The organism is Paracholeplasma brassicae (genome assembly GCF_000967915.1).
Taxonomy (GTDB): domain Bacteria; phylum Bacillota_I; class Bacilli_A; order Acholeplasmatales; family UBA5453; genus Paracholeplasma; species Paracholeplasma brassicae.
Genome location: NC_022549.1, coordinates 173014 through 288356, shown reverse-complemented (window position 1 = coordinate 288356; position 115343 = coordinate 173014). Strand labels below are relative to the sequence as shown.

The 115343-nt window shown below is 38.4% G+C and carries 126 protein-coding genes, 16 tRNA genes, 7 rRNA genes, 1 other RNA gene and 2 riboswitches (1 of these 152 running past the window's edge); of the genes, 5 read left to right on the top strand and 145 right to left on the bottom strand.

All coding sequences use genetic code 11. From position 1 onward, the window contains the following. Positions 1-9: 9 nt before the first annotated feature. The 108 genes from BN853_RS01370 to pflB all read right to left on the bottom strand — a co-directional run bounded on the left by BN853_RS01370 (position 10) and on the right by pflB (position 78540). Positions 10-438, bottom strand: coding sequence for a MarR family winged helix-turn-helix transcriptional regulator (locus BN853_RS01370; protein WP_030004147.1), 429 nt, complete (start codon positions 436-438; stop codon positions 10-12). Position 439: 1 nt separating this feature from the next. Next, on the bottom strand, positions 440-1426 hold the full coding sequence (locus BN853_RS01365; protein WP_030004146.1) for a VOC family protein: 987 nt from the start codon (positions 1424-1426) through the stop codon (positions 440-442). A 274-nt stretch (positions 1427-1700) separates the two neighbouring features. After that, complete coding sequence (locus BN853_RS01360) at positions 1701-3395, bottom strand: M3 family oligoendopeptidase (RefSeq protein ID WP_030004145.1); 1695 nt, start codon at positions 3393-3395, stop codon at positions 1701-1703. 117 nt (positions 3396-3512) lie between these two features. Next, the gene (gene rplQ / locus BN853_RS01355; protein WP_030004144.1) at positions 3513-3875 is read right to left on the bottom strand and encodes a 50S ribosomal protein L17; all 363 of its coding nucleotides are present in this window, start codon (positions 3873-3875) and stop codon (positions 3513-3515) included. Between the two features lie 11 nt (positions 3876-3886). Then, a complete protein-coding gene (locus tag BN853_RS01350) occupies positions 3887-4891 on the bottom strand; it encodes a DNA-directed RNA polymerase subunit alpha (protein WP_030004143.1) in 1005 nt (334 codons plus the stop codon). A gap of 33 nt (positions 4892-4924) precedes the next feature. Beyond that, the gene (gene rpsK / locus BN853_RS01345; protein ID WP_030004142.1) at positions 4925-5311 is read right to left on the bottom strand and encodes a 30S ribosomal protein S11; all 387 of its coding nucleotides are present in this window, start codon (positions 5309-5311) and stop codon (positions 4925-4927) included. A gap of 11 nt (positions 5312-5322) precedes the next feature. Beyond that, positions 5323-5688 (bottom strand): 30S ribosomal protein S13, encoded by a 366-nt coding sequence (rpsM, locus tag BN853_RS01340; protein WP_030004141.1) that lies wholly within the window; start codon positions 5686-5688, stop codon positions 5323-5325. Positions 5689-5703: 15 nt separating this feature from the next. Continuing rightward, the gene (gene rpmJ, locus BN853_RS01335; RefSeq protein ID WP_052591112.1) at positions 5704-5817 is read right to left on the bottom strand and encodes a 50S ribosomal protein L36; all 114 of its coding nucleotides are present in this window, start codon (positions 5815-5817) and stop codon (positions 5704-5706) included. Positions 5818-5829: 12 nt separating this feature from the next. Further along, a complete protein-coding gene (gene infA / locus BN853_RS01330) occupies positions 5830-6048 on the bottom strand; it encodes a translation initiation factor IF-1 (RefSeq protein ID WP_030004140.1) in 219 nt (72 codons plus the stop codon). Positions 6049-6060: 12 nt separating this feature from the next. Then, the gene (gene map / locus BN853_RS01325) at positions 6061-6810 is read right to left on the bottom strand and encodes a type I methionyl aminopeptidase (RefSeq protein WP_030004139.1); all 750 of its coding nucleotides are present in this window, start codon (positions 6808-6810) and stop codon (positions 6061-6063) included. Further along, the gene (locus BN853_RS01320; RefSeq protein ID WP_030004138.1) at positions 6807-7454 is read right to left on the bottom strand and encodes an adenylate kinase; all 648 of its coding nucleotides are present in this window, start codon (positions 7452-7454) and stop codon (positions 6807-6809) included. Before BN853_RS01320 ends, map begins: the two co-directional genes overlap by 4 nt. A 36-nt stretch (positions 7455-7490) precedes the next feature. Further along, positions 7491-8792, bottom strand: a complete 1302-nt coding sequence (gene secY / locus BN853_RS01315) for a preprotein translocase subunit SecY (protein WP_030004137.1) — start codon at positions 8790-8792, stop codon at positions 7491-7493. 1 nt (position 8793) lies between these two features. Continuing rightward, entirely contained in the window at positions 8794-9231 is a 438-nt protein-coding gene (gene rplO, locus BN853_RS01310; protein ID WP_030004136.1) for a 50S ribosomal protein L15, read from the bottom strand. Positions 9232-9245: 14 nt separating this feature from the next. Beyond that, on the bottom strand, positions 9246-9425 hold the full coding sequence (gene rpmD, locus BN853_RS01305) for a 50S ribosomal protein L30 (protein WP_030004135.1): 180 nt from the start codon (positions 9423-9425) through the stop codon (positions 9246-9248). 3 nt (positions 9426-9428) lie between these two features. Then, positions 9429-9929 carry a 30S ribosomal protein S5 gene (rpsE, locus tag BN853_RS01300; protein ID WP_030004134.1) on the bottom strand — a complete coding sequence of 167 codons (501 nt, stop codon included), beginning with the start codon at positions 9927-9929 and terminating at the stop codon, positions 9429-9431. 12 nt (positions 9930-9941) lie between these two features. Then, positions 9942-10298 (bottom strand): 50S ribosomal protein L18, encoded by a 357-nt coding sequence (gene rplR, locus BN853_RS01295; RefSeq protein WP_030004133.1) that lies wholly within the window; start codon positions 10296-10298, stop codon positions 9942-9944. A gap of 12 nt (positions 10299-10310) precedes the next feature. Continuing rightward, complete coding sequence (gene rplF, locus BN853_RS01290) at positions 10311-10853, bottom strand: 50S ribosomal protein L6 (RefSeq protein WP_030004132.1); 543 nt, start codon at positions 10851-10853, stop codon at positions 10311-10313. A 15-nt stretch (positions 10854-10868) separates the two neighbouring features. Beyond that, the gene (gene rpsH / locus BN853_RS01285; protein ID WP_030004131.1) at positions 10869-11267 is read right to left on the bottom strand and encodes a 30S ribosomal protein S8; all 399 of its coding nucleotides are present in this window, start codon (positions 11265-11267) and stop codon (positions 10869-10871) included. A gap of 17 nt (positions 11268-11284) precedes the next feature. Next, positions 11285-11470 carry a type Z 30S ribosomal protein S14 gene (locus BN853_RS01280; protein WP_052591110.1) on the bottom strand — a complete coding sequence of 62 codons (186 nt, stop codon included), beginning with the start codon at positions 11468-11470 and terminating at the stop codon, positions 11285-11287. A 12-nt stretch (positions 11471-11482) separates the two neighbouring features. Then, positions 11483-12025, bottom strand: a complete 543-nt coding sequence (gene rplE, locus BN853_RS01275; protein ID WP_030004130.1) for a 50S ribosomal protein L5 — start codon at positions 12023-12025, stop codon at positions 11483-11485. A 14-nt stretch (positions 12026-12039) separates the two neighbouring features. Beyond that, positions 12040-12381: a 50S ribosomal protein L24 gene (gene rplX / locus BN853_RS01270; protein WP_030004129.1), complete on the bottom strand. Its 342-nt coding sequence runs from the start codon at positions 12379-12381 to the stop codon at positions 12040-12042. A gap of 11 nt (positions 12382-12392) precedes the next feature. Beyond that, complete coding sequence (gene rplN, locus BN853_RS01265) at positions 12393-12761, bottom strand: 50S ribosomal protein L14 (RefSeq protein ID WP_030004128.1); 369 nt, start codon at positions 12759-12761, stop codon at positions 12393-12395. Between the two features lie 12 nt (positions 12762-12773). Continuing rightward, positions 12774-13034, bottom strand: a complete 261-nt coding sequence (rpsQ, locus tag BN853_RS01260; RefSeq protein ID WP_052591107.1) for a 30S ribosomal protein S17 — start codon at positions 13032-13034, stop codon at positions 12774-12776. 10 nt (positions 13035-13044) lie between these two features. Next, positions 13045-13233 (bottom strand): 50S ribosomal protein L29, encoded by a 189-nt coding sequence (gene rpmC / locus BN853_RS01255; protein WP_030004126.1) that lies wholly within the window; start codon positions 13231-13233, stop codon positions 13045-13047. Beyond that, positions 13233-13649, bottom strand: a complete 417-nt coding sequence (gene rplP / locus BN853_RS01250) for a 50S ribosomal protein L16 (protein ID WP_030004125.1) — start codon at positions 13647-13649, stop codon at positions 13233-13235. Before rplP ends, rpmC begins: the two co-directional genes overlap by 1 nt. Positions 13650-13651: 2 nt before the next feature. Beyond that, positions 13652-14353: a 30S ribosomal protein S3 gene (gene rpsC / locus BN853_RS01245; protein WP_030004124.1), complete on the bottom strand. Its 702-nt coding sequence runs from the start codon at positions 14351-14353 to the stop codon at positions 13652-13654. Between the two features lie 12 nt (positions 14354-14365). Then, complete coding sequence (gene rplV, locus BN853_RS01240) at positions 14366-14701, bottom strand: 50S ribosomal protein L22 (protein ID WP_030004123.1); 336 nt, start codon at positions 14699-14701, stop codon at positions 14366-14368. A 14-nt stretch (positions 14702-14715) separates the two neighbouring features. After that, positions 14716-14994, bottom strand: coding sequence for a 30S ribosomal protein S19 (rpsS, locus tag BN853_RS01235; RefSeq protein ID WP_030004122.1), 279 nt, complete (start codon positions 14992-14994; stop codon positions 14716-14718). Positions 14995-15004: 10 nt separating this feature from the next. Then, positions 15005-15835, bottom strand: a complete 831-nt coding sequence (gene rplB, locus BN853_RS01230) for a 50S ribosomal protein L2 (RefSeq protein WP_030004121.1) — start codon at positions 15833-15835, stop codon at positions 15005-15007. A 32-nt stretch (positions 15836-15867) separates the two neighbouring features. Beyond that, positions 15868-16155 (bottom strand): 50S ribosomal protein L23, encoded by a 288-nt coding sequence (gene rplW / locus BN853_RS01225; RefSeq protein ID WP_030004120.1) that lies wholly within the window; start codon positions 16153-16155, stop codon positions 15868-15870. After that, positions 16155-16778, bottom strand: coding sequence for a 50S ribosomal protein L4 (rplD, locus tag BN853_RS01220; protein WP_030004119.1), 624 nt, complete (start codon positions 16776-16778; stop codon positions 16155-16157). Before rplD ends, rplW begins: the two co-directional genes overlap by 1 nt. Positions 16779-16790: 12 nt before the next feature. After that, complete coding sequence (gene rplC, locus BN853_RS01215; RefSeq protein ID WP_030004118.1) at positions 16791-17429, bottom strand: 50S ribosomal protein L3; 639 nt, start codon at positions 17427-17429, stop codon at positions 16791-16793. Positions 17430-17464: 35 nt separating this feature from the next. Continuing rightward, positions 17465-17773 (bottom strand): 30S ribosomal protein S10, encoded by a 309-nt coding sequence (gene rpsJ / locus BN853_RS01210; protein WP_030004117.1) that lies wholly within the window; start codon positions 17771-17773, stop codon positions 17465-17467. A 195-nt stretch (positions 17774-17968) separates the two neighbouring features. Next, a complete protein-coding gene (locus BN853_RS01205) occupies positions 17969-19480 on the bottom strand; it encodes a putative PEP-binding protein (RefSeq protein WP_030004116.1) in 1512 nt (503 codons plus the stop codon). Continuing rightward, entirely contained in the window at positions 19477-20418 is a 942-nt protein-coding gene (locus BN853_RS01200; RefSeq protein ID WP_030004115.1) for an ROK family glucokinase, read from the bottom strand. The genes BN853_RS01205 and BN853_RS01200 overlap by 4 nt, the downstream gene beginning before the upstream one ends. 87 nt (positions 20419-20505) lie before the next feature. After that, a complete protein-coding gene (locus tag BN853_RS01195) occupies positions 20506-20943 on the bottom strand; it encodes a MarR family winged helix-turn-helix transcriptional regulator (protein WP_030004114.1) in 438 nt (145 codons plus the stop codon). Between the two features lie 4 nt (positions 20944-20947). Further along, the gene (locus BN853_RS01190; RefSeq protein ID WP_030004113.1) at positions 20948-21799 is read right to left on the bottom strand and encodes a DegV family protein; all 852 of its coding nucleotides are present in this window, start codon (positions 21797-21799) and stop codon (positions 20948-20950) included. Between the two features lie 140 nt (positions 21800-21939). Next, positions 21940-22015, bottom strand: a tRNA-Phe gene (locus BN853_RS01185). An 11-nt stretch (positions 22016-22026) separates the two neighbouring features. Continuing rightward, positions 22027-22102, bottom strand: a tRNA-Asp gene (locus BN853_RS01180). 4 nt (positions 22103-22106) lie between these two features. Next, positions 22107-22183: transfer RNA gene (locus tag BN853_RS01175), tRNA-Met, on the bottom strand. 8 nt (positions 22184-22191) lie between these two features. Beyond that, positions 22192-22282: transfer RNA gene (locus BN853_RS01170), tRNA-Ser, on the bottom strand. Positions 22283-22326: 44 nt separating this feature from the next. Further along, positions 22327-22403 (bottom strand) — tRNA-Ile (locus tag BN853_RS01165). 7 nt (positions 22404-22410) lie between these two features. Beyond that, a tRNA-Met gene (locus tag BN853_RS01160) sits at positions 22411-22487 on the bottom strand. 72 nt (positions 22488-22559) lie between these two features. Further along, positions 22560-22635: transfer RNA gene (locus BN853_RS01155), tRNA-Ala, on the bottom strand. Positions 22636-22643: 8 nt separating this feature from the next. Next, a tRNA-Leu gene (locus BN853_RS01150) sits at positions 22644-22730 on the bottom strand. A gap of 7 nt (positions 22731-22737) precedes the next feature. Continuing rightward, positions 22738-22813, bottom strand: a tRNA-Lys gene (locus BN853_RS01145). An 11-nt stretch (positions 22814-22824) separates the two neighbouring features. Continuing rightward, a tRNA-Thr gene (locus BN853_RS01140) sits at positions 22825-22900 on the bottom strand. A 44-nt stretch (positions 22901-22944) separates the two neighbouring features. Next, positions 22945-23020: transfer RNA gene (locus tag BN853_RS01135), tRNA-Val, on the bottom strand. Positions 23021-23034: 14 nt separating this feature from the next. Then, positions 23035-23145: ribosomal RNA gene (rrf, locus tag BN853_RS01130) — 5S ribosomal RNA — on the bottom strand. 35 nt (positions 23146-23180) lie between these two features. Beyond that, positions 23181-26032 (bottom strand): 23S ribosomal RNA (locus BN853_RS01125). Positions 26033-26121: 89 nt separating this feature from the next. After that, a tRNA-Ile gene (locus tag BN853_RS01120) sits at positions 26122-26198 on the bottom strand. A gap of 145 nt (positions 26199-26343) precedes the next feature. Then, positions 26344-27870: ribosomal RNA gene (locus tag BN853_RS01115) — 16S ribosomal RNA — on the bottom strand. 433 nt (positions 27871-28303) lie between these two features. Beyond that, positions 28304-28492, bottom strand: coding sequence for a hypothetical protein (locus BN853_RS09115; protein WP_282430947.1), 189 nt, complete (start codon positions 28490-28492; stop codon positions 28304-28306). A gap of 776 nt (positions 28493-29268) precedes the next feature. Next, positions 29269-29345: transfer RNA gene (locus BN853_RS01110), tRNA-Asn, on the bottom strand. An 11-nt stretch (positions 29346-29356) separates the two neighbouring features. After that, positions 29357-29467 (bottom strand): 5S ribosomal RNA (rrf, locus tag BN853_RS01105). 149 nt (positions 29468-29616) lie between these two features. Continuing rightward, a tRNA-Asn gene (locus tag BN853_RS01100) sits at positions 29617-29693 on the bottom strand. Positions 29694-29704: 11 nt separating this feature from the next. Then, a 5S ribosomal RNA gene (rrf, locus tag BN853_RS01095) occupies positions 29705-29815 on the bottom strand. 35 nt (positions 29816-29850) lie between these two features. Next, a 23S ribosomal RNA gene (locus tag BN853_RS01090) occupies positions 29851-32702 on the bottom strand. Between the two features lie 89 nt (positions 32703-32791). Further along, positions 32792-32868 (bottom strand) — tRNA-Ile (locus tag BN853_RS01085). A gap of 145 nt (positions 32869-33013) precedes the next feature. Then, a 16S ribosomal RNA gene (locus BN853_RS01080) occupies positions 33014-34540 on the bottom strand. Together the 16S, 23S and 5S rRNA genes with 16 tRNA genes alongside form the textbook arrangement of a ribosomal RNA operon. Before the next feature lie 215 nt (positions 34541-34755). Next, a tRNA-Tyr gene (locus BN853_RS01075) sits at positions 34756-34840 on the bottom strand. A gap of 86 nt (positions 34841-34926) precedes the next feature. Continuing rightward, positions 34927-35100 carry a DUF951 domain-containing protein gene (locus BN853_RS08725; protein ID WP_071386940.1) on the bottom strand — a complete coding sequence of 58 codons (174 nt, stop codon included), beginning with the start codon at positions 35098-35100 and terminating at the stop codon, positions 34927-34929. Beyond that, complete coding sequence (locus BN853_RS01070) at positions 35097-35930, bottom strand: ParB/RepB/Spo0J family partition protein (protein WP_030004112.1); 834 nt, start codon at positions 35928-35930, stop codon at positions 35097-35099. The genes BN853_RS08725 and BN853_RS01070 overlap by 4 nt, the downstream gene beginning before the upstream one ends. Next, positions 35905-36708 (bottom strand): ParA family protein, encoded by an 804-nt coding sequence (locus tag BN853_RS01065; RefSeq protein ID WP_030004111.1) that lies wholly within the window; start codon positions 36706-36708, stop codon positions 35905-35907. The genes BN853_RS01070 and BN853_RS01065 overlap by 26 nt, the downstream gene beginning before the upstream one ends. Positions 36709-36720: 12 nt before the next feature. Beyond that, complete coding sequence (gene rsmG, locus BN853_RS01060) at positions 36721-37413, bottom strand: 16S rRNA (guanine(527)-N(7))-methyltransferase RsmG (RefSeq protein WP_030004110.1); 693 nt, start codon at positions 37411-37413, stop codon at positions 36721-36723. Then, positions 37410-39260 (bottom strand): tRNA uridine-5-carboxymethylaminomethyl(34) synthesis enzyme MnmG, encoded by a 1851-nt coding sequence (gene mnmG / locus BN853_RS01055; protein WP_052591420.1) that lies wholly within the window; start codon positions 39258-39260, stop codon positions 37410-37412. The genes rsmG and mnmG overlap by 4 nt, the downstream gene beginning before the upstream one ends. Before the next feature lie 84 nt (positions 39261-39344). Beyond that, the gene (gene tkt / locus BN853_RS01050) at positions 39345-41306 is read right to left on the bottom strand and encodes a transketolase (protein ID WP_030004108.1); all 1962 of its coding nucleotides are present in this window, start codon (positions 41304-41306) and stop codon (positions 39345-39347) included. Between the two features lie 19 nt (positions 41307-41325). Further along, positions 41326-41940, bottom strand: coding sequence for a hypothetical protein (locus BN853_RS01045; protein WP_030004107.1), 615 nt, complete (start codon positions 41938-41940; stop codon positions 41326-41328). A gap of 120 nt (positions 41941-42060) precedes the next feature. Beyond that, positions 42061-43137 carry an NADH:ubiquinone reductase (Na(+)-transporting) subunit F gene (locus BN853_RS01040; RefSeq protein WP_030004106.1) on the bottom strand — a complete coding sequence of 359 codons (1077 nt, stop codon included), beginning with the start codon at positions 43135-43137 and terminating at the stop codon, positions 42061-42063. 12 nt (positions 43138-43149) lie between these two features. Continuing rightward, positions 43150-43731, bottom strand: a complete 582-nt coding sequence (locus BN853_RS01035) for an Rnf-Nqr domain containing protein (protein ID WP_030004105.1) — start codon at positions 43729-43731, stop codon at positions 43150-43152. Between the two features lie 3 nt (positions 43732-43734). Next, on the bottom strand, positions 43735-44361 hold the full coding sequence (locus BN853_RS01030) for an Rnf-Nqr domain containing protein (RefSeq protein WP_030004104.1): 627 nt from the start codon (positions 44359-44361) through the stop codon (positions 43735-43737). A 1-nt stretch (position 44362) separates the two neighbouring features. Further along, positions 44363-44956: an RnfABCDGE type electron transport complex subunit G gene (locus BN853_RS01025; protein ID WP_030004103.1), complete on the bottom strand. Its 594-nt coding sequence runs from the start codon at positions 44954-44956 to the stop codon at positions 44363-44365. Then, positions 44953-45867: an RnfABCDGE type electron transport complex subunit D gene (locus BN853_RS01020; RefSeq protein WP_030004102.1), complete on the bottom strand. Its 915-nt coding sequence runs from the start codon at positions 45865-45867 to the stop codon at positions 44953-44955. The genes BN853_RS01025 and BN853_RS01020 overlap by 4 nt, the downstream gene beginning before the upstream one ends. A gap of 222 nt (positions 45868-46089) precedes the next feature. Then, an RNA gene (gene ffs / locus BN853_RS08720) (signal recognition particle sRNA small type) lies at positions 46090-46184 on the bottom strand. Between the two features lie 14 nt (positions 46185-46198). Beyond that, positions 46199-46657 (bottom strand): tRNA adenosine(34) deaminase TadA, encoded by a 459-nt coding sequence (tadA, locus tag BN853_RS01015; RefSeq protein ID WP_030004101.1) that lies wholly within the window; start codon positions 46655-46657, stop codon positions 46199-46201. Beyond that, complete coding sequence (locus BN853_RS01010; protein WP_030004100.1) at positions 46647-47249, bottom strand: thymidine kinase; 603 nt, start codon at positions 47247-47249, stop codon at positions 46647-46649. The genes tadA and BN853_RS01010 overlap by 11 nt, the downstream gene beginning before the upstream one ends. Positions 47250-47479: 230 nt before the next feature. Then, positions 47480-47692 carry a 50S ribosomal protein L31 gene (gene rpmE, locus BN853_RS01005; RefSeq protein ID WP_030004099.1) on the bottom strand — a complete coding sequence of 71 codons (213 nt, stop codon included), beginning with the start codon at positions 47690-47692 and terminating at the stop codon, positions 47480-47482. 103 nt (positions 47693-47795) lie between these two features. Then, a complete protein-coding gene (locus BN853_RS01000; RefSeq protein ID WP_030004098.1) occupies positions 47796-48302 on the bottom strand; it encodes a Gx transporter family protein in 507 nt (168 codons plus the stop codon). Further along, positions 48299-48781 (bottom strand): NusG domain II-containing protein, encoded by a 483-nt coding sequence (locus tag BN853_RS00995; protein ID WP_052591105.1) that lies wholly within the window; start codon positions 48779-48781, stop codon positions 48299-48301. The genes BN853_RS01000 and BN853_RS00995 overlap by 4 nt, the downstream gene beginning before the upstream one ends. Then, positions 48759-49985 carry an FAD:protein FMN transferase gene (locus tag BN853_RS00990; RefSeq protein ID WP_052591103.1) on the bottom strand — a complete coding sequence of 409 codons (1227 nt, stop codon included), beginning with the start codon at positions 49983-49985 and terminating at the stop codon, positions 48759-48761. Before BN853_RS00990 ends, BN853_RS00995 begins: the two co-directional genes overlap by 23 nt. Before the next feature lie 187 nt (positions 49986-50172). Further along, positions 50173-50484 carry a (Fe-S)-binding protein gene (locus tag BN853_RS00985; RefSeq protein WP_030004095.1) on the bottom strand — a complete coding sequence of 104 codons (312 nt, stop codon included), beginning with the start codon at positions 50482-50484 and terminating at the stop codon, positions 50173-50175. Next, positions 50484-50693, bottom strand: a complete 210-nt coding sequence (locus BN853_RS00980) for a hypothetical protein (protein ID WP_030004094.1) — start codon at positions 50691-50693, stop codon at positions 50484-50486. Before BN853_RS00980 ends, BN853_RS00985 begins: the two co-directional genes overlap by 1 nt. Beyond that, positions 50693-51274 (bottom strand): electron transport complex protein RnfA, encoded by a 582-nt coding sequence (locus tag BN853_RS00975; protein ID WP_030004093.1) that lies wholly within the window; start codon positions 51272-51274, stop codon positions 50693-50695. The genes BN853_RS00980 and BN853_RS00975 overlap by 1 nt, the downstream gene beginning before the upstream one ends. Then, positions 51274-51954 carry an electron transport complex subunit RsxE gene (gene rsxE, locus BN853_RS00970; protein WP_030004092.1) on the bottom strand — a complete coding sequence of 227 codons (681 nt, stop codon included), beginning with the start codon at positions 51952-51954 and terminating at the stop codon, positions 51274-51276. The genes BN853_RS00975 and rsxE overlap by 1 nt, the downstream gene beginning before the upstream one ends. Position 51955: 1 nt before the next feature. Next, complete coding sequence (locus BN853_RS00965) at positions 51956-53335, bottom strand: hypothetical protein (RefSeq protein ID WP_030004091.1); 1380 nt, start codon at positions 53333-53335, stop codon at positions 51956-51958. Continuing rightward, positions 53335-53859: an RnfABCDGE type electron transport complex subunit G gene (locus BN853_RS00960; RefSeq protein WP_030004090.1), complete on the bottom strand. Its 525-nt coding sequence runs from the start codon at positions 53857-53859 to the stop codon at positions 53335-53337. Before BN853_RS00960 ends, BN853_RS00965 begins: the two co-directional genes overlap by 1 nt. Then, positions 53859-54935: an RnfABCDGE type electron transport complex subunit D gene (locus BN853_RS00955; RefSeq protein WP_030004089.1), complete on the bottom strand. Its 1077-nt coding sequence runs from the start codon at positions 54933-54935 to the stop codon at positions 53859-53861. Before BN853_RS00955 ends, BN853_RS00960 begins: the two co-directional genes overlap by 1 nt. Positions 54936-54948: 13 nt before the next feature. Beyond that, positions 54949-56250 (bottom strand): RnfABCDGE type electron transport complex subunit C, encoded by a 1302-nt coding sequence (locus tag BN853_RS00950; RefSeq protein ID WP_030004088.1) that lies wholly within the window; start codon positions 56248-56250, stop codon positions 54949-54951. 21 nt (positions 56251-56271) lie between these two features. Continuing rightward, positions 56272-57504, bottom strand: coding sequence for a serine hydroxymethyltransferase (glyA, locus tag BN853_RS00945; protein ID WP_030004087.1), 1233 nt, complete (start codon positions 57502-57504; stop codon positions 56272-56274). A 21-nt stretch (positions 57505-57525) separates the two neighbouring features. Beyond that, the gene (gene pyrR / locus BN853_RS00940) at positions 57526-58029 is read right to left on the bottom strand and encodes a bifunctional pyr operon transcriptional regulator/uracil phosphoribosyltransferase PyrR (protein ID WP_157869960.1); all 504 of its coding nucleotides are present in this window, start codon (positions 58027-58029) and stop codon (positions 57526-57528) included. A gap of 402 nt (positions 58030-58431) precedes the next feature. After that, complete coding sequence (locus tag BN853_RS00935) at positions 58432-59142, bottom strand: YebC/PmpR family DNA-binding transcriptional regulator (RefSeq protein ID WP_030004085.1); 711 nt, start codon at positions 59140-59142, stop codon at positions 58432-58434. Positions 59143-59151: 9 nt separating this feature from the next. Beyond that, positions 59152-59682 (bottom strand): inorganic diphosphatase, encoded by a 531-nt coding sequence (locus BN853_RS00930; protein ID WP_030004084.1) that lies wholly within the window; start codon positions 59680-59682, stop codon positions 59152-59154. A gap of 119 nt (positions 59683-59801) precedes the next feature. Continuing rightward, positions 59802-61166 (bottom strand): solute carrier family 23 protein, encoded by a 1365-nt coding sequence (locus BN853_RS00925; protein ID WP_052591419.1) that lies wholly within the window; start codon positions 61164-61166, stop codon positions 59802-59804. A gap of 128 nt (positions 61167-61294) precedes the next feature. Then, a riboswitch (purine riboswitch) is annotated at positions 61295-61395 on the bottom strand. A 115-nt stretch (positions 61396-61510) separates the two neighbouring features. Continuing rightward, the gene (locus BN853_RS00920) at positions 61511-61924 is read right to left on the bottom strand and encodes a flavodoxin domain-containing protein (RefSeq protein ID WP_030004082.1); all 414 of its coding nucleotides are present in this window, start codon (positions 61922-61924) and stop codon (positions 61511-61513) included. 68 nt (positions 61925-61992) lie between these two features. Continuing rightward, positions 61993-63285, bottom strand: coding sequence for an adenylosuccinate lyase (gene purB / locus BN853_RS00915; RefSeq protein ID WP_030004081.1), 1293 nt, complete (start codon positions 63283-63285; stop codon positions 61993-61995). Further along, positions 63275-64117 carry a bifunctional 5,10-methylenetetrahydrofolate dehydrogenase/5,10-methenyltetrahydrofolate cyclohydrolase gene (locus tag BN853_RS00910; RefSeq protein WP_030004080.1) on the bottom strand — a complete coding sequence of 281 codons (843 nt, stop codon included), beginning with the start codon at positions 64115-64117 and terminating at the stop codon, positions 63275-63277. Before BN853_RS00910 ends, purB begins: the two co-directional genes overlap by 11 nt. A gap of 11 nt (positions 64118-64128) precedes the next feature. Next, positions 64129-65757 carry a formate--tetrahydrofolate ligase gene (locus BN853_RS00905; RefSeq protein ID WP_030004079.1) on the bottom strand — a complete coding sequence of 543 codons (1629 nt, stop codon included), beginning with the start codon at positions 65755-65757 and terminating at the stop codon, positions 64129-64131. An 86-nt stretch (positions 65758-65843) separates the two neighbouring features. Beyond that, positions 65844-67361 (bottom strand): glycosyltransferase family 2 protein, encoded by a 1518-nt coding sequence (locus BN853_RS00900; RefSeq protein ID WP_030004078.1) that lies wholly within the window; start codon positions 67359-67361, stop codon positions 65844-65846. A gap of 108 nt (positions 67362-67469) precedes the next feature. After that, positions 67470-67937: a DUF805 domain-containing protein gene (locus BN853_RS00895; RefSeq protein ID WP_030004077.1), complete on the bottom strand. Its 468-nt coding sequence runs from the start codon at positions 67935-67937 to the stop codon at positions 67470-67472. Between the two features lie 70 nt (positions 67938-68007). Continuing rightward, the gene (gene galE, locus BN853_RS00890; RefSeq protein WP_030004076.1) at positions 68008-69000 is read right to left on the bottom strand and encodes a UDP-glucose 4-epimerase GalE; all 993 of its coding nucleotides are present in this window, start codon (positions 68998-69000) and stop codon (positions 68008-68010) included. Between the two features lie 192 nt (positions 69001-69192). After that, positions 69193-70578: a C4-dicarboxylate transporter DcuC gene (gene dcuC / locus BN853_RS00885; RefSeq protein WP_030004075.1), complete on the bottom strand. Its 1386-nt coding sequence runs from the start codon at positions 70576-70578 to the stop codon at positions 69193-69195. Positions 70579-70593: 15 nt separating this feature from the next. Continuing rightward, positions 70594-71514 (bottom strand): ribonucleoside hydrolase RihC, encoded by a 921-nt coding sequence (gene rihC, locus BN853_RS00880; RefSeq protein ID WP_030004074.1) that lies wholly within the window; start codon positions 71512-71514, stop codon positions 70594-70596. Further along, a complete protein-coding gene (locus tag BN853_RS00875) occupies positions 71511-72431 on the bottom strand; it encodes a ribokinase (protein ID WP_030004073.1) in 921 nt (306 codons plus the stop codon). The genes rihC and BN853_RS00875 overlap by 4 nt, the downstream gene beginning before the upstream one ends. Further along, positions 72415-72837 (bottom strand): GNAT family N-acetyltransferase, encoded by a 423-nt coding sequence (locus BN853_RS00870; RefSeq protein WP_030004072.1) that lies wholly within the window; start codon positions 72835-72837, stop codon positions 72415-72417. The genes BN853_RS00875 and BN853_RS00870 overlap by 17 nt, the downstream gene beginning before the upstream one ends. 115 nt (positions 72838-72952) lie before the next feature. Continuing rightward, a complete protein-coding gene (locus BN853_RS00865; RefSeq protein ID WP_231857094.1) occupies positions 72953-73930 on the bottom strand; it encodes a LacI family DNA-binding transcriptional regulator in 978 nt (325 codons plus the stop codon). Between the two features lie 104 nt (positions 73931-74034). Beyond that, positions 74035-75420, bottom strand: coding sequence for an MATE family efflux transporter (locus BN853_RS00860; RefSeq protein WP_030004070.1), 1386 nt, complete (start codon positions 75418-75420; stop codon positions 74035-74037). Between the two features lie 134 nt (positions 75421-75554). Then, positions 75555-76295 (bottom strand): pyruvate formate-lyase-activating protein, encoded by a 741-nt coding sequence (pflA, locus tag BN853_RS00855; RefSeq protein ID WP_030004069.1) that lies wholly within the window; start codon positions 76293-76295, stop codon positions 75555-75557. Next, positions 76282-78540 (bottom strand): formate C-acetyltransferase, encoded by a 2259-nt coding sequence (gene pflB / locus BN853_RS00850; RefSeq protein WP_030004068.1) that lies wholly within the window; start codon positions 78538-78540, stop codon positions 76282-76284. The genes pflA and pflB overlap by 14 nt, the downstream gene beginning before the upstream one ends. Before the next feature lie 263 nt (positions 78541-78803). Between pflB and BN853_RS00845 the strand changes: the two genes are divergently transcribed. The 3 genes from BN853_RS00845 to BN853_RS00835 all read left to right on the top strand — a co-directional run bounded on the left by BN853_RS00845 (position 78804) and on the right by BN853_RS00835 (position 82140). Continuing rightward, on the top strand, positions 78804-79751 hold the full coding sequence (locus BN853_RS00845) for an NAD(P)/FAD-dependent oxidoreductase (RefSeq protein WP_030004067.1): 948 nt from the start codon (positions 78804-78806) through the stop codon (positions 79749-79751). Between the two features lie 363 nt (positions 79752-80114). After that, complete coding sequence (locus BN853_RS00840) at positions 80115-80840, top strand: LytR/AlgR family response regulator transcription factor (protein WP_030004066.1); 726 nt, start codon at positions 80115-80117, stop codon at positions 80838-80840. A 4-nt stretch (positions 80841-80844) separates the two neighbouring features. Next, a complete protein-coding gene (locus tag BN853_RS00835) occupies positions 80845-82140 on the top strand; it encodes a sensor histidine kinase (protein WP_030004065.1) in 1296 nt (431 codons plus the stop codon). Between the two features lie 68 nt (positions 82141-82208). Here the strand turns inward: BN853_RS00835 and BN853_RS00830 are convergent, their stop codons facing one another. The 14 genes from BN853_RS00830 to BN853_RS00770 form a co-directional block, all read right to left on the bottom strand. Next, complete coding sequence (locus BN853_RS00830) at positions 82209-82475, bottom strand: hypothetical protein (RefSeq protein WP_030004064.1); 267 nt, start codon at positions 82473-82475, stop codon at positions 82209-82211. 6 nt (positions 82476-82481) lie between these two features. Further along, positions 82482-82634 (bottom strand): hypothetical protein, encoded by a 153-nt coding sequence (locus BN853_RS08945; RefSeq protein WP_030004063.1) that lies wholly within the window; start codon positions 82632-82634, stop codon positions 82482-82484. Continuing rightward, entirely contained in the window at positions 82634-83722 is a 1089-nt protein-coding gene (locus BN853_RS00825; RefSeq protein WP_030004062.1) for an ABC transporter permease subunit, read from the bottom strand. Before BN853_RS00825 ends, BN853_RS08945 begins: the two co-directional genes overlap by 1 nt. An 8-nt stretch (positions 83723-83730) precedes the next feature. Beyond that, positions 83731-85221, bottom strand: coding sequence for a galactose/methyl galactoside ABC transporter ATP-binding protein MglA (gene mglA / locus BN853_RS00820; protein ID WP_052591098.1), 1491 nt, complete (start codon positions 85219-85221; stop codon positions 83731-83733). Between the two features lie 119 nt (positions 85222-85340). Next, the gene (locus BN853_RS00815) at positions 85341-86375 is read right to left on the bottom strand and encodes a galactose ABC transporter substrate-binding protein (protein WP_030004060.1); all 1035 of its coding nucleotides are present in this window, start codon (positions 86373-86375) and stop codon (positions 85341-85343) included. A gap of 107 nt (positions 86376-86482) precedes the next feature. Then, positions 86483-87481, bottom strand: coding sequence for a galactose ABC transporter substrate-binding protein (locus BN853_RS00810; protein ID WP_030004059.1), 999 nt, complete (start codon positions 87479-87481; stop codon positions 86483-86485). Beyond that, positions 87468-89180 (bottom strand): sensor histidine kinase, encoded by a 1713-nt coding sequence (locus BN853_RS00805; protein ID WP_030004058.1) that lies wholly within the window; start codon positions 89178-89180, stop codon positions 87468-87470. The genes BN853_RS00810 and BN853_RS00805 overlap by 14 nt, the downstream gene beginning before the upstream one ends. Beyond that, on the bottom strand, positions 89177-90754 hold the full coding sequence (locus tag BN853_RS00800) for a response regulator transcription factor (RefSeq protein ID WP_030004057.1): 1578 nt from the start codon (positions 90752-90754) through the stop codon (positions 89177-89179). The genes BN853_RS00805 and BN853_RS00800 overlap by 4 nt, the downstream gene beginning before the upstream one ends. A gap of 102 nt (positions 90755-90856) precedes the next feature. Then, entirely contained in the window at positions 90857-92194 is a 1338-nt protein-coding gene (glnA, locus tag BN853_RS00795) for a type I glutamate--ammonia ligase (RefSeq protein WP_030004056.1), read from the bottom strand. A 148-nt stretch (positions 92195-92342) separates the two neighbouring features. Further along, complete coding sequence (locus BN853_RS00790; RefSeq protein ID WP_030004055.1) at positions 92343-93479, bottom strand: cysteine desulfurase family protein; 1137 nt, start codon at positions 93477-93479, stop codon at positions 92343-92345. After that, entirely contained in the window at positions 93476-93766 is a 291-nt protein-coding gene (locus tag BN853_RS00785) for a hypothetical protein (RefSeq protein WP_030004054.1), read from the bottom strand. Before BN853_RS00785 ends, BN853_RS00790 begins: the two co-directional genes overlap by 4 nt. Positions 93767-93778: 12 nt before the next feature. Continuing rightward, entirely contained in the window at positions 93779-94903 is a 1125-nt protein-coding gene (locus tag BN853_RS00780; protein WP_030004053.1) for a cytochrome C biogenesis protein region, read from the bottom strand. Positions 94904-94986: 83 nt separating this feature from the next. Continuing rightward, on the bottom strand, positions 94987-95196 hold the full coding sequence (locus BN853_RS00775) for a hypothetical protein (protein ID WP_052591096.1): 210 nt from the start codon (positions 95194-95196) through the stop codon (positions 94987-94989). Between the two features lie 14 nt (positions 95197-95210). Next, positions 95211-95918, bottom strand: coding sequence for a helix-turn-helix domain-containing protein (locus tag BN853_RS00770; protein WP_030004051.1), 708 nt, complete (start codon positions 95916-95918; stop codon positions 95211-95213). Between the two features lie 84 nt (positions 95919-96002). Here BN853_RS00770 and BN853_RS00765 point away from each other — a divergent pair, with 84 nt between their 5' ends. Beyond that, positions 96003-96185 carry a hypothetical protein gene (locus BN853_RS00765; protein WP_030004050.1) on the top strand — a complete coding sequence of 61 codons (183 nt, stop codon included), beginning with the start codon at positions 96003-96005 and terminating at the stop codon, positions 96183-96185. Positions 96186-96299: 114 nt separating this feature from the next. On the opposite strand, the gene BN853_RS00760 is transcribed toward BN853_RS00765, so the two are convergent. The 13 genes from BN853_RS00760 to BN853_RS08910 form a co-directional block, all read right to left on the bottom strand. Beyond that, positions 96300-97919 (bottom strand): hypothetical protein, encoded by a 1620-nt coding sequence (locus BN853_RS00760; RefSeq protein WP_030004049.1) that lies wholly within the window; start codon positions 97917-97919, stop codon positions 96300-96302. Positions 97920-98030: 111 nt separating this feature from the next. Further along, positions 98031-98312, bottom strand: a complete 282-nt coding sequence (locus tag BN853_RS00755) for a hypothetical protein (protein WP_030004048.1) — start codon at positions 98310-98312, stop codon at positions 98031-98033. Positions 98313-98698: 386 nt separating this feature from the next. Continuing rightward, the gene (locus tag BN853_RS00750) at positions 98699-99163 is read right to left on the bottom strand and encodes a VanZ family protein (RefSeq protein WP_030004047.1); all 465 of its coding nucleotides are present in this window, start codon (positions 99161-99163) and stop codon (positions 98699-98701) included. Next, positions 99163-100497 (bottom strand): NADP-specific glutamate dehydrogenase, encoded by a 1335-nt coding sequence (gdhA, locus tag BN853_RS00745; protein ID WP_030004046.1) that lies wholly within the window; start codon positions 100495-100497, stop codon positions 99163-99165. The genes BN853_RS00750 and gdhA overlap by 1 nt, the downstream gene beginning before the upstream one ends. 95 nt (positions 100498-100592) lie before the next feature. Beyond that, positions 100593-101363 (bottom strand): inositol monophosphatase family protein, encoded by a 771-nt coding sequence (locus BN853_RS00740; RefSeq protein WP_030004045.1) that lies wholly within the window; start codon positions 101361-101363, stop codon positions 100593-100595. Between the two features lie 68 nt (positions 101364-101431). Then, positions 101432-102238, bottom strand: a complete 807-nt coding sequence (locus BN853_RS00735) for a hypothetical protein (protein WP_030004044.1) — start codon at positions 102236-102238, stop codon at positions 101432-101434. A 54-nt stretch (positions 102239-102292) separates the two neighbouring features. Next, on the bottom strand, positions 102293-102445 hold the full coding sequence (locus tag BN853_RS08940; protein ID WP_157869923.1) for a hypothetical protein: 153 nt from the start codon (positions 102443-102445) through the stop codon (positions 102293-102295). A 25-nt stretch (positions 102446-102470) separates the two neighbouring features. Next, positions 102471-102629 (bottom strand): hypothetical protein, encoded by a 159-nt coding sequence (locus tag BN853_RS08935; RefSeq protein WP_030004043.1) that lies wholly within the window; start codon positions 102627-102629, stop codon positions 102471-102473. A gap of 23 nt (positions 102630-102652) precedes the next feature. Beyond that, positions 102653-102811, bottom strand: coding sequence for a hypothetical protein (locus BN853_RS08930; RefSeq protein WP_157869922.1), 159 nt, complete (start codon positions 102809-102811; stop codon positions 102653-102655). 25 nt (positions 102812-102836) lie between these two features. Next, entirely contained in the window at positions 102837-102995 is a 159-nt protein-coding gene (locus BN853_RS08925; protein WP_030004043.1) for a hypothetical protein, read from the bottom strand. A 23-nt stretch (positions 102996-103018) separates the two neighbouring features. Beyond that, complete coding sequence (locus BN853_RS08920; RefSeq protein WP_157869922.1) at positions 103019-103177, bottom strand: hypothetical protein; 159 nt, start codon at positions 103175-103177, stop codon at positions 103019-103021. 25 nt (positions 103178-103202) lie between these two features. Beyond that, positions 103203-103361 (bottom strand): hypothetical protein, encoded by a 159-nt coding sequence (locus BN853_RS08915; RefSeq protein ID WP_030004043.1) that lies wholly within the window; start codon positions 103359-103361, stop codon positions 103203-103205. A gap of 23 nt (positions 103362-103384) precedes the next feature. Then, a complete protein-coding gene (locus BN853_RS08910) occupies positions 103385-103543 on the bottom strand; it encodes a hypothetical protein (RefSeq protein ID WP_157869922.1) in 159 nt (52 codons plus the stop codon). Between the two features lie 292 nt (positions 103544-103835). Here BN853_RS08910 and BN853_RS00730 point away from each other — a divergent pair, with 292 nt between their 5' ends. Next, positions 103836-104753 (top strand): hypothetical protein, encoded by a 918-nt coding sequence (locus tag BN853_RS00730; RefSeq protein WP_030004042.1) that lies wholly within the window; start codon positions 103836-103838, stop codon positions 104751-104753. Between the two features lie 36 nt (positions 104754-104789). Here the strand turns inward: BN853_RS00730 and BN853_RS00725 are convergent, their stop codons facing one another. The 10 genes from BN853_RS00725 to BN853_RS00685 all read right to left on the bottom strand — a co-directional run. After that, complete coding sequence (locus BN853_RS00725) at positions 104790-105707, bottom strand: hypothetical protein (RefSeq protein WP_030004041.1); 918 nt, start codon at positions 105705-105707, stop codon at positions 104790-104792. Positions 105708-105892: 185 nt separating this feature from the next. Then, positions 105893-106033, bottom strand: a complete 141-nt coding sequence (locus tag BN853_RS08905; RefSeq protein WP_157869921.1) for a hypothetical protein — start codon at positions 106031-106033, stop codon at positions 105893-105895. A 7-nt stretch (positions 106034-106040) separates the two neighbouring features. Next, positions 106041-106610, bottom strand: coding sequence for an NYN domain-containing protein (locus tag BN853_RS00720; protein ID WP_030004040.1), 570 nt, complete (start codon positions 106608-106610; stop codon positions 106041-106043). A gap of 89 nt (positions 106611-106699) precedes the next feature. Continuing rightward, a complete protein-coding gene (locus BN853_RS00715) occupies positions 106700-107095 on the bottom strand; it encodes a hypothetical protein (protein WP_030004039.1) in 396 nt (131 codons plus the stop codon). Between the two features lie 83 nt (positions 107096-107178). Next, complete coding sequence (locus BN853_RS00710; protein ID WP_231857093.1) at positions 107179-108252, bottom strand: PrsW family glutamic-type intramembrane protease; 1074 nt, start codon at positions 108250-108252, stop codon at positions 107179-107181. Positions 108253-108702: 450 nt separating this feature from the next. After that, complete coding sequence (guaA, locus tag BN853_RS00705) at positions 108703-110232, bottom strand: glutamine-hydrolyzing GMP synthase (RefSeq protein WP_052591094.1); 1530 nt, start codon at positions 110230-110232, stop codon at positions 108703-108705. Further along, entirely contained in the window at positions 110219-111679 is a 1461-nt protein-coding gene (gene guaB / locus BN853_RS00700; protein ID WP_030004036.1) for an IMP dehydrogenase, read from the bottom strand. The genes guaA and guaB overlap by 14 nt, the downstream gene beginning before the upstream one ends. Positions 111680-111746: 67 nt before the next feature. Beyond that, positions 111747-111844, bottom strand: a riboswitch (purine riboswitch). Positions 111845-111908: 64 nt separating this feature from the next. Further along, positions 111909-112514 carry a hypothetical protein gene (locus tag BN853_RS00695; RefSeq protein WP_030004035.1) on the bottom strand — a complete coding sequence of 202 codons (606 nt, stop codon included), beginning with the start codon at positions 112512-112514 and terminating at the stop codon, positions 111909-111911. A gap of 110 nt (positions 112515-112624) precedes the next feature. After that, the gene (locus tag BN853_RS00690; protein WP_030004034.1) at positions 112625-114280 is read right to left on the bottom strand and encodes an ABC transporter permease; all 1656 of its coding nucleotides are present in this window, start codon (positions 114278-114280) and stop codon (positions 112625-112627) included. 35 nt (positions 114281-114315) lie between these two features. Further along, a protein-coding gene (locus tag BN853_RS00685) for an ABC transporter ATP-binding protein (RefSeq protein WP_030004033.1) crosses the window boundary here: on the bottom strand, positions 114316-115343 show its 3' portion. Its footprint extends 226 nt past the window's final position; only the last 1028 of its 1254 coding nucleotides appear in the window; its start codon lies beyond the right edge, outside the window — the gene reads right to left on this strand; its stop codon occupies positions 114316-114318.

Below are 115343 nucleotides of genomic sequence, written 5' to 3'. Positions count from 1 at the left end.
CTGTTTTTTTTATTTAGTTAGCTCTTCAGCCTTTTTACCTACAAGCTTTAACATACGCTTTAACTCTTCTTGTTCTTCTTTACTTAGCACGTCAAAAACAGGTTGAATGTTTTTCAAATGTTCTTTCATCACTTTCTTCATAAACACTTGTCCTTCTTCAGTTAGTGAGACGGTGAAATATCGTTTGTCTGACTCATTTTTAACTCTTGAAATCAATTGTCTTTTTTCAAGCTTATCAAGGACATAAGACATTGAACTGTTTGCGATCAAAACCAGATCACAAATGTCTTGAACGGATAAAGCACCTTTGGCATAGAGAACTTCTAACGTCGAAAACTCACTAATATTTAAATCATGTTTTGCCACATCTTTTTTAACTAATTGTTGTAGACTGCCAGTTGCACGAAATAATATGGTGACATTCTTGTTTTTTTCCATCTTAGAAATACTCCTTTTCTTTTGTTAGAATTACATCTGACGTGTCAAGCGGGCGAACCTTCTTTTCAATCTCTTGTCTTCGATTGACAAACTTTGGCGGTAACGCTAGCGTTGTCCCTAGTAACTCTAAAGATTCTTGTTCATCAACAAATCCCGGCCCGTCAGTGGCGAACTCAAATAAGACATTTGGATATAACCTTGTATAAAGCGATTGAAAGTAAAATCGATCAACAAATCCAGAATTACCTGCACCGATTTGGTTCATGTAGTCAATCCACTCGTTTAATTCCGTTTGGTCTTTTACTCGAAATGCAATGTGATGAATTGCCCCATAGCCTTGCATACCTCTTATTTTACTCGAATCTTCGATAATAATCAATGAAGCACCGTTGCCACCTTCACCCATTTCAAATAAGTGCATATTAGATTCACTACCAACGTGAGTCAAAAATAAACCCTCAGTTAATACTTGCTTAAAATAGTCAAAGCGAGACACGGTAATAAAAACAGGTCCTAACCCAACAATTTGATACTCATTTGGAACTGAACTTTTATCGAAAGGAACGCCATTAAATGATTCAGTTGTTGTTTGATCTGAAAACAACGCGTAACGTTGTCCATCAAAATCCTCAAAAAACATCATTTTACGTCCAAAAAGAGTTTCGATTGGGCCGTGTTTAACGTCATAATAATCAAACCGTTTCTGATAATACTCAAGAGACTGATCGTCTTTGACTCTAAAACCAGAAATCGAAAGCTCATCAGTTCCTCTCGTCGCTTTCTGTATGCCGTTGAAATCAAAAAATGTCATATCTGTTCCGGCTTGACCAATCGCATCCGAAAAGAACAAATGGTAGGTGTTAACGTCATCTTGGTTAACGGTCTTTTTTACCAACCTTAGACCTAAGATGTCGTTGAAAAATCGGTAAATTTTGTATGCATCGCTTGTGATTGCTGTAATATGGTGAATACCACTTAATTTTTTCATAATATCAATCTCCTTTTAATTATTCATATGTTTTTTATGTAATATAATCATATCAATCCATATAAAATTACGCATTAATCGACTAATCATAGATACTTTAAACCTTTATAAAGGCATCTTATGAAACTCTATGATTTTCAATAAAAATTTTGAATCAATAATTCGCTATAATCCTTGATTAATATGTCTTATACTGTTATTATAGTTCAAATTCGAAATATTATCAATTCATATGCTTAGAAAAAAAGAAACCGAGTATCTCGGTTTCTAAGTATTATAATTTAGTATCATCGATCGTATCTAAGAATGCCTTAAGTGGTTCGATGGTTTGTTTTATTGTGCCATCAACAAACGGACTATTCAAGTTTGAACGTCTCATTAACTCAACAAACCCGTATGCACCGCCTAATTTACACAAATCGACATACGACTTCCAAGCCTCTTCATGGTTTCGATGGTCCCTAATCCAGTATTGAAAGGCACATACTTGAGCTAAGGTGTAGTCGATGTAATAAAATGGACTTCCAAAAATATGGCCTTGTCTGTACCAGTAAGTACCTTTTTTCATAAACGCATCTTCGCCGTAGTCTTTTGATGGTAAATAGACTTTTTCAAGACGCGCCCAGGTCGCTTTTCTTTCTTCTTTTGTCATTTGTGGATTTTCATAAACTTCATGTTGAAATTCATCAACTAATGCCCCATAAGGTAGGAATGAAATTGCACCACTCAAGTGTGAGAAATAGTATTTTTCTTTATCTTCTTTAAAAAATAATTCCATCCATGGCCAAGCAAAAAACTCCATACTCATTGAGTGTATTTCACAAGCTTCATAACCAGGGAAGCGTTGCATCGGATTAATGAAATCTCTCGCTTGATAAACTTGAAATGCGTGACCAGCTTCGTGTGTAAGAACATCGACATCGTGTGACGTGCCATTGAAATTTGCGAAGATAAACGGTGCTTTATAGCTTGGAATGAACGTACAATAGCCACCGCCTGCTTTGCCTTTTTTAGAATCAAGCTCTAAAAGCTCTGAATCGACCATAAAATTAAAGAATTCGTCGGTTTCTTTTGATAGTTCTTTATACATTGTTTTAGCATGATTGACTAAAAAATCTTTGTCGCCTTTTGGTGTTGGATTACCTGATAAGAAACTAATTGTATCGTAGCTCTTTAAATCATTAATCCCTAAACGTTTTGCTTTTCTTTTAACGAGTTCTTCGACGACAGGCACAACGTCACGTTTTATTTGTTTACGATATGCTTTGACATCTGAGGCGTTATAATCTGTTCTACCTAATCGTTGATATCCGAGTTCCACATAGTTCTTATAACCCAGTTTTTGCGCCATTTCATGACGCACTTTCACCATGTTATCATAGATGTCATCAATGTCGGATTCAATCGATTCAAAGAAATTTGAAATTACTAGTTGTGCTTGTTTTCTTGTTTCACGACTCAAACTTTGTGTAAATGGTGCCATTTGACTTAGGTTATAAACGCCACCTTCAAACTCTATTTGTGCCGATGCCACCAATTTTTGTTGTTTTGAAGCGAGTTTATTTTCTTCGATCATTAATGGGATAATTTCATCACTAAACGATTCAATTGAAACTTTTAATTGGTCAAAATAATGCGCCCCAAAAGTTTCAATTAATTGTGGTTTAAACTCACTTTGGTAGATCACTTTGTTGATATCAGTGAATAAACCTTGTAAAACCGGTGATACCTCATCAAAAAAACTTTGTTCTTGATCGTAAAACTCATCGGTTGTATCTAGGCTAGTTCGAATTGATACGAGTTGACCTTGCGTATCGAGTTCATCTTGAATCAAGAAGTATTTTTTGACTAGTTCAATTACGTTAACAACCTCTTTTTCTTTTGTCAGTTGTTCTTTTATCGAAACTAATTCATGTTTAATTTTATCGACGTCTGGTCGTTGATACTGATAATCTTTAAATTTTTGCATTTCTTACCCTCCAATTAAAAACATTATACGCTATTTTCACTAATTTTTCTAGATATTATTAGCTGTTTATCTAATTTTTTTGTACAAAAAAAGGCATGCTTACGCATGCCTCTTAGATTATTCAACGAATTGAATGATTGCCATCGGCGCTGAATCGCCTCTTCTTGGCATTGTCTTGAAAATACGCGTATATCCACCGTTACGGTCTTGATACTTTGTAGCGTATTCGCTAAATAACTTTTGTAAAGCGGTTTGTCCTTCAGCTGCTTCTTCGTTACGAACGAATGCTGCTGCTTGACGTCTTGCTGCTAATGTACCCTTTTTACCAAGAGTAACCATTTTGTCAGCAACTTTACGAAGTTCTTTGGCTTTTGCTTCAGTTGTTTCAATTTGTCCATTGATAATTAAATCTGTAACAAGGTCTCTTAGTAATGCTTTTCTTTGATCACTTGTACGTCTTAATCTGCTATATCCTGCCATAGTTTTGCTCCTTACTCGTTGTCATCGTCTAAGATAGATTCGGAACGTCTGCCACTAGAAAATCCTTGGGCAAAACCTAATCCTAAATCTTCTAACTTCTCTTTAACTTCTTTTAATGACTTGCGACCTAAATTACGTACACGCATCATTTCTTCTTCTGTTTTCTTTGTTAATTCAGCAAGCGTGTTGATTCCTGCACGTTTTAAACAGTTAAATGAACGAACTGATAAATCAAGTTCTTCGATTGGTTTTTCTAAACGAGTGGTGTTTGTTTCACTTGGACGTTCTGCCATGAAACTAATTTCATGAGAAGCTTCGTTTAAGTCAACCACTACCGTTAAGTAGTCCATCATCATTTTTGCTGCTAAAGACAATGCTTCGTGTGCTTTTACTGCACCATTGGTTTCAACATCCATGATTAGTTTATCATAGTTTGCGTCGTTATTTACACGGGTTTTTTCAACGTCGTAAGATACGCGGTTGATTGGTGTGTAAATGGAGTCAATTGCAATGACACCAACATTTTTAGAATGCTTTTTATTTTCGACAGATCCAACATAGCCAATGCCACGTCTTACTGTCATATACATCGATAATTTGCCGCCTTCAACTACAGTGGCAATCACTTGATCTGGGTTAACAACTTTAATCTCATTATCATGAATGATATCTGAGGCAGTGACAACACCAGCGCCATTTTGATGAATTTCAATTTCTTTTTCAAAATTAGGATCTGTTGAATCTACGGATAAAACAACCTTCTTTAAGTTAAGAACGATGCTCATGACGTCTTCCATCACACCTTCAAGTGTCGAAAATTCATGTTCAGCACCATCAATTTTTACGTTAACGATTGCTGCACCAGGAAGACTTGACAGTAACACACGTCTAAGTGAATTACCGATTGTAATACCATAGCCACGTTCTAATGGGCTAATGACGAATCTTGCAACTCGATTATCAGCTGAAACCGACTCGATTTTAACCTCTGGTTTTGAAAATTTAAGATCTTGCAAAATGATTACCTCCTGTTTTAATATTTATTCCAATTAGCCACGTGGACGTTTTGGAGGACGGCATCCGTTATGAGGAACTGGTGTCACATCTTTAATTGATGAGATTTCTAAACCAGCTGCTTGTAGAGAACGAATTGCTGCTTCTCTACCTGGGCCTGGACCTTTTACAGACACTTCTACTTTGATTACACCATGTTCCATTGCTGCTTTAGCTGCTGCTTCAGCAGACATTTGAGCTGCAAATGGTGTTGATTTACGTGAACCTTTGAATCCAAGGGCACCCGCACTGCTCCAAGCGATGGCGTTACCACCTTGGTCAGTAATTGTTACGATTGTATTATTAAACGTTGTGTGAATGTGAGCAGCCCCTACAGGGATGTTCTTTTTAACGCGACGTTTAGTATTTCTTTTACCTGCCATGATAGCCCTCCTTATTTCTTCTTATTCGCGATAGTTTTAGCTTTACCTTTTCTAGTACGCGCATTATTTCTAGTGTTTTGTCCGCGAACTGGTAAGCCTTTTCTATGACGAATACCACGATAAGAACCGATTTCCATTAAGCGTTTGATGTTTAGGGTTACTTCTCTACGTAAGTCACCTTCAACTTGGAAATTTGCTACTTCTTGACGAATACGGTTTAACTCATCTTCGGTTAAATCTTTAACGCGAGTGTTAACATTAACATTCGCTTTTTCTAATACGATTTGTGACGTTGTCTTGCCGATGCCATAAACATATGTTAAGGCGATAACTACACGTTTGTCACGTGGAATATCAATACCTGCTATACGTGCCATAATTTTACTCTCCTATTATCCTTGACGTTGTTTGTGTTTTGGATTTTCACAAATAACCATTACTCTACCTTTGCGTTTAACTACTTTACATTTGTCGCAAATAGGTTTTACTGATGCTCTAACTTTCATGTGATTTTCCTCCTATCGACGGCGGTATGTAATTCTGCCGCGCGTTAAATCATATGGTGATAACTCAACTGTTACGCTATCACCAGGTAAAATGCGTATATTATTCATACGGATTTTACCAGATACGTGTGCGAGTACAACATGCCCATTTTCAAGTTCAACTTTAAATTTGGTATTAGGTAGTACTTCGACGACTTTTGCTTGAACTTCGATTAAATCTTCTCTTGCCATAAATAGCCTCCTTTAAAGTTCAGTTAATATTTCACAACCATCTTCGGTTACCACAATCATGTGTTCGAAGTGTGCGCTGTTTTTACGATCGGCCGTAACCGTCGTCCAGTTATCTTTTAAGACAACCACACGTTTGGTTCCAATATTAACCATGGGTTCGACACATAAGGTCATGCCTTTTTTTAAGACAGGTCCTGTGCCTGGTTTCCCGAAATTTGGAACATACGGATCTTCATGTAATTTAGAACCGATGCCATGGCCTGTAAATTCCTCTACAATACCATAACCAAATGGTTTAACATAAGTTTCAATTGCATGTGAAATATCCGATACTCGGTTGCCCGGTTTTATTTGCTTCAACCCTTCGTAAAGAGATTGAAGTGTCACATCTAAAAGTTGTTGGTTTTCTTCACTAATTGATCCAACAGGAAACGTCCATGCCGAATCGCCATGATAGCCTTTATATAGAACACCAATGTCGAGTGAAACCAGATCGCCTTCTTTTAGAATTACCTTTTTAGAAGGAATTCCATGAACAACGACTTCGTTTACTGATAGACAGACGCTACCAGGAAAACCATTGTAATCTTTAAATGATGGGATACCACCTAAGGATAAGATGTAGTCTTCTGCAATCCTATCGAGTGTTTTTGTATCCATACCAGGTTTAATGTGTTTTTTTACTTCTTCGCGTGTTAAGGCAACCATACGGCCAGCCTCGCGCATCAAACTGATTTCTCTATCTGATTTAATTGTGATCATTTAGAATCAATCCTTTTTATTAATCGTTCGAATACTTCGTCGATTGTTCCAGAGCCATCAATATTGATTAATAAGCCTTGTTGAGCGTAATAATCGATGACTGGTTCTGTTTGTTCATAATATACTTCAAGACGATGTTTTACCGTTTCTGGCTTGTCGTCTTCTCTTTGCATCAATGGGGTTTGATCTTTATCGCAAATACCATCAACCATTGGTTTATTCGTGTCGATATGATAAGTTGCCCCACAAGTTGGACATACACGTCTACCTGTTGTTCTTCCCATCAATAAATCGGTGTCCACTTCAATGTTAATCACACCATCAATCTTCCAATTCTTCTCTTTTAAGAGTTCATCGAAAGCTTCCGCTTGAAAAATATTGCGTGGGTAACCATCCATTAGAAAAGAGGTTTGAACATCTTCGCCTAATAAACGGTCTTTAACGATTTCATTGGTCAATGAATCTCTAACGAGCTTACCTTCATTAATGTAACTTTGAACGATTTTTCCAAGGGGAGATTGGCTTTTGAGCTGCGCTCTAAACATATCTCCCGTTGAAATATGAGGTATATTATAATAGTTTATTAATTTCGCCGCCTGGGAGCCTTTACCAGCACCAGGAGGACCCATAATAATTAATCTCATCCCTAAATACCTCCGCCTTAAGTCTTGCTAATTATCTTAGAAAATACCTTTATATTCTTGATTCGTTGCTTCGGTTTCAAGTTGCTTAGTTGTTTCCATAGCAACCCCAACGACGATTAGTAACGATGTACCACCAAGAATAACAGATTGTGATTCAGCTCCTGAGAAGTTAAATACAACGGTTGTGATAATTGGTAGTGCGGCAAGAATTAATAAGTACACAGACCCAAGTAGTGTAATCTTAAATAATAATTTCGCGATATAATTTTGAGTTTCTAGCCCTGGTCTTACCCCTGGGATATAGGCGTTTGATTTTGATAAATTGTCTGATACTTTTTCTGGATTTAACATCAAGAATGAGTAGAAGAAAGTAAATACTAAAATCAATGCCATATATAATACAAACCCAATTGGATTTTGATAGTTAAATATTTGGTCAATCCAGTAACCAGCACCACTTGCGGCATTACTTGTAAAGAAGCCGATGATGCTCATTGGAATACTTAGGATTGTTGAAGCGAAGATTACTGGAATCACGCCTGCTGTATTTAACTTAATTGGTAAATTAGAATCTGTTTTTCCTTGGCCAGCTTTACGATTCGCATATTGAATCGGTACTTTACGTCTGGTTAATTCTAGGTAAGTTACCCCTAGTAAAATACCGAAGTATAATACAAGAATTAAGATGAAGAAGAATATATCTAAGCCACCTGCGCCATTTGTAATGTATTTAGTCCAAAGAACAGTGATCATTGAAGGTAATGATGTAATAATACCAGCAACAATTAATAGCGATGTACCGTTACCTACACCTTTACGCGTGATTAAATCAGCAATCCACATTGCAAAAGCTGTACCTGCGGTAACAATTAATGCCATGTAGACGTAAAGGAATGGTGAAGGATCTAGAATTGAGGTAATGAACTCATTTCCGCCAACCGATAACCCAAGTAGTAATACCATCGCTTGAACGAATGATAAAACTAACCCCATGATGCGTGTTAAACGAGTTAATTTACGTTTACCAGCTTCACCTTGATCAGCCCATTCTTTTAAGACTGGGATAATGTCCATTTGTAACATTTGAACAATGATCGATGCGGTGATGTATGGGCTAATACCCATTGCCATGATCGAGAAACGTCCAAGGGCGTTTCCTGAAAAGTTATTAAGGATTGCTAAGAAGTCATTACTTGCAATTAGACCAGTTATAGCGGATGTATCAATCAGTGGAATTGGAATCCACGTGGTCACACGGAAAATAAATAAAATTAATAGGGTAAATCCTAATCTTTTTAGTACTTGTGTGTTTGAAAATATCGCTTTAATACGGTACATGTTAAATTACCTCAGCCGTTCCGCCCGCTTGTTGGATTAACTCAAGAGCTTGTTTTGAAAAATGGTTTGCTTTAACTGTTAATTTCTTTTCTAAAGTACCATTCGCTAACACTTTAACGCCTGATTGTAATTTTCCGATGATTTTTTTCTCTAATAATACTTCTGGTGTGACAACATCGCCATCGTTAAACACATTTAATTGTGTTAAGTTAACGATTGCAAATTCTTTTCTATTTACGTTAGTAAATCCGCGTTTAGGCAGACGTTGGAAGAAAGGAATTTGTCCACCTTCAAAACCGAGACGAACACCGCCGCCAGATCTAGCATTTTGTCCTTTAGAACCTTTACCAGCTGTCTTACCAGTGCCACTACCGATACCGCGTCCTAGTCTTTTACGACTTTTACGAGCACCCTCATTTGGTCTTAATTCATTTAACATCGTTTTGCCCTCCTTTACGCGATTTCTTTGACAGTAACTAAATGAGCGATTGTGTTAACCATACCATCGATGGCTTCATTTCTCTCTTTAACTACTGATGAGTTTAATTTTCTTAGTCCTAAAGCGTGAGCAGTTTTAACTTGATTTTGTTTTCTACCGATTAAAGATTTCTTTAATGTGATTTCAATTTTCATAGATTACACCAAACTTTCTACAGAAACACCGCGTAATGCAGCAACTTCTTCAATTGTTTTGACACTTTCTAAACCTGCAAATGTTGCTCTCACCATGTTAATTGGTGATTTAGAACCTAATGACTTACTTAAAATGTTGTTGATACCAGCTAATTCACAAATTGTACGAACCGCACCACCTGCAATTACCCCAGTACCTTCAGAAGCTGGTTTTAAGAATACTTTACCTGCGCCATAGTTACCTGTTACGGTATGAGCGATGGTGTTGTTTACGATTGAAATCTTAATTGTATTCTTTTTAGCTGCTTCAACTGCTTTTTTGATCGCATCTGGAACTTCTTGTGCTTTGCCCATGCCAAATCCAATTGTGCCGTTTTTGTCACCAATAACAACTAAGGCTGCAAATCTAAAACGACGTCCACCCTTAACTACTTTAGTAACACGGTTGATGGAGACAACGCGATCTTCAAATAATTCTACTTCTTTTTCTCTTTGTTTACGCATGTTTTCTCCTCCTTAGAATTGTAAGCCGGCATTACGAGCTGCATCGGCTAAAGCTTTGATACGACCATGGTATAAGTAACCACTTCTGTCAAATACAACAGCAGTGATACCACCAGCAATCGCTTTTTCAGCGATTAATTTACCTGTTGCTTCTGCAGCAGCTACGTTAGCGCCTTTAACGCCTTCGATTTCTGTGCTTCTTGCAGCAAATAATGTAACTTGATTCACATCGTCGATTAATTGTACATAGAAAGCTGTATTAGAGCGATATACACTTAAACGTGGTCTTGCTGCTGTACCGTTAAGAGTACGACGAATGCGAAGATGTCTTTTTTGACGTGTTGCATTGCTTGATTGTTTATTTATCATATATATGCCCTCCTACTTCTTAGCAGTCTTGCCTTCTTTGCGACGTACATTTTCGCCTTTGTAACGAATCCCTTTACCTTTGTAAGGTTCTGGTTTTCTTACAGCTCTAATGTTTGCAGCGAATTCACCAACGACTTGCTTGTCATATCCTTCGATAATAACTTCAGTATTCTTTGGTAAAGTCACAGTCACACCATTTGGAACGTCAAGTTCTACTAAGTGTGAATAACCCGCATTTAAGACTAACTTATTTCCTTGAAGTTGTGCTCTATACCCAACCCCAATAATTTCTAATTCTCTTTTGAAACCAACAGATACACCAGTAACCATATTAGCTAATACAGCTCTTGTTGTACCATGTAATTTTCTAACGTCATTAACGTCAGAAGATCTTTTGATGGTGATTTCATTGTTTTCCATTTCAATTGTAATCACAGTTGAAAATTGGAATTGTAGAGTTCCTTTTGGCCCTGTAACAGTAACGAAATTAGTTGGCGTTACTTCTACGTTGACACCAGCAGGAACTTTGATCACTTTATTACCAATACGTGACATATTATTTTCCTCCTATTACCAAACGTAGGCGATAACTTCGCCACCGATTTGTTGTTTTCTCGCTTCACGATCTGTCATTAAGCCTTTTGATGTCGAAATGATTGCAATCCCAAGTCCGTTAAGTACAGTTGGTAATTGTTCAACCTGTGCGTATACACGAAGGCCTGGTTTCGATATCCTTTTTAAACCTTTAATTACGCGCTCATTGTTTGCGGCATATTTTAAAGTGACTACTAAAGTACCTTGAGTAGTACCTTCTTTTTTAGTGAAATCTACGATAAAGCCTTCTTGTTTAAGAACGCTTAATACGTCTGCTTTAATTCTTGAAGCAGGGATTTCAACCGTTTGATGACGCATTTGATTTGCGTTACGGATTCTTGTTAGTAAATCCGCGATTGGATCAGTCATAACCATAATTTGCTTCCTCCTTCTTACCAGCTAGCTTTTTTAACGCCAGGAAGTTCTCCCTTGTACGCTAATTCACGAAAACAAATACGGCATACTCCGAACTTTTGATAAACTGAGTGTGGTCTTCCACAAACAGAACATCTGGTATATTCACGAGTTGAAAACTTTGCTTTGCGTTGTTGCTTAGCAATCATTGATTTTTTAGCCATGTTTATTCTCCTTTATTTCTTGAACGGTAAACCAAGTGAAGTTAGTAATGCTCTACCTTCTTCATCTGATTGTGCCGTCGTAACGATGACAATGTCCATGCCACGTACTTTCTTCACTTTATCGAAATTAATTTCTGGGAAAATTAATTGTTCTTTGACACCAAGCGTATAGTTACCGCGACCATCAAATGCATCTTTTGAGATACCTCTGAAGTCACGTACACGTGGTAATGCAATTGAAACTAATTTATCTAAGAAATAATACATTCTATCTCCACGTAATGTCACCTTAGCACCAATTGGCATACCTTCACGTAATTTGAAGTTTGCAATTGATTTTTTTGCTTTTGTAACAACAGGTTTTTGACCAGTGATTACTGCTAATTCTTCAACAGCATCATCTAGTGCTTTTGGATTAGCAACGGCGTCGCCAATACCCATATTGATTACAATTTTGTCAATCTTAGGCACTTGCATCACAGTAGTATAGTTGAATGCTTTAATTAATTCGGGTTTGGTGAGGGTTTCATATTTTTCTTTTAATCTGCTACTCATAGTCAAACTCCTTCTTATTTATCAAGGCTGTCGCCTGATTTTTTAGCATAACGAACTTTTTTGCCGTCTACCATCTTGTATCCAACGCGAGTTGGAACACCTTTTTTAGGATCAAGAATCATAACATTTGATACATGAATTGGTGCTTCTTGTTCCACAATTGAACCTTTTTCATTTTGTTGAGTAGGTCTTTGGTGTTTTTTCACCTTGTTTACGCCTTCAACTAAAACTTTTTGTTCATTTGGAAAAGCTTTAATAACTTTACCAGTTGTTTGTACTTTTTTGCCTTTTTTATCGACAGTAAATTTGTCTTTACCAGCAATTACGACAACGGTATCTCCACTTTTAATGTTCATGAGCTTTCCTCCTATAATACTTCTGGGGCAAGAGAAACGATCTTCATAAAGTTCTTATCTCTTAATTCCCTAGCCACTGGTCCGAAAATACGGGTTCCACGTGGGTTCAAATCTTCTTTAATGATAACTGCTGCGTTGTCATCGAATTTAATATAAGATCCGTCTAAACGTCTTAAACCAGATACCGTACGTACGACTACTGCTTTAACAACGTCGCCTTTTTTCACAATACCGCCTGGTGTTGCTTTCTTTACAGTAACAACAACCACATCTCCGATATTTGCGTAACGACGGCGGGTCCCACCTAATACTTTGATGACTAAGACTTCACGTGCGCCAGAATTGTCTGCCACATTTAATCTAGTTTCTTGTTGAATCATGTGTGCCCCTCCTTATATTGCTTCAGACTTCGTAATAATGTCTACTAAACGGTAACGCTTTGTCGCAGATAATGGACGAGTTTCCATAATTGTTACGACATCCCCGATGTTGCAGATGTTATTTTCGTCATGTGCATGATATTTTTTGGAAACTTTAACACGTTTCCCATATAATCTGTGTTTTTTGTATGTGTCAACTACCACTGTGATCGTCTTGTCTGCTTTGTTAGATACCACAGTGCCTGTGAATACTTTTCTATTATTTCTTTCCATAGTATCCTCCTTACTCATTACGTTCACTAATGATTGTTTTCATTTGTGCGATTAATTTTCTTACTTGACTAATGCGTGCGGTATTTTCTAGTTGACCAACTGCAAGTTGAAAACGTAAGTTGAATAATTCGATTTTTAATTCTTCGATACGTTTGTTTAAATCAGGCGTGCTGATTTTACGGATTTCTGTTGCTTTCATTATTGGTCACCCACCTTACGAATAATCTTTGTCGTTACAGGTAGTTTGTGTGATGCTAATCTTAGGGCTTCTTTTGCAATTTCATCAGAAACGCCTCCGATTTCAAACATTACTTTTCCTGTTTTTACTACGGCAACCCATGAATCTGGGGCACCTTTACCTGAACCCATGCGGACTTCAAGTGGTTTTTTTGTTTTTGCAATGTGTGGGAAAATATTGATCCATACTTTACCAACACGTTTCATATGTCTTGTCATCGCGATACGAGCAGCTTCAATTTGTCTGTTCGTAACCCATGCACCTTCAGTTGCTTGAAGACCCCAGGTACCATTTAATACTTCTAAGTTACCTTTGGCTTTTCCTTCATAGCTAACGCGGTGAGGGCGGCGATATTTAGTTCTTTTTGGCATTAACATAATTATTTGCCTCCTTTACTGCGCTTTGGTCTTCTTGGTGCAGCTTCGCTTCTTACTTTTTGACCAGGTAGTATTTCACCTTTGTAGATCCATACTTTAACACCTAGTTTACCGTAAGTGGTTGTTGCTTCAGCTGTTGCATAATCGATGTCAGCTCTTAATGTGTGTAGTGGAACTCTGCCTTCAGAGTAGCCTTCGCTACGTGCGATTTCTGCGCCGCCTAAACGACCTGAAACAAGTGTTTTAACACCTTTTGCACCAGCTTTTAAAGCTCTTTGAATTGCAATTTTTTGTACACGACGGAATGACGCACGGTTTTCTAATTGTTCAGCAATGCTTTGTGCAACTAGTTCTGCGTTCAATTCAGCGCGTTTTACTTCTACGACATTTAGAATCACTTCTTTTTTAGTCATGTATTCTAATGTTTTTACTGCTTTATTCTTTGTTTCAGCATCTCTACCAATAACAACACCTGGTTTTGCACTGTAAAGAGTAATTTTTACTCTGTCTTTTGCTTTACCTTTTAGACGTTCGATTTCGATTTGAGAAACTGCTGCTTTGCTGTAAGTTGTTTTTAAGAACTTACGGATTTCGAAGTCTTCTTTTAAAAGTGCAGGCACATTTTTCTTATCAGCATACCATTTGGCATCCCATCCACGGATAACACCAATTCGTAAACCGGTTGGACTAACTTTTTGACCCATCGTTTCCCTCCTCTAGTTTCTTTCTGCCACAACAACTGTGATGTGGCTAGTTCTTTTTTGAATGATATCGCCTTGACCCTTAGCTCTTGGCAACATTCTCTTCATGCGTACGCCTTCATTGACGTAAGCGTCTTTTACATATAATTTATTTGTATCCATACTGTAGTTATGATCCGCATTCGCGATTGCGCTGTTTAAAACCTTTAGAATAATAGGCGAGGCAGCGCGTGGTGTGTATTGTAAAATTGCTTGCGCTTCTTTTACATCGACGCCACGGATGAGATCAATAACAAGTCTAGCTTTTCTAGGCGTAATACGCACTGTTCTTGCAATAGCTTTAGATTCCATGTTAACCTCCTATATTATTTCTTGTTCGCTTTTTTGTCAGCGCCATGACCACGGTAAGTACGCGTTGGAGCGAATTCACCGAATTTGTGTCCAACCATGTCTTCTGTTACATAAACAGGAACATGTTCTCTACCATTATATACGGCAACAGTAAACCCAATAAAGTCAGGGAAAATTGTTGAACGTCTTGACCAAGTTTGAATAACTTTGTTTTCTTTAGCTTTCTTTTGTAATTGAACTTTTTTTAGTAAATGATCATCACAGAAAGGACCTTTTTTAACTGAACGAGCCATAATTTTCCTCCTACTTCGTACGACGTCTTACGATTAGATCGTTAGATGCCTTTTTACTGTCTCTAGTCTTAATACCACGTGCAGGTTTACCCCAAGGTGACATTGGTGATTTACGACCAATTGGTTGTTTACCTTCACCACCACCGTGTGGGTGGTCATTAGGGTTCATTACTGAACCACGCACGGTTGGGCGTACACCCATGTGTCTTGTTCTACCAGCTTTACCGATGTTAACAAGTTCGTATGATTCATTTCCGACTTCACCAACGGTTGCACGGCAAGTACCTAAAATCTTACGTACTTCCCCTGAACTTAAACGCACAAGAACATAACGTTCTTCACGTCCTAGGATTTGTGCAGATGTACCAGCACTTCTTGCTAATTGTCCACCTTTGCCTGGGTGTAATTCAATGTTATGAACCACAGTACCAACTGGGATATTCATAATTGGCATTGCATTACCAACTTTAATGTCGACTCTTTCACCAGACACGACTTGCATACCCACTGTTAAACCTTTAGGAGCGATGATGTATCTCTTTTCACCGTCTAAATAGTGAATCAATGAAATGTTTGCACTTCTGTTTGGATCGTATTCGATTGTTGCTACGTTACCAACAACGACATCTTTATTTCTCTTAAAATCAATTACACGATATTTGCGCTTAGCGCCGCCGCCTTGATGACGGACCGTAATTTTACCTTGGTTATTACGTCCACCATTCTTTTTGATTGGCTCGAGTAGTGATTTTTCAGGAGTAGATGTTGTGATTTCTTCGAACGTTAAGACGCTCATATTGCGGCGACCATTGGTCGTCGGCTTATATTGTTTAACCGCCATAAGTTAATTCTCCTTTAATGTTTTCACTAATCTTAGATGTTGAACGCGTCAATTTTTTGACCGTCAGCAACTTTAACTACTGCTTTCTTGTAAGCAGATTTGTAACCTTCGTATTTTCCCATTCTCTTGAATTTAGGTAATACGTTGATTGTGTTTACTCTTAATACTTTTACGTTGAAAATAGTTTCGACCGCATTCTTGATTTCAATCTTGTTTGCTTTCTTGTCTACTTTGAATGTGTAGGTGTTTTGAGTTTCAACCAATTTCATTGATTGTTCTGTAATAATTGGAGCTTTAATAAGTTCGTAGTATTTGATCATTATGAAAGCACCTCCTCGAAGTATTTAACTGCATCTTCAGTTAGAACTAATTGCTTACAGTTTAACAATTCATAAACGCTAACGTGTGAAGCTAATGCTAATGTAACGCCTGGTAAGTTTCTTGCAGCAAGTGCTACGTTATCTGAGAAACTTGTTGAGACGATTAACGCTTTGCTGTTAATGCCCATGGTTGCTAATACTACACTGAAATCTTTTGTTTTTGGTGCGCTTAATTCAAATTTGTCGACTACCATTACTTGATTTCTAGCAATGTGAGCTGATAAAGCTGATTTAATAGCAAGTTTTCCGACTTTTTTGTTTACTTTAACGGCATAGCTTCTTGGTGTTGGACCAAATACGATACCACCATGTCTCCATTGTGGTGAACGTGTTGACCCTTGACGCGCACGGCCAGTACCTTTTTGTCTCCATGGTTTACGTCCGCCACCTGACACTTCAGCTCTTGACTTAACGTCATGAGTACCTTGACGCATTGCAGCTCTTTGAGCGTTTACTACATCATATAGTGCTTGTTGGTGTGGGGTAATACCGAACACATTGTCGTTTAATGTAAGGTCGTTGACTTTTGCACCTTGTTGATTAATTAATTGTAATTTTGGCATAATCTTCTCTCCTTACTTCTTTGTTTTAACAGCAGACTTAACTACAACAAAACCTTTTGAAGGTCCTGGTACGCTACCGCTAACTAATAATAATTGACGTTCACTATCCACAGCAACAACTTGTAAGTTTTGGATTGTAACTGTTTCATGACCCATATGACCTGGTAAGTTTTTACCCTTCATGTTCCCTTTGATTGGTCCCATTGAACCTGGTCCTCTATGGTATCTAGAACCGTGAGCCATAGGCCCTCTTGATTGGTTGTGGCGTTTGATTGAACCTGCAAACCCCTTACCTTTTGATGTACCAGTGATATCGATTGATTCACCAGCTTGGAAAATATCTCCAGAAACAACAGTTCCTACCGCTAAATCCGCTAACTCATTTTGCGTTTCATCGAAGCGAATTTCTTTAATGAAGCGCTTAGGTGCTGTGTTAGCTTTTGCGACGTGCCCTTGTTCTGGCTTGTTGCTTAATTTTTCCCTTTTGTCTTCGAAACCGATTTGTGTCGCAACGTATCCGTCTGTTTCAACTGTTTTTTGTTGTAAGACGACGTTTTGAGCGATATCGATAACCGTCACAGGGATTAGGTGACCATTTTCATTGAAAATTTGAGTCATACCTAGTTTTCTACCTAAGATTCCTTTGGCCATGTTTCTTTCTCCTTTAATAGTTGTTTATTTGATTCTTACTTCTTTAATACGATATCGACACCACTTGGTAAGTCAATATGCATTAGAGCTTCAATTGTTTGAGCGTTTGGATCTAAGATTTCGATTAATCTCTTGTGAGTTCTTCTTTCGAATTGTTCACGAGAATCTTTGTTCACGTGTGGTGAACGTAAGATTGTAAAGATTTCTTTCTCAGTTGGAAGTGGAATTGGACCATGTACTTTTGCACCTGTCTTTAAAACACTTTCAATGATTTTCTTAGCTGATTGATCAATTAATCTGTGATCGTAAGCCTTCAAACGAATTTTGATGATTTCTTTTGCCATTTTATTAGTCTCCTTTCGCCTATAATCTTTTATAGACTTGCTCCTTGGAAATACCCCTTCACATAGACAACGGCTATCAGTGTGCCGGCAACCTTCCAGTTCTCAGCCTTTTGCTAATACGCAAGCTTTTATTATTATATAGTAAAAAAAAAGAAATTGCAAGGATTTTTGCACATTTCTCTTCTCTTTTTTATTTTATTTTTTTTCTATGGACTTTTCATGCCTTTGTATCGCGAGATTGGCCTCATTGATGAATGCCGTTGGGACGCCAAAGGATGTCACACCAAGTTCAAGTAATCGTTTAATCCCATAACTGTTAGCTGCAATTCCACCACAAACCGTACAAGCTATTTGATGTTTTTTTGAAAAATCATTGATTTTCTTGATTGGTTTGGCCATTAATTCAACGTATTCATTAAAATCTTTAATGTAGTCGCGCTTCATATGAAACAAGGCTTCGCCTAGATCATTTGAGCCAATCGAAATAAAGTCAACACCTTTAAATGATTCTAGCGCTTCATAGGCTTCTTTTGTCTCAAGCATGATACCAATCGGCGGTATCTTACGATTGTCTTTTAAATCATTAACAATCTCATCGACTAACCTAAGTTCACTTGTGTCCTTAACCATCGGTAGTAAGATACGTAGGTTGTCGTAGGTTTGATAAAGATCAATTAGAACATCTAGTTGTAATTCAAACACTTCTTTATATTGATTAAAATAGAGGTTTAATCCCTTAGTTGAAATCTGATCGGTTTGAAGTTGTTTGTCATCCCCAATATCGTAGGTACGTATCACGACTTCTTTTGGGTAGGCGTGTTTAAGTAGGTGTTCATAAATGGTGTGTTGTTCACTTCTGCTTGGAAATGTTTGATGTCTTAAATAGAGAAACTCACTTCGAAATAGACTTACCCCATCATTATTTGAAGATTTTAACGTTTGTTCGTCTACTTTAGTCGAAATATTTAGTCCTAAATGATAGTTTTCTCTCTTGTACTCGACGTGCTCAATTTGATTTGTCTGATAGATTTTATCCATGTATTGTTTGATGATTTCTTCGGAAGGGTTAATATGTATGATGCCTTTAAACGCGTCCACGATCAAATAATCACCCGTTTTTGCATCAATGCTATCAACGATCATATAAGGTAAGTTTTTTTCTCTCACTAAAATCGCACTGTGCGTTAAACTACTACCTTCAAAGCTAATTACCCCTTTAACCAGGGCATTCATGTTTAAAATCATGCTCGGGTATAAGTGTTTTGACACTAAAATCGTATGACAGTCAATGTTATCTTCTGCGACATCGTCATACATTTGATTTATTAACCGCATTTTGATATCGACAAAATCAAGTGTTCGCTCTTTTAGGTAGTCATCTTGTGACTGTTTTAGAAACTGAACGTATTTTTCATATATTTCATCAACCGAATCAAGCGCACAAATGTCTTGTCGTTTGATTCTTTCAACCACTTCTTTTTCAATCACCGGATCTTTAATTAAGGCAAGTTGAACCTCTTTTATTTCAGTTTCATGAGGATTTGCTGTTTGATTTTGAACCAACGATGTGATGATTTCTTCTTTGGCTTGATAATAGCGATTTAGTTCATGCGCTAAATCTTTTTTGGGTGGTTTAATTTGCGTTTGTCTGTCAATCACCAAACAAGTCCCCATCGCGATGCCAGGGTTGATGTTTTTAATGGTCATTGGTTATCACTTATGATCAGATACGCTGCCCCGTACATACCGGCGTCGTTACCTAATTTAGCTAGTTCAAAACGCGCATCTTTGACCCCAAAATGGGCGTATTTTAAATAATGTTTTTGAATGGCGGTGGTTAGGATTGAACCGGCATTTGAAATGCCACCACCAATTAAAAAGATCTTTGGATCGACCGTCACAGCGATTGTGGCACACGCAAGTCCCATGTAGTCCGCTACTTCTTCAACCACTTCTAAAGCCAGTGGGTCATTGTTTTTAGCTGCATCAAAAATCACTTTAGGGTTTAGTTTATCACTGTCATAGAGCGTCGTTTCTAGTTTGTTTTCTTTAATTAAACGTCTTGTAATACCCACAACGCCTCTAATACTTGCCACTGTTTCTAAACAACCATCAAGGCCGCACGTACAAGCAATCGGGTGTTTATGCTCGACTCGAATATGTCCAAGTTCAGCCCCAGCGCCGTGAACCCCATCAACGCCCTTATGATTAATCACAATACCGCCACCAACGCCTGTACCAAGGGTAAAGAAGACCATATCGTCATTCATTTCTTGTTGCCAGTACTCGCCAACTGCAGCCGCAGTCGCGTCATTGGTTGCTTTAACGTGAACCGATTTGCCATAAGCAGCTGAAAAAGCCTCTGGCATAAAGACGCTATCCCAACCTAAATTAGGGCATCTAACCACAAAGTCATTATGGACTGGTCCAGGTAGCCCGAATCCAAAACCTAAAATATCTGTTTCATTGATGTTTTTTTCTTTAATGAACGCTTTAATCGCGTTTGCAATATCAAATAAAATATTGTCACCATGATTTGAGGTGTCTGTCAACACTGAAAAACGATCGAGCAGTTCCCCTTGTTCATTTAAAAAACCGATTTTTACCGATGTCCCGCCGACATCAATACCAAATACATATTTCATATGATCACCTTTTCTTACCCTCTATTATACAATTTTTAAGGCCTATTTTAAACAAAAAAAGCACATGTTTTCACATGTGTCTTTAAATTAGTATTTTTGTTTAAAAAACTCACTAATATTTTCAAGAGATTTAATCAATGCTTCGTTTTTATCCACTTCTAAGTCAACGATTAATGATTCAACCATTTCGTTATGGAACTTCTCATGAATGCGTAAAACCTCAAGGGCTTGATCAGTCAGTTGTAAAATGACTTTTCTTTTGTCATCTTTTGCTCTAGAACGAACAACGTATTTTTTACGAACAAGGACATCAATAGATGTTGTTAATGTACCAAGAGTAATCCGTAGTTTTTTTGCTACATTTCCCATCGTTTTAATCTCACTTGTTGAAATTGCCTCTAAAACGTGAACTTCACTCATGGATAATTTAACCCCACGCTCTCTTAGGGTTTGACCTTCAATACTCAATATATGATTAAATACCTCAACCAATAATTCATTAATAACATCTTTTGAACGACTCATTTTACTATGACCTCTTTAAATAGCCTACTCCAATTGTCCCAGGTCCCGCATGTGCACCAACAACAGGTGTTAATGGCACAAGATCAACCACGATTGAAGGGTGATTAGCTAATATTTTATTTTTCAATTCTTTTGCATCTTCCAAGTTATTAGTATATGCAATAAATACCTCAACATCAAGTGATTTGATTTGTTCTTGCAGTAATTCTAATAATCTTTCTCTTGCTTTTGACGTGGTACGTATCTTTTCAAGTGGAACGAGTGCCCCTTCTTCGGTGATATGAAGTAATGGTTTAATTTTCAGTAATGAACCTAAAAATCCACTTGCTACCGATAATCTACCGTTCTTTACCAAATATTTTAAGGTATCTACTAAGACAAAAATCTTTATGTTTTCTCTAAGTGCCAATAAGTCTTTTTCGATTTCATCAACTGAATGACCCAGTTTGATCATTTCAATGGCTCTTCTGACCAAATAATACTCACCGTGTGCCACGCTCTTTGAATCAATGACACAAACGTTGATACCATCGACCATGTCCCCTGCGAGTTTTGCACCTTGATACGTGCCACTCAGTTTCGATGAGATAACAATTGAGATAATATCCGTATAGCCTTCGTCTTTTAATGACTCATACGTTTGTGCAATGACACCCGTTGGTGTTTGTGAGGTTGAAATCGAAACATCTGGTTCGTTTACAACCTTTTTGTAAAATTCTTCTGCCGTGATATCAACAAAATCTTCATACTCTTTTCCATCTAAGTTTAATATTGAATGGATTACTTTAACCGGGTAATCAAGCTTCAAATAGTCAACACCTGAGTTACCACATACAACGATTCCAATCTTGTTCATCATAAAATCTCCTCTAATTATTTTGTTATTCAAACTTTCTATTAAATTTTACCATAAACAATTATAAAGTCAACCATTAACCTTTAAAAGACAAAAAAAAGAGACTATTTTTTAGTCAATTTAATCGTGAAAATGATAAGTGGTGGCTCCGGGCGGAATTGAACCGCCGACACACGGATTTTCAGTCCGTTGCTCTACCGACTGAGCTACAGAGCCAAAACCTAAAGTGGCGGTCCGGACGGGAATTGAACCCGCGATCTCCAGTGTGACAGACTGGCATGTTAACCACTACACCACCGGACCTTTTTGGTTGCGGGAGAAGGATTTGAACCTACGACCTCCGGGTTATGAGCCCGACGAGCTACCAGACTGCTCTATCCCGCGATATGATATGGCGGAGAAAGAGGGATTCGAACCCCCGCGCCTTTTACAGCCTGTCGGTTTTCAAGACCGATCCCTTCAGCCGGACTTGGGTATTTCTCCGTGTCATATATTGTTTGATTAAATTGATTTGAAACTTAGGCAAATGGTGGACCCGGTAGGACTCGAACCTACGGCCGACCGGTTATGAGCCGGTAGCTCTAACCAACTGAGCTACGGGTCCGCAAGATTGGTAGCGGCGGGGGGGATCGAACCCTCGACCTCACGGGTATGAACCGTGCGCTCTGACCAGCTGAGCTACACCGCCATCTCGTTCGCTTCGGTCTAAAATTTGCTTTGTGATGCTATATTATGCGGCAAGCCGCTTATAATTAACAAATGGTGGAGCTTAACGGGATCGAACCGTCGACCTCCTGCGTGCAAGGCAGGCGCTCTCCCAGCTGAGCTAAAGCCCCACTTGTTATGGTACCTAGAGTCGGACTTGAACCGACACGGATTTTACTCCATGGGATTTTAAGTCCCACGTGTCTACCTATTCCACCATCCAGGCATAAGAATGGTGTCCCGTAGAAGGCTCGAACTTCTGACCCCTTGATTAAAAGTCAAGTGCTCTACCGACTGAGCTAACGGGACGATTTAGCAAATGGTGCCGAAAACAGGACTTGAACCCGCAACCCCCTGATTACAAGTCAGGTGCTCTACCAGTTGAGCTATTTCGGCGTATTTCATTTACTAATTTTACTATTTTTAAGTAAGTTTCTTAATGGTGGAGGATGACGGGCTCGAACCGCCGACCCTCTGCTTGTAAGGCAGATGCTCTCCCAACTGAGCTAATCCTCCATTTGGTTGAGTTCGCCCGGCAACGTCCTATCTTTGCACGTACAGGTACTATTTTCGGCGCTGAAGTGCTTAACTACTGTGTTCGGTATGGGAACAGGTGTGTCCACTTCGCTATCGTCACCAGACGTCTCTCAAAACTAGATAAATTCTGTATTATTGTAAGGTTAAGTCCTCGATCTATTAGTACTAGTCAGCTTCATGCGTCACCGCACTTCCACACCTAGCCTATCAACCTCATCGTATCTAAGGGATCTTACTTATTGCTAATGGGAAATCTCATCTTAAGGGGGGCTTCACGCTTAGATGCTTTCAGCGTTTATCCCGTCCGTACGTAGCTACCCAGCTGTGGCCTTGGCAGGCCAACTGGTGCACCAGCGGTACGTCCATCCCGGTCCTCTCGTACTAAGGACAGCTCCCTTCAAATTTCCAACGCCCACGACGGATAGAGACCGAACTGTCTTACGACGTTCTGAACCCAGCTCGCGTGCCGCTTTAATGGGCGAACAGCCCAACCCTTGGAACCTTCTTCAGCTCCAGGATGCGACGAGCCGACATCGAGGTGCCAAACCGCTTCGTCGCTGTGAACGCTTGGAAGCGATAAGCCTGTTATCCCCAGGGTAGCTTTTATCCGTTGAGTCACGGCCCTTCCATGCGGTACCGTAAGATCACTAAACCCGACTTTCGTCCCTGCTCGACTTGTTGGTCTCGCAGTCAAGCACCCTTCTGCTTTTGCGCTCTACGAATGATTTCCAACCATTCTGAGGGTACCTTAGGGCGCCTCCGTTACTCTTTGGGAGGCGACCGCCCCAGTCAAACTGCCCACCAGACACTGTCCTTTGGATTACACATCCACAAGTTAGACACTCAATGCACCAAGGGTGGTATCCCAACGTTGACTCCACCAAGACTAACGTCCTAGCTTCTTAGTCTCCCACCTATCCTGTACATAGTACACCGAATATCAATATCAAGCTACAGTAAAGCTCCATGGGGTCTTTTCGTCCTGTCGCGGGTAGCCGGCGTTTTCACCGGCAGCTTGATTTCACCGAGTCCCTTGTTGAGACAGTGCCCAAATCGTTACACCTTTCGTGCGGGTCAGAACTTACCTGACAAGGAATTTCGCTACCTTAGGACCGTTATAGTTACGGCCGCCGTTTACTGGGACTTCAATTCAATGCTTCATTGCTTGACATCTCCTCTTAATCTTCCAGCACCGGGCAGGTGTCAGCCCCTATACTTCACCTTACGGTTTTGCAGAGACCTGTGTTTTTGATAAACAGTCGCTTGGGCCTATTCTCTGCGACTTTCTTTTTTCATTAAAAGTCCTCCTTATCCCGAAGTTACGGAGTCATTTTGCCGAGTTCCTTAACAAGGGTTTTCTCGCGCGTCTTAGTATTCTCTACCTACCCACCTGTGTCGGTTTACGGTACGGGTAGTCTATAGATTAACCCTAGAAGCTTTTCTTGAAAGTTTGACGTCATCATCCTTTACCTACCGAACCTCAGTCTTAATTAAAGTGTGCGGATTTGCCTACACACCAACCTTAGTTCCTTGTCCCCAATCCATTCAGGGGCGGACGTTAGCCTCCTTTGTCACTCCATCAGTCTATAAACTAGTGCAGGAATCTCTACCTGCTATCCATCGGCTACGCTTCTCAGCCTCACCTTAGGCCCCGACTTACCCAGGGCGGACGAACCTTCCCCTGGAAACCTTGGGTTTTCGACGGACAGGATTCTCACCTGTCTTTTCGTTACTTACACCGGCATTCTCACTTCTAACCAGTCCAGTAGTCCTTACGATCTACCTTCATCCCTGTTAGAACGCTCCCCTACCACTTGGATATCAATCCAAATTCGCAGCTTCGGTATCATGCTTAGCCCCGGTACATTTTCGGCGCAGAGTCACTCGACTAGTGAGCTATTACGCACTCTTTAAAGGATGGCTGCTTCTAAGCCAACCTCCTAGTTGTTTGTGCATCTCCACTTCCTTTGCCACTTAGCATGAATTTTGGGACCTTATCTGGCGATCTGGGCTCTTTCCCTCTTGACCATGAACCTTATCACCCACAGTCTGACTGCTAGCCACATTTTATGACATTCGGAGTTTGATTGGGCTCAGTACCCCGAGGTGGGGCCATCACACATTCAGTGCTCTACCTTCATAAAACTATTTGCTAACGCTAGCCCTAAAGCTATTTCGGGGAGAACCAGCTATCTCCGAGTTCGATTGGAATTTCACCCCTAGCCACAAGTCATCGAAACACTTTTTAACGTGTCCTCGTTCGGTCCTCCATTTACTCTTACATAAACTTCAACCTGCTCATGGCTAGCTCACCCGGTTTCGGGTCTACGACATACAACTTATTCGCCCTATTCAGACTCGCTTTCGCTTCGGCTCCACCCCTCTAGGCTTAACCTTGCTCTATATCGTAACTCGCCGGTTCATTCTACAAAAGGCATGCTATCACACATTAACGTGCTCTAACTAATTGTAAGCACACAGTTTCAGGATCTTTTTCACTCCCCTTCCGGGGTTCTTTTCACCTTTCCCTCACGGTACTGGTTCACTATCGGTCACTAAGTCGTATTTAGCCTTCGGAGATGGTCCTCCGTTCTTCAAACGGGATTTCTCGTGTCCCGCCCTACTTTTCGTTATTCCCAGATCCATTAATTTCGACTACAGGACTTTCACCTTCTATGGTCAAGCTTCCCAACTTGCTCGTCTATTAATTGATTTTGTAACTGTTAGAATAATCAGGCTCCTCCTCGTTCGCTCGTCGCTACTAGAAGAATCGTTGTTACTTTCTTTTCCTGCAGGTACTTAGATATTTCAGTTCCCTGCGTATCCCCCTCTATTGCTAGAGTGACATGTCTTCTACATGCCGGGTTCCCCCATTCGGATTCCTACGGATCGTCGCGTACTTACCGCTCCCCGTAGCATTTCGCTGTTAGTTGCGTCCTTCATCGGCGCTTAGTGCCAAGGCATCCACTGTGTGCCCTTACTTCCTTAACCTTACGACAGAATTTATCTACTTTTCAAAGATCTCAACCTATATTATAGGTTATTAAAGTACGCTCATTTGACTGAGTGCACAAGTTAAATGGTGGGCCTAAATGGACTCGAACCATCGACCTCACGGTTATCAGCCGTGCGCTCTAACCAGCTGAGCTATAGGCCCTTTTTTAAGGGTTTTTATACCTTAACTTATTTCAAGAAAAACTCTTAAGTCTTTCAAAACTGAATATGATGATTTCATTACGAATTGGTTTGTATCATCTCTTTACGAGATGCGATCTCGGCTTCTTAAGCCTTGTTTTCCTTAGAAAGGAGGTGATCCATCCCCACGTTCCCGTAGGGATACCTTGTTACGACTTAACCCCAATCATCGATCCTGCCTTAGACGGCTCCCTCTCTTGCGAGTTAGGCCACCGGCGTTGGGCATTACCAACTTTCGTGGTTTGACGGGCGGTGTGTACAAACCCCGAGAACGTATTCACCGCAACATGCTGATTTGCGATTACTAGCGATTCCGACTTCATGGAGTCGAGTTGCAGACTCCAATCCGAACTGAGACTATTTTTCTGAGTTTGGCTCCACATCACTGCTTCGCTTCTCTTTGTTTTAGCCATTGTATCACGTTTGTAGCCCAGGTCATAAGGGGCATGATGATTTGACGTCATCCCCACCTTCCTCCAGTTTATCACTGGCAGTCTCGCTAGAGTCCCCAACTTAATGATGGTAACTAGCAATAAGGGTTGCGCTCGTTGCGGGACTTAACCCAACATCTCACGACACGAGCTGACGACAACCATGCACCACCTGTATCTCTGTTAACCTCCACTATATCTCTATAGCTTTGCAGAGTATGTCAAGACCTGGTAAGGTTTTTCGGGTATCTTCGAATTAAACAACATGATCCACCGCTTGTGCGGGGTCCCGTCAATTCCTTTGAGTTTCATACTTGCGTACGTACTACTCAGGCGGAGTACTTAATATGTTAACTTCAGCACTGCGTTATCGCAACACTTAGTACTCATCGTTTACAGCGTGGACTACCAGGGTATCTAATCCTGTTTGCTCCCCACGCTTTCGTGCCTCAGCGTCAGTATAGACCCAGCAAGCCGCCTTCGCCACTGGTGTTCCTCCATATATTTACGCATTTTACCGCTACACATGGAATTCCACTTGCCTCTATCTCACTCAAGTCTACCAGTTTCTAAAGCATCACAGGGTTGAGCCCTGCACTTACACCTCAGACTTAATAGACCGCCTACGCACCCTTTACGCCCAATAATTCCGGATAACGCTTGCCCCCTATGTATTACCGCGGCTGCTGGCACATAGTTAGCCGGGGCTTATTCATTAAGTACCGTCACTCGTTAGTCATTTCCTACCAACGACATTCTTCCTTAATAAAAGAACTTTACATACCGAAATACGTCTTCATTCACGCGGCGTTGCTCGGTCAGGGTTTCCCCCATTGCCGAAAATTCCCTACTGCTGCCTCCCGTAGGAGTTTGGGCCGTGTCTCAGTCCCAATGTGGCCGTTCGACCTCTCAGTCCGGCTACGCATCATCGCCTTGGTGAGCCTCTACCTCACCAACTAGCTAATGCGCCGCAGGTCTTTCTCTAAGTGTGGCCCGAAAGCCCCTTTAAACAATCAGAGATGCCTCCAATTGTCCTATCCAGTTTTAGCGACCGTTTCCAGCCGTTATCCTCGTCTTAGAGGTAAGTTACCTACGTGTTACTCACCCGTTCGCCACTCAACACCCGAAGGCATTGCGTTCGACTTGCATGTATTAGGCACGCCGCCAGCGTTCATCCTGAGCCAGGATCAAACTCTCCATAAAATATGTTTATGTTTTGTTTTTCTCTTTAGCTCTAATTTCTTTTTTTATCCATTAGAATTGTTTTTTTTTAATTCGTAATTTCCTCATCATCATTCAGTTTTCAAAGACCTATCTTGCGACCTCTTTAAGGCGCTCATTTATTCTAACATTTCCAACTTCGCTTGTCAACCTTTTTGTTTTCAAGTTTTGTTTTTTGTTTTTCTTTCGTGAGCTTCTCGTTGTCGCCGTGTTCTATTCTATATCAATCCATTTTCTTTGTCAACACTTTTTATCATCTTTTTTTACCCTTTTTTTGGCTTATCGACAACCTTAACGGGCGTTTCATCATGCTATTTTTTTATCCTACTCTCCCCTTTATATATAATACGCGCGCGTACATCCCCTCTTTTATCAAAAAAACACCTTCCGGTTGCCCTTTTTGGTGTTTTTTACGCTATTTGATTGTTTCTAACTTCTTCTCTTTGTTTCCCGCTTCCTTATTTATTTGTCTCATCAACACAAACAAATAATCGCTCAGTCGGTTCACATACTGAATCATTTCTTTGTTTGCTTCTAAAAAAGATTTAGGAATCGCTAGATAAAAAAACTCATGAAATGCAATTGTTTTGTAATTGCATAACAAAGATTTGTAGAGAAAGTGATTGTGTGGTTACATGTGCCTACCAGATTACGCTGGATTAGGTGGCGTTGTTAGACAAACTTTATGCTATGAAAATGTTTTCAATATTCATGGCGTATCAAGAAGAACGGTCTGCAGACTATTTTGATAACCATTTACCTAGTTTTCAGGTTGAAAAATGATGCAACCCTATATAGATACTCTTTTACTTTATTGATACTAATCACCTGATTGGACAACACAACACAGTTTAATTCATCTACTTGATGAAAGTATCTTTTCATACTAAATTAATTCACATGAAAGTTACAAACCTGGAATGACTGTTAAAAACGGTTAATTGCTTTAATTACTTTTTGGAAAACGGAATCAAGAATAGCTTCTTATTACTTAAACGGTAAACTTCTTGCCGAAAACGTAAGATACAACTACTTACTACCTAAGTGAAGTCGAAATGCCATGAGTCTATTAAATAGATAAGAATAAAACTTACTCTTTTTCGTATTTGAGGGGATATCTATGAAAACGTCAATTTCATATACGTAGTCAACCAATAAAAGTTGATCATGCAAATAGACAAGTTGATAAGAAATGGTTCGAATAGAGTAATTAAGTATCACAAGAGACATCCATGATGTTGATTGCTTGTTCTACTGTTTTAAAATGGATCGGGCTACTTATTACAGAGACATATTATTTTTCAATTTGTCAAACTTTCCATTAAACAGTATGTACCCATAAATAAAAAAAATCCACAATTGTGGACTTGATTTAAATAGTGGCGCCCAAACTAGGACTCGAACCTAGGACCCCCTGATTAACAGTCAGGTGCTCTAACCTACTGAGCTATTTAGGCGTTTAAGATTTGCCCGGCAACGTCCTATCTTTGCACCTACAGGTACTATTTTCGGCGCTGAAGTGCTTAACTACTGTGTTCGGTATGGGAACAGGTGTGTCCACTTCGCTATCGTCACCAGACGTGTCGTAATAATATTATATCATACTTTGATAAACTGTAAAGGAGATTTTTAAAAAAACAGTGAAATGTCTTTAACTGGGTTTATAACTATCTACTAAGTCTATTTTTTTATAAAAAAAACGGCCTAAAAGCCGATTGAAGTAATCAGTGGCGCCCAAACTAGGACTCGAACCTAGGACCCCCTGATTAACAGTCAGGTGCTCTAACCAACTGAGCTATTTAGGCGTTTAAGATTAGCCCGGCAACGTCCTATCTTTGCACCTACAGGTACTATTTTCGGCGCTGAAGTGCTTAACTACTGTGTTCGGTATGGGAACAGGTGTGTCCACTTCGCTATCGTCACCAGACGTCTCTCAAAACTAGATAAATTCTGTATTATTGTAAGGTTAAGTCCTCGATCTATTAGTACTAGTCAGCTTCATGCGTCACCGCACTTCCACACCTAGCCTATCAACCTCATCGTATCTAAGGGATCTTACTTATTGCTAATGGGAAATCTCATCTTAAGGGGGGCTTCACGCTTAGATGCTTTCAGCGTTTATCCCGTCCGTACGTAGCTACCCAGCTGTGGCCTTGGCAGGCCAACTGGTGCACCAGCGGTACGTCCATCCCGGTCCTCTCGTACTAAGGACAGCTCCCTTCAAATTTCCAACGCCCACGACGGATAGAGACCGAACTGTCTTACGACGTTCTGAACCCAGCTCGCGTGCCGCTTTAATGGGCGAACAGCCCAACCCTTGGAACCTTCTTCAGCTCCAGGATGCGACGAGCCGACATCGAGGTGCCAAACCGCTTCGTCGCTGTGAACGCTTGGAAGCGATAAGCCTGTTATCCCCAGGGTAGCTTTTATCCGTTGAGTCACGGCCCTTCCATGCGGTACCGTAAGATCACTAAACCCGACTTTCGTCCCTGCTCGACTTGTTGGTCTCGCAGTCAAGCACCCTTCTGCTTTTGCGCTCTACGAATGATTTCCAACCATTCTGAGGGTACCTTAGGGCGCCTCCGTTACTCTTTGGGAGGCGACCGCCCCAGTCAAACTGCCCACCAGACACTGTCCTTTGGATTACACATCCACAAGTTAGACACTCAATGCACCAAGGGTGGTATCCCAACGTTGACTCCACCAAGACTAACGTCCTAGCTTCTTAGTCTCCCACCTATCCTGTACATAGTACACCGAATGTCAATATCAAGCTACAGTAAAGCTCCATGGGGTCTTTTCGTCCTGTCGCGGGTAGCCGGCGTTTTCACCGGCAGCTTGATTTCACCGAGTCCCTTGTTGAGACAGTGCCCAAATCGTTACACCTTTCGTGCGGGTCAGAACTTACCTGACAAGGAATTTCGCTACCTTAGGACCGTTATAGTTACGGCCGCCGTTTACTGGGACTTCAATTCAATGCTTCATTGCTTGACATCTCCTCTTAATCTTCCAGCACCGGGCAGGTGTCAGCCCCTATACTTCACCTTACGGTTTTGCAGAGACCTGTGTTTTTGATAAACAGTCGCTTGGGCCTATTCTCTGCGACTTTCTTTTTTCATTAAAAGTCCTCCTTATCCCGAAGTTACGGAGTCATTTTGCCGAGTTCCTTAACAAGGGTTTTCTCGCGCGTCTTAGTATTCTCTACCTACCCACCTGTGTCGGTTTACGGTACGGGTAGTCTATAGATTAACCCTAGAAGCTTTTCTTGAAAGTTTGACGTCATCATCCTTTACCTACCGAACCTCAGTCTTAATTAAAGTGTGCGGATTTGCCTACACACCAACCTTAGTTCCTTGTCCCCAATCCATTCAGGGGCGGACGTTAGCCTCCTTTGTCACTCCATCAGTCTATAAACTAGTGCAGGAATCTCTACCTGCTATCCATCGGCTACGCTTCTCAGCCTCACCTTAGGCCCCGACTTACCCAGGGCGGACGAACCTTCCCCTGGAAACCTTGGGTTTTCGACGGACAGGATTCTCACCTGTCTTTTCGTTACTTACACCGGCATTCTCACTTCTAACCAGTCCAGTAGTCCTTACGATCTACCTTCATCCCTGTTAGAACGCTCCCCTACCACTTGGATATCAATCCAAATTCGCAGCTTCGGTATCATGCTTAGCCCCGGTACATTTTCGGCGCAGAGTCACTCGACTAGTGAGCTATTACGCACTCTTTAAAGGATGGCTGCTTCTAAGCCAACCTCCTAGTTGTTTGTGCATCTCCACTTCCTTTGCCACTTAGCATGAATTTTGGGACCTTATCTGGCGATCTGGGCTCTTTCCCTCTTGACCATGAACCTTATCACCCACAGTCTGACTGCTAGCCACATTTTATGACATTCGGAGTTTGATTGGGCTCAGTACCCCGAGGTGGGGCCATCACACATTCAGTGCTCTACCTTCATAAAACTATTTGCTAACGCTAGCCCTAAAGCTATTTCGGGGAGAACCAGCTATCTCCGAGTTCGATTGGAATTTCACCCCTAGCCACAAGTCATCGAAACACTTTTTAACGTGTCCTCGTTCGGTCCTCCATTTACTCTTACATAAACTTCAACCTGCTCATGGCTAGCTCACCCGGTTTCGGGTCTACGACATACAACTTATTCGCCCTATTCAGACTCGCTTTCGCTTCGGCTCCACCCCTCTAGGCTTAACCTTGCTCTATATCGTAACTCGCCGGTTCATTCTACAAAAGGCATGCTATCACACATTAACGTGCTCTAACTAATTGTAAGCACACAGTTTCAGGATCTTTTTCACTCCCCTTCCGGGGTTCTTTTCACCTTTCCCTCACGGTACTGGTTCACTATCGGTCACTAAGTCGTATTTAGCCTTCGGAGATGGTCCTCCGTTCTTCAAACGGGATTTCTCGTGTCCCGCCCTACTTTTCGTTATTCCCAGATCCATTAATTTCGACTACAGGACTTTCACCTTCTATGGTCAAGCTTCCCAACTTGCTCGTCTATTAATTGATTTTGTAACTGTTAGAATAATCAGGCTCCTCCTCGTTCGCTCGTCGCTACTAGAAGAATCGTTGTTACTTTCTTTTCCTGCAGGTACTTAGATATTTCAGTTCCCTGCGTATCCCCCTCTATTGCTAGAGTGACATGTCTTCTACATGCCGGGTTCCCCCATTCGGATTCCTACGGATCGTCGCGTACTTACCGCTCCCCGTAGCATTTCGCTGTTAGTTGCGTCCTTCATCGGCGCTTAGTGCCAAGGCATCCACTGTGTGCCCTTACTTCCTTAACCTTACGACAGAATTTATCTACTTTTCAAAGATCTCAACCTATATTATAGGTTATTAAAGTACGCTCATTTGACTGAGTGCACAAGTTAAATGGTGGGCCTAAATGGACTCGAACCATCGACCTCACGGTTATCAGCCGTGCGCTCTAACCAGCTGAGCTATAGGCCCTTTTTTAAGGGTTTTTATACCTTAACTTATTTCAAGAAAAACTCTTAAGTCTTTCAAAACTGAATATGATGATTTCATTACGAATTGGTTTGTATCATCTCTTTACGAGATGCGATCTCGGCTTCTTAAGCCTTGTTTTCCTTAGAAAGGAGGTGATCCATCCCCACGTTCCCGTAGGGATACCTTGTTACGACTTAACCCCAATCATCGATCCTGCCTTAGACGGCTCCCTCTCTTGCGAGTTAGGCCACCGGCGTTGGGCATTACCAACTTTCGTGGTTTGACGGGCGGTGTGTACAAACCCCGAGAACGTATTCACCGCAACATGCTGATTTGCGATTACTAGCGATTCCGACTTCATGGAGTCGAGTTGCAGACTCCAATCCGAACTGAGACTATTTTTCTGAGTTTGGCTCCACATCACTGCTTCGCTTCTCTTTGTTTTAGCCATTGTATCACGTTTGTAGCCCAGGTCATAAGGGGCATGATGATTTGACGTCATCCCCACCTTCCTCCAGTTTATCACTGGCAGTCTCGCTAGAGTCCCCAACTTAATGATGGTAACTAGCAATAAGGGTTGCGCTCGTTGCGGGACTTAACCCAACATCTCACGACACGAGCTGACGACAACCATGCACCACCTGTATCTCTGTTAACCTCCACTATATCTCTATAGCTTTGCAGAGTATGTCAAGACCTGGTAAGGTTTTTCGGGTATCTTCGAATTAAACAACATGATCCACCGCTTGTGCGGGGTCCCGTCAATTCCTTTGAGTTTCATACTTGCGTACGTACTACTCAGGCGGAGTACTTAATATGTTAACTTCAGCACTGCGTTATCGCAACACTTAGTACTCATCGTTTACAGCGTGGACTACCAGGGTATCTAATCCTGTTTGCTCCCCACGCTTTCGTGCCTCAGCGTCAGTATAGACCCAGCAAGCCGCCTTCGCCACTGGTGTTCCTCCATATATTTACGCATTTTACCGCTACACATGGAATTCCACTTGCCTCTATCTCACTCAAGTCTACCAGTTTCTAAAGCATCACAGGGTTGAGCCCTGCACTTACACCTCAGACTTAATAGACCGCCTACGCACCCTTTACGCCCAATAATTCCGGATAACGCTTGCCCCCTATGTATTACCGCGGCTGCTGGCACATAGTTAGCCGGGGCTTATTCATTAAGTACCGTCACTCGTTAGTCATTTCCTACCAACGACATTCTTCCTTAATAAAAGAACTTTACATACCGAAATACGTCTTCATTCACGCGGCGTTGCTCGGTCAGGGTTTCCCCCATTGCCGAAAATTCCCTACTGCTGCCTCCCGTAGGAGTTTGGGCCGTGTCTCAGTCCCAATGTGGCCGTTCGACCTCTCAGTCCGGCTACGCATCATCGCCTTGGTGAGCCTCTACCTCACCAACTAGCTAATGCGCCGCAGGTCTTTCTCTAAGTGTGGCCCGAAAGCCCCTTTAAACAATCAGAGATGCCTCCAATTGTCCTATCCAGTTTTAGCGACCGTTTCCAGCCGTTATCCTCGTCTTAGAGGTAAGTTACCTACGTGTTACTCACCCGTTCGCCACTCAACACCCGAAGGTATTGCGTTCGACTTGCATGTATTAGGCACGCCGCCAGCGTTCATCCTGAGCCAGGATCAAACTCTCCATAAAATATGTTTATGTTTTGTTTTTCTCTTTAGCTCTAATTTCTTTTTTTATCCATTAGAATTGTTTTTTTTAATTCGTAATTTCCTCATCATCATTCAGTTTTCAAAGACCTAATTTACTTCGATGCGTTTAACACGCTTATTCATTCTAACATCTTAAAAACAGGTTGTCAAGTATTTTCGTCAACTTTTATAACCTTTATTTTTAAAGTGTTAAGATGGTGGAGGGGGACGGTTTCGAACCGCCGAACCCTTAGGGAGCAGATTTACAGTCTGCCGCGTTTAGCCTCTTCGCTACCCCTCCAATTAACTGTTGCTTTTTTATTCTAACAAGTATTAGACAAAAATGCAACACCTAATTTGAATTTTTTGAAATTTTCTTTTTAAACCCTAAGTTTCCGGTTTGACTTTCTTGTCGAGTTCATACTTTGGAATCATTACTTCGCGCGCACATCCTGCGCATTTTATCTTAATATCCGCGCCCGTACGTATGATAACCCACGTATTAGACCCACAAACGTGTTTCTTTTTGGTCGTGATCTTATCGCCAACTTGATAAATCATCCTAAGAGTTTCTCCACTAATTTTTTTAGTTCGTTTTCATCTTTAACGTTGATTGTCAGTTTATTTTTTGTAACACTTGCCTTTAAGCCTGCGTTTTGTTTAAGTGCTTGTTCATACATCATGAAGGTTAACGGCTTCGCTTCTCGTTTTTGTTTATTGGCTTTTGCCTCGGTTTGTGCCAGCTGTTCAATTTGTCTTACACTTAAACCTTCATTGACAATTCGATTAGCCAACAGCTTAATTCGAGCGATGTTATCTAGTTTTGATAGAACGCGCGCGTGAGCCATTGAAATCTTTTTATCCAACAGCATGCCTTGTACGTCTTCTGGTAAGTTTAATAGACCTAAGACGTTAGTCACATAACTTCTTGATTTTCCGATTTTATCTGCCAATTCTTTTTGCGTCATTTCCATTGATCGCATGATGCTTGAGTACGCTTCTGCTTCTTCAATTGGTGATAAATCTTCTCTTTGAAGATTTTCGACCAATGAAATTTCTGCGACTTTTTGTGGATCGTAAGCTCTAACGATGGCTGGAATGGTGGTTAAACCAACTTGTTTTGCCGCACGAAACCTGCGTTCGCCTGAAACAATCATGTACCCGTCTTTAACTTTTTTGATAATGATTGGTTGGAATACACCGTGCTCGTTAATCGATTGCGCAAGATCATTAATCTTTTCAGGATCGAAAATACGTCTTGGTTGAAATGGGTTTGGTGTGATTTCTTTTAATGGGATTTCTAAGATTCGTTCCCCGTCTTGAATTTCATCAATGACGTTTTCAAATAACAAATCTTTTAATCCTCTACCTAATGCTTTGTCGTTTTTCATTGTTATCAATCAACTCCTTAGCTAATGATTTGTATAAAACAGCGGCTGGCGATTTCGGTGCGTAGGTTAAAATTGGTATGCCATAAGTCGGTGCGACTTGCGCAGCAACGTTACTTGTGATGAAGGTTTTAAATACCCCTTCTTGGAAATACTCTTTAATTTCATTTACGATCGCCCAACCGGCTTTTGTTCGTTTATCTAACATCGTCAATAACACACCTTCGATGGTCAGTTCACGCTTATTCACTTTAAGGTTTTTTTGTACAACACGAACTGTGTTGAGTAATTGTGTTAAGCCATCAATCGCTAAAAACTGGCATTGAATCGGAATTAAAACCGAATCGCTTGCGTATAATGCGTTTAATGTGGTTAGCCCTAGCGCAGGTGCACAATCAATAATAACGTAATCGTAATTGTCTTTGACTTTCTTTACGAGTTGATCAAAAACGTATTCGTGATTCTCTTTTTCTAATAACTTGTAGTCAATACCGGCTAAATCAATGGTTGCTGGTATGACATGCAATACTTCTTTTCTACCTTGGATAGGCACTTCTAATATCACGTCTGTGATATCCATTTCCCCCATCAATGCGTCATAAAGATTGCCATTTAGTGTACTTCTGTTTATGCCTAGTGACGTGGTTGCGCTGCCTTGTGCATCAAAATCCACTAACAAAACTTTCTTGCCATAGTAGACCAGTGATGCGCTCAAATTCACGCTCGTTGTGGTTTTGCCTACGCCACCTTTTTGGTTGGCTACAGAAATGACTTTGCCCATACATGCCCTCCTTTATAACGGTTTGTTTTTTATCTGTGCGTAACTTCTTGGGTATTTATCGTTTATTTTTACTTTTTTTATAACAAGCAAATGACGTACGCCATAATCAAATGGTAGTTCAAACGATTCAACACGTTCAACTCTGCCACCCAAGATGGTAATGCCTTTACTCGCTTCTTTTAATTCTTCATGAAAATTAGACGCTTTCATTGCTAATAGTGTCCCTCCGAGTTTAACCATCGGTAGGGCAAGTTCATCTAATATTTTGATTGGCGCGACGGCTCTTGCGGTCACTAAATCAAAACGGTTGCGATTATTTTCTGCAAATACTTCGGCACGGTTCGCAATCAACTCGATCCCGTCAATTTCCAATTTAAGTGACAATCTTGATAAGAACCCAATTCGTTTTTGAAGGGATTCAACAATCGTTACTTGTAAGTGTGGAAAAATGATTTTTAAGGGAATACTTGGAAAGCCTGCGCCTGCCCCTATGTCACATATTGATTGTATGGCGTTGAAGTCAATGGCTTTAATTAAAGACACCGAATCGTAGAAATGTTTGTAGTACACATCTTTTTCCTCAGTGATTGCTGTTAAGTTCATCACCTGGTTTTGTTCGATTAAATAATTAAAGTAGGTTTCAAATTGGTTTAATTGAACCTCGGTTAATGTGATCCCTAAGTCACTTAAAAATTGCGTTCTCATTTAATTGACTCCAAGTAGACGAGTAAGATAGAAATGTCCGATGGATTAACCCCTGAAATCCGACTAGCGGCACCTAGGGTTGTCGGTCTTATCTTTTTAAACTTTTCTCTTGCTTCGATTGCTAGATTTCGAATTAAATCGTAATTGATGTCTTTAGGGATTGGTTTTTCATCAACACGGACCATTTTTTCGGCTTCTTTATACGCTTTATCGATATAGCCTCGATACTTCACTTGAATTTCAACTTGTTCTAATACCGTATCAGAAGCACTCGTAGGAATGAAATGCTTAATTACATTATAATGGATTTCTGGTCGTTTTAATAGTTCATTTAACTTTATTCTGTCACTTATTTTACTTGAACCTTGTTGTCTTAACAATCGGTTATTTTCGTCATTCGGCAGAACAACGACTTCTTCGATTTGTGCTTTAATTTCGTCAATTTGTGCTTTTTTTTCTAAAAACTGATCGTATCGAGTCTGATCAAGCAATCCTAAACGATACCCATACTCTCTTAATCTTAAGTCCGCGTTATCGTGTCTAAGTAATAAGCGGTGTTCAGCTCTTGAGGTAAGTAAACGGTAAGGTTCTTTGGTGCCTTTGGTAATTAAGTCATCAATTAAGACGCCAATGTAGGCTTCGTTTCGTTTTAAGACAAACGGTTCCTTTTGATCAATTTTTAAGACAGCATTAATCCCTGCCATTAACCCTTGACCAGCCGCTTCTTCGTAACCTGAGGTGCCATTGATTTGTCCGGCACAAAATAAGTTTTCGATTTTTCTTGTTTCAAGTGATTGATAAAGTTGGGTTGGATTAATCGCGTCGTATTCAATTGCGTAAGCGTATCTTACAATGACCGCATTTTCTAACCCCTTAATCGAATGCACCATTTTCTCTTGAATTTCTTTTGGCATTGACGTCGATAGTCCTTGGACATAAATTTCATCTAAGGCCATACTTTCTGGTTCTAGGAAGATTTGGTGTCTTTCTTTATCAGAGAAACGAACGACTTTGTCTTCGATCGATGGGCAGTACCTTGGTCCTACCCCTTCAACAATGCCGCCATACATTGATGACAAATTAAGATTAATGTTGATGATGCCATGTGTGTCTAGGTTGGTGTGAGTCAAATAACAAGGTTCTTGATGACCCATTTCTGTGATTAGTGGGTCAAAGCTGAACGTTTGAAATTTGTCGTCCGCGTTTTGAATGGTAGTCTTCGTATAATCGATACTACTTTTTAGTACCCTTGGCGGGGTACCTGTTTTTAGTCTGACCATTTCAAATCCGAGGTCTGCTAATTGTTTTGAGATCCCTTTAGTGGTCGGTTGACCATCTGGGCCTGACACGGTTTTTTCATGTCCTCTTAGAATACGGCTATCTAAATAAGTACCTGTGGTAATCACCACGGTCTTTGACTTGATTTCTTCGTTTGATTCTAAAACAACGCCACACGCTTGGTTGTCATTAATAATTAAATGATCCACTAACGCTTCAATTAACGTTAGATTTTCTTGGTTTTCTAGTATCTCTAACATGATCTTAGGATACGCCAACTTATCAATTTGTGCTCTTAATGCCCAAACTGCTGGTCCTTTTGAAAGATTCAACATTTTCATTTGGATTTGTCCAAGGTCTGCACTTCTGGCCATTTGGCCACCAAGCGCATCAATTTCTCGAACAACAATCCCTTTGGCTGGTCCACCAATCGATGGGTTACAACTCATTGCCCCAACGCGATCAAGCTTTCCTGTTACTAACGCTGTTTTTTTGCCCATGCGGGCTGCGGCCAAACACGCTTCGATTCCGGCGTGTCCACCACCGACGACTAATACGTCATACATAATATCACTTCCTAAGTTTGTGTGTAAAACGATTTCGGCCAATTTAAAAGACTGGCCTTAATCGTCAAAGAAAGGCGATTGCTCGCCTTATTTGATGTTTAAGTATACTTCTTCCACTTTTTCTTTTGTAAATCCAAAATGTTTGATGGCCACCGCAAGTGGAGCAGATACCCCATAAGAATCAATGCCATAAACGTTTGGTGTGTATTTGTACCAAGGCATTGAGCTACCCATTTCAAGCGCTAAGGTTTTTACGCCTTTTGGAAGCACTTCGTCTTTGTAGGTTTGTTTTTCTTTATCAAACATGTACATGCTTGGCATTGAAACCACGCGTACGTATTTATTCTTTTCTTTTAACAATGACTGAACCTCAACCGCAAGTGATACCTCACTACCAGCGGCAAGTAGGATACCATCGAGTGGCCCTTCTTCCTTAGAAATCACATATGCGCCACGGTTGAACTGAGGGTGTGGTGTGTCTCTTAGGGTTTTCACGTTTTGTCTGGTTGTAATAATGGCGGTTGGTGTGTGTTTGGAATTCATAGCAACTGCCCAAGCTTGTGCTGTTTCGTTAGCGTCTGCTGGACGAATCACGTTTAAACCTGGAATGGCACGAAGACCTGCTAATTGTTCGACCGGTTGGTGCGTTGGTCCATCCTCACCCACGGCAATTGAGTCGTGTGAGAAAACAAAGATTGATGGGATTCGCATGATCGCAGCTAGTCTTAAGGATGGTTTCATGTAGTCTGAGAAGACAAAGAATGCCCCAGAGAATGCTTTAATACCACCGTGTAGAGTTAACCCGTTGGTGATTGCGCCCATGGCGTGCTCACGAACACCAAAATTAATGTTTCTGCCCAAACGGTTTTCTTTGCTGAAATGACCGTCTGCGCCTTTAGCCATGGTTGAGGCTGTTAAATCGGCAGACCCGCCCATGATGCATGGGTATTCTTTGGATAAATAATCCAGAACCTTACCGGATGCGGCACGTGTTGAGACTTGTCCACCAAATTCAAATTTTGGTAGGGCATCAATTGAAACACTGAAATCTTGAAGCACTGAACTCTTTAATTCTTGAGCCTCTTGTGGGAATTTTTGAGCGTATTCTTCAACCATGTCAACCCATTTACGATACGTACGGTGACCACGGTTGTATACTTTTGTTTTGTAATGCTTGTAAACTTCTTGCGGCACATCAAATGCGTCATGTGGCCATGAATAAAATTGTTTCATTTCCTCACGGCGTTCAAATCCAATTGGAGAGCCGTGGACGCTTGAGGTCCCACTTAGGGTTGTCCCATAACCGATGATTGTCTTAACTTCAATCACCGATGGTCTATTGTCTTCTTTTTTCGCTTTTTTAATGGCTTTATTAATTAAATCAATGTCATTGCCATCCGCTACTCTTTGGTAATGCCAATTCATTGATTCGAATTTCTTCTTGTGGTCATCAGAAAACGCTAAATCCGTTTTCCCGTCTAATTGAATGTCGTTTGAGTCAAATAGTACAATCAGCTTACCTAAGCCTAGATGGCCTGCTAAGCTCAGTGCTTCAAGTGCAACGCCTTCTTGTAAGTCCCCATCACCACAAAGCACATACGTGTAATGATCAACGACGTCATAGCCTGGCTTGTTGTATTTTTTTGCCAAGTGTGCCTCAGCAATGGCCATACCAACCCCATTAGAAATTCCTTGACCTAATGGACCTGAGGTGGTTTCTACCCCATCGGTGTGACCGTATTCTGGGTGACCTGGTGTGTTTCCGATTTGTCTAAAGTTCTTTAAATCTTCTAAACTCACCTTAAACCCAGATAAATGGTTTAATCCGTAAAGTAACATCGAACCGTGACCCGCAGATAGAATAAAGCGGTCTCTGTTGAACCAATTTGGTTTTTTAGGGTATATATGCATGTGTTTTGTAAACAACATGTGCGCCATTGGCGCGGCACCTAAAACAATCCCTGGGTGTCCACTGTTTGCCTTGTTAATGGCATCAACCGCTAAAAATCTCAAGGTGTTAATACTTAATTGATCGATTGTTTGATTCATAACATGTCCTCACTTTTATTTATTTTTCAGAATTAGAATCCTGATTGTCTATGTCTTCTTTTACTTCTTCAACCACTTCGGTATTAAAGTAAGTATCGTAATACTTCGCTTGCGCTTCTAGTATTTCTTCAAAACGTTCTTTTCCACGAATGCGTTTAATCTCAGTAATTGAGTTTGCTCTGGCTTGTTCAATTTTCTTTTTCATCAAATTCGTTTGTAAAATGTTCGCAACTAAAATCACCGCAAGTATGGCAATAAGTGCCACGCTTTGGAATTGTTGTAACGCTGGAATGGTTGAAAATAATACCGCCACCAACATCGCAAGTGCGATCATCGGTAACACGATTTTATACATTAACCCACTTCGAACCTTATCAGCTTCTTCGTAGAATGATATCCATACTTTGTTGATTTTTTTATCGTATAATTCTTTCATGACTTCATAGTAGCCATCTTCAATCAGTAATTTGTATTCCTTTCCATCGGATGTCCAAACAGCAAATTGACCTTTTGACGCGTATTTTGCTAAGTAAGGTGTTTGGTTCATGCTATGAACCTCCACACTACGTTCACCTAAGTCTTGAGTTTCCACTGGTTCTTTTAACGTTTTAAATACATGATATTGTAATTTCATCTAATAATATACCTCCACTATTTGATATTATATCATAATATCTGCTAGACTAAACAGTTTTGAAAACAAATGTAAAAAAATCAGTGAGCGATATTGCCCACTGATTTCGTCAAATTTCATTTAAAACTTATCAAAGAAAACGTTGTGTTCTTTAATTTTGTGTTTACTTAAGACTTTGTTACAGGCGTTAATCATCCCTGGTGAGCCGCACAAATAGGCTTCTGCTTCACTTAGATCATCGGTGTGTCTATCAACAACGTCGGTAATTAAACCAACCTCACCCTTCCAATTGTCTTCTTCAAGCGGTTCTGATAGAGCTGGCACGTAAGTAAAGTTTGGAAATTCAGTCATTAACTGTTCGAATTCTTCGGTCATATAGAGATCTCTTTTGGATTTCGCCCCAAAGAAATAAGTGACTTTACGCGTCATGCCGCGGTCTTTTAAGTAATATAGGATACTTCTAATTGGTGCTTTACCTGAGCCACCAGCGATACAAATCATTTCTCTACCACTGTCTCTTAAATAAAAATCACCATAGGGCCCCGTCAGTGTGATTTTATCGCCTACTTGTAAGGCTTTATGGACAAACGTTGTTGCTTTACCGTTAGGCACTTGTCTAATAATCAACTCGATTTCTGATGTGTCTTTTGGGTTAGATGCGATTGAGTAAGCCCGAATCACATCAATGCCGGGGACTTTAATTTGTGCGTATTGACCCGGTTTAAATTCCATTTTGTCCGGGTCAATTAATTTAAACCGAACCAATTTGATGTCATAGGTTTGCTCAATGATTTCAACGACTTTCGTTTGGTAAGCCTTCGCGTGCAGTAACTCCTTTGGGATTTCAATTTTCATGTCGTCCTTGACTTTTACTTGGCAAGACAAACGAATGCCTAAATCTCTTTCTTCTTTGGATAGAAATGGTAGTTCGGTTGGTTTAACCTCACCACCACCTTCAATGAGTCGAAACTTACAAAACCCACACGTCGCTTTTCCTCCGCACGCTGAAGGAATGTAGATTTTTTGATTCGATAACGTATTTAATAACGTATCTTCATTTTTTACAGGTATGATGGTATCCTCATTGACAAGTAACATCTTTTCTTTGCCACCACCAAGTAGTTTATCAATGACAATTAAAAAGAGGGTAATGAGTATTAAACCACCAATCAATATAATCGGTACAAACGGATTCATAGAATATCCTCCTTATATACTAGCTAAGCCAGTAAATCCAATAAACGCTAACGCTAAGATGCCCAAGATGACAAAGACAATCCCTTTGCCTTTTAAACCTCTTGGTACATCACTGTGCTTCGCCATTTTTTCTCGAATGCCAGCAACTAAAACGATCGCTAGCATCCAACCAACGCTCGATCCAAACGAAAACACCGTGGTTTCCGCAAAATTATACGTACGGTTAACAAAGAACAATGATACCGCTAAGACCACACAGTTTACGGTAATTAGTGGTAAATAAATACCAAACGCGTTATAGAGTTTAGGTAAATACTTATCCATTAACATCTCTAAGACTTGCACGGTTGCCGCAATCGTAATAATGAAAACCAACAGTGCTAAACTCGTTGTTTCGGTTTGTTTTAATAATTGATAAATCGGGTAGTTGATCATTGCCGTTAAGGTAACAACCAAAACAACCGCAATCCCCATCCCTTTGGCATTTTTCACGTTCGTCGAAATAGCAATTAATGGACACATCCCTAAAATGTAGACCAGTGCAATGTTGTGATTTAATATCGTTGCAACAAAAAGTTCAATTAGATTACTCACAAATTACACCTCACTTTCGTAATACTTAAGCCATTCTCGAATGCCCCAAATGAAGAGCGCCATCACAAAGAACCCACCAGGCGCTAAGGCCATGACAGACCAATTCGTAAAACTTAAAGGCATGACCCTCATGTTTAAGATGGTTCCAAACGCTAAGGCTTCTCTGATGATTGCAACAACAACCAGTATGAACATATAACCCATACCTGAAGCAAACCCATCAACTATGGAATACTTGACTGGGTTTTTAACCGCAAACGCCTCAGCTCTACCCATCACAATACAATTGGTGATGATCAAACCGACGTAAGCCGCTAAGCTTTTGGCAATCGTTGGAAAGTACGCATCTAGAAACATTTGAAACATAATCACAAACGTCGAAATGACCACCATGTAAGTCACCATTCGAACTTTGGCTGGAATAATACTTCTCATACTTGAAATGAGCATGCTTGAGGCCATCACAACAAAGGTCACACCTAGACCCATCGCGATCGCGTTTTCAACCTTGTTTGATACCGCAAGTGAGGAACAAATCCCTAAGACGGCAATCACAATTGGATTACTTGTGGCAAGCCCGTCCTTTAAGAGGTTATAGGTTTTAGTGTATTTAATACGAATCCATTTCATCTTAATTACCTCTACTTTCAAATAACGTCTTATACATCGGGTAGGTTTCATTAACCATCTTCATAAAAGCTTCAGAGGTTCTTGTTCCGCCTGTAATCGCATCGACTTCATTTGGTAGATTATCCTCATTCCCATGTCTGATAATAATGTAGGGACTTTGATCAGAAAGTACAGTCCCACTGTATTTTTCTAAATACCAAGCCTCAGCCAACACACCACCAAGACCAGGTGTTTCTTCTTGCGCTAAAATTGAAATTGAAACGATTGTTTTAAAATCCGCCTCAAGCGTCATAATCGCTTCGATTGGCCCCCAAACCCCGGAACCTTTGAAAATGTAGGACACACGGTTTGTTTCTTTATCAATATAAAACGTTGTGTCTTCAATAACCACTTCTTCAACCGTTTCATCAAAACGTTCAAACACCGTATTAAAACTATAACTGATGTCATAAGCATCTAAAATCGAACTCTTTAATAACGCTTCGTCATTTCTTGCGATTCGGTCTTTGGTCAGCAAATCCGCCCCAACAAGTAAGAAAGAAACCACGGACCCCAAAATCACAACAAACACTAACATGTTGATGTATTGTCTCATACAAGCTCACCCGCTTCTTTAATAAAGTATGAATCAATTAACGGACTAAACGCATTCATAATCACCACAGAAAACGCCATGCCGGCTGGGTATGCGCCAGGGTTACCACGAATAATTAAGATGATTGCCGCAATCCCAATGCCATAAATTACTTTCGCCCAGTTAGAAACCGGCATCGATACTGGGTCACTTGCGACAAAGAAACTACCGAAAAGCACACTACCGACTAGTAAAGATGCGACCGGGTCACTAAAATAGGTTTCATTCAACTGATTTCCAATCAAATTAACGATAAATACCGTACCTAGAATTGAGACCGGAATACGCCAGTCCACAATTTTTAGAACGACTAAGAGAAGCCCTATAATTAGAATACCAATACGAAACGTCTCCCCTAGTGATCCAGGCACAACACCCAACAATAAATCCATATAAGATTCACTAAGATTACCACCATTTAAACCAATTAATGGGGTCACACTCCCAATCACATCGGTTTTTGGGTTTAACCACTGTGTGTTTAAATACCTTGGAAACGAGATTGTAACAAAAATATAACCGACCATGGCTGGGTTAAAGATGTTTTTACCCAAACCACCAAATAAACTTTTTGCAAAAAAAGTCCCGAAGCTCGCACCGATCGCAACCACCCAAAGTGGGACCGATGGTGGCATCGTTAACGCAAAAATAAGAGGTGTGATTAATATGCTATAATCGAGACCTTTTTTTCTCGTTTTCGCAAATATTAACTCAACGCACCCACTAAAGACAATCGCAACCCCTGCGATTAACAAACTATAGGCCCCAAAGATAAAGGTCGCCCCAAGTAAAATAACCAATAGCGCACCAATCATAATGACCAAATTACGATTGTTTAAAACCGCTAAGTGGCTTGGCATTTTTTCATTCATTCAGTTCACCGCTTTCTAATTAGAGGATACTTAGTATCCCAAACTATATTTGCCTTCATTGTATCACAGACTTTTTATTTACACCAAGCCATTTGCATCAAATAATGTCATTATTTAAAAGTGCTTTCATAAATTTTATAATTTTTATAATATAGAATGACTTGAGATGAATAAGAAAAAAAGAACCCTAAAGGTTCTCTATCTATTTGATTATTGTATCCCTATCAAGCATCACCACTCACATCATAACAAAGCTTATGGCTGCTTCAGTCAAGACCTGACCAGGTTCACTCGCTACAATTGAATGGTGATGCCTCATAGGGATACGGATTTAATTCTTTTGGCGTAACTCTTTAAAAAACGATTTAATGAGTTCACTGCACTCTTCTTCTAGTATACCACAAGTTACTTCCACCGTGTGATTAAATTTATGTTCAAATAAATTAAAAACGCTACCAAGGGCGCCAGCCTTTGGATCGTTTGCCCCATACACCACGCGCTTTACTCGTGATTGCAGAATCGTTCCAGCACACATCGGACAAGGTTCTAGAGTGACATAAAGCGTCATGTCCTCTAATCGCCAAGACCCGAACTTCTTGTTTGCCTTCTCGATGACTAACATTTCCGCGTGTGAGGCAGTTTTGTTAGTTTTTACCCTAAGGTTATGTGCTTTGGCATACACTTTATCTTCATACACCAACACCGCACCAATTGGAACTTCGTCTTTTAAAGAAGCTTTTTTTGCTTCTTTAATCGCTAAGCTCATGTAATACTCGTCTTTATTTGTCATCTTCAAATCGGTTAACCTTGCCAATGACTTCATGGAATTCTCTTGATCTTGGTTCATAGGATTCGCTTGCCCCAACTAGGACAATCTCATCGTCGTATCTCGCTGGCTTGCCATTAATTAGACGTTGTGTCCGTGTGGCTGGTTGCCCACTTACCACACAAATCGCTGTCAGTTTAACGACAAACTCCGCCACCGCAAGTAACTGCGGCATTGGCCCAAACGGCTCACCTCTAAAGTCTCTATCAAGACCACCCACAATGACGCGAATGCCTTTATTCGCTAGGTATTCTGCCACATCAACGACTTCATCGTCTAAAAATTGAGCCTCGTCGATCACGACCGCGTGCGTATTTTCCTTGATGTGATCCAAGATTTCCCTGGCTTGATTGATATTAATTGATTTTGCTTTTGTCTTATTATGAGAAACGATTTCATCGGTCGCGTAACGATTATCGATGGTTGGCTTAAAAACCAAAACGTTTTTCTTGGCGTATTCTAATCTGCGAATACGTCTGATGATTTCTTCTGTTTTACCTGCAAACATTGGTCCGCAGACGACTTCAATCCAGCCGCCAAAAATTGGTTGATGCATCGTGTTCCACCTCATTTTAATGTTATAATTTATTGTGATTATTATATTCGACAAAATAAAAAGAGAATGACCTTAGTTAATCTCGCTACTTCTAGTATAAGGAAAACAAATCAAAGAATCAACCCTATTTTTTATGAAATAATTTTCATTGAAAAACCCATAAATAATCCTAGGTAAAATGAAGAAAAACGTAGCTTTTTAGGCTACGTCTATTTCTTCTTAACGACTGATTATTTCTTTGTGTCAATACCATAACGTTTGTTAAACTTGTCAACACGTCCAGCTGCTGCTGTGAATGTATCTTGACCTGTATAGAATGGGTGACAATTTGAACATGTATCAACGCGAATTTCTTTTGCTGTTGAACCTAATTCAAATTCGTTACCGCAAGTTACACAGTGGCATTTAACAACTTGGTATTTTGGATGAATTTTTTCTTTCATATCCATTCTCCTTCCGCCATAGACGTTTCGTCCATAGTAAGTTTCCGATATATTATATCATAGACTTTTTAATAACTCAAACCTTTTTTAACTGAAATTCGAGTTAATATTTCTTTTCCACAAACCACTCTTTTGAAATGGCTAAAAACTTATTTGCTAAAATCCCTGTAAATATGCCCGCAGGAATACTTAGAAACAGCATGATCGGTGCATAAAATGTCACAACTTCCGCAAAAATAAACCTTGCGGCAAGAATTTGACCAAAGACGTGCATGATTGAGCCTAACACAGAAACACCAATTAGTGAAAATTTATCAAGCATTCTAAATATGACAATCGTAAGGATTGAAAACACCCCACCCGTTAAGCTAAGCATAAAGGTTGGTCCAAACCCTGATGGCCCAAGAAGACCTGCAACAAAGATGCGCATTAAGCCCACAATGATTGCTTCTTTTGGAGAATATACAAAAACCACGATGAGTGTAATGATATTCGCAAACCCAATTTTGAATGCCGTTCCAGGAATAATCGGAATATACATTTCTAAGATATTTACGACCACGGCAATCGCTGTAAAGATTGCAAGCAGCACCAATTTTTTTATACTCATCCAATGATCACATCCGTATCGTTACTAAATTCTATGGTGATAAAATTAGGTAAACAAACGATCGGTGCGACATCCGAATAACCTTGTCTACTACAAATATTATAAGGACTCTTTTCCTTACTAACTCTGATTTTATTTTCTTTATACTGAATTTCAACCACGCCAAGTGCCCCTCTGACATAAAAGAGGTTTTGATACACCACAATTGTTTTTCCAAACTCGAGTAGAATTACCTCGCTTGAAGTGGTTAAGTCAAACCCATCAATTTCAGGTTTTTCGGTTAAAACAATCACGTTTGATGGGTTATTTGCTACGTATGACCCATCCTTTAATGAGATTTGCATCACCGCTTGATTCGAAACCTTCACATAAGCAATTTCGCCTTTAACTCTAGTTGCGATACTAAAAATTAACAGGCCTCCGAGTAGAATTAAGGCAACGCCAATCAACAAAAAATCATTCTTCTTTTTCTTTGTCATAATTAGCACCTTTTTTCTTTTCGTTGATTGATAGTAAAACGATAATGATACCACCAACAATCACGACCCCACCTAGAATGTAGGCAATCGACTCAACGTCGTTTGGTCTTGATTCGGTTTCTTCTTCTACCCTAAGCTCGACTTCAGTATCCTCAAGCATCGTATTAATCTTACCATCGTACATAAAAAAGATTGCTTCAATGCCTAAATTTTCAACGACCGCCTTTGCCTCATCAAAAGGCATATTAAAGATAGCGGTTGATAACCCATCCAAATGACCCGAGTCATCACCGATGAGTGTTACTGCGTGATAGTACTGTTTTGGTAAGTAATCCTTAGGTGAGATGATGTGATGGTATCTAATCTCATCATAAGTGAAGAATTGTTCAAAATTCCCTGAGGTAACAATCGCCTTATCGGTATTTGAAACCACCGCGTATAAGCCTAACATCGGATTCACCGGGTGTCTTAAGCCTAAACGCCAGTTTCTATTTTCCGGGTGTTTGCCTACCGCAATATTTGAACTTCCTGCGTTAATCATATAAGTTGTAATGCCTTGTTCTTCTAAATAGTCAACTGCCTTTTGTGTGGCATAGCCTTTCGCAAGTGCCCCTAGATCAAGTTTCACATTTTCATTCGTAAATCGAACCGTAAGATTTGTTTCATTTAGTATGACTTCACTAAAGGTCACACGACCAAGCGCATCAATGTCATTCATTAATTGATCAAAATCTGCCTTAGGCATCTCATCGTAACCAAAAGAGGTAATGCCTTGTTTGATTAAATCAACGGCCCTACCAATCGAGACATCAAAATAGCCATTGGTCTCTAAATAGAGCGCTTTAGCTTCTAAGAGTAAGTCAAACAATTTTTGACTAACGACGACTGGTTCATCAAACGCTTTCTGATTGACGTCATAAATACTTGTTTGTCCATAAAAAGGGTTACTTAAGTAGTCATTAACCTCATCAAAATCGTCGTCCTTAAAATTGAAATTATTTGATATAATTGTGTACTCTTGATAGATTTTTTCAATCTCATTTAAATCTTCAATGGTTGCGTTATATAGTGTCACGGTAATACTCGTGTACATATAATCGGTCATAGACCTTACCAAAGGCTCATCACTTGCATAAACATTTACTTTAAAGAACGCACCTGAAAGTAGTGCAAGTCCTAAAATCATTCCCATTATTTTTTTCATATTATCGCTCATTTCCATTTCGTATTATATCATATATAATAATCAAAAACACCCCAGTTTTCATTAAAAACACTTACAATGCCCAATTATGTGTAAATAAAGATACTTAAGATGGTTTGAAAATCCATGTTTGATGTGCCCTCTAAAGCGTAAAAAAAAGCACCTCCACAAGGGAAGTGCTTTGTTGTTATAATTTGATGTCTACTGGTGTGCCATCTGGATTTGGATGGTTCTTTAAGTACTCTAAAATTGGGTTATAATGTTTGTCTGGTTTTCCTGGTTTACATCTTGAAATCTTACCCGCTTTACCGGTCACAATTTCAGTAGCAAACGCATGACACCCAGGTGTCCCACACGCACCACAGTTGTAGTTTGGTAACATCTTTTCTACTTCTGCAATACGTTCATCTTCAAATACTTCTAGGTATTTAGCCGCTAAGGCTAAGCCTAGTCCTAATAATAATCCTAGACCACCGATAACTAAAGTTGCATTTAACATTATTTGCCGATCTCCTTTATTTTATCTAGTGCTTCTCTTATTGTACAACCACCACTAATTGCACACGCATCGCACCCAGAAGCTTGTGCTTCGTGATACGCATGTTCACAACTTTGTGGCACTGGGGTTTTTTTATTGACTAAAGTAATCACGATAAAGAAGAATACTAGTACTGCTAGTATCAAAATACCGATTAGTTCGCTAGGCATTAAATTAACCCTTGTAAACCTAAGAATGCGAGTGACATTAAGCCAGCAACCACAAGCGCAATTGGCATACCTTTAAACGCTTTTGGCACGTTAGCTGAGTCTAGACGAATACGGATCGCACTAAATGTAATGATGATTAAACCAAACCCTAGGGCTGTCCCAAAGGTGATGGTTAAGGCATCTAAATACCCGTTCGCACTTGAAATATTGGTTTGTGCAACCCCTAAGACCGCACAGTTCGTTGTAATCAGTGGTAAGAAAACCCCTAAACCACGATATAAACTTTCCACGTATTTCTTTAAAATCATTTCGACTAATTGAACCACTGCTGCGATAACTAAGATAAACGCAATCGTATCAATGTATTGAACATTGAGTGGTTCTAATACATAAAAGTATAGTGGGTAAGTAATTGCGGTTGAGATCATCATAACAAACATAACCGCCGCACTCATACCCCAAACGTTACTCATCTTTTTAGAAACACCTAAGAATGAACAAATCCCTAAGAACTTCATTAAGATAACGTTTTGAATTAGCATCGAGCTAATCAGTGAAACAAAGAATACTTCTAAGGTCATTATTTAGCCCTCGCTTTCGCTTTATTTAACTTCTTCTTAAGTTCCATGTGTTGGCCATAAGCGGTAAACCCGGCTAATAAAATACCAATCACTAAGAAAGCACCCGGAGGTGATACAAGAACGCTCCAAGCGTATTCACTTGGGAAAATTTGCCATGTAAATTCAAATGGCAATGGTAATAACACACCAAATGAGAAACTACCCTTACCTAAGACTTCTCTAACTAAACCAATTAATGAGATCGATAAGGTAAACCCAGTGGCACTACCAAGACCATCAACGATTGAATTTAATACGGTATTCTTAGAAGCGAACGATTCTGCTCTACCTAAAACAATACAGTTAACCGCGATTAGCGCAATAAACACACCTAAGCTTGATGCTAACGCTGGTGCGTACGCATCAACAAACATCTTTAACGCCGTTACAAGTGTTGCAATAATAACGATGTAGGCAGGAATACGCACGTCTGATGGAATTAATTTTCTAAGTAATGAAATAATCCCATTACTAAACGATAGAATGATGATAACTAAAATGCCCATCCCAAATGCGGATTCAAAACTACTCGTTACCGCAAGGGCAGGACACATACCTAACATCATTTTGAAGGTTGCATTTTCTTTTAACACACCCGTCATGAAGATGTCTTTTTTCTTTAAAGTTACGGTTTCAGACATGTTATGCCACCCCCTTAATTGCATTTAAAATACTGATGATTACTGGTTTCGTATACTCACTTGCATTAGCGAATCCATCGACTTCTGTAGTTCCATTATTGTAAGTTGTTTTGTAGGAAGCAATCGCTTGCCCTTCCAAGGTATTTAAATATGGAATAATACGTTTAACAAAGCCTTCGGTATGGGCACTTTCAATTAAATACACACCCGTAATGTTCCCTGTTAAATCAACACCAACAGCCAGTTTGATATAGTCTTTACCGTCGTGTCCTGGAATGCCCGTGATACCATCAGTACCGATATAAACATACCCAGTTACGATCCCTTCAGAATCTTTAAGCACTTTCTTTTCAAGAACTTTATCCGTTGCGACAAATGTGACATCATCTTCAATCGTGACGTACCCATTAGATACGTGTGCATAGACATCAAACCCTTCAAAGCGTTCTTTTACCTTCGCTAAGATGGATTGAACCACAGGCATTGTGAACTCACTTGCACCCGCAACTAAATCCACTGTTTCAAAGCCATCAATTGAGACATCAACTAAGTTAGTGAAGTAAGGTAAAATCTTGTCTACGAATGATTGTGTGTGCTCGTGTTCCAAGATGGTTGTGCCTAAAATCTTACCATCAATTGATAAACCGACCAATAAGTCAAGTTTTGCCGGTCCGTCATGGTAAGGAATGCCATTAGCGATACCCGTACCCACATAAGCGATACCAATGACTTGGTTTAAGTCGTTATAAATTAATTCTCTTGATAATAACACATCATCTGCTTCAAATTCGTTGTCTAATTCTTTTCTTTCGTAATCACCAAAGACTAAGACGTATGGGTCTTTTGGTACCATTGGTTTAACTGTGATCTCTAAGTTTTTCGCAATCTCAGTTAAGACCTTTTCTACCACTGGCATCGAATAAGCCGAAGCCCCTGCCTCACCATCGATGTTTTTAAAATCGGCGATGTTTTGGTTTTTAGCGTTATTATAGAATGTGTTTAATTTGCTGACAAAACTTTCAGTATGTTCTGAATATTCCGTTTGAATATTAATGAACTTACCTGATTTATCAATGACCACACTAATTCTTAATTCGTCTTTACCATCGTGTCCAGGAATGCCTTCTGCGTATTCGCTACCAACAAAGTAGTAACCAATCACATCAGATCCTTTTTTGATTTCAACTTTTTTAGAAATAATCGTTGAATCTACACTCACTTCAGTAAAGTCTGTTGCTTCACTAAAATACACTTGGTATTCTTTTAAAGCGTCTTTCTTATCTAAATTCTTATATAAAATACCATAACCTAGGATAAAGCTGATTGAAACAACCAGTAGTATACCAAAGTTGATTAGTAATCCTCTATTTTCTCTACTCATTATTTCACCGCCTCATTATACGCGCTAACGGCTGCCGCTACGATTAGTTTTACTGTGTTAAACCCTTGAGAGGTACCACCGACACTGGCATCAATTTGTGGTCCTTTTGCAGGAATATCCGCTAAAGCAGTCCCTTCAAATTGTAGTGTACGTGATAGAATACCTGCTTGATACGATGGTGTTTGATTGAAATCGACGATTTCAATACCAACGATTGTCCCATCTTTATCAAAACCAACAATCATGTCGATGTAACCAAAGCCGTTGGCTTGTTTACCCATCACTAAGTAACCAATCACATTGCCACCTTCTTTAGCCACAATCACCTTTGAAACGATGTCTGATGTGTACTCAAGAACTTCTTGGTCATCAATGGTTGGAAATATTTCTTTATACGCCTTTAATTCGGCTTCTAACTTGTTTTTCGCAATGATTGGTGCGGTAATTTGGTTGGAAAAACCAATCAAAATGCCACACGCGATTCCAACCAATGTTAGAACTAACGCTGTTTTAAATATTTTCATTAGTTTAAACCTCCCATCCCAATAAATGCAACTAGGCCTAAGGCCGCTAAGCTAATAACATAGCCAATGATAAACTTCCATGAATATTTATTTGTTGACCACTTGTAGTAATCAAGTAATGCCACAAACATGTTTGAAATGATAATCGCAAACGCAACACCTTCTGGGTAGGCACCGAACAAACGGATGAATGCGGCAATGACACCGACCATTAACCCATAAATCCAACGACCAGGTCTTGTGTATGGTGAAGTTACTGGGTCTGTAATCATGAAGACTGCCCCAAATAATAGCCCACCACCAAGCACATGGAATAATGTCGTTTCTACTAAGTTCTTAGATCCTTGTGCAATCGCTGCGATAAAGATAATCACGCTAAATGATAACACCATAGATAAGGTCACTCTAAAGTCAGCTGCTTTTCTAATGAATAAGTAAGTCGCACCAACGAGAATTAAAATCGCACTGATTTCACCCATTGACCCTGGAATGTTACCTAAGAATAAATCAATTAGTTTGTAATCTTGTAAAACGGTCGGGATGTTTAACATCGCATCTTTTACCGCACCAAGTGGGGTTGCCCCTACGGCAGCGTCAATACCTGCGTATTTAAATTGGCTCGCAAATGAAAGCCCAATAAACACACGACCAATCGCTGCTGGGTTAAAGATGTTCGAGCCTAACCCACCAAAGAATAACTTAGCAACCACAATCCCAAATAATGCCCCAACCGCAACCACATATAGGTTTAAGGTCGAAGGAATAATCATCGCAAAGATGATCGCACTCACTAATGGCGCTGTGACGTTATTAATGGTTAATTTTTCAAAGCGTGCTTTAAAGCGGTTTTTAAACCCTTTAACTGATGGATGAACCATCACACGCATCATCATACCGATGGCTTCAGCCACCACCATAATGACCACGGATAATAAAATTCTGATAATCGCATCCCATCCAAAACGGTAAATTGCGAATACCACCACTGGTAGTAAGGCAATTAACACGTCAACCATCATGCGTTTTACACTGGTTTCTTTGCGGATGTATGGACTTGTCTGTTTCGCATAGTTCATATAATCTTACCCCTTATTTTCTAATGAATCGTTTTGCTTGTCTCATGGTTTCTGTTAAATGAATCTTAGAAGGACATGTGAATGAGCAAAGACCGCATTCAATACATTTATTTACACCTAACGCTTCAACTGCTTCTTTATCGCGTTCTTTATAAGCGTTCATGATTTGAACTGGTTGAATATTCACTGGACAAGAATACACACAAGACGCACAGTGAATACAAGGTTCAGATTCCACGACGTTTTCATCAAATACGATTAAACTTGTGCAAGTCTTCGTGACGATTAAATCGTCATTTTGTAGTGAATTACCCATCATTGGTCCACCAACGATGACCGCTTTTGGTTTATCATTTTCTGTGTATCCACCACACATTTCGATTAAATCACGAACTGGTGTTCCAATACGAACTCTAAAGTTCTTCGATTCTTTAATCCCATCACCTGAGATTGAGAAGAAACGTTCAGTGATTGGAATGTTTCTACGAATCGCACGGTACATACCATATAGGGTTGCAACGTTAAACACAACAACGCCATACTTAGCAGTTAATTCACCCGGTGGTACTGAAATACCTGTAGATGATTTAATGGTTTCAACTTCCCAACCTGCTGGGTAGTAGTTACCAACTCTTTTAACTTCTAAATCAAACTTCGAAAATTCTGCAAATTGTGATTCGAATACACCAGCTAATTCTGGGTATTTTGCTTTTACTGCAATAACCCCTTTAGTCGCTCCTAAGGCTCTCATTGAAAGTGTTAAACCTTCAACGATTTCTTTGGCTTTATCAAGAATTAACTTGTAGTCTGAGATTAGATGTGGTTCACATTCAACCCCATTAGCCACCACCGTGTGGATGGTTTCTTTGGTTTGGAGTTTTACATAGGTTGGAAAGCCTGAACCACCAAGTCCGGACAATCCAGAATCTTTAATGATTTTTATGTAATCTTCCTTGCTTAGTTGTTCAATATCCTCGTCAGTTCTTGGCACACAAGACTCATGTAAAACATACTTCTTGTCGTTTTGAACAATCATACAGTCAACGGTTTGACCACTGCTGTGAATCTTCTTTTCAGTACCTACAACATAACCTGACACAGTGGAATGGATTGGTTGCTCAAAAAACGCACCTTTTCTTGTTCCAATGAGTTCACCGACTTTAACGTATTGTCCATCGATCACACAAGATTCCCCAGCAGGGCATCTTAGGTCTGTGGTTGGGTAATACAAAAAGTCTGCTTCTAAATAGTGAATTACTTCTTGGCTTTTTCTTTCGTGTTTGCCATCAGGAAGGCATTTTGTTTTTTCAATCATCGTTTCACCTCATTTGAATGTCTATTGATAAATCGGAAAACGATCCATCAATGACACGACCTCTTTCTTAATATTTTCTATGCTGTCTTTATTTCTTAAGGCACAATCAATTAAATTGGCCACTATTACCATATCTTCTTCTTTCAATCCTCGGCTGGTTACCGCTGGAGTACCTAACCTTATACCACTCGTTATTGCTGGTTTTAATTCATCATAAGGAATGGTGTTTTTATTACATGTGATGTTCACAGATGAAAGAATACTTGCTGCTTCTTTACCTGTTTTACCAATCGAGTGATACACATCAACAAGCAGTAAATGATTGTCCGTACCACCAGAGACGATGCGGTAGCCAAGTGTTTCTAAGCGTTTGGCTAAGGTTTGCGCATTCTTGATGACCTGTTGTTGATAGACGTTAAATGAGTCATCTAAGGCTTCAAAGAACGCCGTTGCTTTTGCGGCAATCACATGCATCAATGGCCCACCTTGAATCCCAGGAAACACTTGTCGGTTGATTATTTTTGATAATGCCTCATCGTTTGTTAAAATTACACCACCGCGTGGCCCTCTTAAGGTTTTGTGGGTGGTGGTTGTCACAACGTGTGCGTATGGCATTGGGTTTTGATGAAGCCCTGCAGCAATTAGTCCTGCGATGTGTGCCATATCAACTAGTAATTTAGCACCCACCTCATCGGCGATCTCTCGGAATTTCTTAAAGTCGATTGCTCTTGGATAAGCCGAAGCCCCCGCGATGATCAACTGTGGTTTTTCTCTTAAAGCGATTTGTCTAACTGCTTCGTAATCAATGGTTTCAGTTTCTTTATTAACCCCATAGGTCACACCGACGTAATCCGACCCACTAAAACTCAAATGATAGCCATGCGTTAAGTGACCACCTTCGTTTAACCCCATCCCTAAGATTTTTTCACCCGGTTTAATTAAACTTCTAATGGCCGCCATGTTGGCTTGTGAGCCACTGTGTGGTTGAACATTCGCATAACCAGCATCAAATAATTGACAAATGCGTTTGATGGCTAAGTTTTCGATGACATCGACGTACTCACACCCATCGTAATACCGTTTTGAAGGATACCCTTCGGCGTATTTATTGGTTAAAACCGACCCTTGTAAAAAAAGCACTTCTTTAGAGACAAAGTTTTCAGACGCAATCAATTCGATGTGCGATTCTTGCCTTTTCTCTTCTTGTTTAAGTGCGTCTAAAACAAGACTATCTTTATTGCTTATTCCTAGCATTGGCATCCCCCTTATATTTTTCTACTTATTCTTGATGTACATTGCTAATTCATCCGTATCAAATATCAGCACTTCATCGTGTGAGGTTGGCATGTTTTTTCCAACGTAATCCGCACGAATCGGTAGTTCCCTATGGCCTCTGTCGACTAAAACGAGAAACTCAATTTTTGACGGTCTTGCCATATCAACGACCGCATCAAGGGCCGCTCTAACACTTCTTCCGGTATAAAGCACATCATCAATTAAAATCACATTCTTATCTTTAATGTCCACCTTGACTGGTTTTTGAGGGACTTTTTTATCGTCGTCTCGATAACCTCTAATGTCTAATTCATACAGTGGCACATCGATGCCAGTAAAGACTTCTAAATTCTTTTTTACGATTTTCGCAATCGGTAATCCCTTTGATCTTATCCCAAACAAAACGATCCCGTTTAAATCATCGTGTCGTTCAATGATTTCATGCGTTAAGCGTTTTAAGGTCTTACTTACTTGAATTGAATCTAGTACTTGTTTCATAGTTATCACCGTTAATATTATATATTACAACCCATTAAATTACTAGTGTAAATCGGTTGACAAGTGCGATTTTAACATAATATCTCATATTTAAAAAGAGCAATTTTCAGCCATTTTATGAGTTTTTGTTTAAGATGTCTTATATTCTTTATAAAATCAGTCTTTTATAACACTTTAAATCACTCAATTAAACTGGATTTTTTGTTAATTTTATACATCTTTTAATGTCCTTGTCAAGAATTGATAAACGCCCTATTAACGCGTTTATCAATCATCTATTCAAACGAGTATCATTACCAATATCACAATCACCCTTACAAAAATAACAATAAAATCTTAGAAAGATTATAATTTAAAGAGGGATTTACGTAAAAAAAAGCTAAGTATTTCTACTTAACTTTGAAATCACTAGTCTCTTGTGACGTTGTGGAAAACTTCTTGAACGTCATCTAGCTCATCAAATTGAGCCATCATACGATCAAACAATTCCAAATCATGACCTTCTAAGGTCGTCTCAGCAAGTGGTAACCACATCACTGCATCAACCTCTAAATCTAGTTCTGGTTTTTGATCTAAGAGTGTTGTTCTAATTTGGTTGTATTGTTGTGCATCAGCAGTGATTGTAACAAATTCTTCATCGACTTCTAAATCTGAAATATCACAATCCCCTTCAAGTAGAATTTCATAAACTTCATCCTCAGTTAACCCTTGGAAAGTGAAGACCGCCTTGTTTTCAAACATGTGCAAGACAGACCCTAGTTTACCACCATTTTTATTGAATATGGTTCTAACTTCTGCAATCGTACGATTAACGTTATCGGTTAGTGCCTCAACAATTAATTGTGAATTGCCAGGACCAAACCCTTCGTATCTTGCGGCGATGTAGGCTTCATCTGATCCACCTTTTGCTTTTTCAATCGCACGGCTAATGACGTCAGCGGACACTTGGTCTTTTTTCGCTTTCTCAATAATCTTCTTTAAAGAAACGTTTGATTCTGGATCTGGAATGCCAGCTTTTGCTGCCATGTAGATTTCTTTTCCGTATTTTGCATATAATTTACTTTTTGCCGCAGCGGTTTTTGCCATTGCGACCTTTCTTACTTCATGTGCTCTTCCCATAATTTCACCCTAACCTAAAAATATCTCTCTATAACGTTTTAACGAATCATTGATAATGTCTTCTGCTGCTTTTTTATCCCCAATATCTAGGATGTATGTTTTCTTACCTTCTAATGACTTATACACTTCAAAAAAGTGTCCCATTTCATTTAATAAATGCCCTGGTAATTCTGAGATGTCATTGTACTGCGCAAGCGATGGATCCCCAACGGCAATCGCAATAATCTTTTCATCGACTTGGTCAGAATCAATCATTTTAATAACCCCAATCGGAATACAGTTAACAAGCGATAGTGGCTCAATGTCTTCTTGACAAAGCACTAACACGTCAAGTGGGTCATTGTCGCCGGCATAGGTTCTTGGAATAAACCCATAGTTGGCCGGGTAGTGAGTCGATGTGTACAAGACTCTATCTAAAATTATCATGCCGGTATCTTTATCTAATTCGTATTTTTTCTTACTGCCTTTTGATATCTCGATACAAGCTACAAAGCGTTCTGGCGAAATGCGATTTTCGTCTATATCATGCCATATATTCATAAACGCCCTCCTTAGTCACATCTATTCTATCATTTTATTGTCAAAAAAACACCTAAAAAATGATAGGTGTTTGATTTTTTTTACATTAAGTTACTTTGATACCTGAATATTCATTCATTTTATAAGACGCCAATGCCTCTTAAAGCCATTAAGACGAAATAGAAGATGAAGATGCCAGTTGAACCCCAAATAATTGGGTGAATTTCTTTTGAACGGTTTGTCACGATTCTTGTGACCACATACATAATAAACCCAAACGCAATCCCATAAGTAATGTTATAGGCAAGTGTCATGATAATCACCGTAAAGAATGCAGGAATCGCTTCAGTTAAATCTTCCCACTTCACATCGGCAAAACTTGAAACCATCATAATACCAACAATGATTAAGGCTGGTGCGGTTGCGGCCCCTGGAATGATGCCAGCAATCGGTGCAGCAAAAATCATTAATAAGAATAGAACAGATGTGACAACACTCGTTAAACCAGTCTTACCACCAACCTCGATACCTGCCGCACTTTCAACGTAGGTTGTCACGTTTGACGTACCAATCAATGCCCCTGTTGTGGTTGCGATTGCATCAGCAAGTAATGCTTTTTCCATCTTGGTTTTAAACCCTTTTGAATTTTCCATGGCGTCCATGTCTTCATCAGTGAAGATACCCGTTTTACGACCTGTACCAATAAACGTACCAATCGTATCAAACACATCAGATAATGTAAATGCGAAAATTGCTAAGAACGCCATTGGTAGACGGTTAATGTCACTAAATAACGTACCTAAACCATCAAATGCCGCAAAGAAGGTTTGATCAAGTTCTTTAAATGGTCCTACAATATCAAATGAAATGCCAGAAAGATTGGTTACGCCCATTGGAATACCAATGAGTGTGGTTGCGATAATACCAATTAGAATCGCACCTTTTACTTTAACTAAGATAAGAACTAACGTCAAAATTAAGCCAATGATCATTAAAACCGATGGCGCCGTTGTAAACTTGTTTAACTCAGGTACTGCACCAAACTCAATTAATCCAACGTTTAAAAAGCCAATGTAGGCAATAAATAACCCAATGCCGCCACCAATCGCGCTTTGCAAGAACTTAGGAATCGCCTTAATAATTGATTTACGCACACGAGTGACCGTAATCGCAATATTAAAGAGCCCTGAAATAAATACCAAGCCAAGTGCTTCTTGCCAAGAAAATCCAAAGTTTAAAACAACGGTGTAAGTGAATAAGGCATTTAACCCCATCCCTGGCGCTTGTGCGTAAGGCACATTTGCGAATAAGCCCATAATTAGGGTACCAACGACCGCTGAGAAGATTGTTGCTAAGAATACCGCGCCGACAGGCATCCCTGCAACGCCTAAAATCGATGGGTTGACAAACACAATGTAGACCATTGCTGTAAATGTCGTTACCCCCGCTAGTACTTCTTTAGATACGGTTGATCCAAGTTGTTCTAGCTTGAAAAACTGTTTAATTCTGTCCATTTTTTCTTGTTCTCCTTTTTTATTTTGTAAAAATGGTGTATTCAACACTAATCATCAAAAAAGAAAAATGCCCCTATTTTTGGTAAAATAGGTGGCATTTCTACATATGAAAACAAATAAAAAAATGGTTTTCATATCGTAGTCGCGACGTTATAGGCTCGCGGTAGAAACTTAGCCCCCATATTAGGCTGATTATACGATACATATTGAATACACGGCTATTATAACAAGCATCCATGAACTTGTAAACCCTAATAACGCTTACATGAATGAATTTAGAAATTCTTTGAATAACGAAAAAAAGAAGGCTTTAATCGCCTTCTCTTTTAGTTAAATTAGAATTGTGAGAAACGTTGGCCAAATGACACACAAGCGTCTTCGTCGTCTGAAGAAGGTGCTTCGTTTGCCATTAGTGGTTCTTCAAATAAAACAGCGGTTGTTTGGCCGATACGATCGGTCCAATCTTCCATCCATTCACCAGAACCCCAACCAAAGGATCCAAAGATGGCAATTTTCTTGCCTTCAAGACCTGCTTCTAGTTGTTCATACCATTCTAAGAACTCTTCAGCCTCCTCGAATGTGTCCCCCATTGCTGGGCAACCAAATGCGATTTTTTCGTATTGAAGAGCATCTTCAGGTGAGATTTCACTAATTTCTTTTAAGTCTGCATTTGCGCCTTCAGCAACTTTAACTGCCATTGCTTGTGTATTACCTGTTGCAGTCCAGTATGCTACTAATATATTACTCATAATTTAATCATCCTTTCTTTCACCTTAATTATATAAATATGGTGCTTAAGAGTCAAACGATACACTCTTTAAGAAAATACGCGATTAAAAATATAGTCGATTTGTTTTAGATAATAATCGTTTGTAAAACAAGCCTCTATCTCGTCTTGATTCAACCACATCGTTACATTACCTTCTTTTAACAACAGGGTTTTGAAGCTTTGACGCACGTTAAACGCTTCTTTGGTTAGACGTTGAATCAAGTCATAGGCGTCTTCTCTGGTTTGTCCTTTATCAATTAACTTAGTCATCACGCGCTGTGAATAAAGTGTATCAAAACTAAATGAAATGTTTTCAATCATTCGTTTCTCATTCACAACCAAACCCAACAGTGTTTGTTCATAACGATTTAGCATGTAGTCAAGTAGCGTTGTCGCGTCTTCAAAGATGATGCGTTCTGCACTCGAATGAGAGATATCTCTTTCGTGCCATAAGTTGATGTTTTCAAATGCAGGGGTAAGATACCCTCTTAAGACCCTACTACACCCACAAATGTTTTCACTTGAAATTGGGTTTTTCTTTTGAGGCATCGCAGATGACCCTTTTTGATTTTTACCAAAGGCTTCACTAACCTCACCAATTTCATTTCTTGATAGGTGTCGAATTTCAGTTGCGATTTTTTCTAGCGTGGAGCCGATAAGTGCAAGCACTGTCATATAATACGCGTGTGAGTCACGCGCTAAGACTTGAGTCGAACTTTTGGCTTGATTGATTTGTAGGCTTTCACAAACAATCGTCTCAACCATTGGATCGACGTTTGCGAAATTACCAACAGCGCCACTTATCTTACCCACTTCAATGGTTTTTCTAGCCATCACGAAACGCTCGTAGTTGCGTTTCATTTCATCGTAATAAAGCGCAAACTTAAACCCAAACGATGTCAAGTCTGCGTGCATGCCGTGCGTTCGACCTATACAAAGCGTGTCTTTATAACTGTAGGCAAGTCGTTTTAAAGTTGCCATAAAGCTTAAGATGTCTTGTTCTAGGATGTCATTGGCTTCTTTAAACTGAAGAGCGTAAGCCGTATCAACCACATCGGTTGAAGTTAACCCATAGTGAATCCATTTTTTAGCCTCACTATTCATCCGGTTTGAGATGTTTCTCGTAAACGCGATGATGTCGTGTTTGGTTTCTTTTTCTAATGTTTTGATTTCTTCGATGTCGTAGGTTGCTTGTTCAATTTCTTTAAAAACGGACTCATCAAACAGGCCTAACTTCATCCAAGCATAAGAAGCTGCAATTTCTACTTTAAATAGCGATTTAAAGCGATTTTCTTCACTCCATATGCTGGCCATAATTTGTCTTTGATATCTAGCAATCATGTCTTACCTCATATAGTTCTAATAGATTGTGTAATAATGCATTTATGGTCATTGGACCGACACCACCTGGGACTGGCGTGAAGTAGCTAGCAATGCTTGAGACTTCGCTTGATACGTCACCATATAGCTTACCGTCCATTCGGTTGATGCCAACGTCAATCACGATTGCCCCTGGTTTAACCATGTCTTTGGTGATCATATCTTTTTTACCCACCGCAACCACAAGTAGATCCGCAGACTTTGTAAAGGTACTTAGATGTCTGGTTTGCCTGTGGCATAGCGTAACCGTCGCATCTGAGTCATTTAACAGTTTTGCGATCGGAAGTCCAACGAGGTTAGATCTACCGACAACCACTGCGTGCATCCCGCAGACGTTGATGTTGTATTTTTCAAGCAACATCATAATTCCTTTTGGTGTGGCCGGTGCAACCCCACCCGTTTTTGTAAATACTTTACCCGCATTAAGAATCGTAAGTCCATCCACGTCTTTTAAAGGATCTACGGTGTTTACAACCAAAGATTCATTGATGTGTTTAGGTAGTGGTAGTTGAACTAAAATACCATCGATATCATCATTCTTATTGAGTGATTCAATTAGCGCAATTAATTCATCTTCTTTAATGCTTTCGTCTAAATACTTGATGTCTGAGGTCATCCCTACACGAAGGCATGCTTTCTTTTTACTTGATACGTATGTTTTTGAAGCTTCATTATTGCCAACCATGATGACTGTTAAATGTGGCGCTCTACCACTTTTTTCTTTGATTTTATCTATTTTAAGACGCAAACTATCTTCGTATTCTTTTGCGCTATTTTTTCCATCTAATAACATGTTTAGCCTCCTTAAATCTTGCCGCTGATGTTCCCAAAATCATCCATAAACATCTTCTTCGCATTTGGTTCTTCTGGTAAGCCTGGCATCGTAATGATCCCTTTGGTTAATAAAACGACAAACCCTGCACCCCTAGATACTCTAACGTCCTCAATCATTAAATCAAACTCATGAACAAGACCTCGTCTTTTTGGGTCATTTGAAAATGACAATGGGGTTTTAGCCACGACCACATCAAACTCTTTATAGGTTCCGTTAAGTTCGCTTAGTTTTCTTTGTGCTTTTTTACTGTAAACGACATCATTTGCCCCATACATACGAGAAGCAATCTTTTTCGCTTTTTGAAATAAATCATCTTTTTTCTCGTACGTGTAATTGATCTGACTTGTTTGTTTTGAAAGCTCAACCACGGTGTTTGCCAGTTGTTCTGCACCAATTGAACCATCCTTAAAACTTGTCACACGAACCACCGGATAACCGAGTTCTTTTAGGTGATTCATCATAAAGTCAATTTCTTCTTTTGTGTCGTTATAAAACTCATTTAGGGATACCACCAAAGGTAGTTCATAACAACTCAAATGCGCCAAATGTGCCTCTAAATTCGATACCCCTAATCGCAATTGTTCCATAGGATTTTCTTCTTTTAAGTTCCCATGATACTTCAGTGCTCTAATGGTTGAAACAACCACAATCACATCGGGTGTTTTATCAATCAATTTGGTTTTGATGTCTAAGAATTTTTGAGCCCCTAAATCCGCCCCAAAGCCCGCTTCGGTCACCACGTAATCTGCCAATTTCAATGCCTTCTTTGTCGCAAAAACGCTATTACATCCATGTGCGATATTCGCAAAAGGCCCCCCATGAATTAAGACCGGGTTATTTTCTAAGGTTTGGACTAAGTTTGGATCGATGGCTTCTTTTAAAATAATCAGTAAGCTATCTGTGATTCCAAGTGCTTTTAGGTATACCTCATTTCCAGATAGGTCATAACCAATTAAGATCTCATCCAGTCTTCTTCTTAAATCCTTAATTGAACTTGCCAAGCTAAAAATCGCCATGATTTCAGAGGCAGCCGTAATTAAAAAACTGTCTTTTCGATAGATGGTTTCAATACTTCTTAAGGCACGATCATTCATGTCCATGGCTCTTGGCCATGTAATACGGGTTTTATCAAGGTTTAAGGGGTTATTAAAATGAAAGTGATTATCGATGGCTGCACTAATAAAATTATGTGCCGTTGTTATCGCGTGTAAGTCTCCAGTAAAATGTAGGTTGATTTTTTCTTTTGGAACGACTTGCGCATAGCCACCACCGGTTGCGCCGCCTTTCATACCTAAGACGGGTCCAAGTGAGGGCTCTCTTAAAGCAGCCATCGCTTTTTTACCAATCCGGTTTAAGCCATCGTTTAAGGCAATTGACATGGTTGTCTTTCCCTCTCCAAAGGGGGTTGGTGTGATGGCCGTTACTAAAATTAATTTAGCATCCGTTTGTTTTTCTTCTTCGGGCGTTAATTTATGATCAATCTTAGCGATTGATTTCCCATAGTAAGATACATGTTCTTCGTTAATCCCGAGTTTACCAATAATCTCTTTAATTGGAACTAATTTGGCTTCATTTGAAATCGTTACGTCATCTTTCATCAAAATACCTTCTTTCTTAGGTGTTTTATCTATACTCTATTTTATCATAGACACTGCCCTCTTAGAAAAAAAAGCGGTTATTCGCCTTATTCTTTTGAACTCATTTTAGCTTTTTTATTTTGTCTTTCATCACCTGTTTTTTTATTAAACACATAACTACTGAAAAAAACGATCGATATGGTGGCCATTGAAGGTATCACAAAGTAGGTTATCCGGTTCATAAAAGAAATCTCAATGACCTGATTAATGTAGGTAAATAAGATTAACCCTAATAACCCAATGACGATGCCAAACGTTTCCATCACTTTCCAAAATACTGACTTTGTATTCAAAATTTGGATTGTTTTTTTATCTTGTTTAATCTCATCAATTGTTTTCGAATCGCTATGTATGATCGGGTGCCATTGTACGTTTTTAAATAAACTAACCACCATTAAGTAAATACTAATCAATTGAAACCAAGGGGATACGATTAAGAAAAATACCGTTTTGTAAAACGGGCAACTAATGTTTTTTTTCTCTCTGATTACCGCGAGTGTATTATAAAATAAATTCGAAACGTATTTTGCCAAATAGTATAACAGTACCGCGATAAATAATCCACGAATGTTTAATGACCCACCCAAAAGGAGTGCAGTGATGACACCACCAACCATCAAACAAATTTGAAATCCAAGTTCGACTAAACTGTAAGGAAATAAATAAAAGAATAGATCATAGTTGGTAAATCCATTCGATTTGAATATCCCTTTGATTGTATTACGCCAGGTCTTCTTAAAGACATTTAATCGGCCTTTTGTCCATCTTAACCGTTGGGTCAATGCTACTTTTAATGAGGTGGGTTGTTCATCGTAATGGATTGCACTTTCACAATAAGCAATCTTCATGCCATTTGCCGAAGTGACCATTGTCATTTCAGTGTCTTCCGTAAGCTCGTGAAAGTGAAACCCATCAGAAATGACTGAGGTTGGCATAAGAAAACCCGTTCCACTTAAATGTGTACCAATACCTAAGATACTTCTTGGTCTGTGATACGCCATTGACCGACGATAAAAGTGAATCCCATACGAAGCAGATATCCAGTTCGTATCAAAGTTTTTAGTATTTCTATAACTCGTTACAATGCTGTTTGTCTGTACAAATGCCTTATTCATTTCCTCGATAAAATCGAGCTCTAATACATTATCGGCATCAAAGACAAAAAATCCATCAAATGCATTGATGTCATAATCTTTTTTTATTCTATTGACCAGATAATCAAGGGCGTACCCCTTACGCTTTTTCTGATCATCAAATCGTTCATAACAGATCGCCCCATGCGTTTTTGCAACAATGGCTGTTTGGTCAGTGCAGTTATCTGCAACCACAAAAATCGTAATCTTAGATTGATCGTAATTTTGAAGTTTGATGCTGTCAATCAAATTACCAATGACTTTTTCTTCGTTTCTAGCCGGAATTAACACCGCATATTCTCTTTTAATTGTCGTTGTGGGGTAGGTTCTTGATTTCATAAAAAACCCAATCCATTTGTATATTTCACGATAAAACGTTAGTACACCAAAAATCGATCCAACGATGATTAGTGACTCTTTGATTATATCCATTATTTCGCCTACCTTACACGTATCATATTCATTGTTTCAAATTAACTCACTCTTGTCAATCTATTTTAGAAGAAACGTAAATTATGAAAAAAACACCAAAACTGGTGTTTATCCTTTTTTGATGTGATCCCTATAAACTGAGTGTGGGTTTGTTTCAGCTACCAAATAGGTAAAGAAGAAAATAATACCCATTAAAGGAATGAGTAAAATCAAGTAGTCTTTTGCGTTTCGGTTAGAATCGTGTAGACGTCTGGTGGTTGCGTTAATGATTGGAATGATTGAAAGATAAAACACAGGCAGTAAAACGTTTAGATAAATTGCACATAACGTAAAGATTACTGCTAAATAAAAGAGTCCCATAAAATACTCAAACCTTGAACTTACGCCTTTAAATGTGAGTCCTTTTTGAAATAAGAATGGTAGGGCATAGACGTATAGATTTTTATCATTTTGATACGCACTACGATCAGTTAGTTTGGCTTCGTATTCAAATGTACGCTTTAATTTTTCTTTGCAAAAAGGACAAACCGCATCGGTCGGTTTAACTTCATTCCAACAGTTTGGACATTTTTTCATTTTATCACCAGTACTTATTATAGTAAAAAACGAAAAAAAAGACAACCTCGAATGGGTTGTCTATCTAGTTTTACTTGATGTTTTTTTCAAAATACCAAGCGTCTTTAACCATTTCTTTAATGCCTAGTTTGGCTTCCCAACCTAAGACTTCCTTGGCTTTTTTGACGTCTGCGTATGACGTTGCGATATCCCCTGCACGGCGATCAACGATTTGATAATTCAATTTAATGTTGTTTTCGCTTTCAAAGGCTTTGATAATTTCTAATACCGATGTCCCTTTTCCAGTCCCTAAGTTAAAGACATTGGCACCGTTTAGATCTGCTTCGACTGCCGCAACGTGACCTTTAGCTAAATCCACGACGTGAATGTAGTCTCTAACACCAGTGCCATCGATGGTGTCGTAGTCATTGCCATACACACTCAGTTTTTCTCTAATGCCTTTGGCAACTTGCGTGACGTATGGCATTAAGTTATTTGGTATGCCATTTGGCAGTTCACCAAGTAGGCCGGATTCGTGCGCACCAATCGGATTAAAATATCTAAGCAAGACAGGATTAAACCCTTTATTGGCAAACGCAGTATCCATTAAGATGCGTTCACTCATCGCTTTGGTTTCCCCATAAGGGTTCGTTGTTCTTAAGAGTGGTGAGGTTTCACTAAATGGTGCTACCCCATCGCCATAGACCGTTGCAGACGAACTAAAAATGAATTTAGCCACGTGGTGTTTTATACATAACTTTGCCAAAATCATCGTAGATACGACGTTATTATAATAGTATTCTAATGGTTTATAAACCGATTCACCTACGGCTTTAAATCCCGCAAAATGGATCAAAGCGTCAAATGATTCTTGGATGAAAAGAGCTTCCATTCGTTTTTCATCGGTTACATTCATTTCATAAAAAGGTAAGCGTTTATTTGTGATTGACTCAAGTTTATCAAGTGTCTCTAATTGAGCGTTAGATAAATCATCAACAATCACAACATCATGGCCTTTTTTAACTAATTCAACAATTGTGTGTGAGCCAATATACCCTAGCCCACCGGTTACTAATATTTTCAAACTAATCACCTCTATTATTATTCTATCATAGAACAATCTTAATTTTCCTCAAATATCATCTAATTTTAATATAAAATCCGGTTTCACGCTTCACAATTATTTCAGTTTGTTCGTTAGGCAAACAAAAAAACGGATTTCTCCGTTTTCTCGTTCTTTTAAGTAAGTAGTCCCCAATTACCACTAGGCTTGTGTTTATAAGAAGAATAACATTGAAAGTACAAACATGAATACCACACCAGCAACCATCGGAACCGCCGTACGTTTGACGATGTTAAATGGTGTTTGTTTGGTTGTTCCTGAAACGATAACAACCACGGCCGATACTGGTGATACGGCTCTTAGTAAGTTTCCTGCAAGTCCCATAGGAACTGTAACTGCATAAGCACTAATGCCTGCAGCAAGTGCTAATGGTGCCATTAATGGAACCATTGCATAGAATAATGCGGTACCTGAACCTGATAAGATGACAATTACAGCTGATAGTAACACAAGGATTAGTGGTAGTGTAAACCCTGGTACGTTTGCAGTCGTCATCACGTCTTGTAAGTGCGTGATAATACCAATCGATTTTAAGCCTTGAACAAATACACCAGCAGCAACCAATAGTGCCACAATACCCATGGCATTACCCATGCCTCTAAAGAATGATTCTGTGTCTTCTAAGACTGCTTTTGAGTTTCTCTTTCTAATCAATTCACAAACAATCGCTATGACAAATGAAATTAATGAAACCAGTTCAACTGACATGCCAATATCGGTGCCTTTTGTTAGTAGATTAAAGACATAGACAAGTAATAAAATCACGATTGGTAAGAGTGGTAATAGTGTATAAACCGTCTTATACACGAATCCACCATTGATTGTCTTTAACGCTTCGATTTCTAAATCTTCTTGTCTAACAATCCCATTTTTAAGATCTTTCTTATCTAAATACATTTGCCAGAAATAATGGACAAATGCCATAAAGAATAAGGTTGGTACAGATACAATCGCATGGTATCTAAACACATAAGTTGATACATCCATACCCAAGGCTTGAGCGATGGCAACGTTATCCCCCCCAAGTGGTGTCGGCATAACGGTTGCCGTGGTTGCGATAACCGCTGCGGCTGTTAGTGTGCTCATCCCTGATTTTCTTAAAACAGGGTATAAGGTCGCTAATAGAATGATAGCTAAATTTGATGCGCTTGGAATGACTAAAGATAAGACGTTTCCAAGTAAGAACACAATTGGCACTAACACATAAGCTGAACGAATACCTCTAAGTGGCTTAGTTAAAGTATTAACCGTTACATCGTTTGCCCCAATCTTACTCATGTAAGCCGTATAACCACCTAAGATTAGGATGATTAGCCCGGCTTTTGGCAGGGTGGCTTTAAACTGATCAATGATCGCATTAAATGGTGCCATGAAATCATTAAATTCTTTGGTTGGCAGTTTGCCCATTGCCATTGCAATCACAATTAATGCCATCCCGACACCAAGTAAAGTAATCTTGATGTCTAATTTCTTTAATAACATAAATACAACCGCAGCAATCGCTAGTACCGATGCTACATACATTAAAACTAGTTCCATAATGTCTCCCCCCGACTAGATGCACTTAGCTAGTGCTTCTTTTAACCATACACTAAATTCTTCTTGTTTGATATCTAGGCAAACCGTGACGTTCGGTTCTTTCTTTAGATACCCTTTTAAATCGACTAAGGTTGCACCTTTGGTATAGGTGCCCTCTGTTTCAATTGAAACGTGCGTGTAAACCGTTTCAAATAAATCTTTATTTAATAAATAGGCAATTGCCGTTGAATCATACATTTTTAACCCTGTTTTCAAACTACCCCCACGATATTTTTGAAACAGGGCGTAAATCATCTCACCTGTTTTGTTTTGTGCTTTGATTTCTAAGGAATCCTCGTGATAAACGAGCGCTTTTAATCCCACATCAAGCCCAGCCATTGTGATTTTCAAGCCCGATTCAAACACAATCTTGGCAGCTTCTGGATCAAATCCTATGTTAAATTCAGATAATACCCCATAATTACCCCTACCTGCAGAACCACCCATCAATATGATTTCTTCAATCTTCTCTTTTACTTCAGGGTAGGTACTTAACAACAACGCAATATTGGTTAACGGTCCGATTGGAACCAATGTGATTTTTTCTTTTGACTCTAATAGTTCATTTCTAAGTGCAACTACGGCGTGCTCTTCGATTAAGTTTTCATAGGTCACGGCAGGAAATTCATAGCCATCCATTCCACTTGACCCATGGACGCTCGAGGCGTCTTCTCTGATTTGTATCAGCGGTTTTTGAGCCCCTTTGGCAACTCTTACGGATTTGCCCCAAAACTTGAGCAATCTCAGTAGATTGTCTGTGACTTTGTCTACACTGACGTTACCAGAAACGGTTGTTAACAAACGGACGTCTAAGGTCTCATCAAACAACGCGATTGCAATGGCAACTGCGTCATCAATGCCTGGATCGGTATCGATGATAATTGGTCTTTTTTTCATTTTCTCTCCTCCATAAATTTCATGATTTGTTGATGATTTCCAATGGCTTCATAAACCCCTTCTTTTTGTGTGGCGTAAGCCCCACAAGCAGAAGCTATCTCTAAGGTCTCTTTCATTGTTAGCTCATTTAATAGACCATAAGCGATGCCTCCTACATAAGAATCACCTGCACCAGTCGTATCGACTGGTTTGATAAAGAATGCTTTTTGTTCAATGATCTGATCGCTTGATACATAGATGGATCCTTTTGATCCCAAGGTTACAATCAGTTTTTTGACACCTTTTTTAATGAAATAGTCTTTGGCGACTAACACATCCTCTAACGAATTCGGGTAAATCCCAGATAGTATTTCGCATTCGGTTTGATTGACGATTAAGTAATCCACACACGCGTAAATTTCACTACCTATTTTAGTCGCGGGTGCTGGATTTAATACCGTCGTCATACCAAGAGATTTGGCTTTTTTCAACCCATGATAAACAATCTCGTAAGGTATTTCAAATTGCGTTACTAACAAGTCGCCTTGAGTGCCATTTAGTGCATCCATCGCTCTTTTTTCATCCATCTCATGGTTTGCCCCTGGGTATAGGATGATTCTGTTTTCCGCCTCATGTCTTGTGATAAAGGCCATGCCGGTATCCGAGTTTGATAACTCTATTTTAGTTGTGTTAATTAGACTGTCGTTTAGTTTAGTTAATGCTTCTTTACCAAAAGGATCATTACCAACACTCGCAATTAAGGTCGTATCACAACCAAGTCTTCTGGCTGATATGGCTTGGTTTGCGCCCTTGCCACCTAAGTTTCTAAGAAACTGTTTACCTTTGAGTGTTTCACCAGGTTTTGGTAGATAGTCAACTTCAACGACTAGGTCAATATTGATGCTACCTAGTACGTAGACTTTATTTTTTCTTTTCATAGTATAATACCATCCCACTTCCTAAATTCTCTGTTGGTCGTTTGATAAACCCATATTTTTCATAGAACGCTTCTTTGCCTGGCGTTGACATTAAGCCTACATAAGCACCTTCACAAGCGTGTTCTTCAATGTATTCAAATAAGGCAAGCATGAGTTGGTGACCAACCCCGTTACTTTGGTATTCTGGTATAATCACTACGTCTTTGATAAAGAACGTTACTCGATCATCACCAACCAAACGAGCAATACCTACTGGTCGATCATCTTTATAAGCAACCACTGAAAAAAGTGTATGCTTTAGTGCGACTTCAACGTCCTCGTCTTTGTATTCTTTAAACGAAACAGTTTTTCTGATGTCTTGATAAAGTTGTACGGTTAAGGCGTTCTTCTCGATTGTTGTCGTCATATTCTCACCTGGTAAAACGTTTTACCTAACTACGACATTATCTTATCACAGGATGTAAACGCTGTCAACACATATTATAATAAAAAAAAGAAGGCATAGTTTTACCTTCTCTTCTTTATCGCTTAAAGACGGGCTCTAAGACAATTTTAATTTTTGTTTGTTTTTGCTTGATTAATTGCATCAAGAGTTTGACTGCACTACTTCCGAGATCCGAAATGTTCTGTTCGACCGATGGTAAATCAATGCCAAGCATGGATGAAAACGCTAGGTTGTCATAACCCACCACTTTAATGTCTTTTGGTACATCGATCCCCAACTCTTTTAATCGTTTGATCAACCCATACGCCATCAAATCATTGGATGCGAAGATTGCATCAACATATTTGTCTTTGTAGAAATCACCTGCTTCATACCCACTTTGGTAACGAAAATCACCTTCATAGACCAGAGAATCATCAAATGGAATCTTAAAGGTTTCTAATGCCTTTAAATAACCTTTGTATCGAAACTGCCCATTCATTGAACTAGGTGCGCTCAAACAGCCTATTCTTTGATAGTCTTCATTAATTAAATACTCGGTGGCAAAATACCCACCCAATTGGTTATCAAAATAGACTTGTGGGTCATTATCGTTTAAGAATGTTCTATCGACAAACACGTAAGGAATGGTTAGTCTTGATAAAAGTTTACGATATTCTCTTTCATGTGCTTCTGATTCATTCGAAATGGTTAAAAGTAACCCGTCGACCCCACGACTCTCTAAATTCTTAATAAGTTCTAAATCATTTTTATACGAATCATCGCTATTAACCAAAATCAAAGAGTAGCCATTTTTTCTTAATTCGTCTTCTACTTTTTTAGCAAGTGCACTAAAAAACAAGTTCTCAATATCGGGAATCAAAAGACCAATCGTTTTTGATTTTTTGGTTACTAGATTTCTTGCGGTTAGATTCGGTTCGTAATTGTATTCTTTGGCTAATCGTTTGATTTCTTCTTTTTTTTGTTCAGAGATTCGTGAAGGCTTATCATTTAGAACAAGTGAGACGGTCGTAACCGATACACTCGCAAGCCTTGCTAATTCCTTAATTGTCATTTTCACAGAAAACACCTCTTCTTTATTGTAGCACACTATCGGAATCAAAAAAGCGACATTTTTATGTAAAAAATACCACGAACCGTTTGTTCGTGGCAATTTATCTAGACTTCTTGTGTTAATAATTGAGCGTTATAATAGTCTTCTTCTTCGTGAAGTTTTCTTGTTAGTTTAGTAAACAAGTAGAATCCAATCGCAAACGTTAAGAGGTCTGCTAGTAATTGTGTCCAAATGATCCCATAAAGACCAAACCAGTAATCCATTAAGTATAAAAGCGGAATGTTGATTAAACCTTGTCTTGAAATCGAAAGCAGTAGGGATTGTCTACCTTTACCCATCGCTTGAAATGCGGTATTAATAACAAAGTTTACCCCCATGACTGGCATGGCTAAAACAGCAATTCTTAAGAAACGTTCACCTAAGTGCACCGTGGTTGAATCTTTAATAAAGATACGTACCAATAATGGTGCCTCAACAACAAAGAGGACCACACAAAGCATTGAAAAAATCATCACAAGTTTCATACCATATTTTGAGATATCCCTCATACGCTTATAATTCTTAGCTGCATAGTTATACGCAATCAAAGGCAAGATCCCTTGAGAAATACCTAAGGTCACGTGAAGTGGAATCATATCAATCTTTTTAACAATCCCCATCGCCGCTAGCTCATAATCGCCATAAACGGAGGTTAAATTATTAATGATTGTCGTTGCGAAAACGTTAAATAATGAGGCAGAAGCCGCAGGAAGACCAATTGCTAAAATCGGAATCCATATGTATTTTCTAAAACTAATCAATCGAAAATCAAAGCTCATGTGGGTTTGATCGCCTAGTTTAATAATGAGTATGACGTAATAGATCATCGCAAGCGTATTCGCAATCATCGTTGCTAATGCAGCGCCTTCAACACCCATGTCAAAACCGAAGATAAAGATTGGGTCCAGGATGACGTTTAAAACCCCACCAATCGCAATCCCAACGGAGGCTTGTTTAGAGAATCCTTCACTTCTTAATAAGTGTCCAAACACCATGCCTAAGGTAGAAGGTACCGCACCGATAACAACGGTCCAAAACAAATAGTCTCTCGCATGACCAATGGTATTAACTGATGTACCAAGTAGTCCTAAGAGTTGATCAAAATACACAAAAACAAAGATACTATAAACAAGAGACATCAAGAATGCCCCAAATAAACTCGAGATAGTTACTTTTTTAATGTTGTCGTAGTCTTTCTTCCCTAATAATCTTGAGACTAATGAGCCCCCACCAATGCCAAATAGGTTGGCAAAAACGATTAAGACAAAGAATATTGGAAATGCCACGTTGACTGCCGCTACTTGATAAGGATCATTGACTTGTCCAATGAAGTAGGTGTCTGTTAAATTGTAAATCATTGAGACTAACTGAGATAAGATGGTTGGCAGTGCTAGTGTAAAGACTGCCTTTTTTATGCTCATTTTCTCAAATATTTCGGATCTATTTTTCATAATTATTTCTTCTTTCTAATCGTGCTTTTACTTAGCTCATTATATTGTAACTGAAAAGCCTTGGGATTTCAAACAAAAGTTACCATAAAAGAAAAACAATCCTATCCAAAGGGATAGAATCGCTTGACTTAAATTCACTTCTTGTATACATAACAGGTCTTTAGAATATCGTGTGCTTTCATAATTAAATCCTTGCAAGGTTCTTCTAATTCTTTAAGCGGATAGTCAAAGTGATTGATTTCCCACTTGACGATGCCTTTTTTGTGGTAAGGCAGGATATCGATTCGTTTGACGTTTGTTAGTGTATCTAAGAAACTCCTTAATCTGGTTAGTTGGTCATCAGTACCTGTAATGCCAGGGAGTAAGACGTGTCTAATGTAGACGTCTTTATCAATATCACTTAGGTATTTAGCAAACGCTAGTATGTGTTTGTTTGTTGTCCCAACAAGGACTTTATGGCCTTCATCATCAATGTGCTTGATATCTAATAAAACCAAATCCGTTACCTTCATCAATGACGCAAACTTCTCTGTATTGTGTGGGGTAAAGGTCGCACCCGATGTGTCGATGCATGTATGTATATTGTGCGCTTTAAATAATGTAAAGAGCTCAATTAAAAAGTCGATTTGTAAGAGTGGTTCACCGCCTGAAACAGTGATTCCCCCATTCTTATAAAATGTTTTGTATTTCTGATAATCCGCAAGAATTTCCTCAGGTGTTTGAAGTTTGTTTTCTTGCGTATCCCAAGTGTCTCTGTTGTGGCAGAATTGACACCTTAAAGGACATCCTTGTAGAAACAGGATATAACGAATCCCTGGCCCATCAAATGCGCCCATGGTTTCTACTGAATGTGTGTTGCCTTTAGAATGTTTCATGGAACGTACGTGCAATAACGTCACGCTTTTGTTCGTTAGTTAATAACGCAAAGTTGACGGCATACCCACTCACACGAATGGTAAGGTTTGGGTATAGGTGTGGGTTATTCATTGCCTCAATCAGTTTTTCTCTAACTAAGACGTTGACGTTTAAGTGGTAACCACCACCAGTAAAGTAGCCATCTAAGATATTGACTAAGTTTTCTACCTTAATGTCACTTGCCATGACGTTTTCAAACATCATTGTTTCTTCTTTTCCAAGTGCTTGAGGCACAATGGTAAAGGTATTTGAAATACCATCGGCACAAGACTCACATGGAATTTTAGCCACACTCATCAAGGATTTTAGTGCCCCTGAATTGTCTCTACCGTGCATTGGGTTTGCCCCAGGTGCAAACGGTGCGCCTTTTCTTCTGCCATCTGGCGTGTTACCTGTTTTTTTACCATATACCACGTTTGAAGTAATGGTTAAGACAGACATCGTTGGAATTGAATCACGGTAAGTCTCGTGTTTACGAATCATGTTCATGAATTTAGAAACAAGATCCACTGCGATTTGGTCCACTCGGTCGTCATTATTCCCGTAACAAGGGAATTCCCCTTCGGTTTTAAAATCAACGACTAAGCCGGATTCTTCATCATAGATTGGTGTGACTGTGGCGTATTTGATTGCTGATAAGCTATCTGCAACTACTGATAAGCCTGCAACACCGGTTGCGAAAAATCTAGTTACATCTCTATCGTGTAAAGCCATTTCGAATGACTCGTAAGCGTATTTGTCATGCATGTAGTGAATGATGTTTAATGCGCCAACGTATAGTTCTGCTAACCACTCTAACGTTTTTTCATAATTAACCATCACTTCATCGTAATTTAAGACGCCTGGTTTGATGATTTCACCTTTTGGTGCGACTTGTTTGCCGCTCATTTCATCTCTACCACCGTTTAAGGAGTAAAGTAGTGCTTTAGCAAGGTTTGCACGTGCACCAAAGAATTGCATTTCTTTACCAACTGCCATTGGTGAAACACAGCATGCGATGGCATAGTCATCACCATGTTCAGGTCTCATTAATTCATCGTTTTCGTATTGAATCGATGATGTATCAATCGATACTTTAGCAGCGAAGTTTTTAAAGTTTTGTGGCAATGATTCACTCCATAATACGGTAAGGTTCGGTTCAGCCGATGTCCCTAAGTTATACAGTGTTTGAAGGTATCTAAAGCTTGTACGAGTAACAAAGCTTCTTCCATCTAAGTTCATCCCTGCAATTGACTCAGTGACCCAAGTCGGATCGCCTGTGAATAGTTCATTGTATTCAGGTGTTCTAGCAAAACGAACCATACGCAATTTCATGATGAAATGATCGATGATTTCTTGAGCGTCTGTTTCATTAATAATGCCAGCTTTTAAATCTCTTTCGATGTAAATATCTAAGAATGTTGAGGTTCTACCTAAACTCATCGCAGCCCCATTTTGCTCTTTAACGGCACCAAGATAACCTAAATATAGCCATTGGACAGCTTCCATCGCATTATCTGCTGGTCTTGATAAGTCAAACCCATAATATTCCCCTAAGGTTTTTAAGCGACCAAGTGCGTTGATTTGTTCTTGAATTTCTTCTCTTAAACGGATTTTTCTTTCCGTCATTGGAAACGATAAACTCTTTTGTTCTGCTTTCTTTTGATTGATTAGGTAGTCTAATCCATAAAGAGCCACACGGCGGTAGTCACCAATGATACGGCCTCTACCATACGCATCAGGAAGACCGGTGATAATGCCCGCACTTCTGGCTGCTCTGATTTCTGAGTTGTAAGCATCAAATACCCCTTGATTATGTGTCTTACGATACTCAGTAAAAATGTGTTTAAGCTCTGGATTAATTTCATAACCATACGCTTCTGCTGCCTTGACAGCAACGTTAATCCCCCCATATGGGTGAAAACCTCTAACTAGAGGTGCGTCCGTTTGAAGACCTACTATTTTTTCAAGCGACTTATCTAAGTAACCTGCTTTGTGTGACGTAATCGATGACACAACGTCTGTGTCAACACTGATGACACCACCAAGTTCGATTTCTTTTGCTAATAAATCAATGAATTGTTGATTTAATTTTGTAGATGCTTCTGTTGGACCAACTAAGAATGAGTCATCCCCTAGATACTCTTCATAGTTGTTAACGATAAAGTCTCTGACATCGACAGTTTCTTGCCAAAGACCTTTTTTGAATCCTTCCCATTGTTTCATGGACGATTTCCTCCTATTAAATTAATCGTTTTTTACAAACTCATTATATCGTTTAATCAATCAATTCGCACGCATAGTTATAATGAAAACGTTTTAATCATCAAAACCTGTTTTAAACGCTTAGTTATCTAGATTTATTCCTATTTTTATCTCGTGTAATTATAAATAATTAGACGCATCTAATTGATATTTTGAATGTCAAATCATCAAATGTCGTGTTATACTATATAAGAAACTTTTTTAAATAGAAATGAGGCAAACTTATGCAAGACGTTATCATCATTGGTAGTGGCCCTGTGGGTCTATACGCCGCCACGCTTTGTGCGATGCACAACCTAGATGCCATCGTATTAGAATCTAGCCATCTTTACGGTGGTACACTAAACCTATATAAAGAAAAGAATATTTATGACATGCCTGGTTTTCCAAAAACAACGGCAGGTGAACTCATTTTGTCTTTATACCAACAATATTTAACTCAACAACAAACCGATCGTATCCTGTTAAACATCCAAATTCTTGATTTTGTTCACGAAGAAGATTACTACAAAATTATTACAAACAAAGGGGTCTATTTTTCAAAGACCATCTTGTTTTGTAATGGTGGTGGGATGTTTCGACCACGACCTCTTGGACTACCTAATGAAAAAGCGTTTGATAACATCCACTATTTCGTTGAGCGTTTAAGCGACTTTAAAGACAAAGACATCACAATCTTAGGTGGCGGCGATTCTTCCATTGATTTTGCCTTAAGCCTACAACCCTACGCAAAATCCATTAACGTGGTTCACCGAAGAGCTGATTTTCGAGCCCACGAAAACAACGTCTTACAAGTCAAATCGTTTGCTAAGGTCTATACACCTTATGAACCAATCCGTATGGAAGGAACAACTAAGGTAGCGTCCCTTGTGATCAAACACCTAGAGACAAAAGAAACGACAACACTTAAAACCGATGCGCTTCTGGTCTTTTATGGTAACGTCCCAATTAAACCTGATTACGAAGCGTATGGCATAAAAACCGATAACGGCTTAATCACAGTAAAAACCAACATGGAAACCAGTCATAAAGGCATTTATGCCGCAGGCAACTCAGTTACCTATCCTGGTAAGATCAAAATGATTTCATCTGGCATGGGTGAAGCAGCCACCGCGGTTTCATCGATCTCAAAGTACTTAAATCCCAAGAAAACCATGACTTATAAACATTAAGAAAAAAACACAAAATTTGTGTTTTTTCTAAATATAACCCTCATATAAAGACAAAAGACCTAGCCAAATAGACCAACTCGTGGGGGGAGTTCAGGGTATATTCATTCTAAGTCTTGACGTCTCTAAACTTCTAAACAAATCACAGGGTTTTACACGCTTATGGTTGTCTATGTTTATGCGTTTAATCTATCATAAGTCAACGATATTTTAAAGACCAATCACTTAAAAGGGACACTTCATCACTTAATTGTCTTATTGGTCTCTTTGTGATAAAATTATATTGCTCTAATTAAGTAAACAATGAGTTCGTAATACACACTTAATCAATAAAGATTAATAAGAAGGCATACCTAGAGGTGACTTATGATAAAACTGGTGGTTTGTGAAGACAATCAAAACGAAATGACTCATCTAAAAACACTGTTAAAAAAAGACGTTATCACCCGTTTTGATCTTGATGTGACCTACTTTTTAAACCCTAAACTAGTCATTGATGATCAAACGATTTTAACTCACACGGATGTCTTTATTTTAGACGTTTTGATGCCCGAGTTCAGTGGGATTGAACTTGCTAAGGTCATACGAAAACACAACAAAGATGCGGTCATTATTTTTCTAACCGCCTCTAAAGAATACGCACTTGATGCGTATGAGATGTTGGCCATTCGGTATTTAATCAAACCATTAAAAGCGAGTGAGCTAAATGACGCTTTAGCAATGGCCAGCCATTTAGTCAAAAAGAAAACAGTCAAATACCAAATAGAAACCAGAACGGAACGCATCACGCTTAACCTACTTGACATCAAATGGATTGAATACCGTGATCACGTGCTTTACTTTACGACCACAGAATCGGTCATCAAAAGTAAGTTCTACCGTACGACTTTTTCAAAGACGATTCCATCGTTATTTGAACATCAATCATTCATCCTTTCACACCGATCTTATTTAGTCAATCTTAATCACGTCTTAAAAATGGTGCCTGATGGTTTTATTATGAACAACCAAGCCTTTATTCCAATATCAAAAAACAGACGAACACTCGTTAGAAAACAATACCTTGATTATACGCTTAGAGGGGGTTATTGATGTGATGAACCCAACGATTGTCAGACTCTTTATTTCACAAGCCTTTGCCTGTTATTTTCTTTTAATTCTAGTGCCTTTAAAACCACCAGTTAAGAAACACCGTTTGATCATCATTTCTGGTATGTTTTTAATCACAGTAGCCAACGCATTTATGATTGATTCCCTTGGTTTATCTGACTTTTATATCCGTTTTTTCTTTTTAACGCTCTTACTACCGAATTTTTTACTTTATTCCTATTACGCGATATACAAAGGGGCAAAGCTTCTATTTGCTATGTTATCCATCCAAGTGTTTGGTAACGTCGCAATTGTCAATGGTTTATTAGCTTCCTATTTAACCACTCAAAAAGATAACCCTTTACTTGATACCACCATTAGAGTCCTCACTTATTTACTCTTCTTTCCATTTGTTCATCGGTTTATACAGCCTCATTATTTAAAAATGGTAAAAACACTCAATAAAGGCTGGTGGATATTGAACTTGGTTTTGGTCATCTCCTATGTGCTTTCTTATTACATCGGTTTCGTCCCAAATCCGATTTTATACCGACCACAGTATTTTATTCATCTCTACGTTGGTCTGTTTTTGGGTTTATCCATCTACGTTGTTCTCTTTTTCTTATTCCAAGAAATTGAATCGAAGATTTCCTTTGAGCGTGACAAAAAACTGTTGAGTATTCAAGTGAGCTCGCTTGAGGCACAGTCAGCGGCTATTTTTCTTGCCGAAGAAAAGATTGCGATCATCAAACACGACCTAAGACATCACCTATCCATTCTTAACGAACTGATTTTGACCAAAGATTTTAAACAAGCCTCACATTATTTAGAAGACCTTGATCAAACCTTATCTGAGGTCAGCCCTAAATCGTATTGTAAAAATAAAGTCATCAACGCCGCCCTTTCACATTACCTCAATTACGCTTCTTTAGAACAAATCGAGGTGATCTCCAATCTAGACATCCCAGAGGTCTTACCGATTAACCCTAGTGAGCTTGCGATTGTCTTTTCAAATGCCATTGAAAATGCGATCCACGCGTGTTTAAAAATACCTGAGGCGTCCAATCGTGTGATCACCTTAACTTCTAGGTTTAAAAACGATAGTCTCTTTTTAGAAATATCAAACCCTTATTTTGACGACATTGTCTTTTCTAAGGATGGTCTACCCATATCGAATGAACACGGCCATGGTACCGGGGTCTTAAGCATGGTTGCCTTTGCTAAAAAGAATCAAGCCATGCTTGATTTTTCAGTCGAAAATCATGTCTTTTATTTAAGACTCATCCTAAATTTTTTGTCTTAAACGCGATAAGAAAAACACAGCCATTTTGACTGTGTTTTTCTTTAGGGTTATCCTACCCACGTTTCTATTTATTTGAGGAGAAGAAATAGAACGATTAAGCACTGTATACCTAATAATCCGAGTTCGATGTAATGATACCTTTTCTTTTCATGTCGAAATCCAAACATGAAATAGGCAAAGACATAACCAAGGCTGCCCATAATCATTGAGGTGATCAAGATTTGATATTCCTCAATTTTAGGTCCAGTTTGGTTTTTTTGATATAACATAGACTTATTAATTAAGTAGATGGTCATAAACGATGACATCGTAATTAATAATATGATAAGCTCCATAAGCATTTATCCCCTAACGACTAAATAGATCATTAATGCCACAAAGACTAAGGACAACACCAAAATGGTGATTGTCAGGCCTTTTTTTGATACATCAATGTTTTCATACATGCCACCTTTTTTAATGGCTTGTTTGGTTTCTTTTTCTTTTTCTTCCATTACTTACGTACTAAATATTTTCTCATGTCAATTGAGGTAGCAAGTAAGATAACAAGCCCTTTAATTGCGTATTGAAGGTTCGCATCAACGCCTAAGAAGATGAAAGATGCGGTAATTAATTGAAGTAGGAATACCCCAATCACAACGCCTTTAATTTTACCAACCCCACCGGAGAATGATACACCACCGATCACACAGGCTGCAATCGCATCTAACTCAAAGTTTACCCCTGTCGCGGCGTTATTAGAGCCAACATAAGCACTTGTGAAAAAGCCGTTAACCCCATATAACATCCCTGCCATGATGAAGACAGTCATGATTGTTTTAAACACGCTGATCCCTGAAACGTTTGCGGCTTCTGGGTTACAACCAACGGCGTACATGTTCTTACCAATCACGGTTTTATTCCAAATAAACCACATTAAGGCAACCAGAATGATGGCATAGAATACTAAAAACTGAATGTTAATACCGAAGATACTGACACTACCAATAATTTTATCTGAGAAGTCTGGTCTTAATCCACCCACTGGTTGACCGTTATTTTTACCAAGTTGAATGTATTGTAAGCTAATGGCATAAACAATCAGTTGAGTCGATAACGTTACAATAAATGGGTGTAGTTTAAACTTAGCAACAAAGAAGCCATTAAATGCCCCGAAGATCCCACCAACAATCACAACAATCAATAACACGAGTAAAATTGGCATTGGGTTATTTGCTAAGCCTTCATACATAATGTTTGGGTAATCCCCGCGTTGAAGTAGTGAGGCCGTAATGATGGCTGTTAAGCCAATGATACGCCCAGCACTCAGGTCGGTACCCGTTAAGACGATGATCCCACCAACCCCTAAGGCAATCGGTAAACGAAACGCCGTTTGAGTGATGATGTTGACAATTGAGTTTATCGAGATAAATCTCGGTCTCATGATGGTAACAAAAATGATGAATCCGACTAATAAAATATAGAGGGAGTAATTAATGATAAATTCACTAATGTCTCTCTTACGTTGTTCTTTAAGTTCTTTTTTCGCTAAGATTTCTTGTTCGCTTAGCGGTGCTTTAATTGTTTCATTTGGTTTATTCATAGCTTACCTCACATGTATTTCGCTGATAAACTCATCAGCTCTTCTTGAGTCGTTGTCTTAGCATCAACGATGCCAGCCACACGACCATTACTCATCACTAAAATTCGATCACAAATACCAAGTAACTCTGGCATTTCTGAGGATGCCATGATGATGGATTTGCCCGTTGATGCGAGATTAATCATTAATTGATAAATCTCATATTTCGCGCCAACGTCGATCCCTCTGGTTGGTTCATCTAAGAGTAGCACTTCTGGTTTGGTTAATAACCAGCGGCCGATAATCACTTTTTGTTGGTTCCCACCAGAAAGGCTACCAATCTTAGTGTGTTGACCTGGTGTTTTAACACGCATTGAGTCAATCACCCATTTGGTATCTTCTTTCATTGGATCGTGCTTCAAGTAGACCTTGTTTTGATAGGATTTTAAATTGGATAAGGTGGCATTTTCTAAAATGTTTAGTACCCCAAAAATCCCTGTGGCACGTCGTTCTTCAGTTAATAAGGCAAAGCCGTTTTTAATGGCTTGTCGTGAATTCTTGTTGTCGATTTTTTTGCCATTTAAAATCAAATCACCTGATTTTTTCGACGTGATACCAAAAATCATTTCAAGGACTTCGGTGCGTCCTGCCCCTACAAGTCCAGCAAGACCTAAAATCTCACCTTTCTTTAAATCAAAACTCACTTCTTCGATGTGATTTTTGTATAACGCACTAAAGTTCTTAACTTCTAAGATTTTACCTTCTGGTTTGTTTGTTTTATCCGGAAAACGGTTATCAAGACTACGACCGACCATTTGCTTAATGATTGAATTAATCGTTAAGTCTTTGGCTGGTGTTGTTGAGATCCATTTACCATCACGCATGATGGTCACATCATCAGAGATACGTAGGATTTCATCCATTTTGTGTGAGATATAAATAATCCCACAGCCTTTTTTCTTTAACTTATCGATGATTGAAAATAAGTGTTCGATTTCTTTATCGGTTAAAGAGGAAGTTGGTTCATCAAACGCGATTACTTTTGCGTCATAACTCACCGCTTTTGCAATCTCAACCATTTGTCTTTGAGAAACACTCAAATTCGACATGGTTTCTTTTGGATCAACGGTAATTTCTAAGGTCTTAAAAATCTCTAAGGTGTCTTGGTACATTTTTTTATGATCGACCATTGGCCCAATCTTTGGGTATCTGCCAAGCCAAACGTTATCCATGACGTTTCGTTTGACCGCTTGGTTTAACTCTTGTTGAACCATCGCAACCCCACTGGTTAAGGCTTGTCTAGAACTTGAGAATTTGACTTTTTTCCCTTCTAGAAAAATCTCGCCTTCATCTTCAAAATAAATGCCGAATAAGCATTTCATCAATGTTGATTTACCGGCCCCGTTTTCACCCATTAAGGAGTGTACGCTACCCGGTCTTACAAATAAATTTACTTTATCTAACGCTTTTACACCTGGAAATGATTTTGAGATCCCTTCCATTTTTAAGATGTATTCCATAGTTAACCCACCAATCCTGTCATATTCATTAATCCAAAAATCTATATTCCTATCAAACTTTTGGATTAATAACATCATAAGCGGCCAAACGGCCGCCTATTTGTTATTAAATGTTACTGTTATTCGCCAGTGTATTTAGCGTAAGGAATTCTTACTTTATCTGCACCAGTTTCAAATGTATAATCTGTACCTTCATTGAAGTCTTTGTCTAATGAGACGTTTTCAATGAACTTAACGATTGCTTTAGCCATAGCAACACCGTCTTGTTTGATTGAACCAGCCATTTTACCACCTTGGATGGCATCAACAGCAGTTGCAGTTGCATCTACACCTACTACTAATACATATTTAGTAGCGTCTGAACCTGTGTTATAACCAACACCATTAAGTGATTGGATTGCACCAAGTGCCATGTCGTCGTTATTAGCGATAACTAATTCAATTGGTTGATCTCCTGTGTATGGGTTAGAAGTTAATAATGCGTCAGTCATTGTCTTAGCAGTTGCTAGATCCCAACCAGCCATTTGGTCAGTACCGATTTGTACTAATTCAGGTTTTGAAGCAGCAACCAATAAGCGATTAGCTTCTTGAGTTGAATACTTAGTTCTACCGTTTGCTTCTGGGTTATCTAAGTCAGCTCTTAACATGATGTAGTTGATCTTACCATCGTTATTTAAGTCGTATTTTTCCCACGCGCCATCAGCAAGTAATAAGTCAGCGATCATTTCGCCTTGCATATAACCAGCTTCGTCTGGATCAGTTCCGATAAATGCTGCGTCATCGTATGAATTAACAACGGCATCACTTACTTCACGGTTGAAGAAAATCACAGGAATCTTAGCGTTTTTCGCTTTTTGAATTACCACGTTACCACTTTCAGTTTCAACGATGTTAACAACGATTAGGTCAGTCCCATTCGCGATTGCACCATCGATTTGTGTGTTTTGTGTTTCTTGTGAGCCATCCGCATCGTGGAATGTGTAATTCACGTCGATGCCTTTAAGTTCAGCATCCATTGCGTTTCTAACACTTGTAATGTAAGTGTCTGAGTACTTGTAAATAAAAATGTCTACTTTGAATTCGCCATCTTCTTCACATGCAAACATTGTTACCGCTAGTAAAAGCGTAACCATTAAAGCAAAAATTCGTTTCATTTTTTTGTTTCCTCCCTTTTGGTTTCGCTTTCATTATAGTTGTAATCGCTTACAAGAAAAATGTAATATTCTATTTTTTAGTTGTGAAATTCTCTAACTTTGATTTTTTACTCCAAATGTTCTTTTAAGATGACTTGACCATCAACGAACACATAGCGTTCTTTAACAAGTTCAAATGGTAGGTCATCGAGTGGCTTATGCTTCATTAAATAATTGATCAAGGTAGCAACCGCATGCCCTTGTGCGCTTGAATCATTTAAGACACTTGCAAAAAGCAGTCCATCTTTGATTGCTTGTTTTCCAACACTTGTGGCATCGACTCCAATAATTAAGATGTCTTGATCGTAGGTCTCGCCTTTTTCAAAGCGGTTCGTCTCCACTAAGTAATCAATTGCCCCTAAGGCCATGTCATCGTTATTTGATAAGATCAATTCAACCTCAGGAAACATTTCCATGATTTCTTTGGTTTGAATGTAGGCGAGGTCTCGTCGCCAATTGGCCACCGAAGTCGTTAAAAGTTCGACCTCATAGCCAAGCGCTCGTAAGTGTTCAATCGACATACGGGTTCTTTTTTCAGCATCTTGGTGAGACTGTTCGCCTTTTAAGATGACGGTTTGTATGACGTTATCGGCGTTTCGATCAAAGATTTTATTTAAGTTTTTGGGGTCTTTAAACACCAAATCTGCCGCTTCTGCTTGTCTGATGCCTAATAGATCCGCATCTGCACCGACGTAATAAATGTTTTCATAACGAGCGATGTCTTCTTCTAGTGGTTCACGGTTGATAAAAATGATGGGTATCTTTTTATCATTTGCGAGTTCTGCTAGGCTACTTGCAGCCAAGCGGTCAACCGCATTAATGACAAGCAAGTCATAGTTTTGATCGATTAAATTAACCATTTGTTTGTTTTGGATGCTTTGAGAGTTTGAGGCATAAAATACCTCATACTCGTAATCACTCAAATTTTTAATGATCGCGTTTTTAAACTCTTGCATAAACGTATCGGACTCATCATAGATCATGATGCCTACTTTGATTTCTTTTTTCTCACAGGAGACAAGAAAAAGAACAATGAAAACCAATAAAATGAGATTAATCTTCTTCATAACTTGCCTCCTTCGAAATGTGGATTTCAATTGTGGTGCCCTCGTCGAGTTCACTCTTAATGATCATTTTCGCTTTTGACCCAAAATAGATTAATAAGCGTTGATAAATGTTTTTAAGACCAACCCCATCGTGCAGGTTTTGATCTTTAAACCGTCGGTAGAGTTCATCGATACGTTCTTGTCTCATCCCATAACCGTTATCAGAAACAGAGAAGATGATGTCTTCTTCGTCTTGATAAACCTTAACCTCAATGTGTCCTTGATCAATTCGGTTTTTTAAGCCGTGATAAATGCTATTTTCAATCAGTGGTTGTAGTAAGAACTTCATTGTCTTATGATCTTTGATGTCATCCTCACAAGAAAACGAATAAGTAAATGCGTTTTGGTATCTGATGTTTTGAATCAAGATGTAGTTTCTTGCGTGATCGATTTCATCTTTGATTGGGATGATATTTCTGCCCTTTGAAATGGAAAGCCTAAAGAATTTAGCTAAGGCAATCACCAGCTCAGCGGCTTGTTCGTTTTGTTCTTTTTCAATCATCCACACGATGGAATCAAGTGTGTTATACAAGAAATGGGGGTTGATTTGATTTTGAAGAGCCTTTAATTCCGATTTACGTTGTTCTTTTTGTTCAACCACGACCCGAGTCATCAGTTCGTCGATTTTTTTCATCATCGTATTAAAACTATGCGATAACGCGCTAACCTCTTGATAAGAATCGATGTTGACTTCTTGAATTTGAAAGAACTCCTCTTTTTCAATGTCTGACATTTTCGCTTCTAATGCTTGAATTGGTTTTGCGATACGTCTTGAAATGGTTAAAAAGAGTAGGACGGCAAAAAATAAAAACAACGTTGAGATGGAAAACGTGTTCCAAAAGAACTCGTTTTCAATGACTTTGATCCCCTCTGCGTTGATAAATACCCCAATACGCCATCTGGTGTTTGCAAGCGTATCGACGTTCACCATCATGTTTAAGTCATTGATTTTTGTTTTTGAGGTCCCAATCACGGTGTTTAAAAACACTTCTTTTTCTTTGGCATCTGAAACACCAGATGCGTCGGTTTTAGAGGTGTAGATGGTGTTATAATACTGATCAATAATTGAAATGTGTCCACCAAACCCGAGATTACTTTTTTTGACGAGTTCGACGAACTGGTCAAATGAAATGACGATTTTTAAGACACCACTTTGGTCGTTTTTATTAAATAACACAAACTTTGATATCGTGATTTGATAGACCCCTTGTGTTTCAAACGGGGTTTGAAAGTTATGAATGGTTTGTTCATTAATCGAACTTAAAAACCAAGACGCTTGACTTGCATTTCTTGCGGTTTGGTTTTTGATGTTTGACACGATTAAATCCCCTTGTAAATCATAGAGTTCAATCGTGATGATTTCTTTTTTTAAGCGGATCACGTCGTTTAAGTAGGATGAGGTTTCATCGATTGAAGCGTAGATGTCTTTGTTAGTAATGTCTGCTTGAATGAGGTTCGAGGTGTCAATGATGGTGTTAATGTAAGACTCATAGTTATAGACAATCTGTCTTGAGATTTCTTCTGATTGAATGTTCGATACCTCTGTGATATTTCTCTTGAAATTCACATAAGTGACACTAAAGAGTAATATCAAGTAAATCATCGAAATACTAAAAAATGAGATTAGAATGATTGAGGCAATGGAATGTTTTTGTCTCATGACTCGTCCTTCTTAAACTCTTTTGGTGATTTACCTTCATATTTCTTAAAACAGTGAGAAAAATAATAAGGTTCGTAGTAACCAACCATCTCAGCGACCTCAATGATTTTTAAGGATTGTTTTTTCAAGAGTTCCTTGGCTTTTTCCATTCTTAACTGTGTGACGTATTTGACAAAGGTCGTGTTTTTTTCATTTTTTAGTAAGGCAGAAATGTAAGAAGGGCTTAGCCCAATTTGGTCTGAGGCCATTTCTAGGTTGAGGTTTTGATCACTAAAATTGGTTTCGATGTACTTTAAAATCTTGTCTAAGTTCTTACCAACCACGTCGGTTTGAAGCGATTGGTTGACGCCTTTAACGGCTAAAATCAATTCAATAAAATAATTATAAACCGATTCTTTGGTTTTATGTTCTAATAAATTCAGGTGGATTTGATTTAAATTGATGCCATCTTTGATGAGTTTTTCTGGTTCTTCACAATTGCTGATGATGGTATTTAATACCTCGGTTAGGGTGTAGTGATAAACCCCATCTTTGGCAATCTCAAATAAATAATCCAGTTCTTTTTTAATTTCTTTAAGCCCTTCGTAACGAATCACGTACGATAGGTTTTTAAAGGCATCCCGGTCTAAGATCAACAAATTTTCTTTTTGCGCTAAGTCGCTACAAAAAAACACTTGATTTGAACCTAAAAATCGGCGCTGTTCAAGTGAAGCACGCGCGTCTCTGAAGTGTTTTTTAAATGAACCTTCAATTGTAAATGGATTTGAGATACCCACACTCATGCTTAGGTTTAAATACCGTTTGATCCGTTTAATCTCGGTATCTAAAAACTTTAATATTTCAACGTTCGAAAACGGTTGAAGTGATTTAAGAATTAAGACGAACAGTTGACTTCGTTTAAATAACTCAAAATCATACTTCTTGAAGGCTTGTTCGAGTTGATTTTTTAACGTTAAAAACGCCAAATCTAACTTATCAAAGTCCGTTTTGTCGTCTCTGATGTCAAAATCAAAGACACCAATACACAAATGATCAAACCGAAGGTGAACGCCTTCTTTTTTTAATTTATCAATGAAAGAGGCCTCTGGTTTGTCCATTTGTAATAAAAGACAAAGGTCATTTTCCACAAGCACGGGCAGGTTCTCTTTACGAAATTCGCTTAACTCTTGAATGACACTTGACACGTTATAATCAGTTGAAATCCTATCGTGTGCTTTTTGTAGAGCTTTATCGAGCTCTTTTTGTAAAATCGGTTTGGAGATAAACCCGATCACTTCAAGTTCAATGGCCTGTTTGGCGTAATCAAACTGGTCATAACCTGTGATGATAATGATTTTGATGAATGGATCACTACTTTTAAGTTTTCTTGAGAGCTCAATGCCATCAATATATGGGATTCTAATGTCGGTGATCAATAAGTCGATGTCTTTGCCTGTGATGCCTTCATAGGCATCAATGCCATTATCAAAAACACCAACTAGTTCAAACGCCGTTGGGCTTTTTAGGATCATCGATTCTAGTCGCTCTCTGACGTCTTGTTCGTCATCAACGATCGCTATTTTATATTTACTCAAACGTAACACTCCTTTTTTCTAAAAACGCTTTCTTTTCACATTAATTATACCATTTTACTTTTTAATACAAGAAAAAAGAGGAAAAATTTCCTCTTTTGCTTTTTAGATGATTGGTAAGTACTTGTTCAATTCCCATTCGGAAATAATCGTTTTGTACTCGTCCCATTCTTTTTGTTTGGCTTCAATAAATTTCTCGAAAAGCTCTTCACCAAGGGTTTCTTTCATTAACTCACTCTTTTGGAAAAACTCAATGGCTTCTTTTAGATTCTCAGGTAAATTCTTTATCCCTAAACGTCTTCTTTCTTGTTCACTCATGCGAAATAAATTTTTCTTTAGTGGGTTTAGGGCCGTTAGATCATTTTTAATCCCATCAAGCCCTGAGTTTAGTAAGACTGCCATTGCTAAGTAAGGGTTCGCTGAGGCATCAACACTTCTTACCTCAATTCGTGTGGCATTCCCTCTTGAGGCCGGAATACGAATCATTGTTGAGCGGTTTGAATCACTCCAAGCGATGTAGACCGGGGCTTCATAACCAGGCACTAAACGTTTATAAGAATTAATGATTGGGTTACAAACAAGCGTAAATGCTTGCGCATTTTTCATGATACCTGCAATGAATTTAAGCGCCGTTTCCGATAATTGATTGTCTGTTTTTTCATCAAAAAATACGTTACGTCCGTCTTTGGATAAGCTTAGATTTGAATGCATCCCAGAACCATTAATGCCTTTGATTGGTTTTGGCATAAAGGTTGCGTGATACCCGTGACGTCTTGCGACATTTTTCACAAGTACTTTAAAGGTTTGAATGTTGTCACACGCCTCTAATGCGTTATCAAAGTGGAAATTGATTTCATGTTGACCAAAGGCGACTTCATGGTGTGACACTTCCATTTCAAAGCCTAATTTTTGCATCTCAAGAACGATGTCTCTTCTAATGTCTTCAGAGCCGTCCATTGGGGCTAAATCAAAATAACCACCTTGATCGGATAACTCTCTGGTGATTTTTCCTTTTTCATCGAGTTTAAATAAGAAAAACTCCGGTTCTACACCAACGTTAAACTTATCAAAGCCGAGACTCTTCATTTCATTTAACGCTTTTTTTAACACGTATCTAGGGTCACCCTCGTAAGGTTTTTTACTTGAGGTATACACATCACAAATCAGTCTTGCCACACGACCCACTGGGGCATTTTCCCAATTAAGGATTAACCAAGTAGATAAATCCGGGTATAAATACATATCTGCTTCATCAATACGTACGAATCCCTGGATCGAAGAACCATCAAACATAATGTCGTTGTTTAAGGCACGCTCCAAATTGGTAATTGGAATTTCAACGTTCTTGACGGTACCTAACATGTCACTAAATTGTAAGCGAACATAGCGTACGTCAAATTCTTTTGCACTCTTTAAAATACTTTCTTTTGTGTAGTTCTTCATCTAACTATCCTCCATATGGAAATATTATACGCCCAATGTTAAAAATTTCAACATTTTTTTTACACTTTTTAAAAAAATAGATTTTAAAAATAAAAAAGTGTCGATAAATTACAGAATAATACTGCATTTTATCGACACTTTAATGTTTTTAGTTGTTTTCTACAATGATTTCTTTGATCACAACTACGATACGATTGACTTCTTCTAATCTATTGTCTTTACCAAATGTAAAACGAACAACGCCAAAGTCTTCTAAGCAATCACGATTGACTACTTGAATGACGTGAGACTCTTCAATCACATCGGAATTACAAGCACTACCACTTGAAGCATAAATGCCATGTCTTGCAAGCTCAAAACCCAAGGCGATCGATTGAAAACCCTTGATGCGAACAGAAACTAGCCCTGGTAATTGGTTAGATAACTCAGTAGGCCCATTAAAATAAACGCCATCAATCTGACTCAATTTTTCTCTAAAGGCTGTTGTAAGCTCATTTAAGTGAGCGATTACTTCTTTTCTTTTTTCACTCATGATGCCAAAGGCTTTTGATAATGCCACAATCCCAAACACGTTTTCCGTGCCTGCTCTTAAGTGATTTTCATGTGACCCACCAAATATCAAAGGACAAATTGGTGCGTTATCTCTGACAAAGAGTAGACCAATCCCTTTAGGTCCATAAAACTTATGGGCCGATATCGATAAGTAATCGATGGGTATTTTTGATAAGTCCATTTCGATTTTAGTTGCGACACAAACCGCATCGACGTGAAGTAGTACGTTTTTCTTTTGACAAATTGAAGCGATTCTTTCCATATCATAAAGCGTGCCTATTTCATTATTCGCCCACATTAAGGAAACTAGTCCTACCTTAGGCGTTAGCATTTCTTCAAACAAATCAAAATCAAAAAGCCCTTGGCTGTCCACTGGTATATAACGAACCACGACGCCTTCTTTTTCTAACGTATGAAGGGTATTTAGCGTCGCTTTATGTTCGATTTTAGTGGTCAAAATTTCTTTATCATGACCTACACACTTTGATACTCCTTGTAAAACTAAGTTAATCGCTTCGGTTGCCCCACTGGTAAAGTAGAGTTCTTTTGGACTTACTTTGAGACTTTTTGCTAAGTTTTCTCGCTCAATATTGATTCGTTTTCTAACCTCAATCCCAAACGGATGCATGGATGATGGGTTTGCAAAGCTTCTATCTAAATAAGGCATGCCTTCTTCGAGTGCTTCTTTTAAGAGTGGGGTTGTTGCCCCATGATCGACGTAGATTGGCTTCATTTGACTACCTCGATGTAAAGATCGTCTAAATTAACTAGTTCAAGGTAACTCAGATCGAGCTCAAGTGAGGTAAGTTTTACTCTTGTCTTTAACTTCTTTTGTTGTTCGCTTAAGCCCTCGGTTAACTTACTCACCGAATAGGATTCATGTATCACGCAAGGCTCAGGGTCATTAAAAAGCGTGATCGACATCTTTTTGATGCTTTCTTTTTTGATTGGCAAATCAATGACTTTACCAATGAAAACCGATTGTTCGTCTTTGGTGCTTAATCTAATTTTTTTAGCCATAAATACCCTCCTCTAACCGATGATCACAAAAATATAATAAATCCCAATCGCTAAAAAGACGATGGCGTTAATCAACTTAACGATGTGTAGTTTTTCTCTCATAAAGACCGTCACGCCCATCACCGATTTGGTTTTGACTGCGATAACGGTAATGATGATTAGTGGTAAGATGAATAGAATGTTGTACATAAATAATAATAAAATCCCACGCATCACGTGATCACTAAAATGAATGAGGTGAAGAATCGCTGTTAAGTAAGCTTGTCCCGTACATAAGAATTCCGTCACTGAGATAATTAAGCCTAAAACAAAGGTAATCACGTACATGTAAATGGAATCATTTTCCATGGCGTCTGTGAATTTCTTCATCAAATTACGGTTGAATCGTTGAATCCCTTTTGGTAACTGATTTTTAACTTTATCGTATTGTTGTTTACGGGTCACTAAATAATCATAAAAGTTTAAAAGAAATAAAACGACGGATATCCCTAATATGACGTAGGGCACCACCGTGACTAAAAACCCTAAATGCGCAAAGACGGATAAAAACCGAAATAAGATGGTCCCAAACAAGAAATAACTAATGAATATCGCAGACATAAAGGTGATACTGACCTTTAACAACACTTTCTTTTCTTTGGAAAACCCTAAAAGCGAGATAAAGATGATTAACATCGCAATCGCACAAGGATTAATCCCATCGAGTAAACCGAGTAACATCAAATACACAATTTGAATCCCACCCGCAGGTGCCTCTTCAATCGGTAACATCGGGGTTTGTGCGAGGGTTTTAATTTCTTCATTAAGCGTCATTTTTTTGATGTTTTCTACCCCATTAACGAAGGTATCTCCAACAAACAAAATAGGGACTGCTTTTTCACTGTCTTTAACCCCATACGTATACTGATAGTTTCTGAAGATACCTGTATAACTCGAGTCATCCTCTAAGATGTATTTTTTTACGTTTAAGCCTTGGGCTTCTAATTCATCAAAGACACCAGAAGCTTCAACTTCTTGACACCCACTACAAAGCTTTGATCCAAAGTAAACCACGTCATAGTCATCGGCTTTGACGACTGGTTGAAACTGACTAAACACAAATGCCAGCATAAAAAGTAATAACGAAAATCGTTTCATTCACTAAATCCTCTATTCTTATAGTTTATATAGTCTTATTATAACGCATGACATCTAAAAGATAAAACGATAGCCCTCGTTATTTAGAAACTTTTTTTATCTAAATAATCCCTGATAAATAGCCCTGGTGAGGTCTTAAAATCCTTTTTAAATAAATAATCAAACGTCTCAATGATTTGTTTGTCTTCTGAGGCGATGTATAAGCAGTAACAATAAAACATGTGATCATAGAACAACGCTTCATTACCAAGCGCTCGATAACAATAACCCCAAAAAATAGTGAAAGTATTCAAGTAAATACGAATTCTTATTTTTCTTTTGAGGCCTCAATTGCGTGCGTTAAAACCAAAAGCTCCCGTTCATAGAGTTTTTCTTTTTCGAGGTATTTAACCACGTGTAAGGCAACCAAATTAATCACGTGACTGTGATTACCAAAAATCACCTTATTCGGTGTTAAAATCAAACTTTCAAGTTTTTTTGCGATCACTTCTTTTTCTTCCTTAACGACGTTATCTAGCAACAACCCAAGCCCATAGGCCTCAGCAAGTGACACGGTGCTTTTTTTTAAGATGTGCTCAAAGTCGATCAATGATTTCATCGCTTTGGAAAAATAAAACGAATTGATGTCTTTTTCAAACAAACGTTTAATCAACACCGACGTCTCAAAAAACAACTGATTTTCTTTTTGAATGATTGGTTTTTTTATAATAACTTGATAAACGGCCATAGCCTCTTTAAAGTTTCTACCAATGGTTAAATTAAAAAACTGAGTCACTAGTTCATTTTCTTGATAGGTTTGATTTGAAAATTCACGCATAAAAAAATCAAAACGAAACCCGAGTCGGTTTGATAAGGCTTCAATCACCTCAAGTGGCGCTTTAACGCTGCCTTTTAAGTACTTTCTGTAAAGTGATTCGGTAATGATTGGAAAACACAAGTCTTCTTGTGAGATGTTTTGATCTTTTCTAATGCTATCTAGGTACACAAATAATTCGTTATCAATCTTTCTTATCACATTACCACCTACATTTCAAGCTCAAATTTGAGCTGTTTTACACCAATCTTATTCTTTATAATAGCCTCGATTGGTGGGATTCGCATGAAAAAGTTCCATGTTCTTAAACGACTGTTTTTAATCGTAACACTAATACAATTATACCTCGTTTCAATGGATTTTAATCCGTTGATTGAACATGCAAATGAAAAACAGGCCATTTCTCTTGATTCTGATCCAGGTGATATTTATTATCCCCCGCTACCCCCAGGTAAGGTCACGTCTTAATTGATCCTAACTTTTATAGACAATCAAGCAGAAACGAATCAATTCGACCCCACTTCGTTTTGTTTCGATACCCCCAACAAAAAACGACAAGCAATTGATGCTTGTCGCCTTTTTTTATGCCTTGTCGTTAAAATAATCAAGTAACGCGTTTGCGGCAATCTTCGGGCCTTCTTCTTCAAAGCCAGCCACACCTAATTTGGTATTAAGCACACCTAAATAAACGCCTTGTTTGTCTAATGCCTCAAAGTACTGATCGACTAAAAAACGAGTCGTCATTTCTTTTTGAACCGGACCAAACGGGTTTGAAAAGAAACTTTCAACCAAGCCTTTTTCATCGGTCGTTCCTTTGGCCATGCGTTTGCCACTTAAGAATACGTCTTTGGCTTCAATCAGCGAGGAAAAACGAGATAGAATCTGATCATCCATGCTGTAGTTATTAATGTATAAGACCATGTCGATAGGATGTGCTCTTTTGATAAACCCATAGCGTGACACTGGGATGATGAGTCTCGCGTTGTGTCGTTCTGGGTTTAAGAAGATGGACCGGTCAAATTCTCGGTAGATGTAGCCATCATCTAAGTCATCAATACGGACAAACGCCCCAATTTCAGTTCCGCTAGCTCGTATGATATTATCTTCTTCTAGAAGGTAGCCCATGTCATCAAAAATAATGTCAAACGACTTGATTTTCCCCTCACCTAAATTACCCAGTGCCTCAAGTGTCTCAGACTTACCTGCCCCAGAGTCACCAACCATCATAATGTATTTCTGTTGGTGGTTATTGAAGGTAATTTTTGCCATTGCCCCATGGATTGGCAAACAGCCTTCATTAATCTTTTTTAGATTGTGTAAGGTAAGTAACATCTTTTTCATGTAGCCAAAGTAATCGTTCTTCTCTAAGTCTGAGACGATACCAACGTAGTAGCCCTTTTTCTCATCAATGTAGTAGTGATTGTCATAGGTGCTATCGCTGACACCAAAGAAAATCATTAAGCTTGGTTTTAATGTGTAGAGCTCTTTGGTATCTGCCATTTCAAATAGACTTGATAAGCTGATGCCGTGGTGCAAATATTTATCTTTCACATAGACCAAAGCGAGCTCTCTACCCACCTTGATTGGCATCATAAAAAAGCCTTTAAGGTCTTTAACTTCCTTAAATAGATTGACGCTCGTCTCTTTAAACAAGCCTTTTCTTGTGTTCGATTTGGTTCGGATCACGAACGGTGGTCTAATCACCATTTGATTTAGGCAAATGACGTCATTTAGATGACTCAATTCGCCTTCAAAAAGCGACGTAGACACATGGTTTAATACCACATTAAATCCCGCACTCAATTGACGATAGACGTTATTTTTCTTACCCGATAAGCCCTCAGTAATTAACCGGTAGGTTTTAATTATGACGTCATTAAACGTATTTGATGCCTCAAGTAACGGCCCGTCTTTAAAGATTAAATACTTTTCTTTCTTACGCCAATAATCATAGAAGCCCTCCGTTAGATTAAATACTTCTTCTTTGATGTGGTTTGGTAGTTCTTTTAAGTAAGCGTCGTTTAATACGATTTGTTCGTAAATACTAAAAAGTGTTTCTTCTTTTACAAACGTGATGGTCGTTTGATAATACTCACTCAATACCTCTTTAAACATCGCCGTTTCTAAAAGTTCTTTTGGTGAAAGAAAAAACTCTTCACTCTGATGAATAATGATCTTTTTACTGTCTTGATATAACTTCATAAAATCCCCCCATTTCAATTAGTTCTATCATACACTAATTTTTCCTAATTTGAAAGCTTTAAAATTGAAAAAAAACACCTCAAAAAGGTGTTTTAGTGAACTGATTATACCTTAGCCTAAGGACTGAAGTCTCACAAATTTGTTTTTTGAAAATGCTAAGAACTTGTCTAGAACCTTGGTTTTATTTTTTGCCTTGTTAATAATTAGGTCAAAGGATAAAACCAGACCGCCATTTTCATTTAACTGAATGTCTAAATCTGCCTTCTCTAATCGCTTAATGGATTTATAATAATCACACGAATTGATTTGTTGAAGTATCCGATTTAAGAAATCTTCATTATCAGCTCTGTCAAGTGTTAATCTTGACTCAAGTCTAATATGATATTTGATCACGAACTAAATCCTCCCCCACAAAACTTGACTTTAGTCGCCAAGCTATATTTAAACATAAAAATGCGTGTAATACAACAAAAATAATCAAAAAAGGTCATAATTTTCCAAGATGGAAAAAATCTAAAAAAAAGACGAAAATATATAAACAAACAATATTAAACAAATCGCATTCTTTCTTATTTACTTCAAATCGGTAATGTGTTATTATGATATCGGTCTTGGTGTTCTGAAATCCGCCAAGGTCCAAATTAATAGAAGTAGGGATGGCTTTAATACGCCATCCCTACCCTAAAATTTGATTTATAACACCAGTTAACTGGTGTTTTTTTTATCGATTAAAGACGATCATTTATCGTATGTTATCCATCATACAACACAGGTTTGCTTCATTTTTTACTAAGCAGTTGTCTCGTGTTTATCCACTTAAAGAGCAGTCGAATGATCAAAGAAAGTAGTAATCCAAAGAGGACACCACTAAAATCAATTAACACGTCTCTTACCTCACCACTTCTGCCATCTGCAAATAATTGAATGGTTTCATCGATGATTGCTTGTAGTAAGCCTAAACCTATAACATGTTTGATTGTCTTTTTACTTGACAATGAACACATGAAATAGATGAACCAAAGAATTGAAAAAACAAAGAACACAAAAAAATGCGCAAGCTTTCTAATGATGAATTCTAAATCTGGCAGTTCAATTGGAATACCAACCTTCGTTATTATTGGGTAAATCAAATCCCGAATCAGACCGCTTTGTGACGAAGAGACGCTCGCTGGCATTAACGAGTTATAAAATATAAACCCTGACCAAAAAAGGGCAATGATTAACCAAGTACGTCTTTTCTTCATTAGATGACGCCTTGAGATAACATGGCTTCACACAAACGATAAAACGCTCGTATGTTAGCCCCTTTAACCAGATTATTAGGTTCGTTAATTAATATGGCTTGTTCGTAAGCTTGATTAAAGATGTTTTTCATGATCGATTCGAGCTTTTCATCCACGTCATCAAAGGTTTGCATGTAGTGTTGTTTGTTTTGTGACATCTCAAGTAAGCTCACCGAAACCCCACCAGCGTTTGCGGCTTTACCAGGTCCAAAAAGAATCCCTTTTTTCAGTAAGTACGCCTTCGCTTTTGAGGTTGTGGGCATGTTTGCCCCCTCAGCGACTAAGAAACACCCATTGTCTACTAAGATTTTCGCCTCATTTAAATCAAGTTCATTTTGAATCGCACAAGGCAGTGCAATGTCACATTTGATGTGATAAAGTTCTTTGGGGTCACTTGAGTAACTTGAGCCTTCGTGTGCTTTTACGTAGGCTTCTCTAAAATCACCTTTTGGTTGATGTTCTTTGATGTAGTCTAAGTCAATCCCATTTGGATCGTAAATATGGCCTTTTGAATTAGACATCGCAATGACGTTTGCACCAAGTTCTTTTGCTTTATAGCCCGCGTATAAAGCGACGTTACCTGAGCCTGAAATAATCACGTCTTTGTGTGAGATGTCCGTATCCAAATACGTCTTTAACATCTCTTTAACAAAATAAACAAGCCCATAACCAGTGGCCTCTGTTCGAACTAAAGAGCCCCCATACGCTGGGTGTTTACCTGTTAATACACCCACCGATTCGTTTCTAATCTTTTTATACATACCATACAAATAACCAATTTCTCTTCTTCCAACCCCGATATCACCAGCAGGCACATCGGTGTTCTCGCCTATGTGCCTGTAAAGTTCTAACATAAAGTTTTGAGAAAAGCGCATAATCTCAGCGTCACTTTTTCCCTTTGGGTCAAAATCAGAACCACCTTTTGCCCCACCAAGAAGCAAGCCCGTTAAGGCGTTTTTAAACGTTTGTTCAAACGCCAAAAACTTCAAGGTCGAGAGATTTACCGTCTTGTGGTATCTAAGCCCACCTTTGTATGGACCAATCAAGCTTGAGTGTTGGATACGGTAGCCCGTATTCACTCTCACTTGATTTTGATCGTCTAACCATGACACACGAAATGAAATCACCCGTTCTGGTATAATCAGCCGTTCAAGAACCGCCATTTTTTCGAGTTGTTCTAAATCCAGATTCAAACCTTCAATCGATTCTAAAAAAGACAAAACGGCTTGAACGTACTCTGGCTCATTTGGATAGTTGTTTTTGACTTCTTCTTCGATTCGTTTAATGTAATTCACAAAAATCACTCCCTTTGGTTATTTAGATAATTATATCTTATAATCAAATCAGATTCAACAGCCGCTAAGGACAAATAAAAAAAGCAGTACGAATACTACTTTAATTGTAAGATATCTTTGATTAAATTCTTTCTTGTTTCATTATCTGTGATAAAGAGATGCTTATCACCTAATTGATAGTCTTTACCATGTTCATTAAATAGTTGTGTGCCTGATTCCCTACATAGTAGTATCCCAGGCGCAATGTCCCAAAGATTCGTTACACCCGAATAAAAGACATTTAAGATGCCTTGGCTTGCAAGCGATAATTCAAGACCGATGGAGCCTAAGATTCTGAGTTTGGTTTGATTAGACATGCCATAGTCGATTAATTGCTTATAGTAATCTTTTTCTTTGTCTTTGGTTGTTATACCAACTAAAGACATCAAGACGTGACGATTATTTTTTTTGTCTTTTAAATGATAACGTTCGTCATTTAAAAACGCGCCTTTATTTCTTACTGCCACGTAGGTGTCTTTATTTCTTGGGTGAAAAATGTAGCTTAACACGAAATCACCTTGGTCATAAAGCGCGATTTGAATCACAAATAAATCCAAGTCTACAGAGAAGTTAGACGTCCCATCGATTGGGTCAATCAACCAAGTACGGTTTTGTAAAAGACCGTCTTTATGAAATTCCTCACTTAAGAACGTATCGTTTGGAAACGCCTTTAATACGGCATCAATCACTTTTTGTTCAATGAATAAATCGATGGTTGTAACAACTTCGTTACCTTCTTTATAGGCAATCTCTTTTTTGATTTTTGTTGCGTCTTCGTAAATACGAGGGACGACTTCTTTTAGTAAATCGAGTTCTTTTTGATACACAGTTCTACCCCACTTTGTCTTCTATAATAAAGATAACATAAAATGGCCAAAATATATAGGCCATTTGATTAGATACTGTATTCGATGTAGGAAATGATTTCTTGGTAACTGAGCGGCATATCATACCTTGTTTGGGTATATATCTTTAATAAATAACTTGTTTCATCCCCTTCTTTTGAAAGAAAAATGAGCGGCTTTACAACGATCACATCGTAATTAATGTCTTTAAAATCCAGTTCGAAAGAGAGTTCTGTTTTTTGTCCAGGAACGACCAAAAGGGGTAAAAATTCTTTGTTAAAAAGAATCTTTTCATGGTTGATGATGACGTCTTTAATCAAATAGCTTTCACTTAGATGACTATCTAAGTTCATGTTGTATTCGGCTTGATCAAAGAACTGTTGATTGACTTGGTGCGAAACCATTAGTGGTTTTGCTTGAATGTTTTCAATCACAATACTGCCAATCTCATAACTCTTGATTGGTTTATTGTTTATATTTTTTTGTCTAAGGCGTTCAATCGTTGTCACGCCATAATCACTCATGTAAAGAGTTACCCTTAGTTCGATCACATCAATGTCTTTTGCTCTTTGAATACTTCTTACCTCGATGTCTTTAAGAAACACAAGGTCGTTATCAACATCGAAGAAGGTCGGTTCATCAAAGTAGGTCAAATTTTCAGTCCCTAAACTATATAGGGTGAAATCTAAGACAATGTCTTCTGATTCATTAACGCCGATATAGCCATAGGTTTGTCTAAAATAGACACCTTCTTCTAAGTATCCGCTTCTTGCGTGAAGAAGAAACCCCATAAGCGTAAGAAAGACGGCGGTTAATGTGATTGTGATCCCAATTTTATTTGTTTTATAGTTAATCATATAATTTCCCCACTTCTATAAGGTTTAATCAAACCTTCAATAATCCTATGTTGCTTAAAATCCTTCTGGTAATCCTACATCGTTTAAATAACCACGATTGTTTGTTTCGCTTTCAGTAAAATCCTCATAATAGAATTTTGAATCAAAAGCGATCCCTTCTAATAACTCTGATTGATTGATGATGAATTGTTTTTCATTTTGTCCCATTTTCTATTCCTCCTATTATTGTTTTCTATCGTCCTGGTCCATCAGGTAGTCCTACGTCTTCAATGTACCCACGGTGCATCGTTACTTCTGCTTCATAAACTTTTGCTTCTTTTTGACTTAAATGCCCTACGATAGCACCCAAACTTGCTACGATTACGAATAAACTAATAATTATCTTTTTCATGTTTTCTTTTCTCCTTGGTTTCCTTAAATACTAAATCCTTCTGGTAATCCTACATCGTTTAAATAACCACGATTGTTTGTTTCACTCTCTGTGAAATCCTCATAATAGAATTTTGAATCAAAAGCGATCCCTTCTAATAACTCCGATTGATTAATGATGAATTGTTTTTCATTTTGTCCCATTTTCTATTCCTCCTATTGTTGTTTTCTATCGTCCTGGTCCATCAGGTAGTCCTACGTCTTCAATGTACCCACGGTGCATCGTTACTTCTGCTTCATAAACTTTTGCTTCTTTTTGACTTAAATGCCCTACGATAGCACCCAAACTTGCTACGATTACGAATAAACTAATAATTATCTTTTTCATGTTTTCTTTTCTCCTTGGTTTCCTTAAATACTAAATCCTTCTGGTAATCCTACATCGTTTAAATAACCACGATTGTTTGTTTCACTCTCTGTGAAATCCTCATAATAGAATTTTGAATCAAAAGCGATCCCTTCTAATAACTCTGATTGATTGATGATGAATTGTTTTTCATTTTGTCCCATTTTCTATTCCTCCTATTATTGTTTTCTATCGTCCTGGTCCATCAGGTAGTCCTACGTCTTCAATGTACCCACGGTGCATCGTTACTTCTGCTTCATAAACTTTTGCTTCTTTTTGACTTAAATGCCCTACGATAGCACCCAAACTTGCTACGATTACGAATAAACTAATAATTATCTTTTTCATGTTTTCTTTTCTCCTTGGTTTCCTTAAATACTAAATCCTTCTGGTAATCCTACATCGTTTAAATAACCACGATTGTTTGTTTCACTCTCTGTGAAATCCTCATAATAGAATTTTGAATCAAAAGCGATCCCTTCTAATAACTCTGATTGATTGATGATGAATTGTTTTTCATTTTGTCCCAATTTATATTCCTCCACTTGTCTACAGTCCCGATTACTGTCTTAGATAATCTTTTCTAACTCTATTATGTGCTATTATTTAAGCTTTGAGTAGAGCACATATGTCACTATTTGCATCATTTTTCTCCTATTTTTGATATAATCTATTCATAATTCTTGATAATTCATGTTAAGATAATGAGTACTAGCTTCACTATTAATTCAACAAATGGTTCTACTTTCCATTGTTTTTATTCCCAGAAAGTGCTACATTATAATTATTAAACCGAAAACCGCCATTATAAGGGAGTATCTAATGAACGAAATTGATCAAACAAGAGAAATAATTACATTCATCGACAAGTTAAGAGCTTATCGAAACATGACACAAGAAAATTTTCTTCATAACATTGTGTCAATGCGTCAATATAGACGTTATATGAATGGCGATTCAACGATGTCCTATATGATCCTAGATAAATTGGCGAGAAGATTGGATTTTGACGCTGAGCTCATTATTATGGAGTATGAGGCTGAAAAAATTAAACAAGCACAAGAAATTAATAATCTTTATAATGCAGTTGTAGGAAGAAACTATGACAAAGCCTCTGAACTATTTAAGTCAATCGATGTTTCACATGTAATCTCGACAAATGAAATCCTTTTATACAACCACTCTAAAAATATGTACCAGTATGTAACAGGTAGTTCTTCACAGGTTGAAACAATAAAAAGAACAAAAGAACTTGTTGATTACGACAAACTACTAAAACGAAAAGCACTTAGTTCTTCAGAATTATTAATTCTAGTGTCCTTCTTTTATTTTGATTCATTCAAAGAAATTAATGTTATTGCAGAAAAACTAGCATCATTCATCGAAAATAACATTACAGTCGTTACCGGCCATAACATTAAAATCGTTACCCTAGTCCTTGAAGAACTCGCAAGATTCTTCAGTATTTCTGAAAATTATGAACGAATGCTCTATTATTCACTAGAAGGGATTAAATATTCGCTTTCAGTCCGATCGTTCTATTTACTTGATACACTATATTATTTCGCTGCTGCCTCTTCTCATGAACTACAAAAATACGATCAGAGAGATGATTTCTTAAAAAAATGCTACATTCTACTCATGATTGATAACAATAAAACTAAACAACAACGTTTTAAGCAAATTTATAAAAATCGATTTAATATAGATATTAACGATTTATTAATTGAGAAAGAATAAAACCGGTCACGTTCAATTTTGAACTAACCGGTTTTTTTATATTAAATTTCTAATTTCTTCAGCTATATCAATATCAAACGCATCCTTAAAAAACGATTTATAAGATGCCATTTTTACTAAGTTGTCTTCAGATAATAAAACAGTATAACATTGTATTAAGTATTTCTTGCACCGCTCCAACTCATTTAACTCAAACGATGCTGCTCCAGCAAAAAAATACAATGCTTCTAGCATATAGATTGACTCCACTTCATTTGCGTAATTAATACCCATAATCGCATACTCATACATTTTGATATAATTCTCTCTAATACTGTAATATCTACTTAGTTCTTCATAAACAAGTATAATTACTTTAACATTTTGACCTGAAACAATAATAAAATCATTTTTTAAGTATGATTCCAGTTTATTTGCTATCAAATCAATATGTTCGAATTGGTCTAAATTAAAGAAAGTGACCATGATTAAAAGTTCAGTAGTAGATAGAACTTTTTTAAGCAATAGTTTGTCTAACCCAACAAGCTTCTTTGTTTTATCAATTAATGATTTCTGGCTTGAATTAGAAAAATGATAATCATACATATTCAAGCAATGGTGGTAAAGCATTTCATTACTTTCCAAATATATTGGGTGTTTTTTTATCTCATTTAAAATCATATCAGCGGATACTTTGTTCTTAGAAGCAATAGCATTATAAAGTGTATGAATTTCAAACGAGTGCTTAATTCTCTCCGCTTCCACTTCCATAATGACAAACTCTGCATTGTATCCTAACCTTTTTGATAACTTATCTAAGACAACATACGATAAGGTTGAATCCCCGCTTAAATATCTCCGATATTGTCTCGAAGACACAATATTCTCTAGAAAAATATCCTGCGAAATATTACGATCGAGTCTTAGTCTATCAATATAAAGCACCAACTCTCTAGAATGATTCATTAAATTCATTACTTTGCCTCCCCAACAACTCAAATTCAATTACTTCAATTATAACATTTATGTTGAGATAATATTATTGATATGTAATTTTGAGGGATTTGATTTTTAGGAATCCTTATTGAATATACGGTGTGTTATTCTACATTCGAATTATTAGTCGACAAAGTTCATGAACAGATGCTTTGTATCTTTATTCACTTAGTATGCATCTTTTCTTTAATGAAGTACATCGTACCTTCTTTTTTAAGTTCATAATGTTCTTTTAAGAATTCTTTGAAGAATGGTAGAGCGTTTTTATTGCTTGCGCCATAGTTCTTCGGGTTAAAGTCCTTCATTTGATTTTTAAGTGTTTGAATGACGTAAGAAAAATCCGCGTAGTTTTTTTCTATCGTGGTTTGATACGATGATCTTATTGATCACTTTAATTAATTCATTCACCGAGTTTGTGTTGCTCTTCTTTTCAGCAACCGTCTTGCTTTCCATCGTGATTTTCTCAACACTTATAAATGTATTAAATGTATTCTTATAGGAGTCTTGAGCTTTGTTGTCTCCTGCGCCTATGACGTATTTATTGCTTTTTTGAAGGTGATAAACGAGCGGTGTAAAGTCACTGTCGTTTGTTGCTAAACAAATCGCATCGATATAGTCTTTGTTTAATAGACTCATTGCTTCAATTGTAATTCTGATATCAACGGCATTCTTGCCTTTTGAATAAGCGATTTGTGCCATTGGCTCAATCCCATATTCAATAAACTTGTCTTTAATGGTTGAATCATTTAAGTTCGAGTAAAAGGCATATTTAATCAATACATCCCCTAGTTCATTTAACTCCTCAAAGAGGACCGGAAAGTACTTCACTTGATTAAAATTATCGTAATCAATTAATAATGCTATCTTCTTTCTTATTTCCATTGTTTTTTTCTCCCTAATTTGTCTATTTATACTTTATCTTAACATATATTTAGTATCAATAAAAGATAAAGTGAGGCATTATGCCTCACTTAGTCAAAAAGATTTAGTTCATACAAATACACATGTGTGGCATCCTTCATTTCTTTTTCAATCACTTCATAAAGAATGGTTTCACTATGGTTTAACTGAGATAAATATAGTAATGTTTTTGATGACTCATTGTAAATGGCTTCTTCTTTAATAGAGTCCATCAGATATGTGATTGAATAATAGGTATTCTCACTGGTTTCAAACACACTCACTCGGTATAAAACCAACGTTGGGTGTTTCTCCTTGATCTCATCGATTACAAATTGAAGTTCATTTAAATAGCTATTTTTCCTGTCTTCATTTTGTAAAGAACCGACTAAAAATAACACCAATAACGAAAACCCAATCAAAAACACAAAACACATGATCACATTGGATTTAATATCTTTTGTCATAGCCCCCACCACTTTTCTATGGGCTAATTCTATCACCATTAAATGAAAGTGAACAGGGCGTATTTGTCACTATTTGATTTTTTTTAAGAAACGTAATGACTAACTTCTTCTTTAATTTCTTTTGGTTTTATATGTGCCCTTACGTTATCAACCACAAGCACAAACAAAACAAATCCGACAACCAGTTGTAGTAAATAGAATAACCCTAGTATGCCACTATTCCAAAGCGCATGAAATAATGAGACAAACACATAGGCAAATATTACAGGTGGTTGGATCAAAGCCTTAAACTCAATAACTTCGAATTTTTTTGCGTTATGTAAGATTACTGCTAAGGTCATGGTCCAAAAATGGTGTCCAATGCCTAGGGCAAAGACACTTCTTAAGAGTAGTGTCTCTATCATTTGTCTATATGATCCATTATCACTAAATAGTGCATTAAGTCCATACTCTGCCGTCTCTAATATATCAAATCCTGCACCTACAGCAAACCCAATCAAAAGTGCTTGATAGACGTGTTTGATCTTAAAATACTTCAATAGACCAAACACCACTAATAGTTTAGCACCCTCTTCAACCAGCCCAGTAACCACATCACCAGTTAAACCCGCAGGATAGCCGGTCAGTTCTCTAATTAAGTGCGTTAATCCAATCGATAAAATCCCACCTAAGAGCGTAATCAATAATAAATGAATCAACCCTAGGTCCTTCTTTTCTAATTCATATAAGTAGACCAAAAACACCAATGGCACAATACTACTGATGAGCAGTGGTGTTAAAACGAGTAAATTAGAAAGAATCACATTTAATATACTTAGCGTTAATAATCCATAAAGGACACGTTTAAACAAAACGGGTTCGATGATGACATCTTTTTCGATTTGATAGGATAAAAAGACATCTTTTGTAGAGATTTCAGATTTCTTAAATAAACTTAGAAATAACTGATAGCCTGATTTGACAAGCGGTTTGATTCGCTCTTTTTTGATACGAAATAGCTTTGATGTCTCAAATCGCTTTTCACTTGAAGCGACTCTAAAACCATAGTCCTGTACATCAAGTTCTAGATACATCAAAAAAGTCTGATAAGAAAGTTCTTTAGGATATGTTCTTCCTGTTAAATATTTGCTTAGAACTGTTTCTTCAAGCCCTAACACTTCTTTCAACAAATCAAAATCGTACCCCAAATGGGCCATTTGACCTTCGATTTGTTTTTTTCGTTTTTGTTTGATTCAATTTCAAATACCTCCATGATAAAATGATTCGCTATCGTTTGTTTCATTAATTATACCAAAGCTTTATAAAGGACTCAATAGCATAAAAAATTGAAAGACCAAACTGCCCCACCAGCTTGGTCTTTCTAGCTATATTTATATATGGGTGAATAGACAAACATAGTCCCCTCCACTTGACATATACATTTCTTATTATACGCTATTTTTTTAAAATACTACTTTAAAATGGCTGCTCTTTAAAAAAATAATAATCACATGAAATGCTCTTTTTTATGCATAACTTACGAAAAAAATGACTAAAAAGTCACTTTTTGGCTAGTTTAAGCCAAATACTTCATATTCTTTTCAATTGGTCTTCATTTCGATTGATTATTATTCCCATTCAATCGTTCCCGGTGGCTTAGATGTAATGTCATAAACCACTCGGTTGATGCCTTCGACTTTGTTAATGATTGTGGTTGCAACTTCTTCTAAAAATTCAAATGGCAGTCTAGAAAACGTCGCGGTCATAAAATCAGTCGTATCAACACTTCTTATGGCAAGTACATTTTCATAGGTGCGGTTATCACCCATGACGCCCACGCTTTTGACTGGTAATAGTACACAGAAGGCTTGAGAGACTTTCTCGTATAACTGATGTTTTCTTAAGAGCGTAATAAATACATCATCAGCCTCTTGTAAGATTTTGACACGAGACTCATCAATCTCTCCAAGAATTCGAACCCCTAAACCTGGCCCTGGAAATGGGTGTCTGTTAACTAGGGTTTCATCTAGGTTTAATTCAAATCCGACTTTTCTAACCTCGTCTTTAAATAGTTCTCTTAGTGGTTCTAAGATCTTAAATGTGCTTTGTTTTGGTAGACCACCCACGTTGTGATGTGATTTAATCGTTGTTTTTCCCCCATTAGTCGATAAGGATTCAATCACATCTGGGTAAATGGTGCCTTGAGCTAGAAATGATGCGTAATTGTGTTTTTCTTTTTCTTGTTCAAAGACTTCAAAAAAGACACGACCGATAATCTTTCTTTTTTCTTCTGGGTCTTTAACACCTTTTAATGCTTGGTAAAACTGCTCTTTGGCATCGACTTTAATGATGTTTAAATCCTTAAAGACTTCGTAGTTCTTTAAAACCTCAATGGCTTCGTGTTTTCGAAGTAATCCGGTATCAACAAAGATACAAACCAATTGATTGCCAATTGCTTTATGAAGAAGAGCCGCACAAACGGTTGAATCAACCCCGCCAGATAACCCTAAAATCACGTGTTGGTCTTTAACAACGTCTTTGATTTCACTGACTTTGTTTGTGATAAAATCCTCTATGTTCCAATCGGGTTGAATTTTTGCGACCTCAAACAAAAAGTTTTCAATTAATTGTTCGCCCTCAACACTGTGCGTGACCTCTGGATGAAACTGAAGGCCATAAATTGGTTTTGAAGTGTGTTTGATGATCGCATTGGCATAAGCGGAGGTGGAAAGAAGATCAAGTGGTTCTATGACATCAGTGACGTGATCACTGTGTGACATAAAGACCGTTTGAACCTTAGAGAGGCCTTTAAAGAGGACGTCTTCTTTAAGCAGGGTGATTTCATTTTTACCATATTCTCTGACGACGCCTTTTTCTACCCTAGAACCAAAGTACTGAGCAATCAACTGCATGCCATAACAAATACCTAAGATTGGTAAACCTGAGTTGATGATGGCCTCACTTAGCCTTGGTGCGCCCTCTTCATAAACGGAGCTTGGCCCACCCGATAAAATAATGGCTTTGAGGTCTTTGGTCAACTCAATTGGCGCCGTTGGTGATACGACTTCGACAAAGACGTTTTTGTGTCTGATTCGTCTGGTAATCAGTTGGTTATATTGTGAACCATAGTCAATGACAATCACTTTATTCATTTTTATTTCCCCTATAATTTGGTGCGGCGTTTGTGATCATCACATCGTGCGGGTGCGATTCAATTAAACCCGCTGATGTGATTTCTACAAAGCTTGCTTTTTCATGTAGTTCTTTGGTGGTTTTTGCCCCGACGTAACCCATGCCTGAACGTAGTCCGCCACAGAGTTGATATAAAACATCACTTAATAGCCCACGGTAAGGGACTCTACCTTCAATGCCTTCTGGGACCAGTTTCTTTTGTTCGGTGGTGTTTTTTTGAAAATAGCGCTCCGCTGAACCTCGGTTCATCGCAGCGAGGCTGCCCATACCAACGTAGGTTTTATAAGACCTGCCTTGGTAGATAATTTCTTCGCCTGGGGATTCTTTTGTCCCAGCTAAGAGTGAGCCAAGCATCACGGTATCTGCCCCAGCAGCAAGTGCTTTGGTGATATCCCCACTAAACTTAATGCCCCCATCGGCAATGAGTTTGATGTTGGTATCCTTTAGAGCTTCACTGACTTCCATGATCGCAGACAATTGTGGCACACCGATACCAGCAACGACTCTTGTCGTGCAGATTGAACCGGGTCCAATACCAACTTTCACCGCATCAACCCCAACATCTTTTAGCGCAAGTGCCGCTTCTTTGGTTGCGATATTACCACCGATTAATTTTAAGTCCGGGTAATTGGCTTTGATTAGTATAACGGCTTCAATGACATTTTTTGAATGCCCATGTGCACTATCTAGTGTAATGACATCAACCCCTGCATCAACTAAAGCCTTCACACGGTCTAAGACATCTGATGATGGTGAAATGGCTGCCCCGCAGAGCAGTCTACCATTAGCGTCTTTTGCGGCATTTGGAAAATCAAGCACATTGTTAATGTCTTTCGATGTAATCAATCCTTTTAAAAAATTCTTTTCATCCACAATGAGCAGTTTTTCTAAACGATGATTCATTAAAATCACTTTGGCTTCTTCTAGTGTCGTACCGACATTTGCAGTAACTAAGTTTGTTTTAGTCATGACTTCATCAATGATCGTGTCATCAAGTACTCGGTATCTTAAATCACGGTTAGTCACAATCCCTAAGAGTAGCCCTTTTTCATCGGTAATTGGAATACCTGAAATCTTAAATGTCGACATGAGTACTTCTGCCTCTTTTAGTGTATTTGTTTTTCTTAAGGTGATTGGATTAGTGATCATTCCAGACTCACTTCTTTTGACCAAATCTACTTCCTTTGCCTGTTTTTCAATACTCATGTTTTTATGAATAAACCCGATACCGCCTTCTCTTGCGATGGCAATCGCAAGCTTGCTTTCGGTGACGGTATCCATGGCAGCTGAGGTAATTGGTATGTTTAACCATACCCCTTTAACTAACTCACTTCTAAGTGAAACCTCACTTGGTAGTACCTCTGAATAGCTTGGTACTAATAAACAATCATCAAACGTTAACCCCTTTTTCATGTGTTACCCCTCCTATATACATAAAAAAAACGTATGGTTTTCTCTTTTTCGCGTGTGCAAAAAAACCATACGTTTGGTTCTTTTGCGTAGTCCTAAATTCATGGTTTAGGGTAGAGACTGCTTGCCATATTCAAGCGATATACGCATATATTGAACCTATTATATCAAAACAACAAAAAGACTTCAAGCCTTATTTTATAGACTTGAAGCCTCATTTTTTTAATAACGCTTACGCACCAACAAACCGGTAATAACTTCTTAGGTCTTTTTCAATGTTGAAGAACACAAGGTATGACAAGTAGTAAGTATCACCAAAGATCTGTTCTTTTTCTCGGTTACTGTAATCTGTTGAACTCATCTCTATTACACCAGAATGATTATAAAAGTGATGCATGTATTTTTCTGTATTCGTATAAACCTCATTACCTTCTTTGTCTGTCCCTAAAGAGAAATATGGTTTAAGAAATGAAAAGTCGGTAGCACCAACCAGATAAATCGAAGCTTTGACGTTAGAATTGAGTAAATCATAGAGTTTATTGAAGTCCTCTTGCGTCAGTTGTCTTTCTTCTAAATCAATGATATAGACATTAAGGCCTGCCCTAAATGGGATTGTTCGATCAAATGAAAAGCGTTCTTTTCTTCGGATTGATTGATTGGTTTGATCAAAGGTGTCTTCACTAAAATAAAACGTCGTCATCTCTAGCGTATTAAAGTACTTCGTTTGATTTTTAATGTCGGTCTCATAAATACTCGTCTCTCTTGTCAAATAATAAATGCCCACAATGATTAAAAGGGATAAGCCTACGATGTATGGCCAAATCAGTCTTTTTTTCATTTTCTTCCTCCACTAATCTCTATCATCTAAATAATATCAAGTCTATCCGAATCACAATAGACGTTGAAATTCATGTATTTTTTTTATTTCATAACAATCGTATTAAGAAACTAAAGTTCCTCTATCTTCTGTTTTCTACTTGATGAATGGGTTCTTTTTTTGTTGATTAGATACACAGGTATGACAGTCGTAATTACACTTAACAAGACGCTAATGAAAAAAATCAAAACGAACGCTCGTACTGATATGTAGATAATCGCTATATCAATCCCAAAATCATTTTTGAATACTTGTCCAAAATAATCGTGAACATAAATATATAATGCACTAGTCACTAAGCCGTTTATTATGGATATCATCAAATTTTCAGTTAAAAACATTTCTAAGAGATCAATTCTTCTACCGCCAAGGGCACGAATAATACCAATCTCTTTTTTCTTATCTTTAATACTAAAAACAATCAAGTTTACAATCAGTAGAAAAGAAAATGTTAGTAACACATAGGAGGCAATTTTTCCTATATTGCCTAAATCTTTGATGAGTGAACTTGCTTGATAAAGCTCATCACTCGATAAGTTATTCACTGAATATCCGTTATCATAACCTTCGTAATGCATCTTTGATAATGAAGAAAGGCCTTCATAACGGTCATTTAATACACCGTAGATTACCTCATATCTTGAATCAAATAACGCTGGAAACACCACCTGTGCAGGGTCTTCTTTCCCAAATAGAATTGAGGTTTTTTCTACAAACTCACCGTCCTCATAAAATCCAGCGATGGTTTGATCAGGAATTAACCCAGATCCTTTATTGTCTTGGTATAAAAATCTCACAAACTCGTATTTTAGTGTGTCAAGCATCAGTTCAATTTGAACATCCTTTTGTATTCTATAATACTCATGTTGTGTGATTAGCGTTTCCTCATTCAATAAATCAAAGTAATGAATGTAGGTTAAGTAAGGGTTCTGAATATAAGTCATGTAGTCTAGGTAACTAAGTTCACTATTTTGTTCGATGTTATAGCCTATATATCTAAGATAATAACGTTCTTTGATGACCTCTTCATTGATCACTTGCTCATAAGAAATACGTGTGTTTGTTTTTTGTATCACCGATGCAAGTTCTTCAAATACTTGTAAGTGACCACCATAAAAGAACATGGTCTCGTTCGTATCAAAACCATAACCAATCACATCTTCGTATATTTGAAGCTCCGTATGATTTGAGTTAGGAAATGTTTCTTGATACCAAGTTGAATTTCTAACCTCATCATAGTTTATTGCGTCATACGCATTAGCAATCTCAAAATAATCCATGTACTTGTCTTTGAATAATTGCTTCCTAACCTCATGATTATTTTCGATTTCTAGTCTAATTAAGAAGTAATAATCCGTAAAATTCACAAGGTATTCATTTGATTTAAGGTTATCAAACGTCACCCCTGTTTTTAAATGAAACTGTTCTTGGTTTCTTTCACTTAGAAAACGAAACTCATTAAAGCGAGTGACCCCATCATCACTAGTTGCCATTTCTAACTCATAGCTTTTAGATCTATTCGTTTTAAGCGGCGTTGAGAATTCACTTAAAAACGCAACGTTGTGGGGCTTTCTGTCTAGTTCATCAAACAAAAACGACCTAAGGATATCGTTTGTTGTTGTCTTTAGGGATTCATACTTAGCCTCGAGCTTTGTGTCAATAATACCAACAATGGTTTTATTGAATACAGTTAGACCGATGAGCTCTTCTAGACTTGATAATGTCACACCATTAAGATTTAGGTTTTCTCTATACCCGTAGGTTAAAAATGTGAGGCCGTATAAAGACTAATCGCCATTTCTGTTGGTTTACTAGGTAATCTACCAATCGCTAAAGAATACTCATAGTCATTCATAATCGCATCATCGATCTTAAGATATCCTCTAAGTAGATGCGTGTGATACTGATCGGACTCTAAGTGTTCAGATAAGTCGCTTTCTTGTTTGTAGTGATCAATTAAGTAATAATTTTCGTTTTGGTAGGTTTCAACTGGATAAAAGTGTATGTCTTGGTGTTGGTTAAATAATGTGTGATAATCCTCATCATTCATTAACACACGATTCCTAGAGCCGTTTAATGGTGTCTCATGTTTCAATGTCCCAAAATACACATCATTTTTTGCCTTAGTGGCGTAGGTAAATGCTTCTTGTTTGTCATAAGTACTGAGATGATCACTAAACGCAAATAGCATTAATGCAAATGAGGTCAGTATGACCGATAAAAACACTTTAAATGGCTTTTTAATTAAGGCGCTTAACCCTAACTTAAATGACACATAAAATGGCATGTGTGATTTGATTGGATGGTAGGTTTCTAAGCCATCACTTACCGTCGTTTCTTTCGCCTCTATTACCTCGTCTTTAATGAGACTACCATCTTTTAAGGTAAGGATTCGATCGGCATAACATTTTGCGTATTCTTCATCGTGTGAAACGACAAGTACTAAGTGTTTCTGACTTATTTTTTTTAGTAATGCGAATATTTGATTTGATGTTTCACTGTCTAAGGCAGAAGAAGGTTCATCGGCCAAAATTACTTTTGGTTTTTTCACTAAAGCCCTCGCGATGGCCACTCGTTGTTTTTGTCCAACCGATAGCTCATTGGGGTATCGGTTTTGAAAGCCTTCTAGTCCGACTTCTTCTAAAACCTCTTTGATGATTTTAGAATCTTTTTTAAGGCCTTGTAGCTCTAAGGCAAACCCGATGTTGTCAAACACATTCAAACCATCTAGCAGATTATACTCTTGAAAAATAAATCCAACCATCGTGTTTCGATATGTGTCATAATCAC

Excerpts from the sequence above, each read along its gene's own strand:
- BN853_RS01065 (WP_030004111.1), bottom strand. The coding sequence starts at position 36,708 with ATGGGCAAAGTCATTTCTGTAGCCAACCAAAAAGGTGGCGTAGGCAAA.
- BN853_RS00720 (WP_030004040.1), bottom strand. The coding sequence starts at position 106,610 with ATGGAAATAAGAAAGAAGATAGCATTATTAATTGATTACGATAATTTT.
- BN853_RS00875 (WP_030004073.1), bottom strand. The coding sequence starts at position 72,431 with ATGAAAAGAAAAAATAAAGTCTACGTACTAGGTAGCATCAATATTGAC.
- pflB (WP_030004068.1), bottom strand. The coding sequence starts at position 78,540 with ATGAAACAATGGGAAGGATTCAAAAAAGGTCTTTGGCAAGAAACTGTC.
- BN853_RS00960 (WP_030004090.1), bottom strand. The coding sequence starts at position 53,859 with ATGAAAATATTTAAAACAGCGTTAGTTCTAACATTGGTTGGAATCGCG.
- pflA (WP_030004069.1), bottom strand. The coding sequence starts at position 76,295 with ATGAAACATTCTAAAGGCAACACACATTCAGTAGAAACCATGGGCGCA.
- rplX (WP_030004129.1), bottom strand. The coding sequence starts at position 12,381 with ATGAACATTAAAAGTGGAGATACCGTTGTCGTAATTGCTGGTAAAGAC.
- rpsQ (WP_052591107.1), bottom strand. The coding sequence starts at position 13,034 with ATGGAAAGAAATAATAGAAAAGTATTCACAGGCACTGTGGTATCTAAC.
- BN853_RS00865 (WP_231857094.1), bottom strand. The coding sequence starts at position 73,930 with ATGACAATTAAGGAATTAGCAAGGCTTGCGAGTGTATCGGTTACGACC.
- BN853_RS01320 (WP_030004138.1), bottom strand. The coding sequence starts at position 7,454 with ATGAGATTAATTATTATGGGTCCTCCTGGTGCTGGTAAAGGCTCCCAG.
- rpsM (WP_030004141.1), bottom strand. The coding sequence starts at position 5,688 with ATGGCACGTATAGCAGGTATTGATATTCCACGTGACAAACGTGTAGTT.
- BN853_RS00785 (WP_030004054.1), bottom strand. The coding sequence starts at position 93,766 with ATGGCTAAAAAAATTAGATTAAGCACCAAAGACGAACAATCGGTTTTC.
- BN853_RS00790 (WP_030004055.1), bottom strand. The coding sequence starts at position 93,479 with ATGAAGCCAATCTACGTCGATCATGGGGCAACAACCCCACTCTTAAAA.
- BN853_RS08930 (WP_157869922.1), bottom strand. The coding sequence starts at position 102,811 with ATGGGACAAAATGAAAAACAATTCATCATTAATCAATCGGAGTTATTA.
- rplV (WP_030004123.1), bottom strand. The coding sequence starts at position 14,701 with ATGGAATCTAAAGCTATTGCAAGAACAGTGCGTATTACGCCTAGAAAA.
- purB (WP_030004081.1), bottom strand. The coding sequence starts at position 63,285 with ATGATTGCTAGATATCAAAGACAAATTATGGCCAGCATATGGAGTGAA.
- BN853_RS01360 (WP_030004145.1), bottom strand. The coding sequence starts at position 3,395 with ATGCAAAAATTTAAAGATTATCAGTATCAACGACCAGACGTCGATAAA.
- BN853_RS08905 (WP_157869921.1), bottom strand. The coding sequence starts at position 106,033 with ATGAAGGACTTTAACCCGAAGAACTATGGCGCAAGCAATAAAAACGCT.
- BN853_RS00780 (WP_030004053.1), bottom strand. The coding sequence starts at position 94,903 with ATGAAACGATTTTCGTTATTACTTTTTATGCTGGCATTTGTGTTTAGT.
- BN853_RS01045 (WP_030004107.1), bottom strand. The coding sequence starts at position 41,940 with ATGAAATTACAATATCATGTATTTAAAACGTTAAAAGAACCAGTGGAA.
- rplW (WP_030004120.1), bottom strand. The coding sequence starts at position 16,155 with ATGATCAAATACTACGAACTTATTAAAGCTCCAATTATTACAGAACAA.
- glyA (WP_030004087.1), bottom strand. The coding sequence starts at position 57,504 with ATGCTAGGAATAAGCAATAAAGATAGTCTTGTTTTAGACGCACTTAAA.
- secY (WP_030004137.1), bottom strand. The coding sequence starts at position 8,792 with ATGTACCGTATTAAAGCGATATTTTCAAACACACAAGTACTAAAAAGA.
- BN853_RS01190 (WP_030004113.1), bottom strand. The coding sequence starts at position 21,799 with ATGAACAAGATTGGAATCGTTGTATGTGGTAACTCAGGTGTTGACTAT.
- BN853_RS01200 (WP_030004115.1), bottom strand. The coding sequence starts at position 20,418 with ATGAAATATGTATTTGGTATTGATGTCGGCGGGACATCGGTAAAAATC.
- rpmC (WP_030004126.1), bottom strand. The coding sequence starts at position 13,233 with ATGAAAGCAACAGAAATCCGTAAAATCAGCACGCCTGATTTAAACAAA.
- rplB (WP_030004121.1), bottom strand. The coding sequence starts at position 15,835 with ATGGCGGTTAAACAATATAAGCCGACGACCAATGGTCGCCGCAATATG.
- rihC (WP_030004074.1), bottom strand. The coding sequence starts at position 71,514 with ATGAAAAAAAGACCAATTATCATCGATACCGATCCAGGCATTGATGAC.
- tkt (WP_030004108.1), bottom strand. The coding sequence starts at position 41,306 with ATGAATCAAACAATCGATCAATTAAGTATTAACACCTTGAGATTTTTA.
- rplN (WP_030004128.1), bottom strand. The coding sequence starts at position 12,761 with ATGATTCAACAAGAAACTAGATTAAATGTGGCAGACAATTCTGGCGCA.
- BN853_RS01040 (WP_030004106.1), bottom strand. The coding sequence starts at position 43,137 with ATGAATCCGTTTGTACCGATTATATTGATTGGTGGTTTAATACTCATT.
- rpsH (WP_030004131.1), bottom strand. The coding sequence starts at position 11,267 with ATGGTTATGACTGATCCAATCGCGGATTTACTAACAAGAATCCGTAAC.
- BN853_RS00730 (WP_030004042.1), top strand. The coding sequence starts at position 103,836 with ATGAACGAAATTGATCAAACAAGAGAAATAATTACATTCATCGACAAG.
- BN853_RS08920 (WP_157869922.1), bottom strand. The coding sequence starts at position 103,177 with ATGGGACAAAATGAAAAACAATTCATCATCAATCAATCAGAGTTATTA.
- BN853_RS01020 (WP_030004102.1), bottom strand. The coding sequence starts at position 45,867 with ATGAATGAAAAAATGCCAAGCCACTTAGCGGTTTTAAACAATCGTAAT.
- rsmG (WP_030004110.1), bottom strand. The coding sequence starts at position 37,413 with ATGAGAACGCAATTTTTAAGTGACTTAGGGATCACATTAACCGAGGTT.
- BN853_RS00955 (WP_030004089.1), bottom strand. The coding sequence starts at position 54,935 with ATGAACTATGCGAAACAGACAAGTCCATACATCCGCAAAGAAACCAGT.
- rpmJ (WP_052591112.1), bottom strand. The coding sequence starts at position 5,817 with ATGAAAGTTAGAGCATCAGTAAAACCTATTTGCGACAAATGTAAAGTA.
- rpmE (WP_030004099.1), bottom strand. The coding sequence starts at position 47,692 with ATGAAAGAAAAAATTCATCCAAAATACCAAGTTGTTAAATGCCACTGT.
- BN853_RS08935 (WP_030004043.1), bottom strand. The coding sequence starts at position 102,629 with ATGAAAAAGATAATTATTAGTTTATTCGTAATCGTAGCAAGTTTGGGT.
- BN853_RS01195 (WP_030004114.1), bottom strand. The coding sequence starts at position 20,943 with ATGAGTCGTTCAAAAGATGTTATTAATGAATTATTGGTTGAGGTATTT.
- BN853_RS00910 (WP_030004080.1), bottom strand. The coding sequence starts at position 64,117 with ATGTTATTAGATGGAAAAAATAGCGCAAAAGAATACGAAGATAGTTTG.
- BN853_RS00985 (WP_030004095.1), bottom strand. The coding sequence starts at position 50,484 with ATGTTAAATGCAACTTTAGTTATCGGTGGTCTAGGATTATTATTAGGA.
- BN853_RS01205 (WP_030004116.1), bottom strand. The coding sequence starts at position 19,480 with ATGACCATTAAAAACATCAACCCTGGCATCGCGATGGGGACTTGTTTG.
- BN853_RS01365 (WP_030004146.1), bottom strand. The coding sequence starts at position 1,426 with ATGAAAAAATTAAGTGGTATTCACCATATTACAGCAATCACAAGCGAT.
- BN853_RS00900 (WP_030004078.1), bottom strand. The coding sequence starts at position 67,361 with ATGGATATAATCAAAGAGTCACTAATCATCGTTGGATCGATTTTTGGT.
- BN853_RS01280 (WP_052591110.1), bottom strand. The coding sequence starts at position 11,470 with ATGGCTAAAAAATCAATGATTGCTAAGCAACAACGCAAAGCAAAGTTT.
- dcuC (WP_030004075.1), bottom strand. The coding sequence starts at position 70,578 with ATGGAACTAGTTTTAATGTATGTAGCATCGGTACTAGCGATTGCTGCG.
- rplD (WP_030004119.1), bottom strand. The coding sequence starts at position 16,778 with ATGCCAAAATTACAATTAATTAATCAACAAGGTGCAAAAGTCAACGAC.
- BN853_RS00715 (WP_030004039.1), bottom strand. The coding sequence starts at position 107,095 with ATGACAAAAGATATTAAATCCAATGTGATCATGTGTTTTGTGTTTTTG.
- rplF (WP_030004132.1), bottom strand. The coding sequence starts at position 10,853 with ATGTCACGTATTGGTAATAAAGTGATCAAAGTTCCTGCTGGTGTCAAC.
- BN853_RS08945 (WP_030004063.1), bottom strand. The coding sequence starts at position 82,634 with ATGGAAGAAAAAGAAAAAGAAACCAAACAAGCCATTAAAAAAGGTGGC.
- BN853_RS01025 (WP_030004103.1), bottom strand. The coding sequence starts at position 44,956 with ATGAGACAATACATCAACATGTTAGTGTTTGTTGTGATTTTGGGGTCC.
- BN853_RS00870 (WP_030004072.1), bottom strand. The coding sequence starts at position 72,837 with ATGACGACAACAATCGAGAAGAACGCCTTAACCGTACAACTTTATCAA.
- BN853_RS00990 (WP_052591103.1), bottom strand. The coding sequence starts at position 49,985 with ATGAAAAAAATAATGGGAATGATTTTAGGACTTGCACTACTTTCAGGT.
- BN853_RS00835 (WP_030004065.1), top strand. The coding sequence starts at position 80,845 with ATGAACCCAACGATTGTCAGACTCTTTATTTCACAAGCCTTTGCCTGT.
- BN853_RS00750 (WP_030004047.1), bottom strand. The coding sequence starts at position 99,163 with ATGAAGAAAAGACGTACTTGGTTAATCATTGCCCTTTTTTGGTCAGGG.
- BN853_RS00895 (WP_030004077.1), bottom strand. The coding sequence starts at position 67,937 with ATGAAAAAATGTCCAAACTGTTGGAATGAAGTTAAACCGACCGATGCG.
- rplR (WP_030004133.1), bottom strand. The coding sequence starts at position 10,298 with ATGATAAATAAACAATCAAGCAATGCAACACGTCAAAAAAGACATCTT.
- BN853_RS00810 (WP_030004059.1), bottom strand. The coding sequence starts at position 87,481 with ATGAAGAAGATTAATCTCATTTTATTGGTTTTCATTGTTCTTTTTCTT.
- BN853_RS00815 (WP_030004060.1), bottom strand. The coding sequence starts at position 86,375 with ATGAAACGAATTTTTGCTTTAATGGTTACGCTTTTACTAGCGGTAACA.
- BN853_RS01070 (WP_030004112.1), bottom strand. The coding sequence starts at position 35,930 with ATGAAAAACGACAAAGCATTAGGTAGAGGATTAAAAGATTTGTTATTT.
- BN853_RS00995 (WP_052591105.1), bottom strand. The coding sequence starts at position 48,781 with ATGACAAAGAAAAAGAAGAATGATTTTTTGTTGATTGGCGTTGCCTTA.
- rplC (WP_030004118.1), bottom strand. The coding sequence starts at position 17,429 with ATGGCCAAAGGAATCTTAGGTAGAAAACTAGGTATGACTCAAATTTTC.
- BN853_RS00965 (WP_030004091.1), bottom strand. The coding sequence starts at position 53,335 with ATGAGTAGAGAAAATAGAGGATTACTAATCAACTTTGGTATACTACTG.
- BN853_RS00725 (WP_030004041.1), bottom strand. The coding sequence starts at position 105,707 with ATGAATTTAATGAATCATTCTAGAGAGTTGGTGCTTTATATTGATAGA.
- BN853_RS01000 (WP_030004098.1), bottom strand. The coding sequence starts at position 48,302 with ATGAGTATAAAAAAATTGGTGCTGCTTGCAATCTTTACAGCGATTGCC.
- map (WP_030004139.1), bottom strand. The coding sequence starts at position 6,810 with ATGATCACAATTAAATCAGATAGAGAAATCAGTTTGATGCGCGAGGCT.
- guaB (WP_030004036.1), bottom strand. The coding sequence starts at position 111,679 with ATGAAAAAGGGGTTAACGTTTGATGATTGTTTATTAGTACCAAGCTAT.
- rpsK (WP_030004142.1), bottom strand. The coding sequence starts at position 5,311 with ATGGCAGGTAAAAGAAATACTAAACGTCGCGTTAAAAAGAACATCCCT.
- rplO (WP_030004136.1), bottom strand. The coding sequence starts at position 9,231 with ATGTTAAATGAATTAAGACCAAATGAGGGTGCTCGTAAAAGTCGTAAA.
- BN853_RS00975 (WP_030004093.1), bottom strand. The coding sequence starts at position 51,274 with ATGACCTTAGAAGTATTCTTTGTTTCACTGATTAGCTCGATGCTAATT.
- rpmD (WP_030004135.1), bottom strand. The coding sequence starts at position 9,425 with ATGAAAATTGAAATCACATTAAAGAAATCTTTAATCGGTAGAAAACAA.
- BN853_RS08925 (WP_030004043.1), bottom strand. The coding sequence starts at position 102,995 with ATGAAAAAGATAATTATTAGTTTATTCGTAATCGTAGCAAGTTTGGGT.
- BN853_RS00765 (WP_030004050.1), top strand. The coding sequence starts at position 96,003 with ATGAAAAAGTTCCATGTTCTTAAACGACTGTTTTTAATCGTAACACTA.
- BN853_RS00980 (WP_030004094.1), bottom strand. The coding sequence starts at position 50,693 with ATGCCTAGCGAACTAATCGGTATTTTGATACTAGCAGTACTAGTATTC.
- BN853_RS08725 (WP_071386940.1), bottom strand. The coding sequence starts at position 35,100 with ATGATTTATCAAGTTGGCGATAAGATCACGACCAAAAAGAAACACGTT.
- BN853_RS00805 (WP_030004058.1), bottom strand. The coding sequence starts at position 89,180 with ATGAGACAAAAACATTCCATTGCCTCAATCATTCTAATCTCATTTTTT.
- BN853_RS00840 (WP_030004066.1), top strand. The coding sequence starts at position 80,115 with ATGATAAAACTGGTGGTTTGTGAAGACAATCAAAACGAAATGACTCAT.
- BN853_RS00860 (WP_030004070.1), bottom strand. The coding sequence starts at position 75,420 with ATGAAAAATAGATCCGAAATATTTGAGAAAATGAGCATAAAAAAGGCA.
- rpsE (WP_030004134.1), bottom strand. The coding sequence starts at position 9,929 with ATGCGTAAACAAAGAGAAAAAGAAGTAGAATTATTTGAAGATCGCGTT.
- BN853_RS08915 (WP_030004043.1), bottom strand. The coding sequence starts at position 103,361 with ATGAAAAAGATAATTATTAGTTTATTCGTAATCGTAGCAAGTTTGGGT.
- BN853_RS00825 (WP_030004062.1), bottom strand. The coding sequence starts at position 83,722 with ATGAATAAACCAAATGAAACAATTAAAGCACCGCTAAGCGAACAAGAA.
- BN853_RS00935 (WP_030004085.1), bottom strand. The coding sequence starts at position 59,142 with ATGGGAAGAGCACATGAAGTAAGAAAGGTCGCAATGGCAAAAACCGCT.
- BN853_RS00920 (WP_030004082.1), bottom strand. The coding sequence starts at position 61,924 with ATGAGTAATATATTAGTAGCATACTGGACTGCAACAGGTAATACACAA.
- infA (WP_030004140.1), bottom strand. The coding sequence starts at position 6,048 with ATGGCAAGAGAAGATTTAATCGAAGTTCAAGCAAAAGTCGTCGAAGTA.
- glnA (WP_030004056.1), bottom strand. The coding sequence starts at position 92,194 with ATGAAGAACTACACAAAAGAAAGTATTTTAAAGAGTGCAAAAGAATTT.
- BN853_RS00950 (WP_030004088.1), bottom strand. The coding sequence starts at position 56,250 with ATGATTGAAAAAACAAAATGCCTTCCTGATGGCAAACACGAAAGAAAA.
- BN853_RS00930 (WP_030004084.1), bottom strand. The coding sequence starts at position 59,682 with ATGAATATATGGCATGATATAGACGAAAATCGCATTTCGCCAGAACGC.
- rsxE (WP_030004092.1), bottom strand. The coding sequence starts at position 51,954 with ATGTCTGAAACCGTAACTTTAAAGAAAAAAGACATCTTCATGACGGGT.
- rpsS (WP_030004122.1), bottom strand. The coding sequence starts at position 14,994 with ATGGCTCGTTCAGTTAAAAAAGGTCCTTTCTGTGATGATCATTTACTA.
- rpsC (WP_030004124.1), bottom strand. The coding sequence starts at position 14,353 with ATGGGTCAAAAAGTTAGTCCAACCGGTTTACGAATTGGTGTTATCCGT.
- BN853_RS01010 (WP_030004100.1), bottom strand. The coding sequence starts at position 47,249 with ATGCATCAACCAATTTTTGGCGGCTGGATTGAAGTCGTCTGCGGACCA.
- BN853_RS01030 (WP_030004104.1), bottom strand. The coding sequence starts at position 44,361 with ATGAAATGGATTCGTATTAAATACACTAAAACCTATAACCTCTTAAAG.
- BN853_RS00695 (WP_030004035.1), bottom strand. The coding sequence starts at position 112,514 with ATGAAAAAAAGACTGATTTGGCCATACATCGTAGGCTTATCCCTTTTA.
- rplP (WP_030004125.1), bottom strand. The coding sequence starts at position 13,649 with ATGTTAATGCCAAAAAGAACTAAATATCGCCGCCCTCACCGCGTTAGC.
- tadA (WP_030004101.1), bottom strand. The coding sequence starts at position 46,657 with ATGACAAATAAAGACGAGTATTACATGAGCTTAGCGATTAAAGAAGCA.
- BN853_RS00735 (WP_030004044.1), bottom strand. The coding sequence starts at position 102,238 with ATGATTAACTATAAAACAAATAAAATTGGGATCACAATCACATTAACC.
- rplQ (WP_030004144.1), bottom strand. The coding sequence starts at position 3,875 with ATGGCAGGATATAGCAGATTAAGACGTACAAGTGATCAAAGAAAAGCA.
- BN853_RS00845 (WP_030004067.1), top strand. The coding sequence starts at position 78,804 with ATGCAAGACGTTATCATCATTGGTAGTGGCCCTGTGGGTCTATACGCC.
- BN853_RS00905 (WP_030004079.1), bottom strand. The coding sequence starts at position 65,757 with ATGAAAGATGACGTAACGATTTCAAATGAAGCCAAATTAGTTCCAATT.
- BN853_RS00760 (WP_030004049.1), bottom strand. The coding sequence starts at position 97,919 with ATGAAGTTATATCAAGACAGTAAAAAGATCATTATTCATCAGAGTGAA.
- rpsJ (WP_030004117.1), bottom strand. The coding sequence starts at position 17,773 with ATGGCAAAAGAAATCATCAAAATTCGTTTGAAGGCTTACGATCACAGA.
- rplE (WP_030004130.1), bottom strand. The coding sequence starts at position 12,025 with ATGAGTAGCAGATTAAAAGAAAAATATGAAACCCTCACCAAACCCGAA.
- mglA (WP_052591098.1), bottom strand. The coding sequence starts at position 85,221 with ATGGAATACATCTTAAAAATGGAAGGGATCTCAAAATCATTTCCAGGT.
- BN853_RS00830 (WP_030004064.1), bottom strand. The coding sequence starts at position 82,475 with ATGGAGCTTATCATATTATTAATTACGATGTCATCGTTTATGACCATC.
- BN853_RS01370 (WP_030004147.1), bottom strand. The coding sequence starts at position 438 with ATGGAAAAAAACAAGAATGTCACCATATTATTTCGTGCAACTGGCAGT.
- BN853_RS08940 (WP_157869923.1), bottom strand. The coding sequence starts at position 102,445 with ATGGGACAAAATGAAAAACAATTCATCATCAATCAATCAGAGTTATTA.